This is a genomic window from Reichenbachiella sp. (assembly GCF_965223055.1).
Classification (GTDB): domain Bacteria; phylum Bacteroidota; class Bacteroidia; order Cytophagales; family Cyclobacteriaceae; genus Reichenbachiella.
In genome coordinates, this window is sequence record NZ_CBDCVM010000005.1 from 1 (window position 1) to 115,343 (window position 115,343).

Consider the following 115,343-nt stretch of genomic DNA (forward strand, 5'->3'; position numbering starts at 1 on the left):
AAGGACGGTACCATCCGATGTAGTTCCCACCCGCTTATATTCGTCATAGGCACTTAGCTTGCCTCCACTGATTAGGAAGTTCAAGATCTGACTCCATTCATCTCCAGTAATGGATTGATAAGAATATGTTTGTTTGATTTCTTTATATACCTTTTCAGGAAAAAATCCATCACCGATTGACAGGGTTAATAAGTACTGGATTAAGACATCAAATGATCGGATGTATGGGATGCGGCTTTCTACGACATTTTGTTCAATTGCCGTCCTCAAAGCTGCACACTCTACCAATTCCAACGCATGTGTGGGAACAAAGTAAATCTTACTTACAGCACCTGGCCGATGTCCACTTCTACCGGCTCTTTGCATAAAGCGGGCGGCCCCTTTAGGACTACCAATTTGGATGATGGTTTCCACCGGTCGAAAGTCAACCCCCAGGTCCAGGCTTGAAGTACATACCACGGCTTTCAATTTTCCTTCATGAAGTGCGTCTTCCACCCAGTCTCTGATCTTTCTTCCAATGGAACCGTGGTGCATGGCCAGGATACCGGCCAGACCGGGAGCGACTTCGAGTATGCGTTGATACCATATTTCACATTGTGATCGTGTGTTCGTAAATATGAGTGTTGACGTACTATTCTTAATGATAGGAATCACCTTATCAAGCAACCGTATCCCAAGGTGCCCTGCCCACGGCAGTACTTCGAGTTCATCGGGAGTCACAGACCGTACTTCAATCTTCTTTTTTATGCTTGATTTGATAATGAGGCCATTTTTTCTTTGAGAATCAATTCCCAGCAAAACATCCAGGGCTTCTTCGAGGTTGCCAATAGTTGCAGAAATACCCCAGGTTCGCATAGCTGGTAAAAAGCCTCTGAACCGGGACAGAGCCAGTTCTACCTGAACGCCTCTTTTGGATCCGATGAGCTCATGCCACTCATCAACTATTACAAAGCGAAGATGTTTGAAGAATGTTTCATATGACCTTCTGCCAATAAGGATGTGAAGGCTTTCAGGAGTTGTGATCAATACATCTGGAGGAGCATTCATTTGTGCCCTTCTTTCTGCAGGGGCTGTATCTCCGGAACGAATGCCAATGGTCCAGGCCAGACCCGGATGTTCAAGAACCTTTTCGCACGACCCACGGATTTCTTTTGTAAGGGCTCGGATGGGTGTGATCCAAATGGCTCTAATGCCTCTGACATTTTCTTCTGATTTTTGGTTGCACAATGCATCCAGAACAATACCCCAAAACAACGCGTAAGTCTTCCCACTGCCGGTAGGAGCATTTACAATACCTTCCTTATTGTTGAGACAGGCTTCCCATGTTTTCACCTGAAAGGGATGTGGTTTCCATCCCCTCGCTTCAAAAAATTCTGCAGCCGGTTTCAATATCTCTTTGCGATCCATATCAGCCGACAACATAAGAAAAAATAAGAGGTAATAGGTAAAAAGAACCCATACACATCTACATTTTAGGGAAGGTTCCCGAGCTCACTTCCCTCGCTCCCTGAGCCTGTCGAAGGGAGCTTGTCGAAGAGCTTGCCCCGAAACCTCGGGGGAGCCTGTCGAAACCCATTTTACATTTTTGGGCCCCAGAGGGACGCATTATGTCAGTGGGATTGTATTACGTTAGCCCTACCGAACCAATGTCAGATCACCCGTTCGTGTGATGGTCTCATCCTCATATTGGACCACTAAACGATAGGCATATACATCAGATGGACAAAGCCGCCCATGAAAGGTCCCGTCCCATCCCAAGTCCGACCTGTTAGTAAGACCATTCTTAAGCGAGTACATCGTACATCCTCTCCGGTCAAATATTTCTAATGATATGATCTCAAATTTTCGATCACTCCAAACTACAAACAAGTCATTAATGCCATCACCATTAGGAGAAAATACATTGGGAATAAATATTGGATAATCTTCGTACACAATAACAAAAACAGAATCTTCGATAGTACAGCCCTCTTCATTTACCCCCAACAAATTGTACCACTCCGTCTGGTTGACTGTTATACTTGATCCGGTTTCGCCTGTCGACCAGATGATTTGGTCCAAATCAGATGCCAGCAAGACCACCTCATTGATACCGTAAACTGTATCATTCGCTATAACATCAAATTCATGATTTCCCTCTATAATGTCCAATTGTAGCGTCACAAAAATGGGACAACCATTGTTGTCAACCAAGGTATCTTCATACAGACCTGCTTCCGTTTGTTGGATATCATTAAACTCAAAATACTCTCCCTCACATATCGTTTTGGTTATGTCTTCTGAAGCGTATGTAAACCGTATCTTATGACTATGCAAAGAATCACATCCGCTTGCCAAATGATGAAGCTGCTCAATAATCGTGTCTTGAACCACTAAAACTCCATCATACATGGTTGAATCTCCAAGACACAATTCGGTCTCCGTATCGCCCTGTAAAAACAAAGGCTCTATAACGATGGTGTCCATCGTCTCACACTCATTCCTGTCAGTGATAGTTACAATGTAAGTCCCGGGACCCAGGTTCGAAAGAGAATCCATCGTCAGTCCGTTTTCCCATTCGTAGTCGTAATCCGGTGTCCCACCAAGTGGAGAAATTAATATACTGGTGCCATATTGACAAGCTTCATTTGCGTCAATGACTTGACTTGACAATTGCAACAAAGGTGGATCTGTCAAGATGATCGTATCACGTATTTCACATCCTCTGTCATCAGTAGCAGTAAATGTATAAGTCCCGCTTGTGAGATTTTGAACAAGTGTGGTCATAGCACCATCGTCCCAATAAAACTCTTCCGGGTCTTCATTAAATTCAAGTTGAATAGAGCCATCTTCGTCTCCATGACATTGGATGCTGTCAACATTTAGAACGTATGACAGGTTTGTGGTCAAAAAGGTGGCATAAAAGAATCTCTCCTCTGAGTAAATATCATCTGCGAATGTTTGAACGGATATGTGACGTGTCCCTTCTGTTATACTGGGAGCATAGTTTCTTAAATAGATGGATTCAAGTGCTTCAATATACTCCTGTACATATCGTTGTGTAGGGGCTTTCAAAACAACCCGCCATTGCGATTGAAAGTCAACATGAATTGGCCCGTCATACGAGATTTCAAATGCTTCATATTGAAGGTCCCAAATTCCTCCGTACAGTTCTACCACCACAGAATCGATATACCCATAATCAGAATCAAGAGCAATGTCATTGGAAAGATAAAGCCGGTCACTACAAGTAGTGTCTGTGCCAAAAGTAAACGGATAGGGCCGTGTATCATCCAAATCTAATGAAAGGCTACAATCGCTGATAAACTCATAGTATGTTCTTGTAGCAAGAGCTGCAATATTTTCATCACGTGAGCAACGCAGGGTGAGTTCGCCGGACCTTACATCCAGGGTATAGATATTTGAAAGGTAGGTGTGGGTAATATCTGCATGCAGATCGGTAGAAGTATTAATAAAGATCTCAACATCACTACAGGAAGTTTCTACCTGTGTCGCTCCCTGTATCGTCATACTGTCCGGTGGCTCCAGTACATGTATAACCTTACTGTCAGAAGGATCATCCATGTTGAGTAAGACCAACTCATTGCGATCGGTAATGAAGTAGATTCTCTCTCTATACCGAAAGGAAGCCGTGGGGTATTTTAAGGAAGGTGGAAGGTCTCCAAGGAGGGTCATGAATTCCATACCTTCGGTAGTTGGGGGCGAACTTGCATTACCTAAATATAACTCTTTTCTATAGTTAAAACGCCAAACCTTTTCACCAAGAAAAATGACTGTTGTATCATTTAAAAAGGAAAAGTCTGAGATTGAATCCAAGCCCTCAATTTCGTGAATTTTAAAATAATAATTGGTCAACTGAGCTTTCTGGTAAAATGTGTATGAAGTATCAATATGGTGAAGTGAACCAAAAAGAAATAGCGATTGGTTTGGACCAGAACTGAAGTTATAAAAGATTTTTCCGTCATATCCTCCCCATATTCCTGTAAAATTGCAATTATCAGCCTCTACTCCAGAAATATCAGTATAAATATTTGTCACCGGAATACCGTATAATACCAAATTCTCAGTAATAATATTATTATACCATATCTCTTGAGAATGAGAAATCCAAATAGTACTGACGATTATTGCTAATAAAGTACAAAGTTTCTTTATTGAAACACCCATTTGTATTATGATATATTGCTAGAAATAAATTGCCCATTTTTCTATTAAGATGCAAGATAATTTCCAAGTAATAATACTATACTATTCCCCTTTTACAATTTTATGGGTTACAAGATTGTTGGCGGTTGTATATTTAATAAGATAAAGACCTTGTTTGATTGAACCAGGTACTTCCAATTTAACCTGACCCAACTTCTTTTCGATCTGAAACTCCTCTTTCAGTACCCGCCTGCCATCAAGTGAAAAAATCTCTACCTCAATTATTTTCCCTTTTACATTTTCAAAGGTAATGTGAATAAAGTTAGAAAATGGAATAGGTTTTTCTATAAAAATGGCTTCAGTTAATAATTCTTGATTGGAATAATTAGCTTTACCCGGTTCTTGTTGCTCTTCAATATTTTTTAAAATTTGTGGTCGAACTTGATCTAATTCACAACAACGATCCCAGATATCAGATCCATCTAATTCTTCCCATTCATTAAAGAAATAAGATTGATACAATTCTAAATTTCCAGCTTTATACTCTTTACATTCATCATCAAAAGCGCAATATTCGTATAAATCGTATATTAATGGATTCCCATTTTCATTCAATCCTCTTGTGTCGTAACAATATCTATAGCCATTAGGTAAATCTAATTCCATTTCAACAATATCGCCATTGGGAAGGTGACATTCTTTTATAACACCACATTCTCCCATCAAAGTATAGTGGATAATACCTTCGCATCCATCATTTTCTCCATTAGGAGTAGGAGGGTCACCAGAGCACTCCAATGTAATTGTAGCTTCGACAAAAATTGGATCCCATATTTCAAATGCAGTGCCACCATCAAATAAACAGCCACCACTATACAGGCAAACCGGATAACCTGCATCACTTATCAGTTCACCTACCAATATTGTCCCATTACTACCTTCGGGAATTACTATTTCTGTACCGTTGCATGCACAACTTAGGATACCACCATCACAGGGATAGTCAGAGTCGAATGGCATATAATTAAATAACTCATGACTATGATTATCATCAGGATTCAAATACCACCCTTCAACATTGATAGTTGGACATTCGGGTAAATATTCAAAATCGACGGGTCCTTGAATTAATCCACCTCCACATACCTGACACGTTAAACAACCCACCAATACATCCAGGAATCCGAAGCCTAAGTTTGTTTCAAATTCTTCCGATATTGATTGTAGATTGTCAAAATAAGAATAACTACATACCCAATTGAGATCTCCAAATGTTTCATACCCTCTGGCGCTACAACCATCACCTGTTTTTACCAAAATACTGTAAGCTCCAGGTGAAGGTGAAAAATGATCAGGACCTGATACTAGAGTGAGATTACCACCATGATACGCTACTTCTGACATAATCCCTCCAACAATGCCTTCCCAATAAATGAACATTGTACCCGAAGGATAAAAAAGAATACCTTGATCACCATCAGTGTTTCCTCTCAACCTAATTACAGGATTATCACTACACTCATCCTCTAAATCGAAGAGGGCCCATAGCTCTCGTGAATCAAAACAATTTGTCCACAGAAAATTACCATCACTATTATAAACATCATTACAGCAGTCATCAAAACATTTTAATTCAACAGAATGGGTTTTAGTATTACCACAGCCATCTTCAACAACAACCGTATACAAATTTGAACCAAGATTGTAAATAATTTCATCATTTGAAATTTCTTCGAGAAAATCATCTGATAAATCCGGAATATACCAAGTTACAAAATATGGTTCACTTGCAGCAATAACTGCCGACAGAATTCCATCGTTCGTCGCTTCTCCAGAACAACCTCGTGAAACAGTCCAATCAATATCAATACTTATAGAAATACAGTCTTTGATTTCATACGACCTGACATCAACACAACCAAGGGCATCAGTAACTGTAACTGTATAAAAACCTTCTGACAGATGTATGATGTCCTGAGTTGTAGCACCGTTTGACCATGTATAAGAGTAAGGAGGTGTGTCGCCAATGATTTCAATATCAATTGATCCGTTAGCCCCATTGTCGGAGGCGTGTTCCAAGTTAATTAATTCAATATCATATATATTATTTGAATACGGTACATTAGAACAATTTATGCCCATGCACCCTTCACTATCTGTGACTGTCACACAATAAACACCTTCATCAATACCAGAAATATCTTCATCAGAAGTGCCATCAGACCAAAGGAATGAATAAGGCGCAATGCCCCCGTCAACTGTAATATCTATATATCCACTTTGAATGCACGTACTACCTTCAATTGAAATAGCGCTTACAAATGGAGGATCATTATATTGAATCACTTCAATACCGTCCCATTCTTCAATACAATCATTAGCATCTGTCAAAGTTACAGAGTAGGATCCGTGTGTTAAATTTTCAATATTTTCTGTGACTGCTCCATTACTCCATAAAAATTGAAGAGGTGGTGCGTAGTCACTACTTAATTCGAGTTCAATTCCTCCATTCGAAAATCCTTCACAATGCACATGTTTGATATGAATATCATCGACAATTTTGTTTCTGCAACAATCATCATCAGGCACAAAAAATGTAACATGCTCTTCACAAAGGTTTACTGTGTTAATAATATACAAACTATATGTTCCGGAACTAATTTCTTCAAGTGAAGTTGGAGCCATTGGGCCTAAAGTAGATCCGTCAGGGAGTATCCAAAATATATCAAATATTACAGAACTTCCACCTGATATTTCTTCAAGAAAAATATTACCTCTTGTATCCCCATTGCAAGCACCTTCTATGTCAATGGCAAAGTTTATATCAAACCCGGTCATACAAAGGTTGAAAGGATATGCAATAATGTACTGATCATCAGAAAAAGATTGATTCTGATCAATAGTCCAGTTACAGTTATGGTCTACATATGGCACTTCAAAGCAATCTTCATTTTGAACACCAGTAGGGCCAATGATACTATTACCATTTAAATCTTCTCCTGTAAATACAAATTGCAAATAGTAATTTTCTCCCTGAATTCCTGATTGAATAATCGAAGAACTTAAATCAAATATTTTAGTTAGACCTGGTGTTCCACTATAATCTATTTGAGCTCCATTTACTTTAAGAGTTATGTCGGGAACTTCCTTATTTAATGTTACTTCTGCAACAAAACTACCACCCAACAACTCTGCTATTCCCAACTGATCCAGGCTTTGAATAAAATAACAAACCATAATGCCTCTTGAGATTGGTTCGCGATAAGCTTCATAAAATACCTGACCGGTGACTGTGTTGATCACTTTGACTCGCTCTACATATGGAGATTCGTCTTCCAGAATTTCTTGAACAAATACATCTTCACATCCGTACTTATCTGTTACAGATATTGTATAAATTCCACCACATAGATTGTCCAAAGTCCAAATAGGTTCTGTAACGTCATCATAACTAGATTCATTTTGTTGATCATCAACAATTTTAATTTTATAAGGTGATAAAATACTTGGCAAGTAGGCATTTATATAACCATCACAATCATCTGAACCAGGATATAGACATCCATTGTCAACCCATACATCATTAATACCTACCTCTATATCTTCAATGGTAATGTCACATTCCTCGGACACAGATATAATTACCGTATAGAGACCTGACTCTAAATCAGAAAGGATAAAATCAGAAATAGTAGCTTCACCATGACCTATGGACCCATTATTTTGGTGAGTCCAATCTACTTCAAAAGGATACTCCCAATCATCGTCAAAATTTGCTTCAATAAAATGAAATATTATTGAGCCTGACGGAGTTGAAAGGCAGGTAGGAGTTGTTTCAATAATCACATAAGTTTGGCATAATAAAATGTTCTTCATAAACAAGATATACAACATAAAACCTATAATAATTATGCATTTCTTCATGATGTAACTGTATCGCTTAATTTAATTTGCAACTTAATTACTCATAATATTTTTACTTTTCTTATAAATAAATCCTCAGTAGTTAAAAAATATAAATCCTATAACTTAATAAAGCAGATATCTACAAATAAAATTTTCCGTTTCATATTAAAATAAAACAATAAAACATATAGTAAAAGCAGAATTATTATTTGTTATCCAAGCTCTCCCATAAAAGGTCATTATCTTCCTTCTTTTTGTCAAGTATAATTCTAGCTCTTTCTTTGGGTACCTTTTTTAATAATTTTACTATAGCCTTATCATCAGAAGGTAAAATGCTTTGAATTTCTTCTAGCAATAGTTCAAGGTTATAATCATTATTGTTTCCTATAAATATTTTCACGAATGGGTACTCTGATAAACTTTCTTCAAACAATTTTTTAGCTAAGAATTTTGAAAGTTTTTCATCATGGTGTAAACTAGCATACCTATAAGCCATAGTATGCCTCTTGCAATGCTTTAGATTTTCAAAATTTTTGATAAAGTATGAAGAGATTTGTTCACTTTCAATTTTTTGATAATATGATTCATTAATAAAGAAAAACTTACATTTCAAGTTGTATTCATTCCAATAGCATTTGCTAATTTTACAATTGTTCATTAACTTAATAAAGTAGTCTTTCAAATCATTAACAAATGGATCAATATAATGAAACTTCAATTTTCCAGAAAATATTTTACATTTATTTAGATTTCTAAATTCAGGTAAAATTACTTTGTAACACATAATTAACCTACACCTTTCATCAACGTCACGAAAAATCTTTTCACCCAATATGAAATCATTATAGTAAATATTAAATATTTCTTGGTGAGATTTATTACCTTTTATTAGATTAAGTGATTTAAGTGTCATCTCAAATCCAACTAAGATTGAGTATTGATCCAATACGAACTCAGGGATTTTTAAATTATTTTGATATATATATGCCCATTCTGCCAAAAAATAGTTCAATTGTTTTTTATATAATTTTATTAAATCACCACACATTGTTGGGTCTTTTAAGTGCATTATTTGCTCGAGTATCTGACTGACTTCTAAGAAATCTGGCTGTTTATTTCTAACAGTTACGGCCGTATCTAATTTTAGATTGAAATCAAACGGTCGAATATAATCTTTAATCGATACGTCAATATACTTAATAGGAAATAATGAGTTTCGAAGTTCGACTATCAAATCAATATTAGATGTTTTTTGACCAAAAAGACTAGAAGAAAAAAATGTAATAAGAAGTACTAGACAATTATTTTTAAACATAAAATTTCAATTTATTTCCATTGCTTTCCTTGAATCTTATTTGTAGGATCAAAAGACCAATCATCATTATCAATTAGTGAATAATTCAATGCTGCTTCAACATTTCTGCATCGTATTTCCTCAAACATTGTTCCAGCCGAACAACTTCCTGCACAAAAGCATACACCATAATTACTAGAATAAGCATCAACGTTTGTTGGATTTCCAGGGTTGACAGTAAAACCATACAACATTCCTGGCACACTATTCAACTCCCAAATATCTTTATATCCATCTCCATCAATATCCCAAAGTGAACTAAATCCAGCATGTATGTTTGGATGAGAAGAATGTGTGTACTGCCATACATCACATTCAATTTTAGCATGTTCAACCTCATGTACTATAGTTGAAAATAAAGTATGAATTCCCTCATAATTAGTAATTGGGTTACAAGTATTTTTGGATTTGTAAAAACCACATCCTTCTCCAAGAATAATTTTATTGTAGGCTGGATCATATCCAGTTACAACAAGCTGAAAATTTGCATTACAAACGAATTGATTCAACTGTGTTGTCACCGTCCCCCCTCGGATTGCAAACTTATTTGAGCCATAAGTAGTGTTTCGCACCAGGGATGAAAGGATAAGTTACACATACTAGACATAGATCACTTCAAGGATTTTTGAATAATGCAATATCAGCTCTAATAGCTTATCAATCTTTTGATAAAAAACCTAGTATCAAATTAGCATATGAAGTCGACCAAAATAAAAACCTCTTGATTGCAGCTTAAACATTATTCACGTTAATTAGTAATTGGGTTACAAGTATTTTTGGATTTGTAAAAACCCATCATATTCAATACTTAACACTAAATCAGTTGGGCTTGTGTCGAAAGAGCAATTATTTATATTATAAAGATTAATTCCAGGAATGCGTAGTAAATTTGTAAATATTGGACTTTGTATCCAATAGTAAAACCAATTAGGAACTAAATTACCGTTTGCATCATAGAAATGTTTTTTATCCTTTTCAAAAAAAACTTCAACAGTTTTTTGAGGGCTGGGATCAGTCGAATACGCTAAAGCATTTGGATTTTGTTTTTCCACTTTTACTATGCCGTGTGTAGGTCCAAGATCACTATTATGAGTAGGGTGGTCAATATCTGGAATAATAGCTGTTCCTTTATGAGTAAAATTAGTTGGTACTAAAGGAATAAATGCATTAAAATATGAGGTGAAAGTATTTTGATTTAGATTACCTATCTCTAAATTATAAGACGAGCCTGTTTTAGGTTTTGCTCGGTAGTATATATGACGACCTATAACTACTTTAAATGGAAAGACACGTGCGACTCCTTTACCAAAGGGACTAATTGTTAGTTGAAAATTTACAACTCTAAATGTAGATGTACAATCCAGACCGACTGAGTTTGTCACTGGATCTTGACAAAATAAAACATTACAATAGCAACATACAACCAATAAAAATAACTTAAGAAAAGCAACCTTCATTTTGTTAATATTTAATCAAAAAATTTAATCATGAGTTTTCAATGCATTTATTCATATTATGACTGTAATATAAGACTTTCCATTCGTTCTTCCTTATTATTCTTTGGATGATATCATACAAACATTAAAACAAGATTCGCTTTTGACCCCAGCGGGGTTGAACTATGTTAGGCTGCATTTGTATGATGTTACTACGACCCCAGTAGGTCGAATTACGTTAGATCAAGAAAATAACTCAAGTTTCGGCAGTTAAAACGAATAAAAAAATGGGTCATCGTATTAATGAGTGTCTGATCCTATATTCATGAATAGATTTTATTTTAAGGGCGAAGTATTCGAGATCACGATATCCATAAGCCTTTCTCTTTAGTACTTTGATTTTATTATTAAGACCTTCAAGTGGCCCGGTTGATATTCTTGCATTGTACCAGTTGAGAATACCGGTACGAAAAGCCAATAGTGTTTTTGCTACTTGCTGAAGTTGCTTAACTCCTGAGTTTGTTGCTCTTTTGCACCAGTTCCTTAGAAATATTAATGCCTCCCTTTTGGTCTGGTGATCCCACATAAGTGTCAGCTCTTCTTTCATATAGTACATCATGGCTAAGGGTTCGTTCATTTTAAGTGCCTCGGTCAATCGTAAGTCTTCTCCCTTTTCTGTGTCTAGGTTATATCCTCTCTTAAGTAGTAGCCATCTGGTTCCTTTGAGAACTTGACGAACACCTACGTTTTGCTCCTGTCGGAACATATCCCTTCTTAGGTCACTGAGCTTATCATTTATCAGCTTCACTATGTGAAACCAATCGAATACCAACTTTGACTTTGGCAAATGATCCGTAACAGCTTTTATAAAAGCTGGTGACATATCTATAGCCACTGCTTTAATCTTTGATCCTGAACGTTTTAGCAATTTCCAGAAGCCATCCAGCGAACTGGCTTTCTTGCCTTTACCTACATACAGAACCTGTCTGGTTTCCAGGTCCATGACAACCGTCATATATTTATGTACTTTGTGAACAGCAAACTCATCTATGGCAATATATTTGACATCCTTTAATCTTGGTTTAGCATAGTGTTTTCGTAGGTGAGACTTCTCTATTTCTTTTACAGTATGCCAAGCCAAGCCTGTATGTGCTGCCACATCTTTAATCGTTCCGTAACTCAACAGTGCCAACACAGATCTGGCTAGTCTTCTTGTATAAGTTTTTTTTATCCACCCAACTCAAATTTTCCTGCCGCGTCACCCCGCATTCCTTGCAAAATAGACGTTGTACCTCCGCTACTATATTCACTACCCGCAATCCTATCGGAACAGTCCTAAAGGTTCTAGTCTTTGTCCCTTTCTTACTCACGTTCTTAATAGCACAATTTGAACATTTCAGCTTTGACGACTTTGTCCCTTACATGTATTTGGATCAATCCAACAGGATAGTCTGTTTTCAAGTAGTCTACATCTCTTAATCCAAATGCCCGTTGTAAAAATGTTACTTCCATTTTTTACCCAAAATTAAGACTTTTCTATCTTAGACATCCATTATTGCGATGAACCTTTTTTTAGATATCGGATCATATTCAAGCAAATATCGTTGCCCCCAACTCCATCTATACATATTGTGATCATCTAAGTAATAAGCAAAGTCCGGATTCATTCGTTGGATTACACATATTGAATCAAATCTTGATTTCAAAATGACAGGCTTAGCCAATTCACTTAACACATATTCTTTTACTGTGGGAGTTTCAGTTATAATTGTATTAATTTTATCTGTAGAATCATCGGACTTATCATTTACCACCGAAGAACTTGTTTGACTTTGATCACACGAAAGTATAGTCATGCCAAAAAAGATCAAAACCTGCCAGGATTTTTTTCATTTATCAAATATTGATGATGTACTAATCAATAAAATGGTGGAAAAAGGAAATGTATAGTAAATTGTTTATAGGTATTTCCAATTATCACCTTTTATTGCTGTATTTACATATTATGCATCAACGTAATATAAGACTTTCCTTTCGTTCTTCCTTATTATTCTTTGGATGATATCATACAAACATTAAAAACAAGATTCGCTTTTGACCCCAGCGGGGTTGAACTATGTTAGGCTGCATTTGTATGATGTTACTACGACCCCAGTAGGTCGAATTACGTTAGATCAAGAAAATAATTTCTGGTAGAAAGTGAAAACCGGGCAGAACGAAGTGAGGACTAATCCCTATATCTTGAAGAAATACTCTCCCATATACCGACATCTGACATCATTCATCATCAAGTCCCATCCCAAACAATGCAAAGTCATACCTGATGGGGTCAGAAGAGTCAAATTGTTTTAGTTGGGTAGTCAATTCCAATACTGCCTTCCAGTCGTTTTGCTTCCTCTTCAGAAGGCCCAACTGCCTGGCCACCCTGCCTACATGAACATCCAGCGGGATGAGCAATTGATCGCTGCGAATTTGCTTCCACAATCCAAAGTCCACTCCCCTGTCATCTGTTCGTACCATCCACCGTAGAAACATATTCAACCTCTTGCACGCGCTACCCTTCAAAGGTGATGACACGTGCTTCCTCGTTCGCTGTGGAATAACGTCAGGACTAAAAAATAACTCTCTAAATCCAATGAGACCCGGACCAATGTGGTCATCCTCACTTGTCATTTTTCCTGTGAAGGCATCCTCTAAACTGTCATACCTTCGGTAATACCACTGTAAAATATGTAAAAAATACAAAGCGTCCACCTCGTTAAAAGTCCGGTGCTTAAATCCTAAGAATTTCTCTCTCTCCTGTTCCCTGTGGTTTATGATAAAGTCGTGAGGTGCACCATCCATAATAGACACCAGGAGGTTTGCCTTGTCTATGATCGTCTGCCTGCGTCCCCATGATAGGATGGCCGTCCAAAAGCCCATGATCTCTATGTCTTGCTTTTTTTGTAAATTGCCTGGGAACAGAAATCGGATCATTTTCAATAAAATGACGTCTATTGTACTTTTCGAAAGCTCTGTCAAGCAACCGTTGTATTTCGATGGTGTTTAAATTCATACAGCTTAGGTCAAAAGTGCTGTAATGACGGCACTTTTTGGCCTTGTTAACCAAATTTAATCATTACCCTTTAGCGCCCAATGACAGCGACCATAACTTATACTATCCTCCTTGCAGTAATCTACTTTGGTAGAAAGGCTTATCACTTGATCGAGAACAATCAATGATCCTCTCCCAAAATTACCTTACAAATATTGGTAGTTAAATTTAGAATGAAATTCATTTTTTCCGATAAGGAAATCACCCATATATCATTGATATCTCTTCAAATTTACCAGGCCCATCCTTTGTAACAGATGAGTCATCGAGACACCCAAAACACCCAGGCCATACTTGATGCTCCTCCTCAAATTGATCGAAGAAGCTTCCTCAAAGTACTTTCGTAGGACAGGTTACTTCAGCGATCTCAAATCCATGATATATGATCTGGGACAACATCTCATTGTCAAAAACAAAGTCATTTGAATTTGAATTGAAGTTGATTCGCTCCAGTACCGTCCGGCTAAATGACCGGTATCCGGTATGGTACTCAGATAACTTATAATTGACCAGCAGATTTTGAGTAAACGTCAGAAATCGATTAGCCAAAAACTTATATATTGGCATACCTCCCTTCAGGGCACCCTTCCCCAATATCCGCGAACCCAGGACGACCGGGTACAAATCATCGCCGATGATATTGACCATAGCAGGGATCAACTTGGGTGTGTACTGATAATCCGGATGAAGCATAATGACAATGTCTGCCCCGATCTCCAGCGCCTTGTTATACAATGACTTTTGATTGCCGCCGTATCCCTTATTGCTTTTATGTCTGATGACATGCCGTATCCCGATCGAACGGGCCAGTTCAACAGTGTTGTCACTACTGGCATCGTCACACAATATAATGTCATCAACCAGATCTTTTGGAATCTCTTTGTACGTTTTTTCCAGTGTTTTCTGCAGCATTATAAGCAGGCAAAACCACGACCACTTTTTTTTGTTTGTACATGAGTTTGTTACATTATCATTTAAGGCACTCGTTTATATTAAATGCACTTTTTTCAATTCTGTCGCTTAATGGCGGCACAAGTTAAACAGAATCTACTGAGGCTTCAAATGATAATATGCGCTTATTCAATAATTGGGCAGACTGTTGGATCGCCCCATTTTCCATGCCAAATGGAACACCAAGAGTTTCATAAAATGCTTCGACGGGATAGTTACTTTCCATTCTCATCATTTCCTTCAGACACCGGACCTGATGTATGCTATCATTTTTCTCATTTTCATGAAAAATAATAGCGGAAATTTGGGCAATGCCATACTCAATAAACTGAAATGGCATTTCAAATATGTGGTACTGCCGTTGCCATGCATATTCTAGATACTGCTCTACTACCTGCTTTTTTTGCAGACCCAAAATAAGCCCCATAAATCTGAGACCAAACGCCCTTGCGTTCATCAATGTCATGAAATGGATTGGCATATACCCAGTGTTGAAATTCATCAATAGCAGAAACCCAAAGCATGCTATGTACTATTTGAAAATAATGAGCCTGCTTCGCTGCCATACCATACCCTTTTAATCCCGGGATATCATGCCACAATTGACTGGACATCAACTCCATCGTCAAAGCAACCAACTCAGAAACCTCTGTTGGAAAATGTCTGAGGAAACGAACAGGAGCTCCTTTAGTGTAGCGATTGTGAATGGCGTGTCCTGCCTCATGAATAAGGGTGACCACATCTTTAAACGAATGGCATCGATTCATAATCACATAGGGAGTACCACTAATAGGAAGGTCAATGACAAAGGCCCCTTTATGTTTATGCAGCCGGTGTTCAATATCGATGTTGCCGGTATCTACGACATGACTAAAGACATTGCCAAACTCAGGGTCAATGCTATCCAGGCAGTCCCCAACAATTGACATTAAAACTTCTCCTGTTGGGTTATCCCACTGAACGGAAGTATATATTCGGTCCGCAACGGAAGCAGGTGGGATGGTGGCGTACAATGGATTCTTTGAAATGATCTTTTTCCACAATGGGGCTATGTATCTCTTAATGGAAGCATGGTATCGTTTACAATCATCTACATCATATGCTACTCTGTCGAGCTGGGCATATCGCAGAGAAATGTAGTCGTCAAATCCACCTGATACCGCTTCAAAATGTCTGAGTTTAACGAGATTGGACATAATCTTTTGGATGGTTTCACTGCTATTTTTTGAAACATCTTGGGTCGTATGTAGAGGAGGCAGGTGATGGATGGCTTCATGGTACATCATGGTTTGTTGATTGATCGCCTCTCTGACGAATCCACCTTCTGAAACCGGTAATGAAAGCTTGCGTTTAGTTTCTCTGAGGTGTTTTGCAAAGACCCTTTGATTTAGTTTTTGCGAAAGGGGACAATCGATCAACTTTTGAGATAAGTTATTCTCATAAGGTAAAATCCTGGGGGACAAAAATTCAACTGCATAATCATACCTGGCCCGTACATCCTTATCATCTGTAGATTTGGAACATGCTATATATCGCCAGCAAAAATCTTCACTGATCGTATCTGTCAGTTCTGACCAATCGGAGATCCACCTGTTCAATTGTTGTACTGAATTGATGGGACGGTTCAAAAGTTCATTGTAAAATGGCCTAAGTCGCGACCAGGTTGATATCTTAAATCTTGAGGGCAGATAAGTCTGTCGAGTGGACTCGGGGGTCTGAATCACATCCATATGGGGGTCTGGTTAATCTTTCTGTTAAAAAACAGGTCGAAATTACATAATAAATATTTACATATATAAATATATCACATAAATTGTTCCGTTTTTTATTGAGATGGGTTTTAAGTATGGTACCGGAGCTAAGATCGACTTGACTTTTGCACTATTCCTCTTCTTCAGAGAAGTTTAAGAGATCCTTCTCTTTTAAAAACAAAAACCACTTGACGACTTTTTTAATGTCGGAAAGCATCACACGATCCCTGTCATAATCTGGCAGGATTTGCTCAAAATACGATAAATATGCGTCGGCGTTTCCATTTACATCGGGGAGGGGGACTTCTTCAATTTTTTGCTTCATCAGTTCCATGACTTCTTTCATAGGTGTGGAATCATCGTCTGTGTATATTGCAACAGAGTCCATTGGAGTAAACTGGTGTTTTCTGGTAGGAGCCAGTGATATTAAATGGTAATGGTTACGGCATCAATGAGACAAGACAGGCAATAGAGATGGTTCATGATATTCGACACATGGAGCCTGTCGGACTTGGTGGCGAACACCATCCATTAGCTAGCAGTAAAACAGTAGAACACCCTTTTAAAAAATCTGGTAAAGCCTAAAGATTATGAAATTAGAAAAAGCAACAGTATTGGTAACCGGAGGAGCCGGATTTATAGGTTCTTTTGTGGTTAAAGAACTTCTTAAACATCCCGTAAAAAGAATAATTGTTTATGATAATTTTACTCGAGGAAAGCAACACAATTTAGAGCAATCATTGAAAGATGAAAGATGTGAAGTCTTTCCATTTGGGGGTGATTTGAGAGAAGTAGACGTACTAGATAAAGCCATGGAAGGTGTAGATTATGTCTTTCATCTGGCTGCAATGTGGCTTTTACATTGCAAGGACTTTCCAAGAACGGCGTTTGATGTAAATGTAACAGGCACCTTCAATATTTTGGAAGCCTGTGTCAAACACAATGTGAAAAAACTCATTTATTCATCTTCTGCTTCTGTGTATGGGGATGCCCTTCAGGTACCCATGACGGAAGATCATCCATTCAACAACAAAAATTTTTATGGAAGCACAAAAATAGCTGGAGAGGCGATGTGTACTGCTTTTAATGATAGATATGGGCTCGAGGTGATTGGGTTGAGATATATGAATGTTTATGGCCCAGGCCAAGATCAGCACGCTGTGTATAGTGGAGTAGTACCGATTATGTTAAACAAAATTGAGGCCAATGAAGCACCAACCATCAATGGAGATGGATCTCAGGCATATGATTTTATTTATGTAGAAGATGTGGCAAGAGCGAATATTTCAGCGTTAGAAAGTGCAACTAAAGTAGGGTTTTATAATGTAGGAACTGAAGTCCAAACTTCCATCAAAGAACTTTGTGATACGATCTTAAACTTAAAAAAATCAGACCTCAAGGTGACCTATGTGCCCTATGCTGCTGACGATGCACGTCAATTGGTTCAAAACAGAATTGGATCTAGGAAGAAAGCAGAGGAAGAATTGGATTTTCTATATAAATTTTCTTTGACTGATGGATTGCAAAAGCTGATTGACTGGAGAATTAGTTCAGGTGTAGATAAGCAGAGATAATTATGACTAAACAACGAAATATACCCATATCACTTCCTGTGACTGGAGAGGAGGAGTGGCAAGCAATTAGAGAACCTTTGATGACAGGTTGGCTTACTTCAGGCCCAAAAGTAAAGGAATTTGAAAGTTTGTTTGCCGAACGGCACAAAGTAAAACATGCGTATGCAGTTACAAGTGCCACAACCGCCTTACATCTGGCTTTGGTTGCCCTAGATGTTGGTCCAGGAGATGAGGTGATTGTTCCAGCATTTACTTGGGTGTCAACGGCTAATGTAGTATTATATCAAGGGGCGAAAGTTGTTTTTGTGGATATAGATCCTAAGACATTCAATATAGACACCAAAGATCTTCAAAAAAAGATTTCCAAAAATACGAAAGCCATTATACCCGTACATTTATTTGGGTTATGCGCTGAAATGGATGCAATAAAAAAAGTGTCTGGTGATATTCCATTGGTAGAGGATGGAGCATGTGCAGCGGGAGCTGAGTACAAGGGTATGCCAGCAGGAGGATTAGGTAGTATAGGATGTTTTTCTTTTCATCCAAGAAAGTCTGTTACAACTGGTGAAGGAGGAATGGTGACTACAAATGATGACCAGCTTGGTGAAAAATTAAGCATGCTTAGAAATCATGGGGCATCAATTTCTGAAGAACAAAGACATCATGGTCCAAAGCCCTATATTCTCCCAGAGTTTGACATTATGGGATTCAATTATAGAATGACCGATTTACAAGGCGCCGTAGGAGTTGTGCAATTGAAAAAACTTGATCAGTTTATTGATGCGAGGAATGAGAAAGCACTGTATTACAAAGAAAAATTGAAGGAAATTGATTGGATTCAATTGCCAGAGTGTCCTCAAAATTCAAGGCATGGATGGCAGTCCTTCGTTACACTCATTAATGAAGAAAAATCACCCTTAAAGCGAAATGATTTGATGGAAGTTCTGCAAGCTAAAGGAATCTCCACTCGTCCAGGAACCCATGCTGTGCATATGCTTGCTTATTACAAGGAGCTACTAGGGCATGATGCAGAAGATTTTGCCGGAGCCAAATTAGCCAATGATTGTTCTATGGCCATACCTTTGCATAACCGAATGGTAGATGAAGATTTCGAATACATCATTGCAGCTTTGAAAAATATTTAATTATGAGTAAGGAGAAAATTGCTAAAATTTTTGAAGGGGATATCGTTGTAAAATCTAATTTTATAGAATTTCAGGCAGATTCAAATAAAAAAAATCAGGCGCAGACCAATACAATTTTTTCTGAGAAATGGGAGAAAGTAGACGAAGGAGGAGAGATTGAAGACATTAGTAAAGACCAAAAAATATGGTTTTTATCTTTATACGGATTTGCGGATGAACTAGAATTGAGTGAATATTTAAAAGACAAAGAAGTAATACTGGATGCTGGCTGTGGTCTTGGCTACAAAACAGCCTGGTTGGCCGACTTAGCACCAAATAGTTTGGTTATTGGAATGGATTATTCCGAAGCAGCAGCAATTGCAGCCAGAAACTACCGTCATGTAAAAAATGCCTATTTCATTCAGGGCAATATTGCAGACACAAGAATTTTACCGGACTCCATAGACTTTACGCTTTGTGATCAGGTCATCATGCATACAGAAAAACCCGACTTCACTTTTAGTCATCTTACTGATATTACTAAGTCAGGAGGAGAATTTGCTTGTTATGTCTATGCAAAAAAGGCATTGCCAAGAGAGCTAATTGACGACCATTTTCGGATTCATACCCACAACATTGATTCAAACAAAATGTGGGAAATGTCGGAGCAACTGACTGAACTTGGAAAACGTCTTTCAGAATTGAACATAAAGTTCGAGTCACCTGATATTCCGTTGTTGGGAATTAAAGGTGGAGAGTATGATATTCAAAGATTTATCTACTGGAATTTTTTAAAATGTTTTTATCGACCTGATTGGAAAAAGGGAACGTGCGATTCGACTAACTTTGACTGGTACTCGCCTAGCAATGCAAAAAGATATTCGAAGGAAGAATATGAAGAATTGATTAATTCCAATAGTTTGAAGGTTTCATATTTTCATAGTGAAGAAGCCTGCTATTCAGGCAGATTCGAAAAATAAAATCTATGTGTGGAATAGCTGGTGTTTTTAACCTCAACGGCGAACCCGTTTTTAATGACGAACTGAAACGAATGGCCGAAAAAATTGCCCACCGCGGACCCGATGGGCAAGGATATTTTGTCGAAGGGCCTGTTGGCTTTGCTCATCAAAGGTTGGCAATTTTAGATATTTCGGATCGAGGTAAACAACCGATGACTTCAAAAGACAATGTTTGGGTGCTAGTTTTCAATGGGTGTATTTATAATTTTCGAGAACTAAGACAAGAATTAAGAAATCGCGGTCATGTTTTTTATTCCGAAACTGACACGGAGGTAATCGTTGAAGGGTTGGCTTCCTATGGAATTGACTTTCTCGAAAGACTGAATGGAATGTTTGCCTTGGCCGCGTGGAACAAAAATGAGAATCAGGTGTATCTATCAAGGGATAGATTTGGGATAAAACCATTATATTATTTTTTTAACGGCAACCAATTTCTTTTTAGTTCGGAAATAAAGGCATTCATGGCACATAAGTCATTTTCTGTCCAACTAAATGAAGCAGGTTTAAATGAGTATTTTACTTTTCAGAACAATTTTTCAACTCAAACCTTATTTAAAGGGGTCACCATGCTCCCAGCCGCAAATACGGTAAAGCTCAACCGCGAAACAAAAGAAATTATTCATAATAGTTGGTGGGATTATAATTTTACAGAGCCAGATGTAAATATGTCATTTACCGAGGCAAAAGATGAAACAAACCGACTTTTTAAGCAAGCTGTTGCTCGTCAGATGGTTGCAGATGTACCAGTGGGCTCTTATTTGTCTGGTGGGATGGATTCAGGGTCCATTACGGCCATAGCTTCTCAACACATACCAAGGTTATCTACCTTCACTTGTGGTTTTGATATGAGTCAGGTTACTGGTGTAGAAGCGAACTATGATGAACGCCGTGACGCAGAATTAATGGCCAATGTTTTTAAGACTGAACATTTCGAGCAGGTCATGAATGCAGGAGATATTAGATGGTCTTTACCAAAGGTGGTCTATCATTTGGAAGATTTGCGCTTAGGGATGTCCTACCCAAACTATTATATTTCAAGACTGGCTTCAAAATTTGTAAAGGTTTGCTTGCAAGGAACCGGTGGGGACGAATTATATGGAGGTTACCCATGGCGCTACTATCGGGTATTTGACTCACTTGACAAGTCTCAATTTTTTGATCAATATTATGATTTTTGGCAAAGATTAGTTCCAGATCAAGATAGATCACAATTATTTACCCAAAGTGTTTCCAGAGGGCTCGATATGTCGGCCCCAAGAAATATTTTTGAACGTGTCTTCAACTTCAACGACTCTTTACAATATGACAAACCGGAACACCATATTCAAAATTCACTGTATTTTGAATCCAAAACCTTCCTTCCTGGTTTGTTTTTAGTTGGAGATAAACTCTCTATGGCCAATGGACTTGAAGAACGATTTCCTTTCATGGACAATGATTTGGTGAATTTTGCTCAAAAAATACCCGTTCGTCACAAGCTTGGCAACCTTGAGCGTGAAATCAAAAAAATTGACGAAAACACTGAAAATAAGAGAAGAGCTTATAGGGAATTTGACGATGGTAAGAACGTATTGAGAAAATCAATGGAAGACTTTATTCCGCAAGAAATTATTAATAGAAAGAAGCAAGGGTTCTCTGCGCCAGACGAAAGTTGGTATCGTGGAGAAAATGCAGATTATGTAAAAGAACTTCTACTAAATAAAAAAACTATTTCCACAGAGTTTGTTAATCAGGATTATATTAAAAAAATTGTAAATGAACACATTAATGATCATATCAATCACAGATTGCTTATTTGGTCATTTATGAATTTCGAATGGTGGTGTAGGATATTTTTAAACGGAGAAAAAATTAAGAATGGGTTTGATTGATTTTATTTTTAGGAAGAAGCGAGATAAAATGAAAACGTCATTTGATCGAGTTTTACCCTCCAATGAATTGATAAATGACCGTTGGGAAAAAGCCAAGTATCTAAATTTTGGTGAAGGGGCTAGCATTTATGACTCTTCATTAGTATTTGGTGACGTTCAAGTTGGGAAAAAGACTTGGATTGGGCCATTTACAATTTTAGATGGTAGTGGAGGTCTCATTATTGGCTCAAACTGTTCCATTTCTGCAGGAGTTCAAATTTATAGCCATGATAGTGTTAACTGGGCATTAACCGGGGATGCTGGCTACGAGTATGAAAAAACTATAATAGAAGACAATTGCTATATCGGCCCAAATACTATTATTGCAAAAGGTGTTACTGTCTGCCAAGGCTCCGTTATTGGCGCCAATAGTTTTGTCAATACTGATGTCCCTAAAAATTCAAAATTTGCAGGGAATCCAGCAAGAAGAATCTAATTTGAATATTAAGGGAATGAAATATAGTCCCCATAATTTTATAACCTCCAATTTACAGAACAAAAAACCATTGCTTTCTGATTTCTCCTTTAGAATAGAATAATGTCTTTTTAGAGGGTGGAGATAAACATTAAAATTAAGTAAAATGATTTTATGGCTTGTAGTTATTCTAGGGTTGTACTCGCTGCTAAATTTTTTCCAGCAGGCTGTCTCAAGCCCAGGGTCAGACCACTATTACCATCTGGCTTTAATAAATAGTATTCGAGCTAATAAAAATAGATTCGTTTCTGAAATTGATTCCATTTTAGGCCAAAAGTACTTTTCATATCCTCAGGGTTTTCACTGGATATTATCCCATTTTTCAAAGACAGCAATACTTAGGAGGTATAACTTCATTGGTATCCTTATAGGCCTTTTATCTCTATGCGTAGTACTTGTCTTTTTTTATTCTATTTACCCCTTTTTGGATTTGGCAGAATTATCGATTGAAAGATTCATTCTATTTACTGGTGTTCTATATGTTACTACTCCGTTTAGCTATGCTATCTGGAATGCAAAAAATGTTGGAATTAGCGCAAGAGGAATTGGATTATTTTTAGGAATAGCCTATGTATATTGTCTTATTTTTTTTCAACTTGACCTCAATTATTATTACCTGTTTGCAGCCTTTTTCATTTCTTCAGCGATTCTTTTATCAAGTCAATTTGGAAATCAATTTGTCCTGTTTTTTTCTGTCATTTTTGGGATATATTTTCAAAATGTGCTGGTAATACTGACACCGCTTTGCTCGATATTCATTTTTATTTTATTTAACAAGAAGGTAGCTAAGTCATTCCTTAAAGGGCAATATTGGCATAAAAGAATTTACTTTGAAAACAGAAATCAGATGTCAATTTTAACATCCAGATATAGCATTTGGAGAGATTTGATATGGGATATTTGGATTAGACTTAAACGACCCTTAGTATTCATTGAATACTTTCTCAAAAATTCATTCATTTCTGTACTTCTAGCTATTCCCTATGTGGCCATTTTAAGCTACTTTCTAATTTTTAATAAGGAAATTTTTACTTTACACATTTTTCAGGATGGCATATTTACCATTTTATTTGTTAGCTCTCTAATTCCACTAGTTCTATTTGTCCTCACCTCTTTCAGAATAACAAGATTCTTGGGAGAACCTGAACGCTATGTTGAATTTCTCATTCCTGTCTATGTTGTATTGTTGGTTGTAATGTTTGAGAACAATCCAAATTCCATCTTCTTATTAATAGGCTGGAACATCCTTTTTACTTTTGTTCAAATGAGTGGCTCTATATTAAAATCTTTTTTGGTGAAAATGACAAAGTCCAATCCGGTTAAACAGGAACACATATGGAATGAAGCTGTTGAAACAATGAACTCTTATCTTGAAGACGGAAAAAACCGTGTATTCTCTAATAGCCTTCAACTGACTAAACATTTTATGGGGGGAAACGCAAAAATATTGTTCCCAACAATTGCTTATCCCTACACTGGTCGATACCATTTTTCTGAAATATTCCCAAGAGACTACTCTACCATTGATAAGGATGTAATTCCAGGATTGTTAAAAGATTTCTCGATAGATTGGCTTCTATTTGATTCAAATTTAGATCAAACCCATAATCTCGAAAATTGGCCATTTTTAAAGAAGGAGAAGGAATTAAATGGAAACATAACAATCTGCTCTGTCAACCTAGAGATGATTAAAAATGTCTAACGAGAAAACAAATTTACCAAAACAAATACTTCAGTATGGCATTTTTTCATCTATCACGAAATCTGTCCCTTTTCTAATACTCCCCATAATTACACGAAGATTTTCAACTGAGGATATAGGCCTCGTCGATGCTGTCGAACTTCAGGCCGCACTCATTGCAGTCGTTATTGAATTATCTCTTTCATCCGCAATTGCCCGTTTTTATTTTGAAGCTAAAAAGAATGGTGACCTTAAGGAATTCTTAAGTACGATCCTACTTACAATACTCATAGTTGGTTCTGGAGGCGTAATGCTAACTTGGACATTTTCTTCCAGTATTTCGCTTTTGTTGCTGGACAGCCCTGCAATGTACGGGTATATCCTCTACGGTGCAGTATTTGGCTTTTTAATTCCCATATTGGGCTGCTCTGATATCATTCTGAGAATGGAAAGAGAAGTGTTAAAATTTAATTTGGCCAATTTAATCCAAGCTCTAACTTATACAGGTGTAATCTTTTGGTTGGTCATAAAAAAATCCAGCAATATAGAAGGACTTCTGATTGCGATGATGTTCATGTATATTGCCAAATTGGTGCTTCATGGATGGTGGCTTCGAAGTAAATTTGGCATTCAATACTCAAGTAAGTATCTCAAGAAGGGTCTGTCTTACAGTTTACCACTGATGCCGGCAGTAGGCATATCAATCCTAAACCGGCAAGTGGATAGAATGATGATTATTCACTTTTATGGCTTATTGGCACTTGGGATATATGCAGTTGCGGCAAAGTTTATACTATTCATTCAACTTGTTGCACAGGCCTTCAGACTTGCATGGGAACCCTATGCAATTTCCCTAATTGATAGCCAAGATAGGGACAGAGTTTATAAAAGGTCAATGAATAAATATGCATGGATGATGACTTTGGTCGGACTGAGCCTCGTTTTTGTTTCTCCTGAATTGATGACAATTATTGCACCAAAAAACTATAATGAAGGATTAGTAATTATACCCTGGGTGGTAGGGGCATTGATTTTTCATACATCGGCGTCGATTACAAATATTGGAGTATTAATTAGCAAAAAGACATACAAGAACTCAATCGTTACAATTTTGGGATTTGGAACAAATCTGGTACTGACCTATTTTCTATTACCGAATTTTGGTTTGCAGGGAGCTGCATTGGGTTCTTTCATTGCGTCTGGAATTTTTACTATTGGTCTTTGTCTTCAATCATATAAAGAAGTTGACCTTCGTTTTGATCATTCTAAATTATGGGGAGCCATTCTCTGCTATTGTTTGTTCTCTGTTGTATTTATTTCGATATTAAATTATGTTAGTCATTACTACCTTGGTATACTTATGAGAGCCTTAAGTCTAGGGGCTTTAGTGCTAGTTTTGAATTTGATGTTTGGGTTGTCCGAAGAGCTAAGACGGGCCAAGAAGAGCTCGCTTGAGTTTTTGAAAAAAAGAGTCTGACTTAGAGTCCTTCCTAAGAATTAGGCCTAGTAAAATTGCCACATTCTTCAACAGAAATGGTAGCTAGAATTACGTACACATCGGTAATGACTAAAATATAGACATACCTTATGGCTATTATTGGATTTGTCTGTGCTTATTTTCTTTGTAGGGGATGATCACCTACCTCCAAAACATCCTTGATAATTTTTATTTCAATTGTAAAAGATAGGGCTTATCATTAATTTGCGTCTCTTTTGAATTGGGTCTGTTTAAGATCAGCAATGACATAAGAATCTATAAACTATTCGATTCATGAAAGAGAATTCCAAAGAAATATCTCGTTCTGAGTTTTATAAGACAGAAAAAAGTAACTCATTAATCAAGTAGCATCATAATGTCCAGTCAAGAAACAGAGGATGATTTACTCATTCGTTTTATCCGATTTTTAATTGAAGGCAAGAAAACTATCATAATTTCAATAACAATATTTTTTGTTTTTGGGGTAATACATGCACTGACAGTTCCAAAAGAATACATCACTAAAACTTTATTGATGCCAGAAAAAGAAGATGCAAGTTTGAACGGTATGGGAGGATTGGCAGGCTTAGCTGGCCTGGCTGGAGTAGATTTAAGTTCAATGTCAGAAGAAGGGATCAACCCTGAGCTCTATTCTTTCATTATGCAGAGCAATCCTTTCATGTCAAGCCTTATGAAAGAAGAGTTTTATATTAAAAGAGTTGACAAAAAAATATCATTATATTCCTATTTTGAGGATTACCATGAGTATTCTGCTTTGAATCTAGTTGAAGTTGTAAGATCATTTATGTCAAAAAATGAAGAGTTTTATGACTCATATGTGTCAGACACAACATTGTACAGACTTTCCAAAGCCCAGGAAATAATTATAGATGAAATAAAGTCAAGGGTGACCATTGAAATAGATAGACTATCTGGTGTCATTGAAATCAACGTGGTCATGACAGATCCTGTGCTTTCGTCAAAGGTTTCTAATTTTATATTGAACTACTTAAGAGAGTACGTTGAGCAATACAGAATATCCAAAGAAATAAAGGTTTTAAGATTTATTGAAGGAAGAAGTGAAATTGCCAAGAGAGATTTCTATGATAAGCAAACGGAGCTAGCAATTTTTCAAGAACGGAACAAGAATGCAACCAGTTTAATTATCAAAAATAAAGAAGACAGGCTGCAGTCGGAACTTGATATTAGATTTAGCTTGCACAATGAACTGGCAAAACAAGTGGAACAAGCCAAAATTAAGGTGCAAGATAAAAAACCAGTATTTACAATATTGGAGCCCCCATATGTTCCAAACTACCCAACTTATCCCAAGAAAAAAATTCTCGTAATTCTTTTTACATTTGGTGGCGCCGCATTTGGCGTTCTGCTCATATTTATTAAGCAAGCTCGTAAAGCTAACATTTTGGGTTACCTAAAATAACTGGAACTAGTAGCAATCCACATGTAATTAAATGAAAGACTTAGCCGAAGCAAAAGCCCCAACACTAGATTTAAGCAATTACGAAAAAGTATTTTTATGGTCATTCAGAATCTCACTGATAGTTGTTTTTTTACCGTCAAAGTCACTTTCTTATATACTCCCATTCTCCCTATATTTTGGATGGGCTTTCATTTTGTTTAGCTATAGAATATTTCTTCGCCTCCTGATCTTATCGCTTATTCTATTTTTGGCAGGTGTATTTTATGCCTATGTTTATGATGAGTTTTCACCACAAAATTTCTTTTTTAGCCAATTAGGTTTATCCACTTATTTTATCTTTTTTATCGTCGATAAACGAGCCTTGTCCAACCCCTTGCTATTGAAAAAGGCCACTAAGTTTTGTTTTCAAATGTTTATCTTCCAAGGTCTTTTCGGTATCATACAGGCTTCTTACGGGTTTATTCAGACAGGTTCATTTGATGTTGCAAATGGGGATTATGTAGAAGGCACCATACACCCATCTCTTGCTGCAGAACTATCTTTTAGCAATCCACTATTCGCCTATAATATGACGTTCTTAATGCTGGCTTCATTTATTTACATACAATTTTTCAAGAAACGCAGAAATTACCTTCCTTTCTTAATAGGAACTTTATCCCTATTATTGGCATCTGTCGTCCACCTTATGGCGTTTTTTGTAGTTGCCATCCTAATTTCATTTGTGGTGGTGAGGCCAAAAATCAGTAATTTTTTCCCCTCAATAGCAAAGGTCAACCCAAATAATGTTCGCTATGGGCTATTTTTCGGCGTGGTATTATTCGTGCTTTCTGTTTTCGTTTTTCAAAGTTCAAACATGCGTTCTTTTGGAGCATATTACTCAAATTTCACAAGCGGTGTTCCTGCCAAAGCAATAATTACTTATAGTTCTATCTTCGAACTACCAGAAGAACATCCTGCGATGCTCTGTATTGGCTTAGGTTCCGGTCAATTTAGCAGTCGTGCTAGTCTCATGCTTAGCGGCCTTTACTTGGAAAAAGAAGTTCCTTTTTTTTCGAAACACACCAGTAGGTCATTTAATAATCACCTTGGATATTTATTAATAAACAGTCCTACTCATGGAGGAAATTCTACCGAAAAACCCTACTATTCTCTACTAACCGTTTTCACTGAATTTGGACTCTTGGGATTGTTTTTTTTGATTGTAGTTGGAATTACAATACTGAAAGGAATATATTCAAACAGACAACATCCGCTTAGTCTCTTCTTCTCCATTGGGTTCTTTTTTTTCGGTATGTGTGGAATACAGGAATTCTATTGGGAAATGCCACAAGCAGCATTCATTGGTTTAATGCTGTTAATCCTAATCAAAAGCAATATAAGTGCTAATCAATTAAATATCTTTATACTGCCAAATCACTCTTCTCACGAAAATGAAGTATAAAATTCTAGCAGTTCATAACAAGTACTTAATTCCAGGTGGAGAAGATACTAGCTTTAAAATTGAAGTCGAACTTCTTCGTTCTAACGGACATGAAGTAGTAGAATATTTAGAGGACAATTCAAAGGTCCATGAATTAGGAATGTTCAGGACAGCATTCAAAACTATTTGGTCTTTTGAAACTTATCGAAAAATTCAAGGTTTATGTAAAAAACATTGCATCGACGTGGTTTGCACGCAAAATTTTTTCCCGTTAATCTCTCCATCAATCTATTACGCAGCGTCTTCGCTCAAAATCCCAATAGTTCAATACATAAGGAACTACCGCTTGACTTGTGTTAACGGGCTATTATACAGAAATGGAAAATCTTGCAATCGATGCGTTGGAAAGACTCTTCCCTATTATGGTGTTTTGTTCGGTTGCTATAGGAACAGTAGGCTGGCAAGCATTGTGGTCGCCTCAATGATTGGGTTTCACAGAATTATTGGAACCTGGACAAAAAAAGTCACAGCATACATAGCTCTAACTGAATTCGCAAAGCAGAAATTAATATCTAGCCGCATCCCCAAAAATAAAATATTTGTAAAACCAAATTTCATTGGTGAGTCACCAAGATTATCTCTAGCACCGAGTAAGACAGCATTATACGTTGGGCGCATTTCAAGTGAAAAAGGCATTCAATGTATGATCAATGCCTGGAATAAGGTGGATACAGAATATCAATTGAGAATTATAGGAGATGGCCCCTTATTGGAACACTTCAAGAAGTCAACGTCAAATAAAACAATACATTTTGAAGGAAGAAAACCAAGTGATGAAATTACTGAAATAATGAAAAGTTGTGCATTCCTCATCTTCCCATCAGAATGTTATGAAGGAATGCCCAGAACAATAATTGAGGCCTTTTCAGTTCGACTACCTGTGATTTCGTCAAATATTGGTGCTATGTCAACGATGATTACAGACTTTAAAAATGGTCTACACTTTGAAGTAGGGAACGTCGAAGATCTTAGCAATAAGATTCGTGAAATCATACATGATGACGCTCTTAGAAATAAAATAGGGGAAAATGGGCACAAAGATTTCCGGAAGAAATATACCGAACATGAAAATTATAAAATGCTCTATAGCATTTTAAGTTCTGTCATTCAAAGTAGTAAATAATCACCGTATCCTCGAACAAGGCTATTGCTCTTTCAAAGAATAATTAAACGCAATTTTTCTAAGGAAAGAATCTTATAAAGATTGTAACTCTCGAAGGAATATTTCACCTCAAGTCAAAAAAATTTAAATTATGTTTGCGCTAATTTTCAATAGATGGATTTTAAAAAATACAAACTGTTCCTTCCTGAATATGCCGCTGTCGATTATGACAAAGCAAGTGATATAATCGTTGCTAACGCAGCAAGCAATAAAAGTTACGCGGTTTCAGCTCTAGCCGTCCATGGTCTGATAACCTCTATGAAAGATAAGAAATTGGGGAAAATAATCAACAATATCGATTTAATTGTGCCAGATGGCCAACCCATAAAATGGGCGCTAAATAGTTTGTATAACTTAGATCTTAAAGATCGGGTTTATGGCCCGTTTTTAACGCTTAAGGTATTAGAAAAAGCAAATACACTTAGGCTCAAGGTTTATTTATTTGGAAGTACAAGCAAAACTATCGGCCTTTTTAAATCCTTTATAGAAAAAAACTATCCCGATGTAATTCTTAGTGGAATTCATGTAGATAGGTTTAGGGAGGCAACAGAAGAAGAAGATTTAGAGGACATCAAAAAAATAAATGAAAGTGGTGCTCATATAGTGTTAGTTGGAAGAGGTTGTCCAAGACAAGAGTATTGGGTTGCTACTCACAAAAATAAGGTAAACTCTGCTATGATGGCAGTAGGTGCTGCATTTGATTTTCACGCGGGTGTTTTGCCACAAGCACCAGAATGGATGCAAAAAAGAGGTTTGGAATGGTTTTTTAGATTATGTCAAGAACCTAAGAGATTATGGAAGAGATATCTTGTAACCAACACATTATTTATTTTAGAGTTTATAGGACATAAGTTTTTTAAAAGAACAATTTAAGATGAAAAAATTATTAGTTACCGGCTCTGGAGGCCTAATAGGAAGTGAAGTTGTTGGTTATTTTGCCACTAATGGTTGGGAGGTAGTAGGAATTGACTCCAATATGCGAGCAGATTTTTTTGGTGCAAGTGGAGATACTACTTGGAACGTAAGCAGGTTGAAACATACGTATAGCAACTACAGCCATTTCTCGTTAGATATAAGAGACAGAAACAAAATGATTAGTGCGGTCAGAGACATCAAGCCTGATGCCATAGTCCATACTGCTGCACAACCCAGTCATGATCTTGCTGCGTCCAGACCCTTTGATGATTTTGATGTAAATGCTGTTGGTACTCTAAATATGCTAGAAGCCACTAGACAGTTCTCTACAGAAATTCCCTTTGTTCATCTATCTACTAACAAGGTATATGGAGATGCGCCTAATTACTTAAACCTTGTTGAAAAAGACTCTCGTTGGGATTATGCCGAAGATAAATACTACAATGGAATAAAGGAATCTTTCAGTATTGATCAGTCTAAGCATTCAATATTTGGAGCATCCAAAGTAGCCGCAGATGTCATGGTTCAAGAATATGGGAGATATTTCAACATGCCAACCTGCTGCCTCAGAGGAGGTTGCTTAACAGGCCCAAATCACAGTGGTGTAGAATTACATGGGTTTCTGAGTTACTTGATTAAGTGCAATCTAGAAAATAAGAGATATACTATTTTTGGATATAAAGGAAAGCAAGTAAGAGACAATATTCATTCCCACGATGTTGTAAATTTCATTCATGAGTTCATAGCCAAACCCAGAATAGGTGAGGTTTATAATCTTGGTGGCGGAAGAGATAATTCCATTTCTATCTTGGAAGCTTTTGATCTCATATCAAGCATTTCAGGAAATGAAATGATATATACATATGATGAACAGAATAGATCAGGGGATCATATATGTTACATTTCAGATCTATCGAAAATGAAAGCTCATTATCCGAAATGGTCTATCACCAAAGGACTTAAAACAACATTCGAGGAGATTTTTGAGGCATGGGAAAGAAGACTAGATACAAAAACCTGATTTAGAGATGGTTATAAATTCCTATTATTCCCTATCTTAGCATTCCAAAACTAAGCCTAGCATCTTTGACATGCAGAAAAGGAGATTTTCAAAATATTTTCCTGCCCTATTTCTGTTCATAGACCTTTTGTTTTTGAACATCGGGTTCTTTGTAGCCAATTACGTACGATTCAATACTTTTTGGTTTCAGGGAGATCGCTATCCGTTTCTTTTTGTTTTTCTGAATATCACGTGGGTTGTTATCTTCTTTGTCACCAAGCTTGATCGTGTAGATAGGGAGAGAAGTGTTGTAGATTACATCTCTCAAATCTTACTTGGCCTTACCATAAATCTCGCTGTAGTATTTACGATGTGGGCATCTACACGAGCGTATTTCTATTCTAGAGAGCATCTATTTTATACCTACCTCATCTTCTCTGTTCTTATTGTTGGGTGGAGAGTTGGTTTTATAAACATTCTTCGTTTTTACAGGACCAAGGGATACAATATTCGAAATATCGTCATTGTAGGGTATGGACCTATTGGCAGAAATCTAAAACGACATTTGGAAAACAACCCTGAAATTGGTTATAAGTTTCAAGGTTTTTTTGATCATAAGACGGAGCAAACCGAGGTCACCGGCCCGGTAGAAGATGTTCCAAAGTATGCTAAGGAAAATGGGGTTGATGTGATCTTTTGTTGCTTACCCAAACTTTTTGAACAGGACGTAAAACCACTCATAGATTTTGCGGAAAACAACTTGATAACTATCAAATTGCTTTCAGACTTCAGTAAAGTGGGGAATAAAAAGCTAGAAGTTCAGCAATACGGAAACATACCTGTACTCAACGTTAGTTCGATACCACTCGATCGTATGGTCAATCGATTTGCGAAAAGGACATTTGATGTCCTCTTTTCAACTTTCGTAATGGTGTTTATACTTTCATGGCTCATTCCATTGATTGGTCTATTGATTAAACTTGAATCCCCGGGACCAATATTTTTTATTCAAAACAGACATGGTCGTGGGAATAAATACTTTCCTTGCTGGAAATTCAGAACAATGGTTGTGAATAGAGATGCAGACTCAAAACAAGCAACTAAAAATGACCCTCGAGTCACTCGAACTGGTGCTATTCTTCGTAGAACGAGCTTAGACGAATTACCGCAATTCATCAATGTATTTTTAGGAAACATGTCAGTTGTAGGCCCAAGGCCCCACCCAATTAAACTCAACGAAGAGTATTCACCAAAAATAGATCGTTTTATCCAGAGACATGCTGTTAAACCGGGTGTAACAGGATTAGCACAAGCCAAAGGCTACCGAGGAGAAACTTCGAGATTTAGCGAAATGTATGGTCGTGTTAAACTGGATCGCTTTTACGTGAAAAACTGGAGTTTATTATTCGACGTTAAGATCATCATCATGACTATCTATTCAATCGTATTCAAAACGGAGAAAGCGTACTAGTAGTTGGCTTTTGGCCATTGGCTCTTAGCTCTGATCTTTAAAGTCAAAATAACACTCTCCGGTATCATTAAGATTAGATAAATTCACAAGAGGGCAGCTGGACAGATTCTATAAAATCCTTAGTTTTAGCGTTACCCTTGGGAAAAAGCCAAGAGCTAATTGCTAAAAGCCAAGGGCTATGCTAACTTAGCTGCTTCAATTCGCATATTATGTTTGACAAGGTAGAAGAATACAAGGCCATGATTAAATCTGCAGAGGTAAAAGCTGCGGATGATTTGGAACAGTTCAGAATGAAGTTCATCAGTAAAAAAAGTGTCGTCACCGAGCTTTTTAATGACTTCAAAAATGTTCCAAATGATCAGAAGAAAGCATTCGGTCAGGCATTGAATGAACTGAAAACACTGGCTCAAGAGAAATTTAAAGCACTTGCAGACTCTTTAGAAGGTAGTTCAACTGAAGGAGCTAGCCAAGGGCTGGATTTAACTTTGCCCGATGTCCCAAACGAAAATGGCAGTGTACATCCTCTGACCATCACTCGAAATAAAATTATCGAAATTTTTGAGCGCATGGGTTTCAACATCGCTAGCGGACCAGAAATTGAAGAAGATTTTTACAATTTCACTGCACTCAACTTTCCAGAGAATCATCCTGCCAGAGAAATGCAAGACACTTTCTTCATCGAGAAGAATCCAGATAAAGTGTTGAGAACACACACGTCAAATGTGCAGATAAGGATGATGGAAGGCGGCAAGCCACCCTTTAGATCTATCATGCCTGGACGTGTATATCGAAATGAGGCCATTTCAGCTCGTGCTCATTGTTTCTTTCATCAAGTAGAAGGTTTGTACGTAGACAAGAATGTTGGTTTCAAAGACCTTAAACAAACCGTTTATCATTTCGTTAAGGAAATGTTTGGCGAAAACACGAAAGTTAGATTTAGACCTTCATATTTCCCTTTCACAGAACCAAGTGCTGAAATAGACATTAGCTGTTTCATTTGTCATGGCAAGGGATGTAATGTATGTAAATACACCAATTGGGTAGAAATTGCAGGATCTGGAATGGTTGATCCAAACGTTTTAAAAAATTGTGGCATAGACCCTGAGGAATACACTGGATTTGCCTTCGGTATGGGAATAGAACGTATCGCCATGCTGAAATATCAGATTAACGATTTACGCCTTTTCTCTGAAAACGATGTCCGATTCTTAAGACAGTTTCAAGGAACTTTCTAACTGCGCATCTTTCTTACTAGCTTTCCAGAATAAATTTCCAAATCATCTATGTGTGGAATTACTGGCATTCTGGCATTCAACGAAGTAGGCCGATTCAATCTAACGAATCTTGAGGCAGCTACTTTGGCCCTAGCGCATCGAGGACCAGACCACCACGGTACTTATGTCAATCATGCTGTGGGTTTGGGACATCGACGACTATCAGTCATAGACACCAGTGAAAATGCCAATCAGCCATTTGAAATATTGGATGGTAGGTATGTTATTGTCTTCAATGGAGAAATTTTCAACTATCAGGTGTTAAGAAAAGAATTGATTTCAAAAGGCGTACAATTCAATTCTGACTCAGACACTGAAGTCTTACTCCACCTATATGCTCAAGAAGGCAAATCTTGTCTGCAAAAACTAAATGGATTCTTCGCGTTCGCGATTTATGATTCAGTTGAAAAATCCTTATTCATCGCCAGAGATCGATTAGGCATCAAACCTCTTCTATACTTTCAAGATGAATTCAAGTTCCTGTTTGCTTCAGAGATGAGTGCAATCCTAGAATTTGGTATAGACAAGGAAATCAATCGTGAAGCGCTCAACTACTATCTGCAGCTGAATTACACGCCTGCTCCATTGACAATGATTAAGGGGGTCAAAAAACTTGAACCCGGTCAGCACATATTTATTCATAACGGTAAAGTAGAAATAAAGCCATACTATAATCTGCCAGACCACCAGCAACACGACGGAATAAACTACGCTTCTGCACAAACTCAGCTACAGGAGATTTTAGAAAGATCCGTATCTAGGCGAATGGTTGCTGATGTGCCTTTAGGCTGCTTCTTGAGTGGTGGTATTGACTCAAGTGTTATTACTGCTGTAGCCTCAAGCCAAACCCCTGCACTAAAAACCTTTTCTATTGGATTTGAAGGCAATAATTTCTTCGATGAGACCCAATATGCTGAATTGGTGGCAAAAAAATTCAAAACAGATCACAGCACATTCAAACTCACCAATGAGGAAATTACGAGCCACTTGCCCGATATAGTAGACCACATTGATGAGCCGTTTGCCGATTCATCGGCAATTCCAGTCTTCCTATTGAGTAAAAAAACAAGGGAGCATGTAACGGTAGCTCTATCTGGGGACGGAGCAGACGAGATTTTCTCCGGATATAACAAGCATGAGGCTTGGTGGAAAATGGAAAATGCAACAAAGGTTAATGCTCTCATATCTTTAGCAAAACCATTTGCCAGACTTATGCCTAAGTCCAGATCCGGAAAAATAAGTAACACAGCAAGGCAAGTGGTTAGGTTTGCAAATGCCATGAAACTAAGTCCTGCTGATCGCTATTGGTTTTTGGCCTCGTTCGCTACGCAAACTCAGGTCAGTCAAATGCTTAAAGAGCCGATAGCTAATCACGAACAGAGAGATTACTGGATGCACTCAATGAACGGCTACAATGATTTCAACGATATACTCAGGTTAGATACGCAGTTTGTCCTACCGAACGACATGCTAAAAAAAGTAGACCTCATGTCTATGGCTAATGGGCTAGAAGTACGTGTGCCTTTTTTGGATCATGAACTTATCGATTTCGTATTTGGCCTGCCAGCTTCGATGAAAATAGATGGGTCCATGAGAAAGAAGGTATTGCAGGATGTCTACCGTCATATCCTTCCAGCAGAACTTTACAATAGACCAAAGAAGGGTTTTGAAATTCCATTACTCGATTGGCTCAAATCCTCATTGAAAAGTGAACTTCGTGAACATCTATTTAATAGAAATCTGATCGAAAGCCAGGGAATTTTTAAATGGAATGAATTAAAAACACTCGAAAAACAATTATTCTCAAGAAACCCTGAAGATAGTCACGCACGAGTTTGGGGACTCTATGTGTTCCAAAAATGGCAAAACAAATTTTTTTAGCGCATCTCAAATACAAAATTCAATCTCACTTCAAGCTAATTATTAAAGATTTAGATTAATTTTAATTTGTTCGACTTCCACTAAATCAACTGGCATGCAAAACTTGAATAAATTCTTAGTTTGTCTGGATTCCACTCCGCTCGATGAGCACATCATTCAATACAGCTCAATGATCGCGGAACTTGCCGGGTGCGAGAAGGTTTACTTTGTCCACATAGCAAAAAAGAATCTCAGCCTAAAGGTTAAAAAATACTTTCAAGAAAAAATCCAAGAGCACTTCAAGGCCGGTTGTGAAACCGAAATGCAAATCCACCAAGGAAAAAATGCAGTTCAAATCTTAAAATGGTCTGAATTCAAAATAGTGGATTTGGTTATTTTAGGAATTAAGCCAAAAACGGAGTCTACTGGAAAGCATGCTGCCAGGCTGATTAATGAAGCGCAATGTTCAGTTCTCCTTGTTCCATCAACAGCTAAATTGAAGTTGTCAAAAGTTATCATTCCGCTGGACTTTTCAGGAAGTTCATTGACGGCAATTGATGCAGCACTCAACATCAAGGAAAAAATGGGTGTTGAAGTACTACTGCATCATGTTTATTTTGTCCCTTCAGGATATACCCATACGGGAAAAAGCTATGATGAAATGGCTGAGATCATGGACAAAAACAAACGTCGTGAGTACGAACAATTCAAACGGGAGCAATCGCTAGATGAATCCCAATACGAAGTTATCTTTGAGCTGGATGAAGATCAGAATCCTTCTGATAATATTTATGAAATGGCCAAGGAGAGAAACGCTGACATGATTATCGTGGCATCACGTGGTCGAACCAAATTGGCATCTATGCTTAAAGGCAGTACTGCTGTGAATTTGATCAGCTATGATAGAGAGATTGCTTGTTTGGTTGTGAAAAACAAAGCAGAGAACATGGGTTTCTTCGAAACACTATTAAAGATTTGATTCTTTTATAATCTTTACTTCAATCAAGTAACTAGAAGGGTCCAGTCCAATAAGTTTTCGGTTTCCTTCAACCTTATAACTATTAAGCAACCCTTGTTCAAAAGACAGCTGAAATGATTGGCTAGATTGGTATAAATAATTTTCATCTTCAAATTTTACCTCAAAGAAAATGATGCCTCCAGCACCTTTGGCTATTCGAACTATAACTGGTCCTTTTTTTTCTTTCGATTTTCGCTCATACAAAAGTTCCTTTTCACTGACCTCTTTCGAGTAATTCGTTGACCGAATCATTCTCGAAAATGAAGATTCAATAAGTGTTTTGAGGTCCTTTTTTATTAGAGAAGTGTCAAACTCTAGTGTTAACTGTTCCTCTTCTTCATCCAATCGGACCTTCTTTTTTAATTGATATCCTGTTTGCTCTATCGTCAGAGACTTCAATTGTTGATCCAGCTCTTCTACATCAGCATCAGCCGAAACAGTAATTTCATCAGGAGATAAGCAAGAACATAAAACCCCTAAAAGTGAAAAAGCGATTACTTTATTCATTCGGTAAATTTCGTCTGGCGTTATGGATTAAAAAAGTGTTTACGCGAATTAGATCGCTTAGATTCCAAAAGCATAAAGAATCGACTTTGGAATCTCTCAAATCATCAAATAAGCAACAGAGTATTTATTAGATTTGCTTTCAAATTTGTTGAAAATGAAAGAGAAGTTAGAGGAAATCAAGCATAGATTCGAAGAAGTAGGACAGCTGATCGTTCAGCCAGATGCCATGTCCGACATGTCATACTATTCGAAATTGAGCAAAGAATATAAAGACCTCGAAAAAATTGTCAATAAATACGAAGAATATAAAATTGTTCTTGAAAACCTGACCAATTCAAAAGAAATTCTGGAAACAGAAAAAGATCCTGAGTTCCGGGAAATGGCCAAAATGGAACTCGACGAATTGGAGCCTAAAAAAGAGGAGCTCGAAGAGGAAATCAAACAGATGTTGATTCCAAAAGATCCTAACGATGACAAAAACAGTATCCTCGAAATCCGTGCGGGAACTGGAGGAGATGAAGCCGCCATTTTTGCAGGAGACCTCTTTCGCATGTATCAGAGGTATTGCGAAAAGCAAGGTTGGAAACTGGGTGTAATGGACTTGACCGAAGGTAGCTCTGGAGGATACAAAGAAATCATAAGTATGATCTCTGGAGAAGATGTATATGGGAAAATGAAATTTGAATCTGGCGTGCATCGTGTACAGCGCGTGCCTGCTACAGAAACTCAGGGCAGAGTGCATACATCAGCGGCTACTGTTGCCGTATTACCTGAAATGGAAGAAGTGGACGTTCAAATCGATATGAACGATGTAAGAAAAGACACCTTTTGCTCCAGTGGACCAGGCGGTCAGTCTGTAAACACCACCTATTCAGCGATTCGTTTAACCCACATTCCAACCGGTTTGGTAGTTTCATGTCAGGATGAAAAAAGCCAGATCAAAAATCTGGAAAAAGCGCTAAAAGTATTAAGAGGAAGGATCTACGACATTGAGCTAAAAAAGCATAACGACGAAGTAGGTGCGCAAAGAAAATCAATGGTGGGCAGTGGAGACCGATCCGATAAAATCAGAACGTATAACTACCCACAGGGAAGAGTGACCGATCACCGCATAGGATATTCTCAGCACAATTTGCCAACCGTTATGGATGGAGAAATTGGAGAGTTCATCGAGCAGTTGAGGATTGCTGAAAATGCAGAAAAATTAAAAGACGGGGAAGCTTAGTCTTGAAAGTTGTCAGACATCTCATATTGTTTTTCACATTAGGTATATCTGCCTTCATGGGATGCGAGCCTTCTTCAGAAGATATTTCTTTTGATCCTAGTTTAAGACTCACCTACTCTACAGACACCGTGACTTTTGACACGTTGTTTAGTACTGTAGGCAGTATTACCAAACGATTTAAAATCTACAACCCTAATGAAAAAGCGATTCAACTGAATGAGTTATCGCTTGGGTCTGGAAACCAGTCTTCCTATTCCCTTACCGTAAATGGAGTCAAAGAAAAATCATTCCAGAATGAGATCATTTATGGGAATGACAGCCTACTGGTTTTAGTCGAAGTGCTTATAGACCCCAGCAACCAAGACCTTCCATTTTTGGTCAAAGATTCTGTGGAAGTAGCGTATAACTCAAGATCAGAAAATATCAAGTTGGTCTCTTGGGGTCAGGATGCTGTGTTCATCAATAATGAAGCCATTCCATGCAACACCACCTGGACGAAAGAGAGTCCATATGTCATCTATGACTCTGCATGGGTGGCTCAAGGTTGTCAGCTCACTGTAGAGGCAGGAGCCAAAATCTACATCGACAATGATGCCTTGCTGACCATAGCGGGCTCCCTGATAGTTCAAGGAACCTCGGATGAAAAAGTCGAAATTTCAGGCACGAGGTTAGACGCAAAATATGAAATTGCACCAGGTCAGTGGGGCAGTCTGTTTTTCTTTCCTGGTAGTACTGGTAATATTATTGATCATACCATTATAAAAAATGGAACCACAGGCATTATTCTAGCCATCAACTTAAATAATGGAGAGGGAGCAGAATTACAGCTGCACAATACTTCGATCCAACACATGTCCGCATCTGGAATAGCAGCTTATGCGGGAACCATTGAAGCCTATAATCTTGAAGTCTTCCATTGTCAGAATCAACTATTGGGAGGTTTTGGAGGCGGGAGCTATACACTCAATCATTGCACTTTTTCTAACGAACCCAATGACTTTTCTCGCGAAGGAGCCTCTGTAGGGTTTACCAATTACTTAGAATTCAATGATGGCACTGTATTGGCCAATGATCTTTCTCTCGACCTGACCAATTCCATCATTTGGGGAAGGGAAGAGGAAGAGTTTCTTATAGATTTGAACTCCGCTATTCCAGCCAGTATCAATGTAGAGAGAAACATCCTACGGTCTGCAGACGAGAGCTGGAGTCTACTAAACAACTTCATAAGCCAGGAGAACAACTACCCAGGGTTCTATGTCCCTGACTTTTATGATTATCAAATTGATTCCCTGTCAAACGCCAGAGATTCTGCACTAAGCTCTTTGGTCACTCATGATATTTTAGGAACACCGCGAGACGCTATGCCTGATATTGGCGCCTATGAAAGAAAAGACTCTATTCCTTAGGAATGAGTCCAATTATCCTCATCGGTTTGGTCATTGGGAGATAACCCCAAGATATCTCCGTCTGTGCTCACACCCAACCCCAGAACGGTTCTATTGGCATAGCAGAAATAACTCACCACTTGATTGATCTCAAGAATTTCGCCATCAGCAAGGCCTGCATTTCTCAATTTCACAATGTCATTTTTGGTCATCGTAGCTGAATTGAGTGTCAACTTCTTTGCATAGGAAAATACAGCTGACTCATTGCTAGAAAACACCATTTCAGGCTTATCGTTTTTCAATGCTGAGTGTATCTTTTCAGATTTTTCATCATCTTTCAATAGCTTTTTCATCCCTTGATAATGATGGTCTACACAATAGGAACATTTGTTGAGCATACTAACATATACACCTAGAGCCTCTAAAAAATGAACTGGCGTCTCATTGGTGCTATTATGTAGCACATATTTGTAAAGAGCCATATGACCTTCCAAGCTGTATGGTCTGAGGCTATGCACTTTCAATATATTATCAATGTAATCTCCGGGTCCTTTGATGCGGTCATAGATCTTTCTCAATTTTCCTTTCGAATCATCGTAGTCAATTTCTTTTATCCAGGCCATATCTCAATCGTTTTTGATTAAATATAGAGTATTGACGTTGTAGTCCGGCGCAAAATTTCATTGAGAAGAATTAAATATGATTTTAATTGTTATAATACTATTTTTATTCTGTGCTAACCAAACTTAAAAATCGAATTAGGCTATTCTTCGGATTTTCAGCCTCAGAAACCAACGGCCTTCTGCTTTTAGTTCCTATCCTATTGCTTATTCTTTCTGCTCCTTCAATAGTAAAACAAGTGCTAACCAGATATTCATTTCACAGTGACCTTGAAGATAAACGGATATTAAAGGCTTGGTTAGAAGAGTCTCGGAGTAAATTGAAAGGTGAAGAGGACAAGAAATTTGTACCTACATTCTTTGACCCAAACAAAATCGATAGCGACAAATGGGTAGAACTTGGGTTTAAAAAGAAAATTGCAGAAAGAATTATCAACTATAGAAGAAAAGGCGGTTCGTTTAGGGAAAAAGAAGATTTGTTGAAAATTTATGGGATCAACCAAAAACTTGCTACAGCCTATTTTGATTATATCATAATTCCACAACCCGCTTCAAAACCAAAGCCTAAATCCACGCAAATAAAACAGAACTTTGAAAAATTAGTCGTCGAAAAAAAGAATGTGAAGTTTGATGTGAATTTGGCCGACACGACCCAATTCCAAATTGTAAAAGGTATTGGCCCTGTATTATCCTCAAGGATTGTTAAATACAGAGATATGCTCGGCGGTTTTACTAGCACCGATCAACTTAAAGAAGTATATGGAATCCAAGACGAAGTATATGAGCGAATGCTTAACCATTTTGATGTTCTTATCCCTTCAGCCAAAAAAATTAACATCAATCAAGATTCAATATCATTTCTTTCAAAACATCCTTATTTGAGCTATAAAACAAGTCGAGCCATAATAAAATATCGTTTGCAGCATGGTGACTACCAGTCTGTAGATGAAATAAAAAAGATTCACACTATCTCCGATTCTTTGTTTCGAAGAATTGCTCCTTATTTGAAGGTGGAGTTCATAGAATGATAAGGCCTTTAGGGAAAATCAATATCCTTTTCTATTTTACGTTCTGATCTTATCTCATGAGAGAAATACTTCAATCCTACTTAAGAAGGTTAACAAATTTATCAGGAAATAGTCGTTCGATATTTCTTCCTAAGCTACCTGCAGGTCAGTTTATAGACCTCCATGAATTTGATTTTGCAAAAAATGAACCCTCCTTCAAGGTTTTAGAGGGGATACTATCCAAAAAAGCAAAAATTCCACTTTGTGACATTCAGAATAGTAGAGATGAAGACTCCAATCAACTATCTAAAAAACTAAAACAGCTCAAGCGGGAAGATCATTTAATTTTCGAGGAACGCGGAGCCAGAGATTTATATATTGGCTGGCCATTTGTGAAAGGAAAATTCTCTGATGGCACTTTAGCCAGATGTCCTCTTCTCTTTTTTCCTGTTGCTTTAGAGTTTGATAAGAAGGATTGGTTTTTGGTCAGTAGGAAAGATGTTAACGTCACGATGAACAAATCTTTTCTTTTAGCTTATGCGTATTTCAATCAACTACCGGCAAATGAAAACTTACTAGAACGGGTATTTGATGATTTTGATAAAGAAAGTAAAGGGTTTCGAACGGACCTTTATGAATTATTAAAAGATGAAAAGCTGGAGGTAAACTTCAATCAAGACAATTTTACAGACCTTCTCACCTCTTTCAAATCATACAAGAAAGCGGAGCTGGAACAATCAGAAAAAGACGGAGAACTAAAGCTTTTCCCTGAAGCAGTTCTTGGTATATTCCCTCAGGCTGGTTCCTACCTGGTGCCCGACTATCTTACACTTCTTGAGCATCCCAAACTTTCAACTATGGAAGAGTTTTTTGCTGAAAGAAATCTCGACGAAGAAAAATCAGAAGACACCTCCTACTATCGATTTCTTAAACGGGTGAAAGAAGATCAAACCTTCACTCCATTTAAAATGGATGCTTATCAAGAGAATGTAATTAAGGCCATCAAAAAAGGAAATTCAGCGGTCGTACAAGGACCACCAGGAACGGGCAAGTCACAGCTCATTTGCAATCTGGTTGCCGACTACATTGCACGAGGTAAAAATGTGCTGGTGGTTAGTCAAAAGCGTGCTGCACTAGATGTGGTATTTGAAAGACTAAAAGAAAAAGAACTCAATGACTTTATTGGACTTCTTCATGATTTCAAAAATGACAGAAAACCCATCTACGAACAATTGGAGGGTCAAATTGATCGGTTAGAGGACTACCAATCAGTAAACAACTCCCTGGATGCCATACAACTTGAAAGAAGTTTTCTAAAGACCAGTAGAAGAATTGATCAATTGGATGAAGAGCTTTCAGAATTCAAAAAAAGCCTTTTCGATGAGTCCGAATGCGGCCTTTCCATAAAGGAACTCTACCTTACATCAAACCCACATGAACTGGCTATTCCTCTCAATTTGGAATACCGGAGTTTTAGGTTTGATACACTTGATGAATTCAAAAGAAAGCTAGAAACTTATAGCAAGTATGGAGAAGGGTTTCTCAATGAACACCACCCCTGGTACAACAGGAAATCATTCGCTACTTACAAAGTTTCGGACCTCAATTCCATTTCAAAACATCTGGATGAAATCAAGCCGTACATCAGTGTTTTAGAGACCGTCACCGAGAAAGCTATTGGCAAAAAAGTCTCTTTTGAAGATGTAGTTGAGATTATCAAAAAATACGAGGAGATAGAACATCTTGTATCCGTACTCAAAGACCCACTGGTATTTAATGCGTTGAATTTAGTTCTCAGAAACGTCCAAAGAACCGTAAGTAAAGATAGACTCGTGGAGACGGAAAAACTGGTCATGCAATGCTATGAAGGGCAAGGCGCCGAGCTCTCACTAAAATCAGAAGAACTTGGCAGATTTCAGGAAGCATTAGACCGAAGTTTGGATGCCCGCAAGAGCATCTTCAAATGGCTGAGGTGGAAATTATTTTCTAAGGATAAAATATTTATTACCAGAGTACTCGTTAATAACGGACTAAAAAGTGATCGTATTGGATTTGAAACATTAGTTCAAAAAGTAGACAATAGACTGAATCTTGAACACAATCTCAGCTTACTCAAAGATGAGCCTGCACTAGGGCCATTTCCTTCGGTTTATACCAAAATTGAGATCAAGAATTGGTTTTTTTATCAAAAGCAGGCAGCAGAAGCTCAATCTACTTTAGATGGCATTCGTCATATGAACGAATACATATCTCCTCTTTCACTTAATCAAACCGAATATACCAACCAATTGGCTGGTCTTCTTACTGCGTTAGAACCAATTGGAAAGAAATTAGAAGAATGGGAAATCTATTTTTCCATCCCTCAATTGCGTCTCATTTTTGCTGGCCAGTTAAATATCGAACAACTGCTGACTTCCCTCAAACAAGACTTTGACTCCTTATGCGAGTTTGATAAACTGCAGTCGGAATTTAGAGAAGATGAGCTCAGTATTGTAAATAAACTACTAGAAAATGAGCCTCGCATAAATGCGGATATTTGGTGGAAGCATTTTGACAATAGCCTGCGTCTAGCATGGATCGAGCATATCGAACTCAAGTATCCTATACTTCGCTCAGTTTCTTCACAGAATTTCGAAGACATGCAGACCGAACTACAAGAATGCGTCAAAGACAAGCTTCGTATGAGTGTTGAAATACTTTTGCTTAAATCCAGAGAAAGAGTCTACAAAAACGTAGAATATAATAGACTCAACAATAGAGTCACTTACCGTGATGTCCATCATCAAGTGACCAAGAAAAGAAGAATCTGGCCGGTAAGAAAATTGATCGCCAGCTATCCTCGAGAAGTATTTGACCTTATTCCCTGCTGGTTAGCATCACCTGAATCTGCTTCTGCCATCTTCCCTATGGAGAAAGTATTTGACTTAGTAATATTCGATGAGGCGTCCCAGTGCTTCGTTGAAAAAGGCATTCCTGCTATGTATAGAGGCAAGCAGGTTGTCATCGCTGGCGATGACAAACAATTGCGTCCAAATGATTTGTACAAAATTCGGTGGGAAGATGACAACGAACAAGACGTAGCAGCATTGGATTTTGATTCGCTGCTTGATTTAGGCAGCCAGTACTTGATGCAGGCACAACTCAACGGTCATTATAGAAGTAAGAATTTGGACCTCATCCGCTTTTCTAATGAACACTTCTACAAAGAACGACTAAAAATGCTTCCTGATTTCAATGACTTGAATCTCAAACAATCGGCCATTGACTATGTAAAAGTAGAGGGCTTTTGGCAAAACAATACCAATCATGAAGAGGCTGAAAGAGTAGCGAAAATTATTCAGATTTTGTTGAAAGAAAACCCAAAGATCGAAATTGGTGTGGTTACTTTCAATGCAGCTCAGCAAATGTATATTTTAGATTTTCTTGAAGAATACTCATTGGAACAAAATTTCTCAATCCCAGACACTTTGATTGTAAAGAATATCGAAAATATTCAAGGCGATGAGAAGGATATAATCATATTTTCTACGGTATACGCTCCAGACTTAAAAGGGAAAATGAATATGAACTTTGGCAGTTTGAATGCGGAAGGAGGCGAAAATAGATTGAATGTAGCTATTACTAGAGCGAGAGAAAAAATCTATTTAGTCACCAGTATTATGCCTCAGCAACTGCGAGTGAATGAAACTAAAAATGAAGGTCCCAGACTACTGAAGAAGTATTTGGAATATGCTCATGCCATTTCAGAAAAGACCTTAGCTCCTGCTGAGAAGCCAACACACAATCATTCGACTTCATGGTTTCTGAAAAACAAAATAGAAGCGTTGGGTTTTGAACATTTCAAGTCTTTACAACTGGACCATACTCTGCCATTTGTAGACTTAGCAGTGAAGTATCAGGATCAATATTTAGCCGCTATCATTACTGATGACGACCTATACCATCAAGATATTTCAATCAAGGCCTCACATGTATATCGGCCATTTACACTCAAACAGAAAAATTGGACATTTAATATGATCTCCAGCCGCCAATACTGGATGGATAAAGAACACGTAAAAGAACGAATCAACCGGATGATCACACGTTCCATTGAGAATTAGACTATTCCGATTCAGGTTGTTGCACTTTCAATCCAAAAGATAGAATGCCAGGGAGTGCCTCCATTCGCATAAACTGCTTGACTTTGAAGTTGTATTCACCGGCATAGGGAAATTTCTGATCTTCAAATACTGGAACTCCTCGATCGAACAAGTCACCCAGGCCTTCGCCTAGTGGTTCTCCAGTTTTCTTATCAAAAAGAATCAACTCTTGTAGTTCTGATGACAGCATCACTCCTGCCGAATCTTCTAGGTAATATTTCAAATAGAGATTGTAATAAGGATAATCACCCGCATACCTTACATTGTACTGAATCTGATAATTCGAAGCGTAGTATCTTCTATCTCAAATTGAAAAGCCAATAAAGAGTCCAAATGCCATAGGCCATCCTGAATGTCGGACTGCTCATCAATAACGGTACTGCTGCTACAGGCGACTACAAAAAGTGAAAAGCTTGTGGCCACCAAGAAATGAAACAATGATTTTAGCATAAGATTAATCCGGTTTTTTCTTATTGAATTTATTTTTTCCTCCTCGCTTCTTATTGCGACGGTTCTTGTTTTTTGGTTTGCCTCCTTTTCGGAATTTTTTGTCCATTCGCTCCAAATCGCTGTTCAAAGACTGAGACTCTCGGTTTTCACCACCTACCTTATTTTCCAATAGCGTTCTCTGGTTTTTTACCGTCAGCGTTTAATTTTTGGACTTCTTTAACTCTTTCTGTGTCCAACGCTATCCAGGCATTGTCGTTTTTATACCCGAACCACATGATCTTCCTAAAGATATCCGTTTTTTGCAAACGAGCCTCGCCTTTGTCGGTAATCAAGCCCGTTTCGACTTTTGGAATATCTTTCAAGGCATCCATGTAAGTCTCCAATTCATAGTTGAGGCAGCACTTTAATCGTCCGCATTGACCCGATAGCTTACTAGGATTCAAAGATAGGTTTTGGTATCGAGCCGCAGAAGTAGATACGTTTCTGAAATCAGATAGCCAAGTAGAGCAACATAATTCACGGCCACAGGACCCTATACCTCCTAGTCTTCCCGCTTCCTGTCGTAGACTGATCTGACGCATTTCTACTCGTATCTTAAATTCTCCGGCCAATCGCTTGATCAATTCACGAAAATCAACACGTTCATCCGCCGAATAGTAAAAAGTAGCTTTTGAATTGTCTGCCTGATATTCTACATCAGTCAATTTCATCTCCAGTTTCAACTCATTGATAATCTCACGTGAGCGATACATGGTAGGGTTTTCTCGGTTCTTGACCGATTCAAATTTTTCAAGATCTTTTTGTGAGGCTACACGATAAATACTGCGAATTTCATCATCGTCTTTAACCTTCTTTTTTTTCATTTGAAGGCGAACTAGCTCACCTTGCAAAGACACATATCCTACGTGATGTCCGTTAGGTACATCTACCACAACCGGATCACCTGGGTATACTTCTAAATCGTTGGAATTTCGGAAGAATTCTTTTCTTCCGTTTTTGAACCGAACTTCAAAAATGTCGAATTGATATTTGGCAGGAGTCTCCATATTGGAGAGCCAATCAAAAGTATTCATCTTGGTGCAGCCACCACTGCTGCAACCTCCATTACTCTTACATCCTTTTATACTTCCGTCTGCAGCCGTCAATGTGCTGCAAGTACTGCATCCCGACATCTTGTCCTTGCTTTTATTAGCCTTAAATATAATGAAGATTTGTTATCCTCATTCTTATCAAATGACGGTATAATTTTCTGCGCTGACTCTTGTCAAAGAGCCAACAAATCTTTGCCGATATCCTTGCGGTAATTCATGCCATCCCAAGAGATGGATTGGAGATTACCATAAGACTGATCTAGAGCAGACTGGATATCTGAGCCTAAGCCAGTGGAAGCAATCACTCGCCCCCCGTTGGTAACGATCTCTTCCCCATTATAGGAAGTCCCTGCATGAAATACAATGCCTTTGAAGTCCGAATCCAGGCCAGTCATCACTCTGCCTTTTTCATACGATCCAGGATACCCTTCAGCCACAGCAACTACTGTAGTAGCCGTTTCAGATTTGATGGCAAGTTGCTCCTTGTCAAGTTCTTTTTTAGCCGCTGCTGTCAGATGCGAAAGAAAATCTGACTCAACTCTAGGCATTACTACTTCAGTCTCTGGGTCTCCCATTCGTACGTTGTATTCTATCACGTAAGGCTCGCCATTCACATTCATTAATCCTATGAACAAGAACCCAATGAAATCTATGCCATCAGCTTGAAGGCCATCAACTGTTGGTTTGATTACTTTATCTTCCACTTTACTCATGAAAACCTCATCTGCGAATGATACAGGTGAAACTGCTCCCATACCGCCGGTATTTGGTCCTGTATCGCCTTCACCTATTCGCTTATAATCTTTGGCCTCTGGCAAAGTCATATACGATTTACCATCAGTGAGTACAAAAACTGAAAGTTCAATACCGTGCAAGAATTCTTCGATCAACACTTTGCTACTAGCTGCACCAAACTGTCCATCAAGCATTTCCTTCAAAGAATCTTCAGCTTCTTTAATATCCTCGGTAATGATTACTCCTTTTCCAGCAGCCAGGCCGTCTGCCTTCAATACATACGGTGCCTGTACCTTCTTCAAATATTGTAACCCTTCAGAAAGGTTCTCAGCAGTTACTGTCAAAGAACCTGCTGTAGGAATATTGTTTCTGACCATAAAAGCTTTTGAGAAGTCTTTGCTTCCTTCTAGCTGGGCTCCTACTTCGTCAGGACCTACCATCAAAATATCTTTCAACTCAGGGGTAGAGGCAAAGTAATTTCGAATACCTTTCACTAATGGTTCTTCAGGTCCAACTACAACCAATTGTACATCATGATCAAGTACAGCCTTACCAAGTGCTTCAAAATCATTTACACCTATAGCCAAATTTTCGGCAATTGCAGCTGATCCAGCATTTCCAGGTGCTACAAATATTTGATCGCATTTAGGGCTTTGTTTGATTTTCCAAGCTAGCGCATGCTCACGCCCACCTGCTCCTATCACAAGTACATTCATGAATTCATTTGATTTTACCCAATGTATGGGTTTTAAGTGCCAACATCAATGTCAGACAAATTAGATTTATCAACGTCAAACCTGATGAAATTTGCCACTAGATTTGAGTTAGGAGCAAAATTAAACCAATTCATGAATCGGGTACAAAATTGAAGGAATATCTGAGGGATTAATTAGCGTATTCGGACATGAATTTGATGCGCATCAGTCGAACTTCATCTTCCGAGTATCCGTCTTGCTCGAGTTCATCCATAGCCACATCCAAATTGTCTGTGTCAGCAGTCATAAAATAGTCAAGCAAATCATCTTGCCGATCTTCATCAATGAATTGATCAATGTAGTAATCCAAATTTAATTTGGTGCCAGAAAAACAGATATTTTCTATCTCCGTTAGCACCTCATCGAATGAAATGTTTTTGATCTCTGCCACTTCCTCTAAATCTACCTTTCGGTCGATTTGCTGGATTAAGAAAATTTTAATTTTGGATTTGTTGACTGCAGATTTTATCACAACATCCGACGCCGTTTCTAAGTCGTTTTCTTTTACATAATTGGCTATGGCGTCAATGAAGGCTTTTCCAAATTTTAACACTTTGCCTATACCAACACCATTGACTTGGGCCATGTCTTCTTTAGTTGTTGGGTATGTAGTAGCCATTTCTTCTAAAGAAGGGTCTTGGAAAATCACATACGGCGGAAGGTTTTTTTGTTTAGCTACCTTTTTTCTAATGCCTTTGAGAATATCATAAAGGTCTTCGTCATGCGCCTTGCCATTTGCGTCCACACCATTGTCATGATCAAGGTTTTCTATAGTATAATCATGATCTCTGGACAATTCCACAGAAAATGGTTTCTTCAAGAAATCATGCCCTTTCTCCGTGACTTTTAGGACACCTATATTTTCTATGTCTTTGATCAAAAATTCATTGAGTAAAGTTTGGCGAACTACAGAGCGCCAAAAAACTTCCGTTTCATCTTTGCCAATACCGTAGACTTCCAGCTTGCTATGATTGTAGCTTTTCACATACTGGCTTTCAATTCCCCTGATCACATTGACTAGGTGTCTGATCCCAAAACGCTCTTCTGTTTGAATGGCAGCATTGATCACTTTAGCGATAAACTCCTGACCTTCAAAAAGTTCCTTAGGGTGAGCACAGTTATCGCAGAGTCCTTGATCAGAACAATCCGGTTCCATATACTCTTCCCCAAAATAATGCAGCAGTTGCTTACGTCTGCAAACCGAGGATTCTGCATAAGAAGACACTTCTTCTAAAAGCAGCTTGGCATTTTCTCTTTCAGTTACTGGTTTGTCCTTGTTAAATTTTTCAAGCTTGATAATATCGTCAAGCGTATAAAATAAAATACACTTACCTTCCAATCCGTCTCGACCCGCACGTCCGGTTTCCTGATAATAACCCTCTAGAGATTTTGGTGCGTCATAATGAACTACAAATCTCACATCTGGTTTGTCAATACCCATCCCAAAAGCAATGGTGGCTACGATCACATCAATGTCTTCATTCAAGAAGCCATCCTGATGTTTCATTCTTACTCCGCTTTCTAGTCCCGCATGATACGGAGCAGCATTCACATCATTGACCTTGAGTAGTTCGGCAATCTCTTCTACTTTTTTTCTACTCAAGCAGTAAATAATTCCTGAAGTACCTTTTTGTTCTTTTACGAATCGGATGAGTTGTTTTTTAACATCAACTTTTGGTCTGATTTCGTAATAAAGATTTTTTCTGTTGAAAGAGGATTTGAATACATCAGCCTCCTCCATTTGCAGGTTTTTCTGAATATCCAATTGTACTTTGGGCGTAGCTGTCGCCGTCAAAGCTATAATTGGAATATCTCCGAACTGTCCTATTATAGATTTGATTTTTCGATATTCCGGACGAAAATCATGACCCCACTCTGAAATGCAGTGTGCTTCATCTATTGCTGCGAAGGAAATATTTGCCTGTCCTAAAAATTCAATGTTTTCTTCTTTTGTGAGGGATTCCGGTGCCACATAGAGAAGTTTCACCTTTCCAGACAAAGTTTCCTCCTTCACTCTTTTCATTTCTGTCTTATTCAGAGTAGAGTTCATGAATCGGGCATTGACTCCAAAAGCATTGAGTTGATCTACCTGATTTTTCATCAGTGCAATCAGTGGAGAGATTACAATTGCGGTTCCTTCACTGATTATTGCTGGCAATTGATAGCACAGAGATTTACCGGCTCCTGTCGGCATCAATACGAATGTATTTCTGCCTGATAGTAGGTTGTTAATGATTTGTTCTTGGTTACCTCGGAAATTACTAAAACCAAATATTTCTTTCAGTTTTCCCCTCAGTTCATCCTCCTGGCATGCAATCATCTTCTTCTCAATTTATATACCGGATACATAATTTAACAAAAAATGAGCTAACCATAGTTAGCCTTGCAAAATTTCGTTTCCGGTTGCTGGTTAATTATTATTTAAATTATACAAATACCATGATAAAATCAATCGAATTGCGATGATCCTACCTTATAACTATGGCTAATTCTTTAATCAATTAGTTATACATAGTATTATTCTCCTCCTATATTTGCCATCCATTTAAAAAATGTAAAAGGGATGAAGTCAGATGTTTTTGTAGTAATAATGGCTGGGGGTGTTGGAAGTAGGTTTTGGCCGTATAGTAGAAACTCCCGCCCCAAACAATTCATTGATGTATTGGGCAATGGCAAATCCTTACTACAAATGACCTACCAACGTTTCTTACCAACGACTGGCAAAGATAATATTTTGGTTGTGACTAATGACATTTATGCAGAACTAGTTCAAGAACAACTTCCTGACATCAACCCTGAGCATATACTTACAGAACCTGCAAGAAGAAATACGGCTCCGTGCATTGCATACGCTGCATACAAGGTTCGAAAGAAAAACCCGGATGCGGTCATGGTAGTAACTCCAGCAGACCATGCCATTTTTCAAGAACAAAACTTTACAAATGTCATCAAAACAGCTACTGAAGCTGCGAAAGGCTCGGACAAATTATTGACTGTTGGAATCAAACCCAATCGCCCTGAAACTGGCTATGGCTATATCCAGTATTTGGATGATAATTCTGAGGTAAAGAAAGTAAAAACTTTTACAGAAAAACCAGAACTGTCCTTAGCGAAAAAATTTTTGGAAAGTGGTGATTTTGTCTGGAATGCAGGAATATTTGTTTGGTCCATTTCCGCTATTGTGAAGTCTTTTGAAGGTTCTCTTCCAGATATTGCTGAAGCATTTGAAGGTGGTTCGGACAAATATTACGAGGCTGATGAAAAAATCTATATTGATAAGATCTATCCTCAGTGTGAAAACATCTCAATCGATTATGGCATCTTAGAAAAATCAAAGGAAGTCTTTGTGGTTCAAGGTACGTTCGACTGGTCTGATTTGGGGTCTTGGAATTCTCTTCACGAAATCAGAGAAAAGGATGAAAACGACAATGTTGTTGATGGCCAAGTGATACTTGGAGAATGCAAAGACAACATTGTAAAATCCGAAACTAATAGACTGCTTGTTTTGGACAACTTAGAAGGCTATCTGGTCGGTGATTTTGAAGATGTATTGATTGTCTGCAAGAAAGATCAAGATGCTCAGTTTAGAGAATATGTAGCTCAAGCTAAAAAATTGAAAGGAGATAAATATCTCTAGCCTCTTTGACGCATACTTTCAAAGAGAATAATTCCTGCAGCCACAGAAACATTCAAAGAATCTATTTGTCCTACAATTGGGATTTTTAGTTTCTCATCAGCTGCTTCCAATAATTCTTCAGATATTCCATCTTCTTCAGATCCCATAATGATAGCTGTAGGAATGGAAAGATCTGCATCAAATACAACTTTTTCTGTCTTTTCTGTGCACGCCACAATTTGAAAACCACTATCCTTCAAATATTTTACCGAATGGGTTAGGCTATCTTCTTTGCAAATAGGGAGATAGCTCAATGCCCCTGCTGAAGTTTTAACCGCATCCGAATTGATCATTGCCCCACCTTTTGTTGGGATCACTACTCCGTTTACGCCCGCACACTCTGCAGAACGACAGATAGCTCCAAAATTTCTCACATCGGTCACACGATCTAATATAAGCACCAAAGGAGCCAGCCCGTTTTCATAGCTATTTGCTACAATATTATGAAGCGTCACAAAATCAACAGGTGACACAAAAGCAACCACACCCTGATGGTTTTTTCTGGTTAAGCGGTTCAGCTTCTCTACAGGAACCTTTGATACTGTCACCATTGAGCCTCGCAGCAATTCGACCAATTCTTTTGTTAAATCATTTTTGAGATCTTTCTGAAGGAAAATCCTCTCAATGGTTTTACCTGATTTGATTGTTTCGATAACGGCACGAGTGCCAAAAATCATATTGTCAGGCTCTTCTTTTCTAGGGGGTCTCTTTACAAATCTCCGGTTCTCCATTGTTGTACTGCCGTAAACCACGCCTTATTTAGCGACTTCTCGCGAATGAGGGAATAGTGGTGTTGAACAAATAAGTTGCGTGTTTTGGCAAAAGTAAACTTTAAATCACCATCAAATGTCTTGTATTCCCATATTTCTATTTCTTCTTTTTTAGTCACTACCTCTGGAGGACCAAAAACGATGTAAATCATTCCACGATCAGTCTTCCAACCATTTTTATAATCGGTAAACAGAGCGTTAGCAAACTTGACAGATCTGAAGTACTTCTTAATAGTTGTGGAAGCCAGCTCTTTGTCCTCGATATGACTCAACCAAAAATTATTGAACGCCAATTTTTTATCCTCCGCTTCATTTAGCTCCTCATACTCATCACCCGTACAGATATACTTCAAGGTTTCAATGAGTTCTTCCACTCTTTTTGTTCTGGGGTAATATTCTTTGTGACTAAGGATAGACACACCTTTATTTGACGCTGTATCATTCTGAACAAAATATAAATGATCTGACTTATTGAGCATCATGCCTCGTTTGAAACCTACTACCTTGTCAATTTTCAGTGCTTCTCCCGCAGCTCCATTTTCCACTACCATTGGAGGAATTGCCGCTGGAAAATCTTCTTTATACAAATAAGCAAAGTATTGTACATCGTCGCCTCTCTCCTCATCAATTTCTTCAAACCATACAGAATCACCTTTTTTATAGCCATCATAAAACATGGCTTCATTGTCCCCTCCGTAAATAATATTCGATAATGGAAAAGCCAACGCCTCATTGATTGGAATACCATATAAATAAGGCCGTTCAAGAAAAGAAAACTTCACAACCAAATAGTTATTCTCTGGCTGAGCATAGAAATCTAATTCAATTACATTTTTTATAAAGCCAGAATCTACATTGACGGCTATGGGCTGGATCAAAATTTCCTGTCCCGAATTAATTTTTTTCTGCTCATAAAGCTCAAATCCAACCAAACTGTCAGTAGGGAGTACTTTCACCAAATGAAAAGTTAAGATCAGTTTGTAAATAGAATCCTGCTTTGCTATCTGATGATTAATCTTCACTGGGTCATGATTGTAGAGATAACTGAAGTTCTCTTTGGTCAGATCATGAGCACAGATATTTTGGCCAAAAGCCAACATAAGCAATAGAACAAAAGCCACTGGGAAGTTTTTGGAAATGCACATAAAACTAATATAAATCAATTTGGAGATTAACGTATAAAATTGGCTTATTTTTGCGGCCTATGGCAACATACACTACAGAAATAGCATCGGACAAAATAGTTTCCGACAACCCAATACACCAAAGATTGCTTCAGGCTTACTACGAGGCAAAACCATATATCAATGGCCAGGTACTTGAGCCAGGATGTGGAGAAGGTCGAGGTATAGCTGTACTTTCCCCGTTGGCAGAAGGCTATTTAGCGCTAGACAAAATAGAGGAAGTTGTAGAAAATCTAAAACCTCAATACCCTGACGTTGAATTTAGAGCTGCTGTGTTTCCTCCTTTTGATAATATAGCCGATAATTCAATTGACACAGTCATTACCTTTCAGGTAATTGAACATATCAAAAATGACAAGCTATTTCTAGAAGAAATTCATCGTGTACTTAAACCTGGTGGGCAAGCGGTTATTACTACACCGAATATCAAAATGTCATTGTCAAGAAACCCTTGGCACGAACGTGAGTACACCAACCAGGAACTAAAGGATCTGGCTGGGAGTATTTTTTCACAAGTAGAAATGAAAGGCATCGCGGGTAACGAAAAAGTGATGGAGTATCATGAACAAAACAGAGCGTCCGTAGCCAAAATCTCTCGATTCGATATTTTCAATTTACAATATCGACTCCCGAATGCGCTATTAAGAATCCCTTATGATTTGCTCAATAGACTCAACAGAAATAATCTTCAAAAACAAGACGAAGGCCTTGTGACTGAAATAGATCGCACGGATTATTTCTTGAGAGATCAGCACGAAGAGAATCTCGATCTTTTTTGTGTAGTTACAAAATAGTGTAGATTAGAGTATAACTAATCTAATTATAAATGGCTTTGGGCAAGAAACCATGGCAGGGGAGTTCGGCAAAATCCACTCACAATCCTTCGAGACAAGAAGAGCGAGAATATGAGTACGATGCCTTCAATTTCACAAGCCAGTACAGAAGTAAAAAAGAAGCCAACAGTACGCTGAAAGGTGGATTGATTCTGATCGGTCTAGTTATATTTGGAATTCTCTCTTTAGTATTATTAGCAGCAATTTTTGGAAAGTAAAAAACATATTGAAAATAAGCACTCAGTTCCTCTTCGAAAGATTCCAAAGAGTTCATGGATTTCTAAATTTAAAAGCCCCTATCAAAGCAAAAGGGAGCTCAAGAATTACTTTAAAGGTGGTCTTATTTTGATTTTGTTTATGGCTATATTTTTTGTGTTACTCTATGGGTTGTTCAACTCGTATGCCGAGTAAGTTGATGTTTGAAAATTCATGACATTAAATATATTTGCACAAAAAACATGGGTCGTTAGCTCAGCTGGTTTAGAGCGTCCCGATTGCATCGGGAAGGTCGACATGTTCTACGTTTATATTATATATTCCCAATCATTAAATAAATATTACGTCGGATCTACTCAAAACTTAGATCAACGATTGCAGGATCATAATAACTCAAGATCAAAATTTACTAAGGCAGGAAAACCATGGACCTTAAAGTATCATAATGACTACGAAACAAGATCTGAAGCTGTGAAAGCAGAAATGAAAATTAAAAAGATGAAGAGTCGGAAGTATATTGAATCCCTCATTGAAAATTTCAGGCATTAAATATATTTGCACAAAAAACTTGGGTCGTTAGCTCAGCTGGTTTAGAGCGCCGCCTTGACAGGGCGGAGGTCGTTGGTTCGAATCCAATACGACCCACTCATCAAATTAAAGAGGTTACTTGAAGTAACCTCTTTAATTTACTACTCTCCCCACTCAAACCATTATATCACCTCCCTCAATTTTTTGATTTGCCATATTGGATGGGTTTAGTGTACCTTTCTTCTTCTATTGAATCAAACCTTTAAAAATGAAATATCTATTAACCCTCCTCTTAGTTGTAGGGACATTAGTTGCTCCCGCCCAACGAAGAAAAAAATTCTCCATCCAAAAAGCTCCAGAATCCGCACTGAGCCAGACTTCCGTTGACGGACTAAAATTCCGTCATGTCGGTCCGGCGCTCATGTCTGGCCGTATTGCTGACTTTGCTGTCAATCCCGACAACCCGACTGAATACTACGTAGCTGTAGCCTCTGGTGGCGTTTGGAAAACGACGAACAACGGCAACACCTACGAACCCATTTTTGATAGCCAAGGCAGTTATTCGATAGGTGTAGTGACCATGGATCCAAATAACTCGAATGTGATCTGGGTAGGCACTGGCGAAAACAACAACCAGCGGAGTGTAGCCTACGGAGATGGCGTGTACAAATCTCTCGATGGAGGTAAGACCTGGAAAAATATGGGACTGGAAAAGTCAGAACATATCGGCTCCATCGTAGTCGACCCCAATAATTCGGACATTGTATATGTCGCTGCCATTGGCCCGCTATGGAGTGCCGGAGGAGACCGCGGCGTATACAAAACCACCAACGGCGGCGAAAGCTGGCACCGCGTGCTGCACATCGACAAACACACAGGAGTAAATGAAGTCCACATGGATCCAAGAAATTCAGAGGTGCTTTACGCCACCTCCCATCAAAGAAGACGGCATGTATTCACCTACATCAGTGGTGGCCCCGGCTCGGGCATTCACAAATCTACCGATGGTGGTAAAACCTGGAAAGAAATCAACAGTGGCTTGCCAGGGGTTGACTTGGGTCGAATTGGTCTGGCGATCTCGCCTGCCAATCCGGAATACATCTATGCTATAGTGGAAGCAGCCAGAGGCGAAGGCGGTTTTTATATCTCTACCACCAGAGGTGAATCATGGGAGAAAAGAAGTAGCTATACCTCTAGCGGAAACTACTATCAGGAAATCGTAGCCGATCCAGTGGATCCAGATAAAATCTACAGCATGAATACCTGGATGAAAGTGTCTGTAGATGGAGGCCGAACTTTCAAAAATGTAGGGGAAGACAATAAGCATGTCGACAACCACTGTCTTTGGATCAATCCAAACAATACGTACCATCTGCTAGCCGGATGTGATGGTGGCATCTACGAAACCTGGAACAGTGGCAAGCACTGGTCTTACAAAGCCAACTTGTCCATCACGCAATTCTACAAAGTGTCTGTAGACAATGCCAAGCCATTCTATCACATCTATGGCGGTACGCAAGACAACAACAGCCTGGGCGGCCCATCCAGAACGGTGAGTGCTAGTAGCATCGTAAACGAAGATTGGTACATCACTCAGGGTGGCGACGGATTCGAAACCCAAATCGATACCGAAAACACGGATATCGTTTACACGCAATATCAGTATGGTGGATTGGCTCGATTCGATAAAAAGAGTGGCGAACTCAAAGGCATTCAACCCAAAGAAAGAAAGGGTGAAAACGAATACCGATGGAACTGGGATGCGCCTTTGCAGGTGAGCAATCACAAACCCACACGCCTGTATTTTGCCGCCAATAAATTGTTTCGTAGCGAAGACCGTGGTGACAGCTGGGAAGTACTGGGAGATGACCTGACAGCACAAATAGACAGAAACAAACTAGAGGTGATGGATAGAATCTGGAGTGTAGATGCAGTAATGAAAAATGGCTCTACTTCTCCTTATGGAACAATCGTAGCCTTCTCAGAATCTCCTTTGGATGAAAACTTATTGGTGGTAGGCACAGACGATGGATTGATTCAAATATCAAAAGATGGCGGAAAATCCTGGAACAAATCTTCCAGCTTTCCTGGCATTCCGGCCAACACCTACGTGAATATGGTATTCACTTCCAAGCACGACAAGAACTTGATCTATGCCATCTTCAATGACCACAAAAGAGGCAACTTCAAACCTTATGTATTGAAGTCATCGGATCAAGGTGCGAGCTGGGTGAGCATCGCTTCGAATCTACCAAACAGAGGTTCTGCCTACAGCATCGAAGAAGACCATGTGGACAACAACTTACTTTTTGTTGGCACGGAGTTCGGCGTCTTCTTTTCTGACAATGGCGGTGGAGAATGGAAACAGCTCAAAGGCGGATTACCCACCATAGCGGTACGCGACATTGCTATCCAAAAAGATGAAAACGATTTGGTACTGGGGACTTTCGGTAGAGGGTTTTATGTCTTGGATGATTACTCTTCCTTGAGAAACGTAAGCAACTCGTTGAGCAAAAATTCGGAGCTGTATTCCGTAAGAGACGGCTTGCTTTTTGAGTATTCCTATCCTTTGGGATTGAAAGGAGCAGCTACACAAGGAGACGATTATTTCATGGGAGAGAATTTAGGTTCTGAGGTGATCTTTACTTATTACCTCAAAGACGGAATAAAGTCCCAAGCCGATCAGCGCAAGGAGCAGGAAGCCGAAAACAGCAAGAAAAAAGCAGACAACTACTTTCCGAGCTACGAAGCATTGAAAGCAGAGAAAGAAGAAGTAGCCCCATCACTCCTCTTCACCATCAATGACGCGGAAGGCACGATTGTAAGAAAACTGACTACCAGTCCATCGAAAGGCATCAGCCGACTAAAGTGGGACTTGCGCAACAGCCCGAAAAACCCTGTGGATTTGAGCAAACCTAGCTTTTACAACCCATGGGCAGAAACCAACGAAGGCACCATGGTAGCGCCTGGCCAGTATAGCGTGACCATGGCTTCCATAGTAAATGGCAAGGTCACAGATTTAGGCACACAGTCTTTCAATCTGATGCCGATCAACAACGCCACTTTACCAGCAGCCGATAGAAAAGAGCTTGCTGAGTTTATGGCCAAGGTAGGCGCACTCAGAGGCAAGGTGAAAAGTGTATCACAGGCGCTTTCAGAAATCAATGGTGAGTTGAAGCAAATGAATGCGGCAATACTGGCTACTCCGGTATCACAAAGCGAACTGCTAGCTGAGTACAACACCATCAAAGACGAGGTCAATAAGCTAAGCATCATCGTGAATGGCGATCCAATCAAGTCCAAACTCGATATCGGGCAAGTGCCATCGCTCAGCAGCCGATCAGGTTCACTGGCTTGGGAGCAGGCCGCCTCTACCGCAGCACCTACCCAGACACACCGCGACGTGTACAAAATCACCGTCGAGGAACTAGAACCGGTGTACAAAGCCACCAAAGAAATCCTCGAAGTGAAAATGGTCAACTTCAAGAAAAAGCTAAAAGCTGCTGGTGCACCTTACACACCGGGGAATTTGAGGCATTTGGATTAATGATCGTCATCATAGGCCAGGGTTTAAACCCTGACCTATGGATAAGGAAATATTATAAAAAGGTGATGTCAGTCTAAGGCTCTCGAAGACGGCGTCACCTTTTTTGTTTTTGGAATTGGGTATAATTGTGTAATGGACCATAATGTTTAGATCAACCCCCATTTCATGCCTTTCTTCTATAAGCTCAATTATTATAAAGATGAAGATGGTGAATACACCGAATCAAAAAATGCAGACCTCCCTGTAGTAGAAACAATTATTAAAAACAACTGGCCAAGCGAAGGCTATTTGGAAGATTTAAAAATCATCCACATTTCAGACAATCAAAACAATCAAATTCTGCTTCATAATTGCAAAAGAGGTGTGTTTGAGGTCTATTATCTTAATCCCGAAAATAATAGACACCATTATCATAAGAAAAGTAGAATTGAATTAATATCAGAATCGATTCGCTACTTCTTTGTTTCTGATTTTTCCAGATTAAAAAGTAGTCTAAACAGGACAAAAAAAGACAGAAAATATTTAAGGGAAGATTTACTTAAAAACCATAATTATACACTTACTTCTAAGAGAAATTGGAAGGAATTAAAATGGTTTTTTACTTTAGGGATTCCTTACATTTTAATATTTACATATTTTGAATTCTCTATTCTTACACAACAGAATCAGAATGAATTCAGTATTATAATGTCGCTTATAATTTTTGCTTTTGGGATTTTTCTTTGGCTTCCAGGATTACTGATACATCGACAATACTATAAGGACAATGCCAATCTCAGAATTAACATAACAAAAGGAAGTCCCGAAATTCTTGTTGAGTACGGTGGTATCAAAAAGCTATTTCTAAAAGATGATATCAAAACAGTTCTTAAAACAACAATTGAACAAGAAACACTAAACGCTTTTATAGGAGGTAAAGTCCCTTGGCTGTTTTATGGATACACCGAAATTGAATTTAAAACAGGTGAAATAATTAATTTAACTAATTTGTTGGTTGACCAATTATTTATCCTTGATAAGTTCAAAAATGATAACGTAAAAAGGGGGTTGGTTCAAAGAACATTTCCTTTCATTCAAAGAAAGACTTTTTTGAGTACGGGCTTACCAGCTCAGTAGTAATCAAATTGGGGCTATATTTTCTCCACTAGTTTTAGCGTCTCACTGAGACCGTTGTTTTTTTAAGGTGCACTAATAAACATCCTCCCAATTCGTTATTTTTGAGTAAATCGATTTTCGAAATGGACATTCAAGCAGAAAAACTTAATTTAATCGAATGGTTGGCCGGAATAGATGACAGTCAGGTCATTCGTCAGCTCAAAAGCCTGCAGCTGTCCAACCAGCAATCTGTCAAACTATCTGATGCAGAAAAAACTGCCATTGATCAAGGATTGCAGTCTATTAAAGATGGTCAAGTCCACAGCCATGAATCCGTGATGGCCTCCACAAAAAAGAAATTCCCTAACCTCTTCAAATAAGATGATGAATATTGTTTGGTCTGACGAGGCTAAGTCAGACTATGAACAAAACATTAAGTATCTGCTCAAAGAATGGACAGAAGAATCGGCAATTAATTTTATTGACGAAGTTGATGCCGTATTAGAATTGCTCAAAATCAATCCGAAACTGTATCCTAAAAGCGATTACAAATCAATAAGAAGAGCAGTCATTCGAAAGCAAATCACGCTGTTTTATCAAGAAAAGGAATCTACTATTTACCTGGTTCGTTTTTGGAATACTTATCAAAACCCTGAATCGATAGACATTTAAAATACACCATACTCTGGTGCGCATTTCAAAGCGTAACAAATTTAGTTGGCATTTCAAATGCCTTGGAAAATTAAGAACGCATCGAAGATGCGCTCAAGCGTTATTATTAAATCCCCAACCAAACCCTCAACGAATCATAAATCTGCTGTTGCTGAGCAGGTTTCAGATCTTTGATTCGAGTACTGTGAGTGCCGTCGGGCTTTACGAATTTCATGGTGCTTTGGCCTTTGGGCTCTACCGCGCAGCCACCCCAAGGGTCCAAGCCTCCATAAATCCAGATCATCCTTTCACCCTGATTTTCCACGTAGTCTTTTACCACAGACATATAGCTGTCATTGTAGGTCAGCTCCACTCCTTTCGGCGCAAATACACGATGGCTGTATCTCTGCTGACTCAGCCACTCACTCAGGTCTGTCGTATCCATCACATAGTACCCCAGTTCTCGCATGTGCTGGTAGTAGGATGGCAAACCTCCATCATAAGACTGATCAGAAAAATTGCTGACCCCAGACACGCCATTCAAATGATGGAATGCAGAATCCAAAGTTGCTTTCTCATCAGGAATTTGACCACAGTCACCATTCCATTGCCAGAAAGAAAACGGGTATTCCAAAATGGCATATTCCAACGCCACCTCATGCCCGATCTCAAAAGTCAGTGAATCTTCATTGGTCTTTTCCATCATCAGACCCAACACATCTTCCTTATTTTGTAACAGTCTTTTTTGTAGACTCTTTACTTTTTGTCGGCATTTCGAAGTTCCTACTCGATTCACATGTTCCCACGGACGCACATCTGCCGTGTCCAGAATAATCGGTGCCACGTATGGCACCACCACATCCGCATCTTTCGGGTATTTAGATTTATAAATCATGGCTGTCTCCCCTCCCTTGCTAATTCCAGAAGTCAGCCACTTGCCCGTCTTATATATATTCCTGAAAGCCTGGTTGAGTCGATGATAATCTTCTATGGCCTGATCATTAGTTAAGTATTCCCAAGGGATTTCTTCAGGTCTGGAATTGCCATAAAAACGATACTCCACAAGGATCAGGTTCAAACCCAGATTTTTACTAATCTCTCGCTCTGCCAGGTAGACATCATACCCTCCAGTTTCCAAATGAATCGGCGCCTCATAATCTACATGATAGAGGTAGATACGTTGGTCGAAAGTCCCCAAGTCAGGATTATTGTGATCCAGGTACTGTGGTATCACCACCAGATAGGCTTCCTGATAAGGCTCCTCATAAGCAATCGCTTCCACAGTAGCTCCCGGAAACAGTTCAATGATTTGATTCTTCAAATCGCCTTGGACTTGCTGAGTAGAATGGCATTGCACCAGGGTTAAACTGATCAGTGCAAGGGTTAATATTTTTATTTTCATATGGGTAAAGAAATAATATTAGTTGTCATTTCGAACGATAGAGAGTAATCTCATCGACGTATTTTGGGCACGCTTAGATTTCTCTCCTTATACCTATCGGGATCGAAATGACAAGGAAATTTCAATTGCCGGATCTGTTCCGGCATCTGCTTGACTAACCGAAACAGATCGCGGAATAAATCCGCGAATAGCTACTAGATCAAAGCACCTGCTCCTGATAGTGTACCTTCTGATACTGCGAAGGCGTATGGTTGGTCAGCGATTTAAACTTCCTATTGAAATTGGACAGGTTTACAAACCCCGAGCGATAGCAGACCTCCGTCACGTTGATTTCCTTATTCAAGAGAAGCTTACAAGCATGAGCCACACGAAGCTCATTCAAGAAACTCACATAGGTCTTTCTGGTTCTTTGTTTGAAATACCTACAGAATGCCGAAGGGGTCATATTCGCTACCTCGGCCACTTCGTCGAGCGTGATCGGACGGTGGTACTCTTTCATCGTAAACTGGAAAATATCGTTCAAGCGTTTGCCTTCCGATTCATCTACATTTAGATTATGGGGTTCTTTGGACAACCACTGATGTTCCTCCGTCTGGCTCAATAGATTGAAAATGTTGAGCAAAGAGATGATTTTAGTAATGCCATCCTGATCTTCTATTTCCGTGATGATTTTAGACACTTGTCTTTTCGCATCGCCATGGAGCTTGAGCCCACGCACACTCTTACGCATAAAGTCATTCACACTACGCATCTCAGGCAGCTCGAAAAAGTCTTTGCCAAAACTTTCAGAATCGAAAAAGACACAAATCGCATGACACATTTCTGTGCTGCCCTCTTCATAATAAGATGGATCACTTTTTAATACATGAGGAACATTAGCTCCAAAAATAAATACATCACCCTCGGAGAAGTTGCCGATATAATCTCCTTGAATCACTGTACCATGTCCTTTTACAATGAGTGTAATTTGGGATTCGGGGTGTTGATGAAGTATATCATAGAACTGAGGCATGATATCTACCTGCACCCTAAATGACGAGTCATCTGTCTTTGGAATCTTAAATGGTAAAACCTTCATAGCTTGTCAATTTTCATTTTCTAAACTGCTGCTTCATTGTTCAAATGCGTTGAATAGTACCACTATCCACTACAAAAGATATTATTTATACATTAATATCAAAACAAACCCTTATATGATGTTAATATAGTATTAGTATCAATCAAATATTGATAAGCCGCGCATTTTAGCTTGCTCTACTTTTACAAAAATTTTAAATTGGAATAAAACAACAGTTGGAATACCATATCCAGATGATTGACTCCAATTGACCTAAGAATATTTAAATAATAAAGACATGAAAATTAATTGGCAAGGCGTATACCCCGCAATAACCACCAAATTTGATGCGAACGACAATCTTGATTTGGATGCCTTCAAGAAGAATCTTGAAGTTCAACTTGAATCAGGCATACACGGTGTCATTTTAGGTGGTACATTGGGCGAAGCCAGTACCCTCACTGAGGAGGAAAAAGACGTGTTGATTAAATCAACCATCGAAGTGACCAAAGGAGATATTCCAGTGGTAATTAACATTGCAGAGCAAAGTACAAATGGAGCTATAGCTGCGGCAAAAAGAGCCGAAAGCAACGGTGCGAATGGATTGATGCTTTTGCCTCCTATGAGATACAAAGCAGACGACAGAGAAACTGTAGAATACTTCAAAGCAGTCGCTAGCTCTACTTCGCTTCCTATTATGATCTACAATAACCCTGTGGATTATAAGATTGAGGTCACGATCGACATGTTCGAAGAGTTGCTGCCGTATAGCAATATTCAAGCGATCAAAGAATCTACCAGAGATGTGACCAACGTCACTCGTTTGAAGTCTAAATTCGGCGACAGATACGCCGTACTTTGTGGTGTAGACACTTTGGCCATGGAAACCATGATCAACGGAGCAGACGGATGGGTTGGTGGATTAGTCTGTGCCTTCCCTGCAGAGACAGTAGCCATCTATGAACTATTCAAAGCAGGTAGAATCATGGAAGCAGCTGCCATCAATCGTTGGTTCATTCCTCTTTGCGAATTGGATTTGCATCCAAAATTGGTTCAGTACATTAAGTTGGCAGAAGTAGCGGAAGGAATTGGAACCGAGCACGTAAGAGCTCCTCGTTTGCCTATCATTGGCAAAGAAAGAGAAGAGGTATTAGCTATTATTGATGCAGGCATCAAGTCAAGACCGCAGTTACCAGATTATAAAGCGTTAGTAGTATAAAATAAAAACCGTCATTGCGAGTGCAGCGAAGCAATCTTATCACCTTTTAAGAGAGCGAGATTGCTTCGTCGTACCTCCTCGCAATAAAGTTGTATATATTAAAAACATTACCCCATGCACGGAAAAAACAGGATAGGATTCGATTTATCAGACAAAGGAACAGCCACATTGCATTCTTTTAACCCAGCCACGGCCGAGACAAGGCCCGGTAGTTTCAAAGGAGCGACAAGTGGAGACATTGAAGCGGCTATGAACAAGGCAGAAATTGCCTTTGATACGTATAGTCAAACTTCGCCTGAACAGAGAGCGCAATTCTTAGAAGCCATTGCTGATGAAATTCTAAATCTTGGAGATGAACTCGTGCATACCGCCATGGAAGAATCTGCATTGCCCGAAGGCAGAATCGTAGGTGAACGCGGCCGTACCATGGGACAATTAAAACTTTTTGCTTCCTTACTGAGAGATGGTGCCTGGGTGGAAGCCACAATTGATACGGCCCAACCAGATCGTGAACCCTTACCAATACCTGACATTAGAAAGATGTTGAGACCGATTGGGCCTGTGGTTGTGTTCACGGCAAGTAATTTTCCATTGGCCTTTTCTACTGCTGGTGGAGATACAGCCTCTGCACTAGCTTCTGGTTGCCCAGTAGTTGTGAAAGCACACAATTCACACCTACAAACCAACGAACTAGTATCTGACGCTATCGCTAAGGCTGCAAAAAAATCAGGGATGCCAGATGGCGTGTATTCTTCGTTGGCTGGAGAAGGATTTGAATTAGGTACAACTTTAGTCAAACATCCAAAAACAAAAGCAGTCGCCTTCACTGGTTCTTTGGTCGGTGGCATGGCGCTGTACAAAATGGCCATCGAAAGAGAGGACCCAATTCCGGTCTTCGCCGAAATGGGTAGTATCAATCCGGTAATATTCTTACCAGAAAAACTAAAAGCAGAAACCGAACAACTCGCCAAAACCTATGCGGGTTCCATCACGCTGGGTGTAGGTCAGTTTTGTACCAATCCTGGGCTGCTGATAGGACTGGAAAGCCCCGAACTGGATCAATTCTGCGATACACTAGCCGATGAGATAACTGCAAGTGCTGTAGCTACCATGCTCAACGAAGGCATTGCGACCAGCTTCGTCAAAAACAAAGAAACTTCATTAACCCAAAACGGAGTAAAGTTAATTAGTTCGAATAATGGTGAGACTCTTCGTAACGGTGCTAACGCTGCCGTTGCGAGGGTTTCTGCCGCAGATTTTTTGAGCAATCCTAACTTGCAGCACGAAGTATTTGGCCCTTACTCCTTGGTGGTGACTTGTCAAGACCAAACACAATTGGATCAAGTGATTGCAAAACTCACCGGTCAACTGACAGTGACTTTCATGGGTACTGAAAATGACTTCCAGTCATTTGAAAATCTGATTCAATTGGCCGAGAAAAAGACAGGTCGTTTGATTTACAACGGCGTACCTACAGGTGTAGAAGTATGTGCTTCGATGCAACACGGCGGGCCATTTCCAGCAGCGACAGATAGCAGGTTTACCTCTGTTGGCTCTGATGCAATCAAAAGGTTTGCAAGACCTGTGGCCTATCAAAATGCTCCTCAGTTTTTGTTACCTGACGAATTAAATAATGAAAACCCAAATGGCATTTGGCGTAGTGTAGATGGCAATTGGACAAACAAAGCCATATGAAAAGCTTAGTGAATGGTAATTGGATAGGGCTTGTACTACTAGTATTTAGTTGTGCAGGCCCTTCTGTATCTGAAAAAGACAAATTGTTCGACATCATTGCTTCGAATGAAGCTTTCGAACAGCAGGAGTTCTCCAGCCTGACGGACAACTACAACCGTTTGCCTGACATGAGTGAGTCTGCACTGAAGAAGAGAGCTGACTTTACACGCGACATCATTTCTCAGCTAAAAGCTATCGATCAATCACAACTTTCTTTTGAAGATCAAATTACCTTAAAACTGTTCCAATTTGTGCAGGAAGATAAAGTAGCTCAGTATGATTTGAAAGGCTACTTGAACCCAATTCTGGCCGACGATGGTTTTCATATATCATTTGCATTCACTCCTGAGCATTTCTCGTTTACCAGCAAACAAGACTTTTTGGATTACATTGGTGTATTAGAATCATTTCCGCAATATGTCGATCAACACATTGCGTTGATGAGAAGAGGTCTGGAGATCGGCATGGTACAGCCAAAGGTCATTTTGAAAGACTATGAAGTCACTTATGACAATCACCTGGTAGAAGACATGAGACAGAGTCTTTTCTTTCAGCCATTTTTGAGTCTACCTAACCAGCTTTCAGCAGAAGAAAAGCAAGACCTCATAAAAAAGGGAGAGCAAGCTGTTCGAAATGGAGCCATTGCCGGCTATCAGCAGTTTTCAGAATTCATGACCAATGAATTTGTACCAAAAACGAGAACATCCATTGGCGCCAACGAATTGCCCGAGGGCGAGGAGTTTTACAAACAGAGAATCAAGTACTACACAACTTTAGAATTGAGTCCGGATTCTATCCATCAATTGGGACTACAGGAAGTAGCTAGAATCAAAGGCGAAATGGAGAAGATCATTGAGGAGGTAAACTTCGAAGGAAGCTTTGCCGAGTTTTTAGATTTTCTCCGAACCGATCCACAATTCTATGCCAAGACACCCGAAGAACTACTCAAGGAAGCCGCGTGGATTTCTAAATCCATGGATGGTAAAATGCCCAAGCTTTTTGGCAAGCTGCCGAGACAGCCGTACACGGTAAAACCTGTTCCCGATCATTTGGCACCCAAATACACTGGAGGTCGGTATTCACCCGGATCGCTCGATGCCAATCAACCAGGCGAATATTGGGTGAATACTTACGCATTGGAAAGCAGGCCATTGTATGTACTAGAAGCACTTTCTTTTCATGAAGCTGTCCCCGGACATCATTTGCAGGAAGCCTTGTCCAGAGAGTTGACACATTTGCCAGATTTTAGGCAGTCACTTTATCTTTCTGTTTTTGGGGAAGGGTGGGGTTTGTACTCCGAATTTTTAGGGTTGGAAGCAGGCTTTTACAAAGATCCCTATAGCAATTTTGGTAGGCTCACTTACGAAATGTGGCGTGCTTGTCGGCTGGTAGTAGACACGGGCATCCATGCCAAAGGCTGGACCAGAGATCAGGTGATGGAATATATGGCCGCCAACACTGCTTTGTCCCTGCACGAAATCAAAACTGAAACGGACAGATATATCTCGTGGCCGGCTCAAGCCCTTTCCTACAAAATAGGAGAGCTGAAAATCAAAGCTTTACGCAAAAAAACCGAAGAGCAGTTGGGTGACCAATTCGACATCCGCGAGTTTCATGATTTGATTCTTTCTCAGGGTACGGTCACGTTAGAGATTATGGAAGAGATGGTAGAGAGGTATATTGAAGATAAGTTATCAAACAAAGAATAAGATTGCCACGCTTTGCCTTTCTCCAAAAGGCACGCTCGCAATGACGTAATAAAAGGATGAAATACATAGAAGCAGAAGAATTGGAGCAGCTATTGGGCTATGAGGAACTAATCCCCAAGATCAATGAAGCATTTGCTCAAGACTATAACATCCCGATGAGGCATCATCATCAATATCCCAACCCGAAAGAGGGAATGGAATCCACTCTACTTTTGATGCCCGCCTGGGACAAGGGTGAAAACCTCGGAGTGAAAATCGTAAATGTATCTCCAAACAATTCTCAGCACAATCTACCTTCTATTCAAGGGCTGTACATTTATTTCGACCTGCAAACAGGAAGCCCAAAAGCCCTGATAGATGCGAAAAAATTAACCGTGAAACGAACTGCTGCGGCCTCTGCTTTGGCTTCACAATACTTGTCAAGAAAAGACAGCAAAACGCTTTTAGTGATAGGAACAGGTGCGTTATCTGCAGAATTGATCAAAGCACATTGTACTGTTCGCCCCATTTCAGAAGTACTGGTTTGGGGAAGGTCGGAAAAGAAAGCACAGACCATTATTGATTCTATTACTATCGAAGATGTATCCATGCAAACCGTTTCGTCGATTGAGGAAGGCATAAAAAAAGCTGACATCATTAGCTGTGCAACCTTAAGCCCAACGGCATTAGTATTTGGAAAGGATTTAAGACTAGGCCAACATTTGGATATGATAGGAGCCTACAAACCTGACATGCGCGAGATGGACGATGAGGTATTAGAGAAGACTGAAGTCTATGTAGACAATATTGAGGGCGCAACCAAGGAAACGGGCGATCTGGCCATCCCAATTGCCAACGGCACCTTCAAAATAGAAGACATTAAGGCGGACTTGTTTGATTTGGCTCAAGGTAAGAAACAAGTAGAAAGAAGTCCTGAAACTATTACCTGCTTCAAGTCTGTAGGGCATGCATTGGAGGATTTGGCTGCTGCTACTTTGGCTTTTGAAAAAAGTGAAAACTAATGATGAGAAACCTTTCTGAACGAAGAAATCCCCCTCAGTACCCCTTTGAAAAGGAGGAAAGAACAGAAGTAGCTTGCTTGCAGGCTAGGTCGAAAGGGGGATTGAAAAACATTGAGAAATAACAACAATGGCTAGAAAAACATTTTTTTGTGTAGATGCTCATACCTGCGGTAACCCTGTCCGTGTAGTGGCAGGTGGTGGTCCAAATCTGATTGGAGCCAACATGAGTGAAAAACGCCAGCATTTTCTAAAGGAATACGACTGGATTCGTACTGGTTTAATGTTCGAACCTCGTGGCCACGATATGATGTCGGGCAGCATACTCTTTCCTCCTTCTGATCCTCAAAATGATGTCGGGGTACTATTTATCGAGACCAGCGGATGCTTGCCGATGTGTGGGCATGGTACCATAGGTACTGTCACTATTGCTATAGAAGAAGGACTGATTACACCTAAAACAGAAGGTAAACTTCGGCTGGAAACTCCAGCGGGATTAGTACTTGTAGATTATCATCAAGAAGGAAAAAAAGTAAAGTGGGTAAAATTGACTAATGTCAAATCATATCTGGCTGCTGAAAATCTTACCATTGAAAGTAAAGATTTGGGTGAGCTGACCTTCGATGTGGCCTATGGCGGGAACTTTTATGCTATTGTCGATCCTCAGAAAAATTTCGAAGGTGTTCATAAAAACACAGCTGGGGATTTGATCCGCTGGAGTCAGGAGCTGCGCAACAAAATCAATGAAAAGTACGATTTTGTTCATCCAGAAAATGATACCATCCGAGGCCTCACACACATGCTATGGACAGGCGAGCCTTTAGACCCAACTTCCACAGCTCGAAATGCGGTATTCTATGGAGACAAAGCCATCGACCGTTCACCCTGTGGCACAGGTACTTCTGCGCGATTAGCGCAGTGGCATGCCAAAGGCAAATTGAAATTGGGCGAAGAATTTATTCACGAAAGCTTTATAGGTTCTAAATTTATAGGAAGGGTAGTCGAAGAAACTACTTTAGGAGATAAACCAGCGATCGTGCCAAGCATTCAAGGCTGGGCACAGGTGACAGGGTACAATAATATTATTATTGATGATGATGATCCGTATGCGCATGGTTTCCAAGTGATTTAATAACCAACGTCACTTCGAGCGAAGCGAGAAGTCCCCCTGCCGCTTGCAGATCCGATGGGGATATCTCCCTCTGGTCGATAAGACGAATAATATGATATAATGAAAATAGCAATAGTAGGTAGCGGAATGATCGGGCTTTGCTCAGCATATTATCTCAACAAGCAGGGATATGAAGTCACCATAATTGATGAGGGCGATGGAACGGACAATTGCTCATTTGGTAATGCTGGTTTTTTTAGTCCCAGCCACATGGTCCCCCTAGCCTCTCCGGGAATCATTGCCCAAGGATTGAAGTGGATGATCAATCCTGAAAGTCCGTTTTACATCAAACCCAGTCTGGACATAAATTTGGCCAAATGGAGCTGGCAGTTCTTTCGAGCCTCAACAAAGAAAAGGGTGGGTCAAGCCGTTCCTATTCTGAATCAGATGCTCATGGAAAGTAGAAGTTTGATTGAAGAAATTCTTGCAGACACCAAAATTGATTCAGGATTTGACGACAAGGGATTACTCATGTATTGTAAGTCTCAACATGTACTGGACGAAGAAGCTGATATGGCAGAATTGGGTAGAAAATGCGGACAAGACGTGGACGTCTTATCTTCAGCTCAAGCAGAAAAAATCAATCCTGGTTTTGAGATAGATACTGTAGGTGCCGTTCATTTTAAAAACGATGCTTGGTTTACTCCAAATTCTTTCATGAATGGTTTTCAAAAATATTTGAAAGATCAAGGGGTTGAGTTTCAATTCAACACCAAGGTACTAAGTGCTGAAAAACATCATAGGCACCTGAAAGCATTAGTTACTGAAAAAGGTAAAATTGAGGCTGATCAGTTTGTCATTGCTACAGGATCCTGGACAGCCAAATTTTTGAGGCAATTGGGAGTAAAAATATTAATACAAGGAGGCAAAGGCTATAGCTTCGAAGTCACTAACCCACCAGTGATGCCAAAAACAGCATCAATCTTGACAGAAGCCAGAGTAGCTGTCACTCCGATGCAGCATGGCCTTCGATTTGCAGGCACTATGGAAGTGAATGGCTTGGATTTGTCGATCAATCCTCGCAGGGTTTTAGGAATTCAGAAATCTATTCCTAATTACTTTCCTCAGATCAATCAAGAATCTTTCAAGGATATAAAACCTTGGGCAGGACTCAGACCGTGTTCTCCAGACGGCATGCCCTACATTGGCAAAACCAAAAAATTTGACAACCTGATCGTAGCCACCGGCCACGCCATGTTAGGCATTTCACTAGGCCCCATTACGGGACAATTAGTCTGTGAAATTGCCGGAGAAAACAAACCTCATATAGATGATACATTATTGGCTGTAGAGCGATACAGTTAAATCATTGATTGTTTTCTTTGAAAATTTTACTGTTTGAGGGAGACGGAGTCGTACGAGTTTTAAAATTTTCTAGCCTTTTTGCTTACTTTTTTGGCAATGAAAAAAGTAAGGGCCGGCCCGGCCAGAGGGCAAAGCTTCATAAAACAACTAATTTCTTTATCCCTGCAGCCGTATATAAGATGACAACTTTTCAAAAAATCCAATCCTACCAAACCTTCACTCCTCCTTCCGACTGGTTAAAAATAAAAACCATCGACATGCACACTGGCGGCGAACCACTACGTGTCATTTTGAGCGGCCTGCCCGAACTAAAAGGAAATAGCGTGTTAGAGTACAGGCGATACATGAAAGAAAATCATGACAACCTTCGAACTGCCTTGATGTTCGAACCAAGAGGACATGCCGATATGTATGGTTGTATCCTGGTTCCACCAAATGATGAAGAAGCTGATTTTGGTATCCTATTTACACACAACGAAGGCTACAGTACCATGTGTGGGCATGCCACGATAGCCATTACCAAGTTGGCCGTAGAATTGGGATGGATCGAAAAGATTGAGCCCATCACAAAAGTGGTTATTGATGCACCATGTGGCAGATTGGAAAGCTATGCTCGTATAAAAAATGGTGAAGTAGAATCGGTCTACTTCCACTGCGTGCCTTCATTTGTAGTAGGGTTAGATTATGAAGTGGAGGTGAAGGGTTTGGGCAAAATCAAATATGATCTCGCCTATGGCGGTGCTTTTTATGCCTATGTGGACGCAGATAAGTACGGCATAGAAATGACAGAGAAAAACTACCGCCAACTAATTGAAAAAGGCATGGCGATTAAACAGGCGGTGATCAGTTCAAATGATCAAATCATCCATCCATTCGAACCTGAAATGAGTGAGTTGTATGGAACCATATTCACTGGAAAATCTCACTGCGAAAATACTGATTCTAGAAATGTTTGCATTTTTGCTGACGGAGAAGTTGACCGCTCTCCCACAGGGTCTGGTGTGTCAGGTCGCATGGCGATTCACCATAAAAGAGGAGATCTAAAAGTAGGCGATTCGATGTCCATTGAAAGCATTATAGGCTCGAAATTCATAGCCTCTGTTCATAAAACAGAAAAGTATGGACCGTTCGATTCAGTAATTCCTCAAGTAGAAGGAACTGCACATATTACAGGCCAGCACGAATTCCTTGTAGACCCGAATGACCCCTTAAAAAATGGGTTTATTTTGAGATAATATTTCATAGGTTTAAAACATTATTATACAAATCTTTATATGGTATTTTATTAATAATTCAATATATTATTTGTTATGTATTATAGACGACATTGTTAATAGTTTGCTTTACTGCGTATTTACCAAATATGTACTTCCATGTGTCAAAATAGTACGTAACCCTCCCAAAAAATATCTTCTCTTTTACGTTGCGAAAGACTTAAAAGAAGCCATTCGTACCATGTAGGTATTAATTTTTGCGCATCCAATTAGCTGATTTCTTCAGCCCTACCATTAAACAGCATGCCCATTCTGATGACGATCAGACGGGACTGCTTTGTATTATTCAAAACCATTAAGTATGAAAAAGTTTTTACTAATGACATCCGTCGTATGCACGGTGGTGTCGAGCGTGTGGGCACAAAGCACGATCAAAGGAACGGTATCATCAGAAGGAGAAAATCTTCCTGGGGTATCGGTATTGGTAGAGGGATCTGCCGCCGGAACCGTCACGGATATCGACGGTAATTATTCAGTCGAGGTTCCATCAGGAAGCAATACGCTGATTTTTACATTCATTGGAATGGCAACCGAAAGAGTAGAGATTGGAGGCCGATCCGTTGTTGATGTATCCATGAAAGCAGATGTTCAACAGCTGTCGGAAGTGGTTGTAACTGCCTTGGGTGTTGAACGAGATCAGGCATCCTTGGGCTATGCCATTCAAGAAGTGGATGGAGCAGCCGTTACTACCGCCAAAGAGGACAACTTTATTAGATCACTATCTGGTAAGGTTGCAGGTATCAACGTCAAGGCTTCTTCCACCATGGGAGGAGGAACCAATATTTTGATCCGTGGTAATACCTCGCTAACCGGTAGCAATCAGCCCTTATTCGTTGTAGATGGAGTGCCAATCAACAACTCCTCTTACAATTCGAGCGGTCAGCTATCTGGTGGTGGTGGCTACGATTTTGGCAACTCTGCGGCCGATATTAACCCAGAGGATATAGAATCCATTTCGGTATTAAAAGGTGGAAGTGCATCTGCACTTTATGGATCCAGAGCTTCTAATGGTGTAGTAATGATCACTACTAAAAAAGCCAAAGCTGGTGTAACTAAGGTAAACATCAGTTCAGGGGTTACCTTCTCCAAAATTGACGAATCAACGTTTCATTCCTACCAAAACGAGTATGGAGGTGGTTACTCTGATACATTCCCGACCTTTACCTATGATGCTTCGTCACATCCAGATTATTTAGCTGGCTCTGATGGGGATCCCTACGTCCAAACCTACGCCGACGAGAGCTGGGGGCCTAGGTTTGACGGCTCTATGGTAAGACACTGGGATAGCTGGGATCCAACGGATACTGAGAATTTTGGACAATTGAGAGCATGGGAAGCATCTCCAAATAGTATTGAGCACTTGTTCAAAACTGGTGTGGCGCTGAACAATAATATTTCAGTAGAAGCCGGAACAGCCAAAAACTCCATGAGAGCAAGTTTCACAGATTATAGGGTAGATGGAACGTTACCAAATAGTGAATTGAACAGAAGAACATTCAATGTGACTGCCGTTTCTCAGATTACTGAAAAACTAAAATCCACCTTAAGCGCAAACTTGGTTCGTTCTGAAGCAGTTGGTAGAGCAGGTACTGGATATTCTGACAATGACGGAGTAAGTATCATGGCCTCATTTGGCAATTGGCACCAAAGACAATTGGATCTTTCAAGAATGGAAAAATGGAAGAACGATGATGGTATTCAGCGTGCATGGAATAGAAATGGCCCAACGGATCCAAACCCGGCTTACTGGGATAACCCATATTGGACACGAAATGAAAACATCCAAAATGATGAGCGTGACAGAATTTATGGTAAATACGAATTGACCTACAAGGCACTAGACTGGTTATCAATCACTGGCAGAGCCGGTATAGACCAAACCAAATACACCCGAGAGTGGAAAATTGCAAAAGGCGGTGTAGTAGAATATGTAGGTAGAGGTGCTTTTCCAGGGTACTGGGTAGGCAGAGATTTCGAAAAGCAGCAAAACTATGATCTGTTCGCCAGCTTCGAAAAATACTTCGATGACAGTAAGTTTTCACTAGGTGGCATGCTTGGTGCCAACTGGAGACAACAAAACTGGGAGAGGGCTTACCTAGGAACCTCTGATGGTTTGGTGATGCCAAATGTATATTCAATCAACAATTCTGTAAATGACATCATCGGATACGATGATTATATCCAGCAAAGAAAAGATCACGCTTACTTTGGATCTGTAAATGTTGGCTACGCTGACATGGTGTTTTTAGAAGCGACTTATCGAAACGAGCACTCATCTACGCTCAATGATCCGTTCGGTTATTACTCATTGTCAGGTTCCTTTGTGTTTTCTGAGTTGCCTGCATTGAGTTCTTTCTCAGCACTTTCGTTTGGTAAGTTGAGAGCGAGTTATGCCAAAACTGGTAACGCAGCTGGAATGTTCAGAACGAACACGGCATTTCAGTACGTCGCCGGAGAAAAGCAAAATGGACTTCCTACTTACTACATGCAGCAGCATATCAACAACCCAAATCTGAAGCCTGAACAGACGCTAGATTTTGAAGTAGGTGCTGATCTTAAGTTTTTTGAAAACAGATTGGCTATCGATTTTGCATGGTACAGCAGAGTAAGTTCTGACCAATTGCTCTCTACGCCAATAGCCGGATCATCTGGTTCTCGATGGTATTACACCAATACAGGTGAAATTGAAAACAAGGGAATTGAGTTGGCAATAAATGCGACTCCTGTGAAGGTAGGAAAGTTTTCTTGGGATGTCAATGTTAACTTCTCAAAGTACACCAACAAGGTGACAGACCTGCCAGAGAGTTTGGAAAATATTGAGATTGGATCTCTCTACGAACTGAAACTACAACACATCAAGGGAGAAGATTATGGAAGTTTTGTAGGTAGAGATTACGTATATAATGATGCTGGAGAACGCGTAATTGATGAAGACGGAACGTATGCTTTGTCAGACCCAAAAGTACTAGGTAGTGTTGTACCCGATTGGGAAATGGGGATAGGTACTACGGTGAATTATGCTGGCTTTAGCGCCAGCGTACTTTTTGATATCAGAAAAGGTGGAGAGATTTACTCTCAAGCGCACAGATGGTTGAAAACAACAGGTAACCACGCGGAGACCGTAGGCACCAATGATCTGGGCAACCCTATTCGAAACGATTACCATGACATGATCGATGACGGAAATGGCAACCAAATAGCCAACCCTGCACAAGGAGGTATCATACTAGATGGAGTAACCGCAGATGGTAGCCCAAATGATACTCGAATCGATGCTTACACCTATAGCAATGACGGAGAAAACCCTGAGTCAGCGTCGATTTTTGATGGAGGCTATGTAAAGCTTAGAGAATTATCATTAGGCTATACCTTACCAAGAGCACTCCTTACCAAAACACCTTTTAACAATGTAAGCATTTCAGTAGTTGGTAGAAACCTGGCCATTTTGAGCAAATCTTTCGATGCTGATCCAGAGATTTCTTATGGAGTGGGCAATGTTCAAGGCCTAGATTGGGGTATGCTACCTCGAGAAAGAACCTTCGGATTCAAGGTGAACCTAGGCATCGGTAAATAACATCAGATAACTGTAAAAGACATTAATTATGAAAAGAATAAATAAATGGCTCGTGTCACTCCTGGCAGTGGTGCTTGTCTCATGTACAGATGATTTTCAAGAGATAAATCAGGACGAAAGATTTCCAACTGTGGTTGACCCTGCTTACATCCTAAGCGGAATTCAAATTGACGCCATGGAGCGATACGTATATACAAGTGATCTGTTCAATAATCAAACAGGAGGCATAGTTCAATATTTTGTTAAGCACCTATATACTAATGAAAATGTTTACAACTTTAGAGGCAGCATGTTCGACGCTTATTGGGGTCGTCACTATAATGCTCTCGCCAGAATCAGAGAAGCAGCTGAAATGGTCGAAACTCCCCCATATCACCTCACTGATGAAGGGACGAAGATCAATCAAAAAGCAATTTTTGAGATCCTGGAAGTGTGGACCTGGACCCAGATTACCGATCAGTTTGGAGATGTACCTTACACGGATGCTTTAACAGGCTTAGATGGATTGCAACCTTCATACACCCCGCAATCTGAAATCTATCCTGATCTAATCAACAGACTTTCGAATGCCATGGCGGATATTAATGGTTCTGGTTCTAATGGAAGTTTCGGTGATTCAGATTTATTCCTGAATGGTGATGCTTCGGCATGGGCCCGCTTTGCAAACTCACTTAAGTTGAGACTTGGCATGAGAATAATTGACGCAAACCCAACTTTAGGAGGGTCAACTGTCTCTGAAGCTCTTGATGACCCACTCATCAGCTCTTATGAGGAAAGTGTACAGTTTAGCTTTGGTAAAACCACCAACCGAAGCCCATTAAGAAGAACCAATGATGGTGGATCTGCAGGCTGGGAAGATGTAGTGGCCTGTAAGACCTTCACCGACATTGTCAATGATAGAAATGATCCGAGAAGGTCTAGTATGTTGTATGATTGGTCGTACGAACCTTACTCCGGCTATCCGGTGACGGATGTAGCCTATCCAAACTTGGAATCTACCGAAGGTGGAGGAAGATGGGGATGGGCATACCTTGGCTGGAACTTTAGGAGTTACGACCGAGACGAATCCGATGGCGTCTGGCCTCATAACGTGATGGATTTTGCGGAAGTATCTTTCTTACTCGCAGAAGCTGTGGAGAGAGGATTCGCCTCTCCTGTGGGACAAACAGCCGAAGAGCACTATATTGATGGAGTTACTTCGTCAATGAGATACCACACTTACTATGGTGATGGATGGCAAACCATTACAGATGTAGATATCGCTGCATATCTAGCTCAACCGAATGTTGCCTACTCCAATGCGGCCAGTGGAACTACTTGGCAAGAAAAGATCGGGATTCAAAAGTACATAGCATTTTACCCATATGGATCAGAAGCATTCTCTGAACAAAGAAGACTGGACTTCCCAGTTCTTACTCCTCCAACTAAAGGAGGTGTACAAATGCCAGCTTCTGAGATTCCTACAAGATTGCCTTATCCGAATAATGAAGTTCTGCTAAATTCTGATAATACAGCCGTGGCTATTGACAGAATCGGTGGGGAAAATAGTATGACTGTCAAAGTTTGGTGGGATGTGAATTAATCAATTAGTTTTCTCATAATAACTATTGTGTTGCTATAGGGCTGCCGAAAATTCGGTGGCCCTTTTTTATACGATTGTTTTTTATTTGGGTGATTAGCCTCAATCAATACAGCTCTTATTTGATTCGAACTCGTTGTATATTTCTTCCTATGCTAGTCTCAATCATCAAAACATACAATCCAGGCCTAACACTAGACACGTCAACTCGTATGACATTATCACCCGCATTTTGAGTTTTTAATTCACTTATTTCTTTTCCCGAAACATGAACCAAACTCACGCTGCTCACATGTTTTACATTATCTACATTAATCCTTAATTCATTCTCCACAGGATTGGGATAGACAACTATAGTATGATGATTTATTGGTGCATCCAACAGTAATTCTTCTTCCTCTTCCACCTGAATGGCGACGGTATATTTGTTGCTAAATAAATCTCCTGCTTCCGTTGAGTGATATACAACTCGAATTGGCACCAATAATTTCCCAAGATATGATTCAGCAGGAATTACTGTATTCCCTTCAAAAGAATAGTCGTCACCTTCACTTAGTTCAATTGAATAATCCTTATCCGATGACTTTAGATTACTCATATACAAGTCCTCTAAAGATATGATGCGAGACTCATTGGGCTTAATGGAAATATCCTTCTGCCCATCTATTTTTGGGACGAGATGAGAGTAGGTATGTTGAACCACAACAGTTACATAAGCTGGGTCACTATCTAATTCGCCATCATTCGCTGTAATTTTGACAGAAAGTGTTCCATAGAAGTTTTCATCAGGATAAATGTCACTTCCACTTACAGTATAATTCTCACCTTCATGAATTGTGTAGTAAACTTCGTACCATGGCTTATAGGATTCAATACACAAATCCCAAGTATCAATCGTCGTGTAACTACCCATATCTATTACTTTGTAGGGAGAGCAATTAATCTTGGGTTTATCTTTGACTTTGATATTGAAATAATATTCTTGCTTGTCTGATGATGAATTTGAAACTTCCACATTCAAATACAAGTCGACCATAGATTCCGAAGTCACATAAACTTCGTCTCCATCAATCTCAATTCCATAAGAATCATTCAAAGTCATGGAAAAATTATCTGGAAATTCGCCTTCCGGATCTAATATTTTTAAGTAATCCATGCTCATGGTAAAAACACTGTCCCTTTCTATAATTACATCTTCTTGCCCGACAATTTCAAATGTTGAGATCGAACTTCTTGTATAGATTTCAAAATAGTAAATTGGTGTGAAATCCATTCCATCGAATATTCTAATTGGAACTCTGACAAAGTTGTTATTATAATTCACGGGAGTAAAAGAATTACCAATTCTTTCGAAGTAATACTTATTCCAAATGTCTTCTACAAACTCAACCGAGAAATCATCCGGAAATGTATTGTCCAAGTCTTCGATATATAAATCTTCAATGGAAAACTCATAAGACTCACCTAATGTAACATATACCGTTTTCTGGCCTGTGATTTCAGGCTTTTCATTTCCTACAAGCAATTGGAAATGAAAAACCTCACTTTCGTCAATACGATCTGAGACATTCAAATTCACATCAATAGCCTGCTTATTATCTGTGGTAGGTGTGATAGTATGGCCTGATACAGTATAAAGTGAATGGTCGTCTTCTTGAATAGAAATTTCATGATCAAATGGATAAATATGATCTTTATCTACGACTTTCAAGTCCCCCATTAATAAATCGTATGGTTCGTCAAAAGCGACAGACACGTGGTTTTGGTCTATGATTTGGGGAATGTGATTGGCGGAAGCATCCAGGCCGCTTCCTAACACGTATCTCATAGAGTCTTCTTCAGAATCTATTGCAAATATTTCAAGAGACAAATGATCACCAAACTCCTTTGCTTTAATGTCAACTTCAAATGTAAAAAGAGAATCTTCTTTTCCAATTTGAATGGCTTCAAACGATTCGCTTAGGGTTTCACTTTCATTCGTAATAACAATTTTTGAAGAAGTGATACTTCGACTACCATTACTTAGTGTGAATCTTAGTTTTCCTTCGCCTTCGGTGTTCAACTTAGGTACCACGACGCCTGAAGCGTCAGTGAGATATAGTTGATGCATCCTGATAGGTGAAAATGCTGGATCAGAAGAACCAACCACGCTATATATATAATGTTCGTATGAAATTAATTCATCATACCAAAAAAGAGTGCCTGTACAAGAATAATCGTTGCTCCCAATGCCATAGTAATAAAGATGATATAAATCCGTCAAATCGGCTCCAAGTTGGCAGGTGAAATAACTTGGAAACGCACTCTCTCTACGCTCATAATATACCGGACGAAACAGTCCTCTTCCAAAAACTACCACTTCCGCATCCGAACCTCCAGGAAAAAATTGTGTATTTGAAGCGTCCTTTATCGAACCCAATGCTCCATTTTTGATAGCAATATTGTCTATACGATAATTTTGATCACCTCCTTCCATATAGATAGAAGGTGTTAGTCCTTTAATTGTACTATCCGAACTCATTTTTTGCTCATTCCCAAAATATGAAAATGACCAACTTTTAACTCCAATATTTTCAATGGAGTTCCCTCCACCCCATATAGGTAGATAGTTTCCATTAGGAGTTACCTCATACTCATAATCAAATAATATTATCTCATCTATTAAGTTATCAGTTGGAAAATCAATGATTACGGTCTTTTCTTGGATTTCACTTTTTTCCACTATTAAGGATACATCATTTTCTAACCCTTTTATATTAGGAAAATACACTTCATAAATCTGAGGGTGGTCTGCTTGATATTGTTTGACTCCTGCCTTCAGCTCTAAAACATAATTCGACGAAAAATTACTGCTTCGAACATTTTCGAATGACCCTCCATAAATTCCAAAGGAATATCCTTGAGGAGATACAAGAATGGCGTTTGTAAAGTAGGAGTCAGAGTCTTTAAACTTCTCACTCAATGTAATACCATCTTCAATTTGCACAGAGTAGTCAATTTTTCTCGTGACGTTCTTTTTCGAAATTTCAACTGTAGATGATTTACTAACTTCTACATTTTCTTTCAATACAAATTTGTCCCGATCCCAATTGTAGGCTAATACATCATATGTTCCATTGGGCACTTTGAATGTTATTCCATCATATCTATCCGTGTCCCCACTATTCCAATCCCAAATCAATTCATCATCATTGTACACATAAACATCCACCCAATAATTTGGATCATCCAGCATCACTGTGAGTTCTGAAGTACTCATAAAAGACCATGGCAACACGATAGATTTAGAATTTGTCTGAATATTAATCACATCCGAATATGACCTTGTAGGTGTTGAGGTCATTTCAAAAACGGCATTATCTACTTTTAAAGTAAACTCTATACTCGCCGAATTACCTGGTTGAACTGCAAAATTGTAAACAGACGGAATCAGCGTAATACCAGAAATCACGTCAATATCAGTAATAGCATAGTTTTCTGTCTCAATTCCCGTATTAGTAATTGTTAGGTCTAATTTATTCTCCCATATGGCTTCATTTATTTCATTCTTTCCAAAACTTAAATTAGTCAAGGACAATAAACTGGTTGCTTGTATGGCATTCATTCCATCTACCTGACCTGATCCTTCAGCCATCACTTCTTCACCAATTGATTCGGCTGTGGTCACTAGTGCAGATTTAACAATTTCAGGAGTCCATGAGGGGTGTACATCTAAAAGTAAAGCTGCCAATCCTGCCACGTGGGGTGTGGCCATAGAAGTGCCATCATATGAACTTGTACCTCCATTGGTAACTGACGAATTAATATTGACTCCAGGCGCAAGCAAATCAGGTTTAATCGCAAAACTCCCATTTGCGGGCCCTTTAGAACTGAAACCCGCCAATTCTCCATAATTGTTAGACGCCCCTACAGTAATGGCTAGCTCTGCAGTGCCTGGTGATCCTATTTGCCAGAAATCATAATCATTCCCAGCTGCTACGCAAAATACCACACCCATTTCTACTGCTGCGTTCACGGCTTCTGACAATGGATCATAGGCATCTCCTGAACCGCCAAGACTCATATTTACTACATCTAGCTTATCTGAAGGATTATTGTCTCCGTTGGGATCTACGGACCATTCAATAGCAGCTATAATCTGAAAATCATATCCAGAGCCATAGGAATCCAATGCTTTTAGAGCATAAAGAGTAGCTTCTGGAGCCACTCCGATTAATCCATCACCATTTGCCGCTACTATGCCAGCAACATGGGTTCCATGATTATGGTCATCTATAGGGTCAGCATCATTGTTTACAAAATCATACCCACCTTCTACTTTATATCCTGCTCCAAAACCCTCTCCTAAAGCGGGGTGCATATAATCGATTCCAGTATCAATGATGCCTACTGTAATTCCCTCTCCTTTAGTATTGTAGGTTTCCCATATTTGGTCCGCCTTTACTAAAGCAATTGTTTCATCCAAACTAGCAGTATACTTTTTTACTTCTTTCACATACTCTACATAAGGCAACTCTCTGATCTCATTGAGCATATTTTGAGATAGTTTCATATGCGCTCCATAAAACGCCTTATAATATTCTTGTTTTAGATCAGCGAAACTTTGTTCATTTGACCTTGAAGAAGAACCTAATGCTTGGATGTCTTTTTTGAATTGACCAAACCTACTGATCACTTCATCATTCAATAAACTGTTATCTGTGCTTCTCGATGCAGAATTTGGTCTGGGAGACCCCTTGAATTTTACAATGTACTCTCCATTATAATCACTTTCTAAAGACTTTCTTGAAGGTACGACTGAGATCTCAGATCTTCCATTTTCTATGACACTGATGTAACTAGCCTCTTGAGATGAACTGTTTAAAACAATTTTGTTTTGAAAAAGTGGATGTTCGGATGAAACGCTTTGAGCGGAAAGGTTCAATGCTGTGAGCAAACACAGAATCAATAGTTTAAGTTGGTTCATTAAATATATATTATGTCAGAAATTCATGAAATACTTCCTAGCTCACCTATATGATGAGTCATTTCCCAACAATGCTGTGTCAAAAAAGCATTAAAACAATTCATTATTCAAGTGAATTGATTAATAAATTTTTAATAAAAATAAAATCATATATCAATTTGTTAATTATCGGTCAAAATATGACAACGATGCTACTAATATTTGTGAAGGCTCTAAAAAGCAAACAAAAACTTTTTTTTGCACCTATAATTAAACGGTTCACCATAAACACATAACAATTAGAATACACTGCTAAAGTGTTATATCCTATTATATTTGAAACTCATAACAACTGTTATTCATGTTCAGCAAAGACACATACACCCTAAGAAGAAATAGACTCAAAAAAGACGTAGGCAGCGGTCTCATCGTCTTACTCGGAAACGAAGAAAGTAGTATCAATTTCAAGGACAATTGGTACCACTTTAGACAAGACAGTACCTTCCTATATTTCTGTGCCGTGGCACTCCCCAGTTTAACAGCCATCTTCGATTGTGATAGTGGAGAAGACATGATTTTAGGTGATGAGCTGACCATGGATGATATTGTTTGGACGGGTCCTCAGCCTAGTATTGCCTCCTTGGCCGAAAAAAGTGGTATTACCAAAACAGCTCCTGCCAGTCAAATTGAAACTACACTGAAGCAAGCGATCGCTGATGGTCGCAAAGTACATTTTATTCCTCCCTATAGAGAAGAGCATGTCACTAAGCTTTCTGCCTGGACTGGAAATTCCGTAGGTGAAGTCAGGTCAGGAGAATCAATACGGTTGATAAAAGCGGTCATTGCACAAAGAAACATCAAAACTGCTGAAGAAATCGTGGAGCTTCACAAGGCGGTAGACCTTACTGCAGACATGCACTTAGCTGCCATGAAGCATGCCAAACCTGGAATGAAAGAAGCCGAAATCGCCGCCAGAGTAAATCAGGTAGCCCTAGCAGGCGAAGGTCAACTTTCCTTCCCCATTATCATGACCAAAAATGGTCAGGTGCTTCACAACCACTATCACGGCAACGTCATCCTGGAAGGAGATATGATTCTGTGCGATACGGGTGCAGAAATACCTTCAGGATATGCGGGAGACATGACTCGGACTTTTCCCGTAGCCGCAGAATTTTCTGATACGCAGCGTGAATTGTATCAAACCGTGCTCAATGCTCATGAAGCAGCCATAGCTGCTCTAAAACCTGGAGTCAGATACAAAGACATTCATTTGCTGGCCTGTACCGAATTAACAAAAGGCCTGACAGAAGTAGGCCTGATGAAAGGAAACCCAGAAGAAGCCGTGGCCGCTGGTGCTCATACGATGTTCTTTCAATGTGGATTGGGCCACATGATGGGCATGGATGTGCATGACATGGAAAACCTTGGCGAGCAATATGTGGGCTATTCAGACAACTTGAAAAAGGACTCAGATTTTGGGTTGAAATCATTGCGTCTGGGCAAGGAGCTAGAAGCTGGTTTTGTGATCACTGTAGAGCCAGGCATTTATATCATACCTGAACTCATCGATCGCTGGAAAACTGAAAATAAATATGCCAATTTCCTGAATTATGATAAATTAGAGTCTTACAAATCTTTTGGAGGAATTCGCATCGAAGAAGATTTTGTAATCACGGAAAATGGCGCGGACCTTTTGGGTAAACCAGTGGCCAAAACCGTGAAAGATGTTGAAGAAATTAGAAAAGAAGCCTTACAATCATGAAAAACCATCTGATCCTTTTTGCTTGTGTCCTATTGATCGCTTGTCAACCTTCTAAAAAATCATACACCTGGGAAGAATTTGCTGTTGATGATCACACTTCATTTCGAGGAATATCGGTGCTGAATGAAAAAGTAATTTGGGTGTCAGGTTCCAATGGCTTAGTACTTAAGTCTGAAAATGGAGGGTTAGATTGGGAAGAGGTTTATATTCCGGATACAGATTCCTTGGACTTTAGAGATGTAGAAGTACTTACGAAAGATGAAATCGTATTGATGAGTGCTGGCTCAGATTCTCTATCAAACATTTTCAAATCAAAAGACGGAGGAAGACATTGGGAAAAAACACTCGCTAATGAAGACAGCCTAGGCTTTTTCGATGGGATCGCCTTTTTTAACGAAAACGAAGGTATCCTCGGTGGAGATCCGATTGGCGGCAAACTATTTTTGATGAAAACCACAGATGGCGGAGATACTTGGCAGAGAATCCACCCTGACAAACTACCTGAAATGAATGAAGGAGAATTTGGCGGATTTGCCGCGAGTGGTAGCCACTTGACTGTTAAAGGTAATTCGATTTGGGTAGGGTCTGGAGCGGCTACTTCCAGGGTATTTTATTCCCGAGACAAAGGAGAACACTGGGAAGTCGTTTATACACCAATCATTCAAGGCAAACCATCACAAGGAATTTTTTCAATAGATTTCTTTGATGAAACTACTGGTGTGGCCGTTGGCGGAGACTACAAAAAAGAATCGGAAGGTGACAAGAATATAATCTTGACAGCAGATGCAAGTGAGACTTGGACCTTGAGTCAAAGCTTTCCTGTTTATCAATCATCAGTCAGGTATCTTTCTGAAAGTGAGCTAGTATCTGTGGGGCCTGCTGGTTGTTACCAATCAACGGACGGAGGATTGACCTGGTCGGTATTTGGCGATTCAGGGTTTCACACGTTGGATGTTGCTGAAGACGGCTCGATATGGGCAGCTGGCAAAGAAGGACGCATAGCTCAGCTAGTTTCCAAATGATCGAGAAGCAAAAGGTTCACGCCGCTTGCCTCGACGTGCTAGCCCAAAAAATAATCATTGCCAGAAAGGGCATGGAAGAAGCTCAAGCCAGCGCCAATAATGAAACCAAGTCATCCGCCGGAGACAAGTACGAAACTGGCCGTGCCATGAGCCAACGTGAACGTGACTTGCATGCCCGACAGCTTGCAGAGTTGCTGAACATGAAGAAAGCACTGACGAGCATTGATCCAGACAAACTCAACTCCAAAGTAGAATTAGGGGCGCTGGTTGAAACTGAAAATTCCTGCTTTTATATTTCAGCCAGTCTGGGTGCTATTGAGATTGAAGCTCGGAAGTTTATGGCTATATCTGCTATTTCACCTATTGCACAGGCCATGCTAGATAAAAAAGTGGGTGATACCTTTGCGTGGATGAAGCAGAATAAAAAGATACTGTCAATATCTTAATATATCATCCAAAGTGCTTTTAACCATTTTAACTTGATCCGCCTGAATATTGCCAATTCTTTTCTTTAACCTTAATTTGGAAACCGAGCGAATATGAAAGGTCAGTATCTCAGACTTTTTAGGCAAATTGTTCCTCTCATCAGGCTCTAAGATTACGTTGCCTTTGTACCCCTTTATCGAAGTTGTAAGAGGGCAAACTATAACAACCTGAAGTTTCTGATTGAGCAAGTTACCGCTAATAATTACTGCAAGACGTCTGCCAGATTGCTCCCCATCTTTAACTGGATCTAAATAGAGCTCCCAGATTTCACCTTGTTTCATCTGCAGAATTTACTTGAATTAGGTAATCTGCCATTCCTTCCTCGGCAATCGACATGATTTCATCATCTTTTCCAGCTTGGTCATAAGAAGCTGCATACTGAGCTCGTTTGAGTTGGTCTAGATAGATATCCAATGCTCGCTCTATCAGTTTGTTTTTTGGCAGTTGTAGCTCTTTTGCCGCTTCGTTGAGCCTGGTCAAAAGGGCATCCGGCAAAGAAGAAGTGAATGTGCTCATAAGGATTTACATTATGTAAATATAATATATAAACATCAAACTACTCCATTCTCCTCTTTACCTCCTCAGGCACCACACAATTTTCTTTCCTCCTGGTATCAGCCAAATGGAAAATTTTCCACCCTTCCTCAGTTTTTACCAATTGAAAAGCATCCACTCCGCAGTGCAAAAATTGATTGTTTAGATAGAAGGCATAATCCACCCAGACAGCTGCCAATGGTCCATCAATTTGTACTTTTTCGTTCCAGATTGGTTCGTTCCAAACATCTTCCTTTGGCTGACCCACCGCATCAATGAACCGCTCAAGTGATCCTTTTTTGATCTGAGGCTTTCCTTCTTGATCAGTGAACAAAGTATAAGTCGCTGCATCGGCAGTAAAGCACGTCTTGAGCATGGTGCTGTCACTGGCCCTCATGGCTTCAAATACACGCTCAACTACTTGCAGGACTTGCTTTTCTTCAGAAGATTGGGCTAACAAACTAAAAGACCAGAAGGTCAGCGGGATAATGAATAGTTTTTTCATGAGGTTTTGAATTTCTCATAAAATTAACTGATCATAAATTCGACCGCGATTCAAATTTGATTAGAGGGAGAAAAGAGTCCTACAATGGCTCGACCATGCTTTGAATGGACAAAAAAAATTGCGGCACCTTCACGTTAGAAGGTGCCGCAACGCATTAGAGAAAAGTTTGTCTTTCAAAATCCCTTCTACCTAAATGCTATTAAAACCAGCACGCATTTAGGATGCAGCGAAGGGCGATGATTAAACTTGGTATAAAATTCATTCAATTTTTCAATAGCTACAATACCCATTAATAAGTATATTTCAATTGACTTTGGCTAGTTGATAAATATAAAAAGCTGCCATAAATGACAGCTTCTTACATATTTATATTTTTATGCACTCAACTTAAAATCCTACTAAAATAGGGTAAAGGTTAGCCGTTACACCTTCTTCTGTACACTTATCAATTACATCCTTTAATGACTTGATAGTAAGTGAGCCTTCCAAAGGAGGTGCGTCTCCGATCACTATTACCATTTTTTGTGATGAACTCCAACTCATTATATCTATGGTCTCCCAAATACCGTCGTATACTGACTCAGGAGTATCTCCACCTCCTGTTGTAGTCAATTCATCCAAGTACAATTCTATGGATGAATAGTCACTAGTCAGGTCTGTATAATCAAACCATACTGAAGGATCCACATTTAGGTCTCCATATTCTGCTACACCAACATTTACTCCGCTTGGTAAAGTAGCTAATATATCTGAAATGTTAGTTCTGATGTTTGCAATATCATCTGACATACTTCCCGTGTTGTCAATTAGAAAAACTAAATCAGCTCCTGATTCTATATGATCAGTTAAAATCTCCAAAATAGTTGTGCTAACTTGTGATGCACCGCTGGCTGAATAACTCTCTCCTTCGGTTTGTTCGGCAAGAAAGTCAAACGCTTCTGCCGTAGTAATTGTAATAGTAATTCCTATAACTACTTCTGAGGGTGATCCTTCCTCACCATTGTCTGCGGTAACATAATAATAGTAGGTACTTCCAGATTCGAGGTCCAAGTCTTCATATTCATTGTCATCCGTATCTTCCAACTTCTCAAAGCCGGCATCTTCCAAATCATCTTCATCCAACTCACCGTCTTCAAGTTCGTCATTAAATTCATCCAGATCATCAATGTTTTCATCATCTAAGTAATCCAGAAAATCTTCTTCTTCTGCTCTATAGACAATATACTCATCTGCCCCATCCAATTCATCCCACTCTAGAGTAATACTCAGTGCGGAGTCGTCCGTTGCTTCCAAATCTTCAGGCCCTGATAGGATCGTAGGACCTGAATCCTCCTCCGAACAGCCCATTATAAACCCGAATACCAAAAATAAATACCAATTCTTCATTATTCTGTCTTTATTAATCCAATTAAAAGATCAAAAATAGAATGTAAACGAAGAACTGTCAATACTCAAAAATTGGTATTTATCAAGCGAGACAAGCGTATTTGTTAATTATTAGGCGAATAAATTGAATTATTTCAAGTTGATAGTTACTTGGATCTGTTTTCTAGCACGTGTATAACATCCTCTAAATTGTAGCCTTTAGCTCTTAGCAAGATCATATAGTGATATAGCAAATCTGCAGATTCATTGAGGAATAATTCTTCGTTATCGTCTTTGGCCTCGATAACTACTTCTACCGCTTCTTCTCCTACCTTTTGAGCTACTTTGTTGATTCCCTTTTTGAAGAGAGAAGTTGTATATGACTTTTCATCTGGGTTCTCATGACGATCCTTGATTACCCTTTCCAGCGTAGATAAAAACCCATAATTATTAACGTTTGTTTCAGCCCAGCAAGTATCAGTGCCTTTGTGGCAAGTAGGGCCAATGGGCTTGACTTGAATCAGCAACGTGTCATTGTCGCAATCCAGTTTGATGTCCTTCAGTTCAAGAAAATTACCACTCTCTTCACCTTTGGTCCATAGTCTTTCTTTTGTACGACTGTAAAAGGTCACTTTTCCAGTTTCCTGAGTTTTTGAGAGGGCTTCTTCGTTCATATATCCCAGCATCAATACGTTTTTAGTTTTTTCGTCTTGAATGATGGCTGGCACCAAACCACTGGTTTTTTTGAAGTCGATTGTCGACAATAGATTGTCCATAGTTTATTAATTATTGGTTGAGTCCATATTGTTCCTGAATACAATTAGGACTATGGTCTGTTGACCATTGACTTTTTATATTCTTATCGCTATTCCCTGATTTTTCAGTTCTTGTTTCAATACAGGGATTTCAATTTCTTTAAAATGAAAAACACTAGCTGCCAACGCAGCATCAGCTTTTCCTTGGGTAAACGCATCAGCAAAATCCTGAATGTTGCCCGCACCACCGGATGCTATCAAGGGGATATTCACTAACTCAGATATTTTGTCCAGTGCCTCATTGGCAAACCCATTTTTCGAGCCATCATGATCCATGGAAGTGAAAAGAATCTCTCCTACACCTCTCGACTCCGCTTCCTGAACCCAATCAAACAAGTCAATTTCTGTAGGGACTTTACCTCCTACCAAATGAACTTTCCACTGTCCTTCGATCTGCTTGGCATCCACCGCCAGTACTACACACTGGCTTCCAAATTGGCCCGCCAATTCATCCAATACTGTTGGCTCCTTTACCGCCCAGGAATTGATAGAAATTTTGTCTGCACCTCTGTGGAGCAAGTTATACACGTCATCTACTGACTTGATTCCTCCACCGACGGTAAATGGAATATTCACCTTCTCCGCAACTTTTTCTACTAATTCTGCCGTGGTCTTTCGTCCATCGCCAGTAGCCGTAATGTCCAAAAACACTAGTTCATCGGCCCCTTGCTTTGAATAGGCTGCGGCCAATTCTACTGGGTCACCTGCATCGCGAAGGTTCACAAAATTCACCCCTTTGACCGTACGGCCATTTTTGATATCCAGACATGGTACGATTCGCTTAGTCAACATATTTTATCAGTTGTTCAAGTGAAATTTTGTTTTCGTAAATAGCTTTACCGATGATAATGCCATCCATATTCAGAGAGGCCGCAGCCTCTACATCTTTGATGTCTTTTACTCCCCCACTAGCTATTATTCTTTGATCTGGGAAATCATTCATAAGATCTTTGTACAAGTCTACGGCGATGCCTTGTAACATCCCATCCTTGGCTATATCTGTACAAACAATGTATTTATTACCCAAATCCTGATATTCCATGATCAGGTCGAACAGCTCCACCTCTGATTCCTCTTGCCAGCCGTTAATGGCTATTTTTCGATTCGTTGAATCGGCACTCAATATTATTTTTTCTGCACCAAATTTCTTAAGCCATTCACCGTAGATTTTCTTATTTTCTAAAGCCACGCTGCCCAGATTTACTTGCTTCGCTCCGGCGTTGAAAGCAATGTTGATATCCTGATCAGTTCGAATCCCTCCTCCAAAATCTATGTTCAAACTAGTCTTTGAAGCAATCTGATCTAGTACCCTTGCGTTTTTTATCTCTTTGGCTTTAGAGCCATCTAAGTCCACCAGGTGCAAATATCTAATTCCTGCTCCTTCGAACATCTTTGCCACTTCCAACGGATTTTCATTATAGATTTTTTTCTGATCATAGTCACCCTTAGTCAGTCTGACGCATTTGCCGTCTATGATATCTATTGCTGGTATTATTCTCATTTGTCTTTTTTATCGTCATTGCGAGGAGGTACGAAGAAACAATCTTATTCTCATTAGCTGGGTCGAGATTGCCACGCTACACTCACAATGACGGTTACAATTCAATAAAATTCTTCAAAATCCACTGTCCAAATTCACCACTCTTCTCTGGGTGAAACTGGCATCCATAAAAATTATCTTTGTGGAGCGCCGCACTAAATGGTTCCGGATAATTTGCCCGAGCGATGGTCCACTCCGAATCCGGCACATAGTAGGAGTGCACAAAGTACATATATTCTTTTTCTTTTAGTCCCTTCATCAGTGGAGTCTTCAATCCCTCTATTTCGTTCCAACCCATGTGAGGCACTTTTAGTCCCTTGTCCGGAAATAATTTTACCGGAAGGGGAAATAAGCCCAGCCCTTTAGTATTATTTTCTTCAGAGTATTCACACATCATTTGCATGCCGAGACAGATCCCCAAAAAGGGCTGCTTGGCATTTTTTATCACATCCACCAACCCAAACTTCTCAAGTGATCGCATGGAACTACTGGCCTCACCCTGTCCTGGAAAAATCAATTTGTCCGCAGCAGCAATTTCTTCCGCGTCATTGCTCAGGATTGTATTCAGTCCCAGTCGCTCACAAGCAAATTTGACCGATTTGACATTGCCAGCACCATAATCGATAATGACTACTTTACTCATAGCATACCTTTGGTTGAGGGTAAAATCATTTTGTCCTTATCTTGTTTCACAGCCATTTTTATCGCTTTCGCAAAGGCCTTGAAAATGCCTTCAATCTTATGGTGCTCATTGTCTCCTTCTGCTTTGATATTCAAGTTGCACTTGGCCGCATCAGAGAAAGATTTAAAAAAGTGAAAGAACATTTCTGTTGGCATTTTGCCCACCATTTCTCTTTTGAATTCAGCTTCCCACACAATCCAGTTTCGTCCACCAAAATCCAACGCTACCTGACACAAGCAATCGTCCATCGGCAAACAGAATCCATATCTTTCAATTCCTTTTTTATTTCCCAGCGCTTCAGCGATAGCTTCTCCTAAGGCTATGCCTGTATCTTCGATAGTATGGTGTTCGTCTACTTCCAAATCCCCTTTCACAATCACTTTCAAGTCCAGTAGACCATGTTTGGCTATCTGGTCCAACATGTGATCAAAAAACTTAATGCCAGTATCAATCTGAGATTGACCCGTCCCATCCAATTCGACTGCTATGTCGATATCGGTTTCCTTGGTAGTGCGTTTTACACCCGCCATTCTGGAGCCACGGGCTACTAGTTCGTAGATGTCCTGCCAGTCTGCAGTGGCCAGGGCGATGTTTGGCTGTAGTTCCTCCACTTTCGTGGAAATTTCTTCAGCACCCAAGCCTTCTTCATTAGCAATGAAAATAGCTTTGGCTCCTAAGTTTTTGGCTAATTCTACATCTGTAATTCGATCTCCAATCACAAAAGAATTACCCAAATCATAATCACCATTCATATAGTCGGTTAGCATTCCGGTTCTTGGTTTTCTAGTCGGCGCATTTTCCGCAGGGAAGGTTCGATCGATCTTTACGGCGTCGAATACTACCCCTTCGTTTTCAAACGCCTTCATGCACTTGTCGTGCGCTGGCCAAAAGGTGTCCTCAGGAAAGGAGTCTGTCCCCAATCCATCCTGATTGGTTACCATCACGAGCTCATAGCCCAGCTTGGCAATTTTAGACATCCATTGGAATACCCCAGGATAAAACTCCAATTTCTCCAGAGCGTCCAGTTGGTAGTCAACCGGTGGCTCTAACACCAAGGTGCCGTCTCGATCTATAAATAATACTTTTTTCATTTTTGTTCTTCTTTGTAACACCTCCGTCATTGCGAGGAGTCAGTTTTGCTTTTGCAAAAAAGGCGACGTGGCAATCCCTCGCGGCCATCTTCTGCTCTCAATCTCCCCAGCCCTCTTCTCCAAGAGGGAGTAGTTTAATGTTGATAACTCCTTAGTCCATCTATCAACCGCTCATTCTCCTCCGGCATCCCAACAGTCAGTCTCAAACAATTGTCACACAAATATTCCTTCGATCTATTTCTTACAATGATCTGCTTTTCCATCAAGTAATCATACAACCCATTGGCATTCGCTACCTTCACCAATATAAAATTGGCATCCGAAGGAAAGCGTTTGAGGATACAAGGCAACTCGTCTAGCGCCTTTTCCATTTTCTTTTTTTCATCCAATATGACTTTCAAATTGGACTTAAAATTCTCTTCTTCATTCAAAGCTTTTAGCGCTGCCTGCTGCGACAACTCGTTCACATTGTACGGTGGCTTGATGGCATTCAATATCCGAATGATGTCTTTCGATGCGAAACACATACCTACTCGTAGGCCAGCCAACCCCCATGCTTTCGATAGTGTCTGACAGACAATCAGGTTTGGATAATTTTTCAATTCTGAAAGCCATGAATCGGAGTTGGCAAAATCAATATAAGCCTCATCTATCACCACTAATCCTTGTTGTAAATCCAACAGTTTTTTGATCTCCTCTTTGGCCAGTAGATTTCCCGAAGGATTATTAGGAGAACAGATAAAAAACAGTTTAGTATCGGCATCGGAAGCCTCGATCATTGCGGCTGCATTCAATTGGAATCCTTCCTCCAAATTGACTTGCCTCAGGGACACATTATTGATCTCCGACAAAACCGGATACATGCCATAACTCGGGTTGTGAGAAATCACATGGTCTACACCAGGCTCACAGAATGCCCGATAGATCAAATCCAGCACTTCATCGCTGCCATTACCTAGAAAGATACTTTCAGGCAACACACCTTTTATTTCACTTAGCCTATTTTTGACGGCCTTCTGATAGGGATCTGGATAACGGTTGAATCCATTTTCAAATGGATTTTCATTAGCATCCAGATACACCTCAGCCACGTGATCAAACTCGTCTCTTGCCGAGCTGTATGGCGTCATGGCTAGGATATTTTTCCGTACTAGTTTTGAAATATCCATGATTTACAAAGACAACAAGCGTTTGGTGACTGCTAATTTGTGGGCCTTCAGTTGCTCGGCTTCGGCCATATACTCTATAGCCGGACCGATCCGTTTTATACCCTCTTCAGATATTTTCTGAAAAGTAATTTTTTTACAGAATGCATCAATATTCACCCCACTAAAAGACTTGGCAAAGCCATTAGTTGGCAGGGTGTGGTTTGTTCCAGAAGCATAGTCTCCGGCACTTTCTGGCGTGTAGTTTCCGATGAAAACCGACCCGGCATTCATTAACCCGCCCAAATAAAAATCTTCATTTTCTACACAAAGAATAAAATGCTCAGGTGCGTATTCATTAATGAAATCCAAACACTCCTGATCATCCTCAATCAGAATCAATTTTGAGTTTTCGATGGCTTTTCTCGCTATATCTTTTCTTGGCAAAGACGGTAGTTGGTTCAGCAGCTGCTCCTGAATTTTCGGAATCAAGCCAGCAGACTTTACCACACAGATCACCTGACTATCTGCGCCATGTTCGGCCTGAGAAAGTAGATCGGAAACTACAAATTCCGGACTAGCCGTTTCGTCTGCCAGCACCAGTAGCTCAGAAGGACCCGCAGGCATATCTATGGCGACCCCGAGCTGAGTGGCTCGTTGCTTGGCGGCGGTCACGTACTGATTTCCAGGACCGAAAATTTTATTCACTTTCGGGATACTTTCAGTGCCGAATGTCATCGAGCCAATGGCCTGAATGCCTCCAACTTTGAACACCTGAGTTACTCCTGCAAACTGAGCAGCAAATAAGATCGCTGGATTGATCTGACCATTTTTGTCCGGCGGTGTGCATAGTACGATGTCCTTGCATCCAGCGATTTGTGCAGGAATGGCCAACATCAGTACGGTTGAAAACAAAGGTGCTGTGCCACCCGGAATATAGATGCCCACTCTTTCAATAGGACGCGTTTCCTGCCAACACTTCACACCTGGCACAGTTTCCACCACCACAGGTTGAGCAATTTGGGCTCGGTGAAATTTTTCAATGTTAGCACCAGCTAAACGGATGGCTGCTTTCAGGTCGTCAGATATTTTGTTGCCCGCTCCAACCAGTTCTTCAGGTGTGGCTTTTAAGACCTCAACTTCCGCTTTGTCAAAAATTTTGGTGTATGACAATACTGCCCGATCACCTTCTTCCCGAATAGCCTGAAAAACTTCATTCACCAACTGTTGAAGATTTTGTTGTTTTAAGGCAGGACGCTTGGTCAATTTATCCCAATCGCTTCGATCTGGATTTTTGGCTAAAATCATAATACCATTTTTTCTATTGGAACAATCAGAAGGCCTTCTGCCCCAGCGGTTTTGAGCTGGTCTATTACCTCCCAAAACTTACCTTCTTCTATAACTGAGTGTACAGAACTCCATCCTTTTTCTGCAAGTGGCAGTACCGTAGGACTTCTCATACCTGGCAATATACTCACTACTTGCTCTAGTTTATCATTTGGCACGTTCATCAACACATACTTAGATTTTTTTCCTTTTTGTACCGCGTCCAATCGGAATAGCAATGTGTCTAACAGCGCATTTTGCTCTGCATTTAGTTTTTTGCTCTTCACTAGGCAAGCTTCAGAGGTTAAGATCGTATCTGTTTCTTTCAGCCCATTTTTGAAGAGGGTACTCCCTGAGCTTACCAAGTCACAGATTCCTTCTGCCAATCCAATGTTTGGAGCAATCTCCACGGATCCTTTGATCAGGTGGATTTCAGCGTTTACATTGTTCTTGTTGAGATATTGCTTTAACGTGTTGGGGTAGGACGTTGCAATTTTTTTCCCTTCAAAAAATTGCACACCACTATAATCTACATCCTTTGGCACTGCCAATGAAAGCTTACATTTCGAAAAACCCAACTTCCTAACCACTTCAATATCATTTTGGCTTTCCACCAAGAGATTTTCTCCTACAATAGCTAAGTCGGCCACTCCATCCTCCACGTACTGAGGTATGTCACCATTTCGTAGATATAGCACTTCCATTGGGAAATTCGACGCGCTTGCTTTAAGCTGATCTTTACCATTATCAATGTGGATGCCGCAGTTTTTGAGTAGACCGATAGAGTCTTCGTTTAACCTTCCTGATTTCTGAACTGCAATTTTTAGCTTACTCATGTTTTGTATTGTTAGTGCCTGAGTAAACGAAAGATGGGTATAAAAAAATCCCGTCCAAAGTACTCAGACGGGATTAAATATTTTTGTAGATACAACTATATCACCTCGCCTGTGCGATCATATGATGGTGATGATGTTGTGCCCTGATATTCATAGTTTTCTTGTTTTGAGTTGCAAACATACTTAATGATTTCAGGATAAGAAAAGATTAATGCCTGAAAATTTTATTTTGATGCCTAAAAGGTATCAATTCCTTAATGGATCATAATATCAAGTAATAAAATCTAATAGAGCATTTCTGAAACTACCGCAATCCCTGCACCTAACAGACTAATCAACAACTTCCTGGAATTCCAGTGATGTTCTGGACTGGACTCGATAAATATGGTGGTAGAGATATGCAAAAAATTGCCGGCCACAAAAGCAAACAACATCACCATGCCCTCTTCACTGAACAATCCCATCGGTCCCAACCCATGTCCAACGACCACTCCTATGGGCGACGCACACGCAAAAACAAGAAGCAAAGAGAGCTGGGTTCTTCTACTTTTATATTGACAGGACAATACGGTCATCAATGCCAATGCCGCTGGAATTTTGTGTAATACCACACCGGTAAGTAAACTACCCTGACTGTGACTAGCGTGTATCACTTCTGGATGCGCCAGAATAGTGCCTTCTAAAAAGGCATGAATACAAAGCGCCGCCATTAATGAAACACCAGACCATACCGAATGCTGTCGTCCATGCTGATGCACGTGCATATGACCATGCTCTACCCCGCTAGTGAAATATTCTAGCACCTGCTGAAAAAAGAACCCACCCAGAATAAATAACCCAATATGAAATTGGTCTTTATGAGTTTCAAACAACTCTGGCAAGATATGAACTATGGTAATCGAGAACAGAAATGAGCCTGCAAATACCAGTACACTCTTGACCTGAGACTCCTTGGTTTTGGTGACCTTCAGTGCGTAGAGTCCTCCCAATAATGCTGAAACAAAAAGTACAATGGAGTTTACAATCATATTATTTTTCTAACACAAAAATGAGGCGATGGGATTCCTCTGCCTTGTATTCAGACAGCTCATAGTCACCAAATATATCTATTACTTTTAAATTGATTTTCTCGAAATAGGCTAAAAAATCTGTACGTCTTATGGCCTTTACTTTTTCTTGAAATTCATAGTGCTGCCCATGATCATCCACAATTATATTCTTGACTATAAATTCATCATCCGTATACTTCCTCTGTATATTAAAATGGATGTTTTCAATGGTCTTGTCTTCCTCATGCACTAAATTGTTCACTACTACATAAGGATTCAAAAAGTCCAGCAAAAATTTACCTCCTGGTTTCAGGGATTGAATCGTAGCGTCAATGACCTTTAAATTTTCCTCCTTCGAATCGAAATACCCGAAGCTGGTAAAAAGATTGAATACATAATCAAACTCTTCTTTTGAAAACACATCGCGCATGTCATGAACGGCGAAATGCAATGTATCGTTCTGTTTTGTACTAGCGAATTTGATATTCTCTTCTGACAGGTCTACGCCAGTCACATCAAACCCCTTTTTATTGAGATAAATCGAATGTCTACCTTTCCCACAAGCCAAGTCCAATATCTTGGCATTCGTTTCAATATTGAAATAATCGATCAAGTGATCCAAGAAGGCTGCGGCCTCTTCGTAATCTCTATGCTTATATAATATATGATAGTAAATGGTGTTGAACCATTCGTCAAACCATTCTTTCTTTGACATGACTATTGGATTTGGGTGCTAAAATAGTTGATTCTACTCGATCGGCTAAAGAATATCTATCTGCGACTCAATGCCGGCAGTAGCATAAGACTTCAGCTCACCATTTTCATCGGAATAGATAAAAAAAGCATCGATGCCATTCAATTTTTCAATCATCTGAATCGATTCTTCCAGACCCAGCACCATACAAGCTGTAGCGTAGCCATCTGCCAGGGTACAGTTGGGTGCAAAAATCGAAGCACTCAAGAGATTATGAGATACATTGTAGCCTGTAAATGGGCTAATCGTATGAGAAATAATTCTGCCATTTTCTTCGTAGTAATTTCTATAATTACCTGAAGTAGCCAATGACCGATTGTTAACAAATACTGTGGCAAAAGCATGACCAAGACCTTGATTCATCTCTGGTTTTTCTATTCCTATCTTCCAAACATTTTGGTTTTGATTTTGTCCCTGACAGCGCACTTCACCGCCTATCTCAATCATATAGTTTTCTACTTTCCTGGCATGCAAAAAGTGAGCAATCACATCTAATGCATAACCTTTAGCAGAAGCGCTAAAATCCAAATAAGTGCCTTTTGGTTTTGAAGCACCCTCCTCATCGAATTGAATCTGTTCAAATCCCACAATCTGTAATAAGGAATCCACCACAGCACTATCTAGCATTGCCTTTTTCTTTGGACCAAAGCCCCATGCATTAACCAATGGTCCAACGGTAGGATCATAAGCTCCCTTGCTATTGAGGAACATCTCTTGACTCATTTTCAATACCGGATACATAAAGGACGATTGATAGGTAGTTGAGTCTTCTCGATTGAAATTAGATATTTCTGAATCCGGGATATAAGTAGAAAGTGACTGGTTGAAAGCCACCAATATAGAATCTACTTCCTTTTTAAAGTAGTCTTCTTTTGGAGCCAGATACTTGATTGAATAGGGTATGGCGCCCATGGTAGTTCCAGTCACATGCTGCTGAACCTGAGTCTCTACCGGATTGAGTTGTCTAAACAGGATTAATATCCCAACCGCCAAAACAACAATTAAAATTCTTCGTTTTTGCATCTTTTCTCTTTTTGCGGCAGCAAAGAAAGAGCATTTGCATGAAAGGTGCATAGATCTGTGAAAGTTTAGGAATGCTCTATCTTCCTGAAGCCTTGGTTCTTGTCTCCAAGAACCATTGGATGGATCGAAATGGCGCGATCCAAAACCTTATGGGTTCATATCAAGACTTGATGCCGCAAATTCTTTAAGATTGGATTCTCCCATACTGCTCCGAATATCCTATTTTTGGTGAAATTATTCGTATACAATGAGGGAAGATTATTTGAATCCAGATGGTGAAGAGTTGAACTCGGATGAGATCGAGTTTGAAAAAGCGCTACGCCCACTCTCATTCGAAGATTTTACTGGGCAAGCCAAGGTGGTGGAAAACATTAAAGTATTTGTGCAAGCCGCCAAACAAAGGGCTGAGCCTTTGGATCATGTCCTACTCCACGGCCCTCCTGGTCTGGGTAAAACCACACTCTCTCACATCATTTCCAATGAACTGGATTCCAGCATCAAAGTGACCTCTGGGCCAGTATTGGACAAGCCAGGTGACCTCGCAGGTCTCTTGACTAACCTGGAACCCAATGATGTCCTATTCATCGATGAGATTCATCGATTAAATGCGGTCGTCGAGGAGTATTTATATTCTGCCATGGAGGATTACAAAATCGATATCATGCTCGACTCGGGTCCAAACGCTCGATCTGTTCAAATTGGATTAAACCCATTTACGCTCATTGGTGCCACTACGCGCTCGGGATTATTGACTTCTCCGCTTCGTGCTAGATTTGGCATCAATGCACGACTAGAATATTACGATTCTCAATTGCTTTCGAGCATTGTAAAAAGATCATCAGGTATTCTCGATACGCCGATAGAAGAAAATGCGGCTTTGGAACTGGCCAGAAGAAGTAGAGGTACGCCCCGTATTGCTAATAATCTTTTGAGACGGACTCGTGATTTTGCTCAAATCAAAGGCGACGGGACGATCACTAAAGAGATCACACAATTTGCCCTTGAGGCATTAGATGTGGATGCGCATGGCTTGGACGAAATGGACAACCGAATCCTTACGACTATCATCGAAAAGTTCAAAGGTGGACCAGTGGGAATTTCTACCATTGCCACCGCCTGTGGTGAAGAAGCTGATACCATCGAAGAAGTATATGAGCCATTCCTAATTCAAGAGGGATTCCTCAAAAGAACCAGCCGCGGGCGCGAAGCTACAGAGTTGGCCTATAAGCATTTGAAAATCGTGCCTCCATCAAGAATGGGAACTTTATTTGACTAAGCGTGGACCGCTCCAAACTCACCCAACTGATCAAACAAAAATCCGCTGAAGAAGGATTTCAATTTTGTGGTGTGGCCAAGGCAGAATTTCTGGAGGACGAAGCGCCACGATTGGAAAAATGGCTGAATCAAAGTATGAACGGTGAGATGGCCTACATGGCTAATCACTTTGACAAGCGGTTAGATCCTAGGAAACTAGTTAATGGAGCTAAATCGGTGATTTCCTTACTTTACAATTATTACCCCGAAAAAGATCTGAATGAAGGCAAGGAAGTCAAAATAGCCAAATACGCCTTCGGAAAGGACTATCACTATATCATCAAGTCCAAACTCAAAACCGTACTACAAGCCATTACCCAGGAAGTTGGCGAGGTAAGTGCTCGCGTTTTTGTAGACTCTGCACCTGTACACGAACGTGCATGGGCTGCCAAAGCAGGACTCGGCTGGGTTGGCAAAAACTCCCTTCTGCTCAACAAGTCGATGGGTTCGTTTTTCTTTTTGGCTGAGATTATTGTAGATCTTGAATTGGACTACGACGGTCCAGTGAAAGACTACTGTGGCACTTGTACCGCCTGTATGGACGCCTGCCCTACAGATGCGATTCCAGCCCCCTACGTTGTGGATGGTAGCAAATGCATCTCTTACTTGACCATAGAACTTAAAAACGAAATCCCTTCCTCCTTTGCCGGGCAAATGGAAGGCTGGGCTTTTGGCTGCGACATCTGCCAGGACGTATGTCCTTGGAATCGATTTTCTCAACCTCATAAAGAGCCTGATTTTGTTCCTCATGACAAATTGGGAGCCATGAAGCCATCCGACTGGGATGAAATCACTGAAGATTTATTCAGAGAAATATTTAAAGGCTCCGCAGTAAAGCGAACTAAATATTCAGGACTGAAAAGGAATATTGATTTCTTAAAAAAATCCTAGCTCCTTTTGAATTCAATTCTTCTATTTTTGCGAACTCAAAATTGAAGAATTATGGCTGATAGCAATCCACTTTTAGAATCATTCGATACGCCTTTTAGTGTTCCTCCTTTTGAAAAAATCAAATTGGAACACTACAAACCGGGGATAGAAAAGCTCATTGAAAAATCAAGAAGTGAGATTGACATCATCGCCAGTCAAGATATAGAACCTTCATTTGAAAATACCATTGAAGCACTGGAAAGAGGAGGACGAGACTTGGATCAAGCGGCTGAGATTTTTTTTAACCTCAACTCTGCTGAAACTTCGGATGAAATGCAAGCGCTAGCTAATGAGCTTTCCCCTATGCTTACAGAATTTAGCAATGAAATCATGCAGAATGAGGCATTGTTCGAAAGGGTAAAGTCGGTATATGAAAATCGTTCCAACTTATCACTGGATAAGGAAGAACAGATGCTCCTTCGCAAAACCTATTTAGGTTTTGTAAGAAGTGGAGCCAACCTCGATGAGGCAGACAAGAAGAAGTACCGCGAATTATCCAATGCACTGGCGATGGCTTCACTCAAATTTGGTGAAAACGTATTGGCTGAAACCAATGCCTACGAACTCATCCTGGAAAATGAGGAGGATCTGAAAGGATTACCTGACGGAGCCATTGATGCAGCAGCACTTGCAGCTGACGAAAAGGGACATAAAGGCATGTGGCTTTTTACACTACAAGCCCCAAGTTTCTTGCCCTTTATGGAGTATGCGGAAAACCGTGAACTCAGAGAGAAGATGTACAAAGCCTATATGTCCAAGGCTTTCAAGGGAGATGATCTAGACAACCAAGAAAAGGTGAAGGAGATTGTCAAACTTAGGTATGAAATGGCTCAATTGCTCGGATACAATACCTATGCGGATTACATCCTTGAAGAGCGCATGGCTGAAAAACCTGACAAGGTTAAAGATTTTCTTAATGATCTATTAGAAAAGGCTCTTCCCAAAGCCAAAGAAGAGGTGGAAGAGCTCAAGGCCTACATTAAAAAATTGGGAGATGAAATTGAATTGGAAAGGTGGGACTGGGCCTACTATTCTCAGAAATTAAAGAATGAAAAATACCAGCTCGATGACGAAATGCTTCGTCCTTACTTCCAGATGGAAAAAGCAGTTGATGGTATTTTTCAAGTGGCGAAAAAACTATATGGCCTAACTTTTAAGAAAAACGACGGTATCCCAGTCTATCATAAAGATGTACAAGCCTATGAGGTTCTGGACGAATCAGGCAAACACATTTCCGTATTCTATGCTGATTTTTTTCCACGAGCAGGAAAAAGAGGTGGTGCCTGGATGACCTCCTACCGTGGTCAGTGGAAAACAGATACAGACCACAGACCTGTGGTTTCTATTGTATGCAATTTCACTCCTCCTACGGACTCCAAACCATCATTGCTTACGTTCAATGAAGTAGAAACTTTGTTTCATGAGTTTGGACACGCCTTGCATGGCATGTTGGCTGATGGCAAGTATAATTCCCTAAGCGGGACCAGCGTATATTGGGATTTTGTAGAGTTGCCATCTCAGATATTAGAAAACTGGCTGATGGAAAAAGAATGTCTGGATCTCTTTGCCAACCACTATGAGACAGGCGAATCTATTCCAGAAGATTTGATCGAAAAAAACAAGGCTTCGTCCAACTACCACGAGGCCTACCAAACCGTACGCCAGTTAAGCTTTGGATTGATGGATATGTCCTGGCACTCGCTCACTGCAGAAAACATCGAAGTGAAAGATGTAGCTGCCTTCGAACAAGAAGCCATGAAACAAACTGAACTGTTCAATCCAATTCCAGGAGTTTGCATGAGCACACAATTCAGCCATATTTTTCAAGGTGGATATGCTGCAGGCTACTACAGCTACAAATGGGCTGAGGTCTTGGATGCCGATGCCTTCTCTGTGTTCAAAGAAAGAGGAATTTTTGATGCCGAAACAGCCAAATCTTTTAAAGAAAATATTCTGTCAAAAGGAGGAAGTGAGCACCCCATGGAATTATATAAAAGGTTCAGAGGACAAGAGCCTTCCGTGGAAGCGCTTCTCGAGCGAAGTGGTCTTAAATAAGTGGACCTTCTACCATCTGTGCTCGTTTCTTCCAAGCCATCAAAGTAATCGTTAGTTTGGATGAGATTTTGGCATATGGGCTACCTGGCTCAATAGACTCTTCAGCAGTCTTAGTATGACCAGATATTGCCATTTCTGTAATTCTGGCTGTTTCTTCATGTAAAGATTGGTGCAAATCGACGACTAGATCATAAGCCTCGTCACTCGCCAAGAATGCTTTATTAGCAGAAAGCCATTGTCCAAATTCGCAACTTTGCACAGACTTTATGTAGTCTATTTCAAACTCACTGGTTTGGCTTTCAATGGATTTTTTTAGTCGGACTTTCCAAGTACTGTGTGAAACGATTGCCTTGTTGATGTTAAACGCGATTTGAATATCACTCATAAAATTGAATGCAAGCTAATTGATGATAAATTGACTACTTCTTACGTTTAGGCACGCTATGTTAGTGAATTTTTAAATTGATTAAAAATGATCTACAGAAAAGACGATTTCAAACAATCCGTATTCAGTCAAGATCTTGTGATTTTCATTTGCACAGCATAAGTAGAATTATTGCTGTCTTTCTCGCTTTGTTTGGTCGGATATACAAGTCTTTCCAATACTATGCTATAGTCCTTGTAATGGGCCACATCTTTAGCATTGTCCCCAATAGACAATGTCTTTTCTGTGCCACTCACATTGATAGCAATTGATAATGTACCTAGAGTCAAACATTCCACATCTGCCGGGCACAAAGAATCACTAATTAATGTTTCAAAAGTAATAACTGCTGATGATTGGGAAATGTTTACCGTCTCCCCGACTTTGATAGAGAAGGACTCCCCTAAAGCCACCTCTTTTGGTCCACCACAACAATCTTCATTTGGACTTTGGCAGGATGATAAGAATATTATCATTCCCACTATCATATTTAATTTTCTTTGCATAAACATTATATCTGTGCTGTCGTCACTTAGTTGATTCCTGAACAAAAATAAATTCAAATAGTTGGAATAAACAAAAATAGAATTACCTTAGCGGCCATCATGAAGTTCCTAGAGAAGACCATAGCGCATAAGGACACACCGTCCACCACTGTCTAAAGCCTTTTAGACACCAGCTATTTTTCTTTTTAACAACACTTACTTCTTTTAATAATGACAAGTTTGATTAACAACCTTAGAAAAGGTTATAAATATTTTCTTATTGCCCTAAAGGGCGAAGAAACAGAATTCACTTCGGGCAGTATCAACAAGGCGATTTTTCTACTCTCGGTTCCCATGGTGCTCGAAATGATCATGGAATCTTTGTTTGCTGTAGTGGATGTATTTTTTGTTGGTAAGGTGAGCGTAGATGCCGTGGCTACTGTTGGACTCACAGAGTCTGTAGTTATGATTGTTTACTCTATTGCCATAGGTCTAAGTATGGCCGCCACTGCAGTGGTGGCACGAAGAATTGGGGAAAAAGACCCCAAGCGTGCTGGTGACGCTGCTTTTCAGTCCATACTCATTGCCGTTTCCATGTCGATCGTGGTCAGTATAGTTGGAATCATCTATGCCGAGGGCATTCTTCGAATCATGGGTGGATCTGAAGAGCTGATCGCCGCTGGTTCTGGATATACCCGTGTGATGCTGGGAGGTAATGCAAGTATCATGTTGCTATTCCTTATCAACGGTATATATCGAGGAGCAGGAGATGCGTCCATGGCCATGCGTTCACTTTGGATTGCCAATGGATTGAATATCGTCTTGGATCCTATTTTCATCTTTGGATTGGGACCAATTCCAGGATTCGGTGTGGAAGGCGCTGCCATAGCCACTACCATCGGTAGATCTATGGGTGTAGCATATCAATTGGTAGGATTATTCGGTGGAAAACGAATCATCAAATTGACCATAGACAACGTAAAAGTCCGGTTGGAAACTATCCGAAGAATTTTTGACATCGCCTTAGGTGGTATGGGGCAGTTCTTGATTGAATCTGCCAGTTGGATATTCTTGGTAAGAATTATATCCGAATTTGGAAGCGCTGCTTTGGCGGGCTATACTATTGCCTTTAGAATTATTGTTTTTACTATTCTTCCCTCATGGGGAATGGCGAATGCTGCTGCTACATTAGTAGGTCAAAATTTGGGTGCTGGAGAACCGGGAAGGGCAGAAATCTCAGTGTGGAAAACCGCACATTTGAACACAGGTTTTTTATTCTTTGTTTCAATTATTTTCTTCTGGTTTGCGCCAGAATTTGTTTCTATTTTTTCGAACGAAGCGGTTGTACAAGAGCACGGTTCTATGGCCTTACGCGTGATTTGTGTCGGCTACATCACTTTCGCTTATGGTATGGTGATCAGCCAGGGATTTAATGGTGCGGGAGATACGAAAACACCTGTGGTGATGAACATTATATTCTTTTGGTTTATACAAATTCCTTTAGCCTATACCTTAGCCATTCATCTGGATTACGGTTTTTTAGGCGCCATGATTTCTGTAGCTATAGCATTTGCGCTGCATGCTGCGGCCTGTATCTATTGGTTTAGATTAGGCAAGTGGAAATTGGTGAAGGTGTAAATAATTGTGAGTCAGCCGCAAACAATAAAACGTCATCACGAGTTTTACGAAGTGACCTTAAGCTTATTCACGAAATAAACTTCAAGATTGCCACGCGTTCGCTCGCAATGACGAAATGTTTGAGGCTGACTTAATGGTATCTTACTGCGCCCCTTTGATGATTTCATCCACCACTTCTGGATTGAGTAGTGTGGAAGTATCACCAAGGCTAGAAGTCTCATTTTCGGCGACTTTTCTAAGGATTCTTCTCATGATTTTACCGGATCGTGTCTTTGGCAAGCCAGGCACGATCTGGATTTTATCTGGCTTAGCAATAGGCCCGATGATTTTATTGACAGTTGCTTTGATCTCATCTTTTAGACTGGCCTCAGTTCTGCCTTCTGCATCACAGATGACATAGGCATATATGCCCTGTCCTTTGATGTCGTGTGGATAACCTACCACTGCTGATTCTACCACCAATGGGTGTTCATTAATGGCATTTTCAACTTCGGCCGTTCCCATTCTATGACCAGAAACATTGATCACATCATCCACTCTTCCAAGGATTCTATAGTATCCATCTTCATCTCTTTTCACACCATCGCCTGTGAAATACATGCCTTTATAGGTTGAAAAGTAGGTGTCAATACACCGTTGATGGTCACCATAGGTCGTTCGAATCATCGACGGCCATGGGAAGTTGATACATAAATTTCCTTCTACACCATTTCCTTTTAATTCCTTTCCATCCGCATCCACAATAATTGGGCGAATGCCAGGTAGTGGTAATGTCGCATAGGCAGGCTTGGTCGGCGTAAGCCCTGCCAAAGGAGAAATCATAATTCCGCCTGTTTCGGTTTGCCACCAGGTATCCACAATCGGGCACTTGCCTTTTCCAATATGATCATGATACCAGTGCCACGCCTCTTCATTGATGGGCTCGCCAACTGTTCCTAATACTTTCAAAGAATCCAACTTGTGTGGAGTAACTGGATCCAAACCAAACGCCTGTAATGCTCTGATTGCTGTTGGTGCTGTATAGAATTGGTTCACTTTATATTTATCACAGATCTCCCAAAATCGACCCGCATCTGGGTAGGTTGGAACGCCTTCAAACATGACTGTTGTAGCCCCAGACAATAAGGGTCCATATACGATATACGAGTGACCTGTAATCCAACCCACATCTGCTGTACACCAGTAGATATCATCACTGTTGTATTGGAACACATTCTGGAAAGAAAACTGAGTATACACCATATAACCCCCAGTCGTATGAACTACTCCTTTTGGTTTACCGGTAGATCCGGACGTATATAGAATGAAAAGCATGTCCTCGCTATCCATTTCTTCAGCTTTGTGTTCTTTACTCGCTTGAGCTGTTTCTTCATGCCACCATACATCTCTGTCTGGCTTCATGGTCACTTCTGTCCTTGTTCGCTGTGCTACAATTACCCTCTCAATGGATGAACACTTCTCTACAGCTTCATCTACGACAGCTTTCACAGGGATAGTCTTCGCTCCTCGGAAGTTTCCATCAGAAGTCAAAACCATTTTGGCTTCGCAATCATTGATTCTATCAGCGAGCGCGGAAGACGAAAACCCCGCAAATACCACAGAATGTACAGCCCCCACTCTGGCACAAGCCAGCATAGCAATGGCAGCTTCCGGAATCATAGGCATATAGATAATCACACGATCCCCTTTTTCGATGCCATTGCTTTTCAAGACATTCGAAAACTCACAAACTTTCTCAAAGAGTTGTTTGTAAGTCAGTGTAATTCCTTTCTCATTCGGGTCATTAGGCTCCCAGATAATGGCTGGTTTGTCTCCCAAAGTATATAGGTGACGCTCCAATATATTTTCTGTGATGTTGAGTTTGGCATTTTCAAACCATTTTACATCCACCTTTTCAAAGTTGTAATCAACGACTTTATCCCATTTTTTTCGCCAAAAAAATTGGTTAGCCACTCTTTCCCAAAAGATCTCAGGGTTGGCCACACTTTTTTCATAGGCCAAAAAGTATTCACTCAGGTTTTCTATTTTCGCTAGCATGCTTGTTTGCTTTTGTATCTATTCAATTTATGCATCTTAAATTTAAATTCTTTTGGGAATTGCCTTTCAATTATTAGCTGAAAAGCCTCATTTCATTGCTTAATGTTCAAATCTCCAAAAAATCTTGATTCTTGCTACCCTGTTCTAGCCTGACAGTGTTTGAAAACCTTTCAGGTTGACGATTGACATGGTAGAGTTTATTAGCTTTGCGGTCAAATATTAAATACCATTCGTGATGAACGAAAGATACATGCAGCGTGGAGTTTCGGCCTCCAAAGAAGACGTACACAATGCCATCAAAAATATAGACAAAGGGGTGTTTCCCAATGCCTTTTGTAAGATCGTTCCGGATATGTTGGCAGGAGATGGAGACTATTGCAACATCATGCATGCAGATGGCGCAGGCACTAAATCTTCGCTGGCGTATATGTATTGGAAAGAAACTGGAGATTTGTCCGTATGGAAGGGCATCGCGCAGGATGCAGTCATCATGAATACAGACGATCTACTTTGTGTTGGTGCTGTAGATAACATCCTTCTTTCATCCACCATCGGCAGAAACAAAAATCTGATCCCAGGTGAAGTGTTGACCGCACTAATCGAAGGAACAGAAGAAGTGCTGCAGATGCTTAGAGACAATGGCGTAGACATTCGTTCTACAGGTGGTGAAACCGCTGACTTGGGCGATTTGGTCAGAACTGTGGTAGTAGACAGCACAGTCATTGGCCGAATGAAAAGAGCCGATGTGATAACCAATGAAAATATTCAAAGCGGAGACGTGATAGTCGGCTTGAGCTCATACGGTCAGGCCAATTACGAAAACGAATACAATGGAGGCATGGGCAGCAATGGATTGACTTCGGCTCGTCATGATGTGTTTGCAAAAAAATACATGGAAATGTACCCAGAGTGTTTTGACCCATCTGTGCCTGCAGATTTGATCTATTCAGGTTCAAAAGATTTATTGGATCAAGTGGAAGGCTCGCCTTTGGATGCCGGAAAGCTCGTATTGTCGCCGACGCGTACCTACGCCCCTATCATCAAACAGATGCTAGAACAATTCCGTGATCAAATCCATGGCATGATCCACTGTAGTGGAGGGGCGCAGACTAAAGTGCTGCATTTCGTAAACAATGTCCATGTCATCAAAGACAACCTATTTGAAATTCCTCCACTCTTTAAACTGATCCATCAGGAAAGTGGCACCGACTGGAAAGAAATGTACAAGGTATTTAACATGGGTCATCGTATGGAGCTTTATGTTCCACAAGACATTGCTCAGGATTTAATTCAAATTTCAGAATCTTTTGGCGTTGCTGCGCAGATTATTGGTAGAGTAGATTCTTCTGAGATCACTAAAGCTACTATTCAGTCTGAAAATGGAACGTTTGAATACTTGAAATAGCCATTTTTACATATTGTATCTCCCTACTTTAAGTCTAAAAGAACAATATATACTCATAGCGCGCGTGTCGCTATTTGAAAAATAATAGGATAACAAGTTGTCTGATCCTATAGTCAAAAACCTCCATTGTAAGCCCATACCAGTTCGAAAGCCTGCAAACTCAGAGTAGCCTATTGGTACACAAAAGGTCATTTTTCTAATTCTAACAGTCGGTGAAATGTTATAATCCCAAATCAAATGATGGCGATCTTGAGATATTCCTTCTGATAATCTGGTCACCTGCATCGAACCTACTATACCAAAAGTTTTGTTCAAATCATATTTGCCAAATAGAAATATCCTCATCGGCAATTTTGTTTTGAAAGAATTAACTTCTTCTCCTTCGACTAGAACTTGTGAGTCTATTGAGTCTGCCAATTGATTCAAAGAATTTATTTCAGTAAATGATTCTAGGTCAACAGATTCACTTTGAATTTCATAAACGCTGCTTTCTTGCGAGCTTTTGTATTTAATTGATCCTATATCCAAAATAGATATGGCAACAGTTAGTTTTTCTTTCCACTTAGTTGACAAACCAAAATCTAATGAATAACCATTCTTGGAAAACAAGTCAATCTCACCTGTGCCATTTTCTAAAATTTTGTCAATCTCATCATTGTATATAAATGAAACACTCGCCGATAAATTCTCCACTCTTGAATTTAAAATGTTGCCATCGAAACCACCTAGATCTATCTGGCCGGAAGCAACACCTGAAAGGAACTTTGTAGATAGTCCCGCTTGGACTGACCAGTCTTCATTTAGCCTAAAATTTCGTGAATAAGAAACCCCAAGTTCTAACCAGTTATTTGAAATCATAGTCATGAATTCATCCAAATATCCTCCGGTAAAACTTCCGTTTTCTTTCACCTGTTGAATAATTTCAAACAGACTAAACCCTGAATTATTCTCGTAAGAAAAACTTCTAATCGATGAAGAAAATCCTATGACATTATTTTCATTAAGCGCATAACTAAATGAAGGAAGTGCTAACTGAGCCTCTACAAAAGCATTACTTGACTTTACTGAAAAGAAATTTTTTGGATTTGAAGACAACATTGAAGAAATCAATTCTTTTTTCAAAGTTTGGCCTGAATTGTCACTATTGAAAAAATTGAATTGAGCTCCCGCAATTTGTATGTCCCATTTCGCATCTGTATCTACCAATAAGGAAGGCATACTACCCATAGCATATACTCCAAGGCTTGATGAGTATAATGCAGATTTGAAGCTTTGAGAATAAGAAAAAAAAGGAATGACACATAGTCCTAAAAGCAATAATTTCTTCACTAATACATGTGCCATACTCATTGAATTTCTTGCAAAGATATCGTTTCAAATAGTTGATTATAGCGAGGCAACTATAATTTTTTAACTATACAAATGATGTCCATAATATTGAATTTTCCATGTTATCGATCTGGATCAACTTTTATTACAATTAAGAGAAAAGCTTTAAAATAATTCGAATTACCTTATATTAGAACACAATTAGCACTAATTTTTTGAGAAAATGCCTAAGCCTAAAAATGTGTCCGTCACCGTAACGGTAGATACAGAACGTATTAATGCAGAAAATATAAAGCAGACCATTGTACTCACTGATGACAATAGTGGTTCTGACCAAACTCCTGATGACAGCTGTACTTTTTTATCCAAGATTAATAATGGAGCAAAAGTCACTTTTGAGATCCAAGCCAAAAACGGTTCCACAAACGTATCTTTTGTCTCTTTCAACAAGACTGGAAAAGGCCCCAATGTATTGAACCCTATGCCACATGCACCCAAATGGAGGGCGACTGTATCAGGAAATCAAAAAGACAAAGAAGATTATGAGTTTACTATTGAGGTAGCTGGTAAAGGCCAATTTACATTGGACCCAGGAGTAGAAGTAGAAGGACCTTGATATCTCTACGCAATCATAAGATCAAATTAATAGCCTACTTCATGGTAGGCTTTTTTTACCTACCAGCTTGGGGTCAAAATCAATATGAAGCGGATAGTCTGATTGAGTTACTATCAAGTCAGAATGAATTTAGCGATTCTTCCATTTGCGCTATCCAAAACGATATTGCCTTTAACTCCATACAACCAAAGGACAAGGTTTTTTATGCCGAAAAAACGGCTAAACTGGCTGGAAAAATCGGCGATGAACGACAGTTGGCTCTTGCGCTGCGATATATGGGCGGAGCGTATAAACATCTGGGCAATTTGACCAAAGCAATCGAGTGCTACATCGCGGCGTCCCATCATTACAGCAATGTAGGGCTAGAGCTGGGGGTGGGAGTTGTTTATCTAGATTTGGGAGGTGTCTATGAAATGCAAGGCAATTTTGACCTTTCAAAATACTATCACAAAAAAAGCATTGCTATACTCAAAGCTGAAAACGACCTGGTGAGAATGGCCAGTGCTCTTCTCAATCTTGGAGAACTTTATCGAGAGAATAACCTCTATGATTCTGCCATGATGTATTATGTCGAATCGCAATCCATGTTTGATCAAGCAGGCCATAAAACCGGACAAGCCATCGCTGAAGGAAATACCGGAATGGTGTTAAGCAAACTTGACCAACTTGAGCTGGCCGAATCCAAAATTTTATCTGCTATTGAGCAATTGAATGCGTTTAAAAATTTAGCCCCTATCGCTGCTTATCAATTGACGCTCGCTGAGATTTATACGAAAAGGAATGACTTTGAAGTAGCACTTCAGTGGGCGAATAGTGCCCTAGACATCTCCAAAGATTTTGGTCTCAAAGCCACCATTAGAGATGCCAGTCTCGTCCTATCAGATCTGTATTTAAAACAAGCTGATTTCAAGAATGCTTTCAACTACCAAAGCCAATACATTGCATATCGGGATAGCATTAACAACGAAGAAACAATTCGAAAAATGGCAGACCTTCGAACAGAATACGAGGTGTCCAACAAACAAATAGAAGTAGACTTACTTAGTGAAAAAAATAGAAATGCCAATCTGATGCTTTATGGAGCGCTTATCGGATTGTTGCTAGTAGTAGGTGTTGCATTCGTTATATATCGGGCCTTAGTGGCTAATAAGAAACTTTCTGAAATCAATCGCCAACAAGCCGAACGTCTGCAACAACTGGATGCAGCAAAATCCAGGTTTTTTGCCAACATTTCTCATGATTTGAGAAGTCCGTTGACTCTCATTACAGGTGGCATCAATCAGGTGCTGGAAAACAAAGAAGTGTATCTGACGCGAAAAGCCGAACAACAGCTAAAAACTGCTCATATCAATAGTGAGCGGATCATACATATGACCGGTGAGATCAATGAATTGATACAGCTGGAAGAAGGTAAACTCACTTTGCACAAAGCATATGTAGATATGGATCAGATGCTGAAACTCTTTGAGCAGATGTTTAGCGACATCGCCGATCAGCAAGGCATAGATTGGAGCTACACTAAATCTCCTGATTTAGATCAAGCCATTGTACATATCGATCCGCATCAGTTCGAGAAAGTGCTTTTCAACCTCATCACCAATGCTTTGAAGCATACAAAAGAAGGAGACAAAATATCAATGCACTTAAGTGGTGACGGGCAAAGCCTTCAACTATCTGTCAGCGACACTGGAGAAGGCATTCCTGCTGAAAAGCTTCCACTCATATTTGAAAGATATTTTCAAGCTCCGGACAAAGACTACAAGGCGCAAGAAGGGTTTGGTATCGGCCTGGCACTGGTGCAAGAAATTATTCATCAGCATGATGCCAAAATAGAAGTGGAAAGTAAACTGAATGAGGGATCCGCTTTTGTGGTTACTATGCCGTATCAATCTTCAACAACTGAGGAACTTTATCAGTTAACCGACTTGAGCTATAGCGACGAAAAGCAGGCCTTGTATCGTGATATAGACGACCAACTGGCCAATTCAAGATCGACCTTCCATTTAGGGTCTTCAAAAAATGAGGAAGATCAAAATAAAGCTACCATACTAGTGGTGGAAGATCATCCTGAAGTGCGAGCTTATATTACCGATGTGATCGAAACCAATTACAAAGTTCTTCTGGCCCCTAACGGGCTAAAAGCCTTGCGCTTGCTTGAAAATGAAACCATCGATTTGATCATAACCGACCTGATGATGCCTTGGCTTGATGGTTTTGAATTGCTAGAAAGGTTAAAAGAAGACGAAAAATTCAGAAAAACACCTGTATTGGTGTTATCTGCTCGTACCTCCGAAGAGGACAAAACCAAAGTACTTTCTCAAGGAGTAAATGACTTCCTATGCAAACCGTTTAAGCCTCAGGAACTGCTGCTTAGAGTAGAGAATCTACTTACTATGAAAGCCACCTGGAATAATACGAACCCTGATGCACTATTGATCAATAACACAGAGACTCTAGCTGATGTTGAAAAAGCGCTACTCAAGAAGGTGGAACAACTCATCTATGACAAAATTGACGACCCCCATTTGAGTATTGGCTATTTGGCTGATCAAATCGCGATGAGCGAAAGAAACTTTTATCGTATGATCAAAAGGTTGACGGATTCCACTCCGCTTGAACTCGTCAAAGAATTGAGACTACAACTCGCTCATAGAATTCTAAAGGAAAAAACGGTGAGTACCAGTTCAGAGGTTGCCAAGCAAATCGGTATCAACAACGTCACCCATTTCAATGCCCAGTTTAAAAAGAGATTTGGGAAGAGTCCGAAAGATCTCATCTAAAATGTAACATTATTAGGTTCCAATTGTACTGAAGCAAGACTTGTATTAATTCATAATTTCATCAAAGCGGAGTGTGTGTGTTTCTCCTCCACTTTGATTAATATTAGAGTTCCACCTGTTCTCAATTAATTTTATTTTTAACTTTATTAACACTTAACCATATTACTTATGGCAGATATCAACGTAGTGGTGACGGTAGATACCGAAAACATCACACCCAGCAACCTAAAAACCACTGTAGTACTCACAGATGACAATGGAGATCATGACACCACACCGGGAGATAGTGAAACCTTTGATATTAGAACTACAAGTGGGAAGACTGTGCAGTTCAAAATAGAACCCAAAAACAAAAATATTGGTGCTCAAGTCTCATTTGATAGTTTTTTCTATGAATCTGGTGACACTGGTGTATTTAGCTCACTTCCATCATCTTCAAATAGTTGGACAGGAACAACTTCAGGAACCTCTGGAGAGAATGAATTTTTTGCT

94 protein-coding genes, 1 tRNA gene and 1 pseudogene (1 of these 96 running past the window's edge) are annotated in these 115,343 nt (G+C 39.6%); 49 read left to right on the forward strand and 47 right to left on the reverse strand.

Features of this window, described 5'->3' with window-relative positions:
- The 15 genes and pseudogenes from ACOQO5_RS03070 to ACOQO5_RS03140 form a co-directional block, all read right to left on the reverse strand.
- Positions 1 to 1,407: DEAD/DEAH box helicase (locus ACOQO5_RS03070; RefSeq protein ID WP_420580211.1), on the reverse strand; the 1,407-nt coding region annotated here is incomplete at its 3' end.
- 228 nt (positions 1,408 to 1,635) lie between these two features.
- Positions 1,636 to 4,167 (reverse strand): T9SS type B sorting domain-containing protein, encoded by a 2,532-nt coding sequence (locus ACOQO5_RS03075; protein WP_420580212.1) that lies wholly within the window; start codon positions 4,165 to 4,167, stop codon positions 1,636 to 1,638.
- Positions 4,168 to 4,248: 81 nt separating this feature from the next.
- Positions 4,249 to 8,022: a T9SS type A sorting domain-containing protein gene (locus ACOQO5_RS03080; protein ID WP_420580213.1), complete on the reverse strand. Its 3,774-nt coding sequence runs from the start codon at positions 8,020 to 8,022 to the stop codon at positions 4,249 to 4,251.
- 235 nt (positions 8,023 to 8,257) lie between these two features.
- Complete coding sequence (locus tag ACOQO5_RS03085; RefSeq protein WP_420580214.1) at positions 8,258 to 9,367, reverse strand: hypothetical protein; 1,110 nt, start codon at positions 9,365 to 9,367, stop codon at positions 8,258 to 8,260.
- Between the two features lie 11 nt (positions 9,368 to 9,378).
- Positions 9,379 to 9,915: a hypothetical protein gene (locus ACOQO5_RS03090; RefSeq protein WP_420580215.1), complete on the reverse strand. Its 537-nt coding sequence runs from the start codon at positions 9,913 to 9,915 to the stop codon at positions 9,379 to 9,381.
- 255 nt (positions 9,916 to 10,170) lie between these two features.
- Complete coding sequence (locus ACOQO5_RS03095; RefSeq protein ID WP_420580216.1) at positions 10,171 to 10,863, reverse strand: hypothetical protein; 693 nt, start codon at positions 10,861 to 10,863, stop codon at positions 10,171 to 10,173.
- A 271-nt stretch (positions 10,864 to 11,134) separates the two neighbouring features.
- Positions 11,135 to 12,073: an ISL3 family transposase gene (locus ACOQO5_RS03100; protein ID WP_420580582.1), complete on the reverse strand. Its 939-nt coding sequence runs from the start codon at positions 12,071 to 12,073 to the stop codon at positions 11,135 to 11,137.
- Positions 12,006 to 12,212, reverse strand: a complete 207-nt coding sequence (locus ACOQO5_RS03105; RefSeq protein WP_420580217.1) for a transposase family protein — start codon at positions 12,210 to 12,212, stop codon at positions 12,006 to 12,008. The genes ACOQO5_RS03100 and ACOQO5_RS03105 overlap by 68 nt, the downstream gene beginning before the upstream one ends.
- Before the next feature lie 4 nt (positions 12,213 to 12,216).
- Entirely contained in the window at positions 12,217 to 12,354 is a 138-nt protein-coding gene (locus ACOQO5_RS03110) for a hypothetical protein (RefSeq protein ID WP_420580218.1), read from the reverse strand.
- Between the two features lie 29 nt (positions 12,355 to 12,383).
- On the reverse strand, positions 12,384 to 12,698 hold the full coding sequence (locus ACOQO5_RS03115) for a hypothetical protein (RefSeq protein ID WP_420580219.1): 315 nt from the start codon (positions 12,696 to 12,698) through the stop codon (positions 12,384 to 12,386).
- A 421-nt stretch (positions 12,699 to 13,119) separates the two neighbouring features.
- Positions 13,120 to 13,818 (reverse strand): TIGR02757 family protein, encoded by a 699-nt coding sequence (locus tag ACOQO5_RS03120; protein WP_420580220.1) that lies wholly within the window; start codon positions 13,816 to 13,818, stop codon positions 13,120 to 13,122.
- A 330-nt stretch (positions 13,819 to 14,148) separates the two neighbouring features.
- Positions 14,149 to 14,891 (reverse strand): annotated as a pseudogene (locus tag ACOQO5_RS03125) (glycosyltransferase family 2 protein).
- A gap of 81 nt (positions 14,892 to 14,972) precedes the next feature.
- Complete coding sequence (locus tag ACOQO5_RS03130) at positions 14,973 to 15,227, reverse strand: hypothetical protein (protein ID WP_420580221.1); 255 nt, start codon at positions 15,225 to 15,227, stop codon at positions 14,973 to 14,975.
- A 1-nt stretch (position 15,228) separates the two neighbouring features.
- Positions 15,229 to 16,485: a M3 family metallopeptidase gene (locus ACOQO5_RS03135; RefSeq protein WP_420580222.1), complete on the reverse strand. Its 1,257-nt coding sequence runs from the start codon at positions 16,483 to 16,485 to the stop codon at positions 15,229 to 15,231.
- A gap of 283 nt (positions 16,486 to 16,768) precedes the next feature.
- Positions 16,769 to 17,026 carry a hypothetical protein gene (locus ACOQO5_RS03140; protein ID WP_420580223.1) on the reverse strand — a complete coding sequence of 86 codons (258 nt, stop codon included), beginning with the start codon at positions 17,024 to 17,026 and terminating at the stop codon, positions 16,769 to 16,771.
- A gap of 202 nt (positions 17,027 to 17,228) precedes the next feature.
- On the opposite strand from ACOQO5_RS03140, the gene ACOQO5_RS03145 reads away from it, so the two are divergent.
- The 16 genes from ACOQO5_RS03145 (at position 17,229) to ACOQO5_RS03220 (ending at position 37,480) form a co-directional block, all read left to right on the forward strand.
- Positions 17,229 to 18,212: an SDR family NAD(P)-dependent oxidoreductase gene (locus ACOQO5_RS03145; RefSeq protein ID WP_420580224.1), complete on the forward strand. Its 984-nt coding sequence runs from the start codon at positions 17,229 to 17,231 to the stop codon at positions 18,210 to 18,212.
- Positions 18,213 to 18,214: 2 nt separating this feature from the next.
- The gene (locus ACOQO5_RS03150; RefSeq protein ID WP_420580225.1) at positions 18,215 to 19,357 is read left to right on the forward strand and encodes a DegT/DnrJ/EryC1/StrS family aminotransferase; all 1,143 of its coding nucleotides are present in this window, start codon (positions 18,215 to 18,217) and stop codon (positions 19,355 to 19,357) included.
- A gap of 2 nt (positions 19,358 to 19,359) precedes the next feature.
- Positions 19,360 to 20,316, forward strand: a complete 957-nt coding sequence (locus ACOQO5_RS03155) for a class I SAM-dependent methyltransferase (protein ID WP_420580226.1) — start codon at positions 19,360 to 19,362, stop codon at positions 20,314 to 20,316.
- Positions 20,317 to 20,321: 5 nt separating this feature from the next.
- Entirely contained in the window at positions 20,322 to 22,226 is a 1,905-nt protein-coding gene (gene asnB, locus ACOQO5_RS03160; protein ID WP_420580227.1) for an asparagine synthase (glutamine-hydrolyzing), read from the forward strand.
- Positions 22,213 to 22,701 (forward strand): acyltransferase, encoded by a 489-nt coding sequence (locus ACOQO5_RS03165; RefSeq protein WP_420580228.1) that lies wholly within the window; start codon positions 22,213 to 22,215, stop codon positions 22,699 to 22,701. Before asnB (ACOQO5_RS03160) ends, ACOQO5_RS03165 begins: the two co-directional genes overlap by 14 nt.
- Positions 22,702 to 23,872: 1,171 nt before the next feature.
- Positions 23,873 to 24,442 (forward strand): hypothetical protein, encoded by a 570-nt coding sequence (locus tag ACOQO5_RS03170; protein ID WP_420580229.1) that lies wholly within the window; start codon positions 23,873 to 23,875, stop codon positions 24,440 to 24,442.
- Complete coding sequence (locus ACOQO5_RS03175) at positions 24,435 to 25,898, forward strand: lipopolysaccharide biosynthesis protein (protein ID WP_420580230.1); 1,464 nt, start codon at positions 24,435 to 24,437, stop codon at positions 25,896 to 25,898. Before ACOQO5_RS03170 ends, ACOQO5_RS03175 begins: the two co-directional genes overlap by 8 nt.
- Before the next feature lie 376 nt (positions 25,899 to 26,274).
- Positions 26,275 to 27,339, forward strand: a complete 1,065-nt coding sequence (locus tag ACOQO5_RS03180) for a Wzz/FepE/Etk N-terminal domain-containing protein (RefSeq protein ID WP_420580231.1) — start codon at positions 26,275 to 26,277, stop codon at positions 27,337 to 27,339.
- A gap of 31 nt (positions 27,340 to 27,370) precedes the next feature.
- Positions 27,371 to 28,780 carry a hypothetical protein gene (locus tag ACOQO5_RS03185; protein WP_420580232.1) on the forward strand — a complete coding sequence of 470 codons (1,410 nt, stop codon included), beginning with the start codon at positions 27,371 to 27,373 and terminating at the stop codon, positions 28,778 to 28,780.
- Positions 28,770 to 29,942 carry a glycosyltransferase family 4 protein gene (locus ACOQO5_RS03190; protein ID WP_420580233.1) on the forward strand — a complete coding sequence of 391 codons (1,173 nt, stop codon included), beginning with the start codon at positions 28,770 to 28,772 and terminating at the stop codon, positions 29,940 to 29,942. The genes ACOQO5_RS03185 and ACOQO5_RS03190 overlap by 11 nt, the downstream gene beginning before the upstream one ends.
- 153 nt (positions 29,943 to 30,095) lie before the next feature.
- Positions 30,096 to 30,854 (forward strand): WecB/TagA/CpsF family glycosyltransferase, encoded by a 759-nt coding sequence (locus ACOQO5_RS03195; protein ID WP_420580234.1) that lies wholly within the window; start codon positions 30,096 to 30,098, stop codon positions 30,852 to 30,854.
- Position 30,855: 1 nt separating this feature from the next.
- Positions 30,856 to 31,917, forward strand: a complete 1,062-nt coding sequence (locus ACOQO5_RS03200) for an NAD-dependent epimerase/dehydratase family protein (RefSeq protein ID WP_420580235.1) — start codon at positions 30,856 to 30,858, stop codon at positions 31,915 to 31,917.
- 70 nt (positions 31,918 to 31,987) lie between these two features.
- Complete coding sequence (locus tag ACOQO5_RS03205; protein ID WP_420580236.1) at positions 31,988 to 33,367, forward strand: undecaprenyl-phosphate glucose phosphotransferase; 1,380 nt, start codon at positions 31,988 to 31,990, stop codon at positions 33,365 to 33,367.
- A gap of 209 nt (positions 33,368 to 33,576) precedes the next feature.
- Entirely contained in the window at positions 33,577 to 34,602 is a 1,026-nt protein-coding gene (locus ACOQO5_RS03210; RefSeq protein WP_420580237.1) for a phenylalanine--tRNA ligase subunit alpha, read from the forward strand.
- A gap of 48 nt (positions 34,603 to 34,650) precedes the next feature.
- On the forward strand, positions 34,651 to 36,522 hold the full coding sequence (asnB, locus tag ACOQO5_RS03215; RefSeq protein WP_420580238.1) for an asparagine synthase (glutamine-hydrolyzing): 1,872 nt from the start codon (positions 34,651 to 34,653) through the stop codon (positions 36,520 to 36,522).
- Between the two features lie 94 nt (positions 36,523 to 36,616).
- Entirely contained in the window at positions 36,617 to 37,480 is an 864-nt protein-coding gene (locus ACOQO5_RS03220; protein WP_420580239.1) for a universal stress protein, read from the forward strand.
- Here ACOQO5_RS03220 and ACOQO5_RS03225 read toward each other — a convergent pair.
- Complete coding sequence (locus ACOQO5_RS03225; RefSeq protein WP_420580240.1) at positions 37,469 to 38,026, reverse strand: hypothetical protein; 558 nt, start codon at positions 38,024 to 38,026, stop codon at positions 37,469 to 37,471. The two genes, ACOQO5_RS03220 and ACOQO5_RS03225, sit on opposite strands and share 12 nt — an antisense overlap.
- Before the next feature lie 154 nt (positions 38,027 to 38,180).
- Between ACOQO5_RS03225 and prfA the strand changes: the two genes are divergently transcribed.
- Positions 38,181 to 39,251, forward strand: coding sequence for a peptide chain release factor 1 (gene prfA / locus ACOQO5_RS03230; protein WP_420580241.1), 1,071 nt, complete (start codon positions 38,181 to 38,183; stop codon positions 39,249 to 39,251).
- 26 nt (positions 39,252 to 39,277) lie between these two features.
- Entirely contained in the window at positions 39,278 to 40,657 is a 1,380-nt protein-coding gene (locus tag ACOQO5_RS03235) for a hypothetical protein (RefSeq protein WP_420580242.1), read from the forward strand.
- Here ACOQO5_RS03235 and ACOQO5_RS03240 read toward each other — a convergent pair.
- A complete protein-coding gene (locus ACOQO5_RS03240) occupies positions 40,654 to 41,259 on the reverse strand; it encodes a carboxymuconolactone decarboxylase family protein (protein WP_420580243.1) in 606 nt (201 codons plus the stop codon). The two genes, ACOQO5_RS03235 and ACOQO5_RS03240, sit on opposite strands and share 4 nt — an antisense overlap.
- Before the next feature lie 110 nt (positions 41,260 to 41,369).
- On the opposite strand from ACOQO5_RS03240, the gene ACOQO5_RS03245 reads away from it, so the two are divergent.
- Together ACOQO5_RS03245 and ACOQO5_RS03250 are read left to right on the forward strand one after the other, a co-directional pair.
- Positions 41,370 to 42,284, forward strand: coding sequence for a ComEA family DNA-binding protein (locus tag ACOQO5_RS03245; protein ID WP_420580244.1), 915 nt, complete (start codon positions 41,370 to 41,372; stop codon positions 42,282 to 42,284).
- A 56-nt stretch (positions 42,285 to 42,340) separates the two neighbouring features.
- A complete protein-coding gene (locus ACOQO5_RS03250; RefSeq protein WP_420580245.1) occupies positions 42,341 to 46,366 on the forward strand; it encodes an AAA domain-containing protein in 4,026 nt (1,341 codons plus the stop codon).
- Position 46,367: 1 nt separating this feature from the next.
- Here ACOQO5_RS03250 and gldH read toward each other — a convergent pair whose 3' ends face one another.
- The 6 genes from gldH to recQ all read right to left on the reverse strand — a co-directional run bounded on the left by gldH (position 46,368) and on the right by recQ (position 51,756).
- Complete coding sequence (gene gldH / locus ACOQO5_RS03255) at positions 46,368 to 46,679, reverse strand: gliding motility lipoprotein GldH (RefSeq protein WP_420580583.1); 312 nt, start codon at positions 46,677 to 46,679, stop codon at positions 46,368 to 46,370.
- The gene (locus tag ACOQO5_RS03260) at positions 46,664 to 46,855 is read right to left on the reverse strand and encodes a hypothetical protein (protein ID WP_420580246.1); all 192 of its coding nucleotides are present in this window, start codon (positions 46,853 to 46,855) and stop codon (positions 46,664 to 46,666) included. The genes gldH and ACOQO5_RS03260 overlap by 16 nt, the downstream gene beginning before the upstream one ends.
- 4 nt (positions 46,856 to 46,859) lie before the next feature.
- A complete protein-coding gene (locus tag ACOQO5_RS03265; RefSeq protein WP_420580247.1) occupies positions 46,860 to 47,024 on the reverse strand; it encodes a hypothetical protein in 165 nt (54 codons plus the stop codon).
- A complete protein-coding gene (locus ACOQO5_RS03270; protein WP_420580248.1) occupies positions 47,014 to 48,027 on the reverse strand; it encodes a PSP1 domain-containing protein in 1,014 nt (337 codons plus the stop codon). The genes ACOQO5_RS03265 and ACOQO5_RS03270 overlap by 11 nt, the downstream gene beginning before the upstream one ends.
- A 92-nt stretch (positions 48,028 to 48,119) precedes the next feature.
- Positions 48,120 to 49,397 (reverse strand): phosphoribosylamine--glycine ligase, encoded by a 1,278-nt coding sequence (gene purD, locus ACOQO5_RS03275; RefSeq protein ID WP_420580249.1) that lies wholly within the window; start codon positions 49,395 to 49,397, stop codon positions 48,120 to 48,122.
- 169 nt (positions 49,398 to 49,566) lie between these two features.
- Entirely contained in the window at positions 49,567 to 51,756 is a 2,190-nt protein-coding gene (gene recQ / locus ACOQO5_RS03280; protein WP_420580250.1) for a DNA helicase RecQ, read from the reverse strand.
- A 243-nt stretch (positions 51,757 to 51,999) separates the two neighbouring features.
- Between recQ and ACOQO5_RS03285 the strand changes: the two genes are divergently transcribed.
- The gene (locus ACOQO5_RS03285) at positions 52,000 to 53,073 is read left to right on the forward strand and encodes a mannose-1-phosphate guanylyltransferase (protein WP_420580251.1); all 1,074 of its coding nucleotides are present in this window, start codon (positions 52,000 to 52,002) and stop codon (positions 53,071 to 53,073) included.
- Here the strand turns inward: ACOQO5_RS03285 and rlmB are convergent.
- The gene (gene rlmB, locus ACOQO5_RS03290) at positions 53,070 to 53,843 is read right to left on the reverse strand and encodes a 23S rRNA (guanosine(2251)-2'-O)-methyltransferase RlmB (protein WP_420580252.1); all 774 of its coding nucleotides are present in this window, start codon (positions 53,841 to 53,843) and stop codon (positions 53,070 to 53,072) included. The two genes, ACOQO5_RS03285 and rlmB, sit on opposite strands and share 4 nt — an antisense overlap.
- On the reverse strand, positions 53,822 to 55,003 hold the full coding sequence (locus tag ACOQO5_RS03295) for a GWxTD domain-containing protein (protein ID WP_420580253.1): 1,182 nt from the start codon (positions 55,001 to 55,003) through the stop codon (positions 53,822 to 53,824). The genes rlmB and ACOQO5_RS03295 overlap by 22 nt, the downstream gene beginning before the upstream one ends.
- Positions 55,004 to 55,086: 83 nt before the next feature.
- On the opposite strand from ACOQO5_RS03295, the gene ACOQO5_RS03300 reads away from it, so the two are divergent.
- The 8 genes from ACOQO5_RS03300 to ACOQO5_RS03335 all read left to right on the forward strand — a co-directional run bounded on the left by ACOQO5_RS03300 (position 55,087) and on the right by ACOQO5_RS03335 (position 61,957).
- Entirely contained in the window at positions 55,087 to 55,860 is a 774-nt protein-coding gene (locus ACOQO5_RS03300) for a class I SAM-dependent methyltransferase (protein ID WP_420580254.1), read from the forward strand.
- A gap of 32 nt (positions 55,861 to 55,892) precedes the next feature.
- Positions 55,893 to 56,117 carry a hypothetical protein gene (locus tag ACOQO5_RS03305; RefSeq protein WP_420580255.1) on the forward strand — a complete coding sequence of 75 codons (225 nt, stop codon included), beginning with the start codon at positions 55,893 to 55,895 and terminating at the stop codon, positions 56,115 to 56,117.
- A 295-nt stretch (positions 56,118 to 56,412) separates the two neighbouring features.
- Positions 56,413 to 56,664, forward strand: coding sequence for a GIY-YIG nuclease family protein (locus tag ACOQO5_RS03310; protein WP_420580584.1), 252 nt, complete (start codon positions 56,413 to 56,415; stop codon positions 56,662 to 56,664).
- Positions 56,665 to 56,685: 21 nt separating this feature from the next.
- Positions 56,686 to 56,760: transfer RNA gene (locus ACOQO5_RS03315), tRNA-Val, on the forward strand.
- 151 nt (positions 56,761 to 56,911) lie between these two features.
- Positions 56,912 to 60,190 carry a glycosyl hydrolase gene (locus tag ACOQO5_RS03320; protein WP_420580256.1) on the forward strand — a complete coding sequence of 1,093 codons (3,279 nt, stop codon included), beginning with the start codon at positions 56,912 to 56,914 and terminating at the stop codon, positions 60,188 to 60,190.
- 288 nt (positions 60,191 to 60,478) lie between these two features.
- On the forward strand, positions 60,479 to 61,306 hold the full coding sequence (locus tag ACOQO5_RS03325) for a hypothetical protein (RefSeq protein WP_420580257.1): 828 nt from the start codon (positions 60,479 to 60,481) through the stop codon (positions 61,304 to 61,306).
- 101 nt (positions 61,307 to 61,407) lie between these two features.
- A complete protein-coding gene (locus ACOQO5_RS03330; RefSeq protein WP_420580258.1) occupies positions 61,408 to 61,665 on the forward strand; it encodes a hypothetical protein in 258 nt (85 codons plus the stop codon).
- 1 nt (position 61,666) lies between these two features.
- A complete protein-coding gene (locus ACOQO5_RS03335; protein ID WP_420580259.1) occupies positions 61,667 to 61,957 on the forward strand; it encodes a type II toxin-antitoxin system RelE/ParE family toxin in 291 nt (96 codons plus the stop codon).
- A 106-nt stretch (positions 61,958 to 62,063) separates the two neighbouring features.
- Here the strand turns inward: ACOQO5_RS03335 and ACOQO5_RS03340 are convergent, their stop codons facing one another.
- Together ACOQO5_RS03340 and ACOQO5_RS03345 are read right to left on the reverse strand one after the other, a co-directional pair.
- Positions 62,064 to 63,338 (reverse strand): S28 family serine protease, encoded by a 1,275-nt coding sequence (locus tag ACOQO5_RS03340; RefSeq protein WP_420580260.1) that lies wholly within the window; start codon positions 63,336 to 63,338, stop codon positions 62,064 to 62,066.
- A 199-nt stretch (positions 63,339 to 63,537) separates the two neighbouring features.
- Positions 63,538 to 64,416 carry an AraC family transcriptional regulator gene (locus tag ACOQO5_RS03345; RefSeq protein ID WP_420580261.1) on the reverse strand — a complete coding sequence of 293 codons (879 nt, stop codon included), beginning with the start codon at positions 64,414 to 64,416 and terminating at the stop codon, positions 63,538 to 63,540.
- 277 nt (positions 64,417 to 64,693) lie between these two features.
- Here ACOQO5_RS03345 and ACOQO5_RS03350 point away from each other — a divergent pair, with 277 nt between their 5' ends.
- From ACOQO5_RS03350 to ACOQO5_RS03390, 9 genes are all read left to right on the forward strand, one after another.
- The gene (locus ACOQO5_RS03350; protein WP_420580262.1) at positions 64,694 to 65,614 is read left to right on the forward strand and encodes a dihydrodipicolinate synthase family protein; all 921 of its coding nucleotides are present in this window, start codon (positions 64,694 to 64,696) and stop codon (positions 65,612 to 65,614) included.
- Between the two features lie 114 nt (positions 65,615 to 65,728).
- The gene (locus tag ACOQO5_RS03355) at positions 65,729 to 67,309 is read left to right on the forward strand and encodes an aldehyde dehydrogenase (NADP(+)) (RefSeq protein WP_420580263.1); all 1,581 of its coding nucleotides are present in this window, start codon (positions 65,729 to 65,731) and stop codon (positions 67,307 to 67,309) included.
- Positions 67,306 to 69,057, forward strand: a complete 1,752-nt coding sequence (locus ACOQO5_RS03360) for a DUF885 domain-containing protein (protein WP_420580264.1) — start codon at positions 67,306 to 67,308, stop codon at positions 69,055 to 69,057. The genes ACOQO5_RS03355 and ACOQO5_RS03360 overlap by 4 nt, the downstream gene beginning before the upstream one ends.
- 56 nt (positions 69,058 to 69,113) lie before the next feature.
- Positions 69,114 to 70,058: an ornithine cyclodeaminase family protein gene (locus ACOQO5_RS03365; protein WP_420580265.1), complete on the forward strand. Its 945-nt coding sequence runs from the start codon at positions 69,114 to 69,116 to the stop codon at positions 70,056 to 70,058.
- Between the two features lie 127 nt (positions 70,059 to 70,185).
- Positions 70,186 to 71,187 (forward strand): 4-hydroxyproline epimerase, encoded by a 1,002-nt coding sequence (locus ACOQO5_RS03370; RefSeq protein ID WP_420580266.1) that lies wholly within the window; start codon positions 70,186 to 70,188, stop codon positions 71,185 to 71,187.
- Positions 71,188 to 71,286: 99 nt separating this feature from the next.
- The gene (locus ACOQO5_RS03375) at positions 71,287 to 72,531 is read left to right on the forward strand and encodes an NAD(P)/FAD-dependent oxidoreductase (protein ID WP_420580267.1); all 1,245 of its coding nucleotides are present in this window, start codon (positions 71,287 to 71,289) and stop codon (positions 72,529 to 72,531) included.
- Positions 72,532 to 72,710: 179 nt separating this feature from the next.
- Positions 72,711 to 73,766, forward strand: a complete 1,056-nt coding sequence (locus tag ACOQO5_RS03380) for a proline racemase family protein (protein WP_420580268.1) — start codon at positions 72,711 to 72,713, stop codon at positions 73,764 to 73,766.
- A gap of 340 nt (positions 73,767 to 74,106) precedes the next feature.
- Positions 74,107 to 77,379, forward strand: a complete 3,273-nt coding sequence (locus tag ACOQO5_RS03385) for a SusC/RagA family TonB-linked outer membrane protein (RefSeq protein WP_420580269.1) — start codon at positions 74,107 to 74,109, stop codon at positions 77,377 to 77,379.
- Positions 77,380 to 77,407: 28 nt separating this feature from the next.
- The gene (locus tag ACOQO5_RS03390) at positions 77,408 to 78,961 is read left to right on the forward strand and encodes a SusD/RagB family nutrient-binding outer membrane lipoprotein (protein WP_420580270.1); all 1,554 of its coding nucleotides are present in this window, start codon (positions 77,408 to 77,410) and stop codon (positions 78,959 to 78,961) included.
- 115 nt (positions 78,962 to 79,076) lie between these two features.
- Here ACOQO5_RS03390 and ACOQO5_RS03395 read toward each other — a convergent pair whose 3' ends face one another.
- Positions 79,077 to 83,924, reverse strand: coding sequence for a S8 family serine peptidase (locus ACOQO5_RS03395; RefSeq protein WP_420580271.1), 4,848 nt, complete (start codon positions 83,922 to 83,924; stop codon positions 79,077 to 79,079).
- 340 nt (positions 83,925 to 84,264) lie between these two features.
- Between ACOQO5_RS03395 and ACOQO5_RS03400 the strand changes: the two genes are divergently transcribed.
- Genes ACOQO5_RS03400 through ACOQO5_RS03410 form a run of 3 tightly spaced genes read left to right on the forward strand, consistent with a single transcriptional unit; the run spans position 84,265 to position 87,133 of the window.
- Positions 84,265 to 85,665: an aminopeptidase P family protein gene (locus tag ACOQO5_RS03400; RefSeq protein ID WP_420580272.1), complete on the forward strand. Its 1,401-nt coding sequence runs from the start codon at positions 84,265 to 84,267 to the stop codon at positions 85,663 to 85,665.
- The gene (locus ACOQO5_RS03405) at positions 85,662 to 86,687 is read left to right on the forward strand and encodes a WD40/YVTN/BNR-like repeat-containing protein (protein WP_420580273.1); all 1,026 of its coding nucleotides are present in this window, start codon (positions 85,662 to 85,664) and stop codon (positions 86,685 to 86,687) included. Before ACOQO5_RS03400 ends, ACOQO5_RS03405 begins: the two co-directional genes overlap by 4 nt.
- Entirely contained in the window at positions 86,684 to 87,133 is a 450-nt protein-coding gene (locus ACOQO5_RS03410; protein WP_420580274.1) for a GreA/GreB family elongation factor, read from the forward strand. The genes ACOQO5_RS03405 and ACOQO5_RS03410 overlap by 4 nt, the downstream gene beginning before the upstream one ends.
- On the opposite strand, the gene ACOQO5_RS03415 is transcribed toward ACOQO5_RS03410, so the two are convergent.
- From ACOQO5_RS03415 to ACOQO5_RS03485, 15 genes are all read right to left on the reverse strand, one after another.
- Positions 87,122 to 87,454, reverse strand: a complete 333-nt coding sequence (locus tag ACOQO5_RS03415) for a type II toxin-antitoxin system PemK/MazF family toxin (RefSeq protein ID WP_420580275.1) — start codon at positions 87,452 to 87,454, stop codon at positions 87,122 to 87,124. The genes ACOQO5_RS03410 and ACOQO5_RS03415 overlap by 12 nt on opposite strands.
- A complete protein-coding gene (locus tag ACOQO5_RS03420) occupies positions 87,441 to 87,689 on the reverse strand; it encodes a ribbon-helix-helix domain-containing protein (protein ID WP_420580276.1) in 249 nt (82 codons plus the stop codon). The genes ACOQO5_RS03415 and ACOQO5_RS03420 overlap by 14 nt, the downstream gene beginning before the upstream one ends.
- Before the next feature lie 40 nt (positions 87,690 to 87,729).
- On the reverse strand, positions 87,730 to 88,212 hold the full coding sequence (locus ACOQO5_RS03425; protein ID WP_420580277.1) for a nuclear transport factor 2 family protein: 483 nt from the start codon (positions 88,210 to 88,212) through the stop codon (positions 87,730 to 87,732).
- Between the two features lie 387 nt (positions 88,213 to 88,599).
- Complete coding sequence (locus ACOQO5_RS03430; protein WP_420580278.1) at positions 88,600 to 89,598, reverse strand: VWA domain-containing protein; 999 nt, start codon at positions 89,596 to 89,598, stop codon at positions 88,600 to 88,602.
- 146 nt (positions 89,599 to 89,744) lie between these two features.
- Positions 89,745 to 90,353, reverse strand: a complete 609-nt coding sequence (hisIE, locus tag ACOQO5_RS03435; RefSeq protein WP_420580279.1) for a bifunctional phosphoribosyl-AMP cyclohydrolase/phosphoribosyl-ATP diphosphatase HisIE — start codon at positions 90,351 to 90,353, stop codon at positions 89,745 to 89,747.
- Positions 90,354 to 90,428: 75 nt separating this feature from the next.
- Positions 90,429 to 91,184 carry an imidazole glycerol phosphate synthase subunit HisF gene (hisF, locus tag ACOQO5_RS03440; RefSeq protein ID WP_420580280.1) on the reverse strand — a complete coding sequence of 252 codons (756 nt, stop codon included), beginning with the start codon at positions 91,182 to 91,184 and terminating at the stop codon, positions 90,429 to 90,431.
- Positions 91,174 to 91,893: a 1-(5-phosphoribosyl)-5-[(5-phosphoribosylamino)methylideneamino]imidazole-4-carboxamide isomerase gene (gene hisA / locus ACOQO5_RS03445; RefSeq protein ID WP_420580281.1), complete on the reverse strand. Its 720-nt coding sequence runs from the start codon at positions 91,891 to 91,893 to the stop codon at positions 91,174 to 91,176. The genes hisF and hisA overlap by 11 nt, the downstream gene beginning before the upstream one ends.
- A gap of 94 nt (positions 91,894 to 91,987) precedes the next feature.
- On the reverse strand, positions 91,988 to 92,575 hold the full coding sequence (gene hisH / locus ACOQO5_RS03450) for an imidazole glycerol phosphate synthase subunit HisH (protein ID WP_420580282.1): 588 nt from the start codon (positions 92,573 to 92,575) through the stop codon (positions 91,988 to 91,990).
- Positions 92,572 to 93,705 (reverse strand): bifunctional histidinol-phosphatase/imidazoleglycerol-phosphate dehydratase HisB, encoded by a 1,134-nt coding sequence (gene hisB, locus ACOQO5_RS03455; RefSeq protein ID WP_420580283.1) that lies wholly within the window; start codon positions 93,703 to 93,705, stop codon positions 92,572 to 92,574. Before hisB ends, hisH begins: the two co-directional genes overlap by 4 nt.
- Before the next feature lie 134 nt (positions 93,706 to 93,839).
- Positions 93,840 to 94,874: a histidinol-phosphate transaminase gene (gene hisC / locus ACOQO5_RS03460; protein ID WP_420580284.1), complete on the reverse strand. Its 1,035-nt coding sequence runs from the start codon at positions 94,872 to 94,874 to the stop codon at positions 93,840 to 93,842.
- Positions 94,875 to 94,877: 3 nt separating this feature from the next.
- Entirely contained in the window at positions 94,878 to 96,158 is a 1,281-nt protein-coding gene (gene hisD / locus ACOQO5_RS03465) for a histidinol dehydrogenase (RefSeq protein WP_420580285.1), read from the reverse strand.
- Entirely contained in the window at positions 96,155 to 97,012 is an 858-nt protein-coding gene (gene hisG / locus ACOQO5_RS03470; protein WP_420580286.1) for an ATP phosphoribosyltransferase, read from the reverse strand. The genes hisD and hisG overlap by 4 nt, the downstream gene beginning before the upstream one ends.
- Before the next feature lie 284 nt (positions 97,013 to 97,296).
- Complete coding sequence (locus ACOQO5_RS03475) at positions 97,297 to 98,040, reverse strand: ZIP family metal transporter (RefSeq protein ID WP_420580287.1); 744 nt, start codon at positions 98,038 to 98,040, stop codon at positions 97,297 to 97,299.
- Between the two features lies 1 nt (position 98,041).
- Positions 98,042 to 98,776, reverse strand: a complete 735-nt coding sequence (locus ACOQO5_RS03480) for a class I SAM-dependent methyltransferase (protein ID WP_420580288.1) — start codon at positions 98,774 to 98,776, stop codon at positions 98,042 to 98,044.
- A 45-nt stretch (positions 98,777 to 98,821) separates the two neighbouring features.
- Positions 98,822 to 99,838 (reverse strand): FAD:protein FMN transferase, encoded by a 1,017-nt coding sequence (locus ACOQO5_RS03485; protein ID WP_420580289.1) that lies wholly within the window; start codon positions 99,836 to 99,838, stop codon positions 98,822 to 98,824.
- A gap of 247 nt (positions 99,839 to 100,085) precedes the next feature.
- Here ACOQO5_RS03485 and ruvB point away from each other — a divergent pair, with 247 nt between their 5' ends.
- From ruvB to ACOQO5_RS03500, 3 genes are read left to right on the forward strand one after another with little or no spacing between them, the layout of a single operon-like run.
- On the forward strand, positions 100,086 to 101,114 hold the full coding sequence (gene ruvB / locus ACOQO5_RS03490) for a Holliday junction branch migration DNA helicase RuvB (protein WP_420580290.1): 1,029 nt from the start codon (positions 100,086 to 100,088) through the stop codon (positions 101,112 to 101,114).
- Positions 101,115 to 101,116: 2 nt separating this feature from the next.
- Complete coding sequence (gene queG / locus ACOQO5_RS03495) at positions 101,117 to 102,043, forward strand: tRNA epoxyqueuosine(34) reductase QueG (RefSeq protein WP_420580291.1); 927 nt, start codon at positions 101,117 to 101,119, stop codon at positions 102,041 to 102,043.
- A gap of 51 nt (positions 102,044 to 102,094) precedes the next feature.
- A complete protein-coding gene (locus ACOQO5_RS03500; protein WP_420580292.1) occupies positions 102,095 to 104,137 on the forward strand; it encodes a M3 family metallopeptidase in 2,043 nt (680 codons plus the stop codon).
- Here ACOQO5_RS03500 and ACOQO5_RS03505 read toward each other — a convergent pair.
- Positions 104,130 to 104,522 (reverse strand): CZB domain-containing protein, encoded by a 393-nt coding sequence (locus ACOQO5_RS03505; RefSeq protein WP_420580293.1) that lies wholly within the window; start codon positions 104,520 to 104,522, stop codon positions 104,130 to 104,132. The two genes, ACOQO5_RS03500 and ACOQO5_RS03505, sit on opposite strands and share 8 nt — an antisense overlap.
- A 128-nt stretch (positions 104,523 to 104,650) precedes the next feature.
- Entirely contained in the window at positions 104,651 to 105,067 is a 417-nt protein-coding gene (locus ACOQO5_RS03510; RefSeq protein ID WP_420580294.1) for a hypothetical protein, read from the reverse strand.
- 210 nt (positions 105,068 to 105,277) lie between these two features.
- Between ACOQO5_RS03510 and ACOQO5_RS03515 the strand changes: the two genes are divergently transcribed.
- Positions 105,278 to 106,684 carry an MATE family efflux transporter gene (locus tag ACOQO5_RS03515; RefSeq protein WP_420580295.1) on the forward strand — a complete coding sequence of 469 codons (1,407 nt, stop codon included), beginning with the start codon at positions 105,278 to 105,280 and terminating at the stop codon, positions 106,682 to 106,684.
- Between the two features lie 141 nt (positions 106,685 to 106,825).
- On the opposite strand, the gene acs is transcribed toward ACOQO5_RS03515, so the two are convergent.
- Positions 106,826 to 108,721, reverse strand: a complete 1,896-nt coding sequence (gene acs, locus ACOQO5_RS03520; RefSeq protein ID WP_420580296.1) for an acetate--CoA ligase — start codon at positions 108,719 to 108,721, stop codon at positions 106,826 to 106,828.
- 235 nt (positions 108,722 to 108,956) lie between these two features.
- Between acs and ACOQO5_RS03525 the strand changes: the two genes are divergently transcribed.
- The gene (locus tag ACOQO5_RS03525) at positions 108,957 to 110,126 is read left to right on the forward strand and encodes an AIR synthase related protein (protein WP_420580297.1); all 1,170 of its coding nucleotides are present in this window, start codon (positions 108,957 to 108,959) and stop codon (positions 110,124 to 110,126) included.
- A gap of 6 nt (positions 110,127 to 110,132) precedes the next feature.
- On the opposite strand, the gene ACOQO5_RS03530 is transcribed toward ACOQO5_RS03525, so the two are convergent.
- Positions 110,133 to 111,470, reverse strand: a complete 1,338-nt coding sequence (locus ACOQO5_RS03530) for a DUF5723 family protein (RefSeq protein WP_420580298.1) — start codon at positions 111,468 to 111,470, stop codon at positions 110,133 to 110,135.
- Positions 111,471 to 111,678: 208 nt separating this feature from the next.
- Here ACOQO5_RS03530 and ACOQO5_RS03535 point away from each other — a divergent pair, with 208 nt between their 5' ends.
- From ACOQO5_RS03535 to ACOQO5_RS03545, 3 genes are all read left to right on the forward strand, one after another.
- Entirely contained in the window at positions 111,679 to 112,071 is a 393-nt protein-coding gene (locus tag ACOQO5_RS03535) for a hypothetical protein (protein WP_420580299.1), read from the forward strand.
- A gap of 41 nt (positions 112,072 to 112,112) precedes the next feature.
- Entirely contained in the window at positions 112,113 to 114,851 is a 2,739-nt protein-coding gene (locus ACOQO5_RS03540) for a response regulator (RefSeq protein WP_420580300.1), read from the forward strand.
- Positions 114,852 to 115,019: 168 nt separating this feature from the next.
- A protein-coding gene (locus tag ACOQO5_RS03545) for a hypothetical protein (RefSeq protein WP_420580301.1) crosses the window boundary here: on the forward strand, positions 115,020 to 115,343 show its 5' portion. The gene runs 72 nt beyond the window's last position; only the first 324 of its 396 coding nucleotides appear in the window; its start codon is at positions 115,020 to 115,022; the stop codon falls past the right edge of the window.

Coding starts and splice junctions, on each gene's coding strand:
- ACOQO5_RS03145 (WP_420580224.1), top strand. CDS start 17,229: ATGAAATTAGAAAAAGCAACAGTATTGGTAACCGGAGGAGCCGGATTT.
- ACOQO5_RS03510 (WP_420580294.1), bottom strand. CDS start 105,067: ATGCAAAGAAAATTAAATATGATAGTGGGAATGATAATATTCTTATCA.
- ACOQO5_RS03140 (WP_420580223.1), bottom strand. CDS start 17,026: ATGGACTCTGTTGCAATATACACAGACGATGATTCCACACCTATGAAA.
- ACOQO5_RS03210 (WP_420580237.1), top strand. CDS start 33,577: ATGTTTGACAAGGTAGAAGAATACAAGGCCATGATTAAATCTGCAGAG.
- ACOQO5_RS03195 (WP_420580234.1), top strand. CDS start 30,096: ATGGATTTTAAAAAATACAAACTGTTCCTTCCTGAATATGCCGCTGTC.
- ACOQO5_RS03310 (WP_420580584.1), top strand. CDS start 56,413: ATGTTCTACGTTTATATTATATATTCCCAATCATTAAATAAATATTAC.
- ACOQO5_RS03130 (WP_420580221.1), bottom strand. CDS start 15,227: ATGCCATTTCAGTTTATTGAGTATGGCATTGCCCAAATTTCCGCTATT.
- ACOQO5_RS03535 (WP_420580299.1), top strand. CDS start 111,679: ATGCCTAAGCCTAAAAATGTGTCCGTCACCGTAACGGTAGATACAGAA.
- ACOQO5_RS03095 (WP_420580216.1), bottom strand. CDS start 10,863: ATGAAGGTTGCTTTTCTTAAGTTATTTTTATTGGTTGTATGTTGCTAT.
- ACOQO5_RS03420 (WP_420580276.1), bottom strand. CDS start 87,689: ATGAGCACATTCACTTCTTCTTTGCCGGATGCCCTTTTGACCAGGCTC.
- ACOQO5_RS03075 (WP_420580212.1), bottom strand. CDS start 4,167: ATGGGTGTTTCAATAAAGAAACTTTGTACTTTATTAGCAATAATCGTC.
- ACOQO5_RS03270 (WP_420580248.1), bottom strand. CDS start 48,027: ATGTCGGGATGCAGTACTTGCAGCACATTGACGGCTGCAGACGGAAGT.
- ACOQO5_RS03335 (WP_420580259.1), top strand. CDS start 61,667: ATGATGAATATTGTTTGGTCTGACGAGGCTAAGTCAGACTATGAACAA.
- ACOQO5_RS03185 (WP_420580232.1), top strand. CDS start 27,371: ATGAAAGACTTAGCCGAAGCAAAAGCCCCAACACTAGATTTAAGCAAT.
- hisIE (WP_420580279.1), bottom strand. CDS start 90,353: ATGGACAATCTATTGTCGACAATCGACTTCAAAAAAACCAGTGGTTTG.
- ACOQO5_RS03320 (WP_420580256.1), top strand. CDS start 56,912: ATGAAATATCTATTAACCCTCCTCTTAGTTGTAGGGACATTAGTTGCT.
- ACOQO5_RS03240 (WP_420580243.1), bottom strand. CDS start 41,259: ATGGCCTGGATAAAAGAAATTGACTACGATGATTCGAAAGGAAAATTG.
- ACOQO5_RS03405 (WP_420580273.1), top strand. CDS start 85,662: ATGAAAAACCATCTGATCCTTTTTGCTTGTGTCCTATTGATCGCTTGT.
- ACOQO5_RS03525 (WP_420580297.1), top strand. CDS start 108,957: ATGAACGAAAGATACATGCAGCGTGGAGTTTCGGCCTCCAAAGAAGAC.
- hisB (WP_420580283.1), bottom strand. CDS start 93,705: ATGAAAAAAGTATTATTTATAGATCGAGACGGCACCTTGGTGTTAGAG.
- ACOQO5_RS03395 (WP_420580271.1), bottom strand. CDS start 83,924: ATGAACCAACTTAAACTATTGATTCTGTGTTTGCTCACAGCATTGAAC.
- ACOQO5_RS03530 (WP_420580298.1), bottom strand. CDS start 111,470: ATGGCACATGTATTAGTGAAGAAATTATTGCTTTTAGGACTATGTGTC.
- ACOQO5_RS03120 (WP_420580220.1), bottom strand. CDS start 13,818: ATGATCCGATTTCTGTTCCCAGGCAATTTACAAAAAAAGCAAGACATA.
- ACOQO5_RS03415 (WP_420580275.1), bottom strand. CDS start 87,454: ATGAAACAAGGTGAAATCTGGGAGCTCTATTTAGATCCAGTTAAAGAT.
- ACOQO5_RS03300 (WP_420580254.1), top strand. CDS start 55,087: ATGGCAACATACACTACAGAAATAGCATCGGACAAAATAGTTTCCGAC.
- hisH (WP_420580282.1), bottom strand. CDS start 92,575: ATGAGTAAAGTAGTCATTATCGATTATGGTGCTGGCAATGTCAAATCG.
- ACOQO5_RS03180 (WP_420580231.1), top strand. CDS start 26,275: ATGTCCAGTCAAGAAACAGAGGATGATTTACTCATTCGTTTTATCCGA.
- ACOQO5_RS03430 (WP_420580278.1), bottom strand. CDS start 89,598: ATGAAGAATTGGTATTTATTTTTGGTATTCGGGTTTATAATGGGCTGT.
- hisF (WP_420580280.1), bottom strand. CDS start 91,184: ATGTTGACTAAGCGAATCGTACCATGTCTGGATATCAAAAATGGCCGT.
- ACOQO5_RS03360 (WP_420580264.1), top strand. CDS start 67,306: ATGAAAAGCTTAGTGAATGGTAATTGGATAGGGCTTGTACTACTAGTA.
- ACOQO5_RS03350 (WP_420580262.1), top strand. CDS start 64,694: ATGAAAATTAATTGGCAAGGCGTATACCCCGCAATAACCACCAAATTT.
- ACOQO5_RS03110 (WP_420580218.1), bottom strand. CDS start 12,354: ATGGAAGTAACATTTTTACAACGGGCATTTGGATTAAGAGATGTAGAC.
- ACOQO5_RS03305 (WP_420580255.1), top strand. CDS start 55,893: ATGGCTTTGGGCAAGAAACCATGGCAGGGGAGTTCGGCAAAATCCACT.
- hisG (WP_420580286.1), bottom strand. CDS start 97,012: ATGAGTAAGCTAAAAATTGCAGTTCAGAAATCAGGAAGGTTAAACGAA.
- asnB (WP_420580238.1), top strand. CDS start 34,651: ATGTGTGGAATTACTGGCATTCTGGCATTCAACGAAGTAGGCCGATTC.
- ACOQO5_RS03475 (WP_420580287.1), bottom strand. CDS start 98,040: ATGATTGTAAACTCCATTGTACTTTTTGTTTCAGCATTATTGGGAGGA.
- ACOQO5_RS03400 (WP_420580272.1), top strand. CDS start 84,265: ATGTTCAGCAAAGACACATACACCCTAAGAAGAAATAGACTCAAAAAA.
- ACOQO5_RS03165 (WP_420580228.1), top strand. CDS start 22,213: ATGGGTTTGATTGATTTTATTTTTAGGAAGAAGCGAGATAAAATGAAA.
- prfA (WP_420580241.1), top strand. CDS start 38,181: ATGAAAGAGAAGTTAGAGGAAATCAAGCATAGATTCGAAGAAGTAGGA.
- ACOQO5_RS03155 (WP_420580226.1), top strand. CDS start 19,360: ATGAGTAAGGAGAAAATTGCTAAAATTTTTGAAGGGGATATCGTTGTA.
- ACOQO5_RS03515 (WP_420580295.1), top strand. CDS start 105,278: ATGACAAGTTTGATTAACAACCTTAGAAAAGGTTATAAATATTTTCTT.
- ACOQO5_RS03260 (WP_420580246.1), bottom strand. CDS start 46,855: ATGCTAAAATCATTGTTTCATTTCTTGGTGGCCACAAGCTTTTCACTT.
- hisA (WP_420580281.1), bottom strand. CDS start 91,893: ATGAGAATAATACCAGCAATAGATATCATAGACGGCAAATGCGTCAGA.
- rlmB (WP_420580252.1), bottom strand. CDS start 53,843: ATGGAGAACCGGAGATTTGTAAAGAGACCCCCTAGAAAAGAAGAGCCT.
- ACOQO5_RS03175 (WP_420580230.1), top strand. CDS start 24,435: ATGTCTAACGAGAAAACAAATTTACCAAAACAAATACTTCAGTATGGC.
- ACOQO5_RS03390 (WP_420580270.1), top strand. CDS start 77,408: ATGAAAAGAATAAATAAATGGCTCGTGTCACTCCTGGCAGTGGTGCTT.
- purD (WP_420580249.1), bottom strand. CDS start 49,397: ATGAATGTACTTGTGATAGGAGCAGGTGGGCGTGAGCATGCGCTAGCT.
- ACOQO5_RS03250 (WP_420580245.1), top strand. CDS start 42,341: ATGAGAGAAATACTTCAATCCTACTTAAGAAGGTTAACAAATTTATCA.
- asnB (WP_420580227.1), top strand. CDS start 20,322: ATGTGTGGAATAGCTGGTGTTTTTAACCTCAACGGCGAACCCGTTTTT.
- ACOQO5_RS03200 (WP_420580235.1), top strand. CDS start 30,856: ATGAAAAAATTATTAGTTACCGGCTCTGGAGGCCTAATAGGAAGTGAA.
- ACOQO5_RS03500 (WP_420580292.1), top strand. CDS start 102,095: ATGGCTGATAGCAATCCACTTTTAGAATCATTCGATACGCCTTTTAGT.
- hisC (WP_420580284.1), bottom strand. CDS start 94,874: ATGGATATTTCAAAACTAGTACGGAAAAATATCCTAGCCATGACGCCA.
- ACOQO5_RS03355 (WP_420580263.1), top strand. CDS start 65,729: ATGCACGGAAAAAACAGGATAGGATTCGATTTATCAGACAAAGGAACA.
- ACOQO5_RS03540 (WP_420580300.1), top strand. CDS start 112,113: ATGGTAGGCTTTTTTTACCTACCAGCTTGGGGTCAAAATCAATATGAA.
- ACOQO5_RS03380 (WP_420580268.1), top strand. CDS start 72,711: ATGACAACTTTTCAAAAAATCCAATCCTACCAAACCTTCACTCCTCCT.
- ACOQO5_RS03385 (WP_420580269.1), top strand. CDS start 74,107: ATGAAAAAGTTTTTACTAATGACATCCGTCGTATGCACGGTGGTGTCG.
- ACOQO5_RS03285 (WP_420580251.1), top strand. CDS start 52,000: ATGAAGTCAGATGTTTTTGTAGTAATAATGGCTGGGGGTGTTGGAAGT.
- ACOQO5_RS03190 (WP_420580233.1), top strand. CDS start 28,770: ATGAAGTATAAAATTCTAGCAGTTCATAACAAGTACTTAATTCCAGGT.
- ACOQO5_RS03080 (WP_420580213.1), bottom strand. CDS start 8,022: ATGAAGAACATTTTATTATGCCAAACTTATGTGATTATTGAAACAACT.
- ACOQO5_RS03480 (WP_420580288.1), bottom strand. CDS start 98,776: ATGTCAAAGAAAGAATGGTTTGACGAATGGTTCAACACCATTTACTAT.
- ACOQO5_RS03375 (WP_420580267.1), top strand. CDS start 71,287: ATGAAAATAGCAATAGTAGGTAGCGGAATGATCGGGCTTTGCTCAGCA.
- acs (WP_420580296.1), bottom strand. CDS start 108,721: ATGCTAGCGAAAATAGAAAACCTGAGTGAATACTTTTTGGCCTATGAA.
- ACOQO5_RS03340 (WP_420580260.1), bottom strand. CDS start 63,338: ATGAAAATAAAAATATTAACCCTTGCACTGATCAGTTTAACCCTGGTG.
- ACOQO5_RS03205 (WP_420580236.1), top strand. CDS start 31,988: ATGCAGAAAAGGAGATTTTCAAAATATTTTCCTGCCCTATTTCTGTTC.
- ACOQO5_RS03225 (WP_420580240.1), bottom strand. CDS start 38,026: ATGAATAAAGTAATCGCTTTTTCACTTTTAGGGGTTTTATGTTCTTGC.
- ACOQO5_RS03410 (WP_420580274.1), top strand. CDS start 86,684: ATGATCGAGAAGCAAAAGGTTCACGCCGCTTGCCTCGACGTGCTAGCC.
- ACOQO5_RS03505 (WP_420580293.1), bottom strand. CDS start 104,522: ATGAGTGATATTCAAATCGCGTTTAACATCAACAAGGCAATCGTTTCA.
- ACOQO5_RS03220 (WP_420580239.1), top strand. CDS start 36,617: ATGCAAAACTTGAATAAATTCTTAGTTTGTCTGGATTCCACTCCGCTC.
- recQ (WP_420580250.1), bottom strand. CDS start 51,756: ATGATTGCATGCCAGGAGGATGAACTGAGGGGAAAACTGAAAGAAATA.
- ACOQO5_RS03150 (WP_420580225.1), top strand. CDS start 18,215: ATGACTAAACAACGAAATATACCCATATCACTTCCTGTGACTGGAGAG.
- ACOQO5_RS03485 (WP_420580289.1), bottom strand. CDS start 99,838: ATGCAAAAACGAAGAATTTTAATTGTTGTTTTGGCGGTTGGGATATTA.
- ACOQO5_RS03370 (WP_420580266.1), top strand. CDS start 70,186: ATGGCTAGAAAAACATTTTTTTGTGTAGATGCTCATACCTGCGGTAAC.
- hisD (WP_420580285.1), bottom strand. CDS start 96,158: ATGATTTTAGCCAAAAATCCAGATCGAAGCGATTGGGATAAATTGACC.
- ACOQO5_RS03115 (WP_420580219.1), bottom strand. CDS start 12,698: ATGACTATACTTTCGTGTGATCAAAGTCAAACAAGTTCTTCGGTGGTA.
- ACOQO5_RS03085 (WP_420580214.1), bottom strand. CDS start 9,367: ATGTTTAAAAATAATTGTCTAGTACTTCTTATTACATTTTTTTCTTCT.
- ACOQO5_RS03425 (WP_420580277.1), bottom strand. CDS start 88,212: ATGAAAAAACTATTCATTATCCCGCTGACCTTCTGGTCTTTTAGTTTG.
- ruvB (WP_420580290.1), top strand. CDS start 100,086: ATGAGGGAAGATTATTTGAATCCAGATGGTGAAGAGTTGAACTCGGAT.
- ACOQO5_RS03365 (WP_420580265.1), top strand. CDS start 69,114: ATGAAATACATAGAAGCAGAAGAATTGGAGCAGCTATTGGGCTATGAG.
- ACOQO5_RS03345 (WP_420580261.1), bottom strand. CDS start 64,416: ATGAAGGTTTTACCATTTAAGATTCCAAAGACAGATGACTCGTCATTT.